This is a genomic window from Leifsonia sp. P73 (assembly GCF_051059105.1).
In the GTDB taxonomy this organism is placed as follows: Bacteria; Actinomycetota; Actinomycetes; order Actinomycetales; family Microbacteriaceae; genus Leifsonia.
The window spans coordinates 1-110,508 of the sequence record NZ_CP194931.1; the positions used below are offsets into that span (position 1 = coordinate 1).

Genomic DNA, 110,508 nt, shown 5'->3' on the forward strand with positions numbered 1-110,508 from the left:
GGGATCGGGGCCTTTTCGGTTCCGCGGGTCGATGTGTCATGTCTCAGGACTGTCGCGGTGGCCAGGCGCGTCAGTCCAGGCGCCGCTACGCTCACATCCAGCCAGAGTTAACCGAAACGAAACTTCCTCATAATCCAGGATGTCCCCTGTTCGGGGCATCATGGGGGAAACAGCGATTCGCCCATACGGCGTCGACCCGGTCACCCACGACGCCGCCACGGAGCACCGGCCCTCTGTCGCTCCCACGCCATCGTCGTCGTCGCCTCTCCTCAGCATGACCCGAACTGACGGCTGGAGATCCGATGTCCCGTACCCTGACGCTTTCGCGCGCCGACAGAGCACCCGCGACCGAAACGGGCGCGTCGGTCCGCGACACCGGGACCGCCCAGTCCCCGGTGATGGTGCTGCTCGTGCTCATCGCGACCTTGGGCATTCTGGCGTACGCCGGATTCCTCCTGAATCCCGCCAACCGGGGCGACATCGTGCCGTACGTCATGGTGATCACCGCGGAGAGCGTCCTCGTCGTCCAGGCGCTGTTCTCGATGTGGACGATCTTGGCCGGCGGCCGGGACCCGCGCGACTTCGCCTTCCACCGGGCCCAGGCGACGCTGTTCGTGATGCCATCGGCTCACTCGGCGGACGGCGTAGGGGAGCGCGGGAGGCACAGCCGGGACCATCCCGAACAGTGGCCGCTGCGCTTGTCGGGGCGGCGACTTCTCGTCGACGTCTTCATCACGGTCTACGGGGAGGACCCGGCCACGGTCCGGGCGACCGTCTCCGCGGCCTCGGCGATGCGCGGCGAGCACCGCACCTGGGTGCTCGATGACGGCCGGTCCGACGAAATCAAGGCGCTGGCCGCGGAGCTCGGCGTCCGGTACGTGCGGCGGCTCAGCAGCAACGGTGCGAAGGCCGGGAACGTCAACCACGCGCTGTCCATCGCGAAAGGCGAGTTCTTCGCCATCTTCGACGCCGATTTCGTACCCGACCCGGACTTCCTCTACGAGACACTGCCGTTCTTCGTGGATGAGAAGGTGGCCTTCGTCCAGACCCCGCAGACCTATGGCAACCTCACCACCACCATCGCGATCGGCGCGGCCTACATGCAGTCGGTCTTCTACCGATTCGTGCAGCCGGGGCGCAACCGTTTCAACGCAGCGTTCTGCGTGGGGACCAATGTCGTCTTCCGGCGCTCTGCGATCGACGACGTGGGCGGTCTTTACACGGGTTCGAAGTCGGAGGACGTGTGGACCTCGGTGCTGCTGCACGAGCGCGGGTGGAAGTCGATCTACATCCCGGACGTGCTCGCCATCGGAGACGCGCCTGAGACGGTCGAGGCCTACAGCAAGCAGCAGCTGCGCTGGGCATCCGGCGGGTTCGAGATCCTGCTGACGCACAACCCGCTGAGCCCGCGTCGACGACTGACCATGGACCAACGGCTGCAGTACATGGTGACGGCCACCCACTATCTCTCGGGGATCTGCCCCCTGCTGCTGCTGCTCGTGCCTCCGCTCGAGATCTACTTCGATCTGCGCCCGATGAACCTCGGCATCACCGTCTTCACCTGGCTCCTCTACTACGCGGGCTTCTACGCGATGCAGATCCTGCTCGCCTGGTTCACCCAGGGTTCGTTCCGCTGGCAGACCCTGACACTCTCGACCGTGTCCTTCCCGATCTACGTGCGCGCCCTGCTCAACGTGATCGCGGGACGGGACCAGGCGTGGCATGTGACCGGCACCCGGAGGGCGAACTCGCCGTTCAACTTCATCATTCCGCAGGTGCTCTTCTTCGTCTTCCTCGCGCTGACCTCGGTCGTCGCGATCTGGCGCGACGAGAGCAACGGCGTGTTCACGTTGGCCACCGCCTGGAACGTGACGAACACGGTGATCCTGGGCGCCTTCCTCGGCACGGCGATGAGGGAGGCGAGGAGGCTGCGGCGTCCGAACCCGGTGCGGGTGCCCGCCGCGGCGGTGCCGACGAGCGCTCCGCTCACCGTCGTCGCGCGTCCGAACCCCGTGGCAGCAACGCTTGCGGAGGTGGCACCGTGACGTGGTCCAACCGATTGCGCCTGGCCGCGGGCCTGGTCGTCGTGCTCGTGCTGGTCGCCGGGTTCACGCTCGTCTTCAACCAGCGCCAGACCCAGGCGACGAGCACCTCGGCGACGATCGATGCGGAGTCGTTCCCCGTCGGGACCGACTACGGGGGTCTCGTCACCGAGCAGTTCGTGAAGTCGGGAGCCACCGTCACCGCGGGGGAGAGGTTGTTCGCCGTACGGAGCCTGCGCCTCCAGCAGGACATCGCCTCCGGGCTCCTGGACCCGCGGTCGGCGCCGTACCCGGTGACTCCCGATGGGACGGCGACGGTGGTCGCGGCGGTGTCCGGGACCATCTCGTCGATCGACGTGCAGCAGGGCGCCTACGCACAGGCCGGGACCGTGCTCGCCCACATCGACCGCCGCGGCTCCCTCTTCGTGAAGGCGGACTTCACCCTCACCGCGCGGGATTACTCCCGCGTCGCGGTCGGCGCGCCTGTCGACCTCCTGCTCCCGAATCAGCGGGTGCTCGCGGGCCGCGTGCAGAGGATCGAGGTGCAGACGGTGTCGGGTCGCGCGCAGTCGACCGTCCTCGTGGCCAGCAGCGGGCTCGACGAGGGCACGGATGACGGATTGATCACGCCCGGAACGCCGGTGACCGCGACGTTGCATCTGCGGGACGACGGGCCGCTCGCCGGCCCCAGCGACGCCTTCGCCGCCCTCCTCCGGAAGATCGGCCTGTGAGGAGGCGCGGTGCTCGCCTGCTGGTGCCCGTCCTGGTCACCAGCGTGCTCGTGGCGGGCGTGCTCACCGCGTGCCAGGCCTCCAGCAGGAGCGGCGTGGGGGCGCAGGCCGCATCCACGGGGGCGGGAGCCCCTCACATCTTCCCGGACGCGCAGGTCGCGCCGTTGGTCGGAGCGCTGCCGCAGCGCAGCGTGGCCGCCCCGCCTCCGATGCGGCTCGCTCACGGACTGGTCCCGCCGACGAATCGTTGGTTCTCCGGGCTCGTGTTCGGATCCGCTCCACAACCGGTGTTTCCGCTCCCTCTTTCCTTCGGACTCACAGCCGGCGGCTTCGCGTTCGGGCTGCCCGCGGTGACCGCGACAGCGAAGACGATCGCCGGCGGCTACGAACCGGCGGTCAGCCTCGACGCATCCAGCGCATCGTCGGAGGTGACCGCCTACGACGACGTGTCGGTGACCGTGACGTTGAGATCTCAGAGCGGGGCCCCGATCGGGCACGTCACGATCGCCGAGGGCTCACCCCTGGTGAGCTTCACCGCCGATGCGGACGCGACGCTCGCGAGCTCTGTCGGGTTCCTGAGCGCCGACGGGCCGGCCGTGGCGAGAGTGGGGGGAACCGACTACGCGCTCATCGCACCCGCCGGCGCGCTCACCCGAACCGGACGCAGCGTCGATCTCACGAAGGGGCAGGCCGCCGTCTGGTTCCCCGTGCCGCGAGGGCAGAGCGCCGCGCATGTGGCCGCCGAAGTCTCGGGGCCGCTTGAAGGCGTCCGCACCGGTTACGCGGGCGCGGGGGCCAGCGCGATCACCACCCTCACCTACCGTGCGGCGGGAGGATCGACGCTGTTCGGCGCGCTCCCCGCCCAGAAGTCCGGCCTCGCCGGCACTGCGTGCTCCCTCGGAACGTACGCGACGATCTACGGCACGATGACGGTGTGCGCCGGCGACGCGCTCACGTGGAGTGTGCCCGCCGTCACACCCGCGGGTGCGCTCGACCTCAGCGCGGTCGACGGGCCGACGAAGGAGGCGATCGTCCGCCAGTTGCGGACGGACGCCGCCTCCGCGGACCCGTTGCCGTCGGATACCTACTTCGGCGGCAAGGGGATGTATCGCCTCGCGAACCTGCTGACGATCGCCCGGCGACTCGGGCAGAACACCGTCGCCGACGGGTTGCGCGCGCGCCTGGCGACCGCCCTGGACGAGTGGGCGCAGCCTGGCCGGTGCGCCTCCGCGCCTGCACGCTGCTTCGTCTACGACCCGAACGTGCGGGGCGTGGTCGGGCTGACCGCATCGTTCGGGTCGGACCAGTTCAACGACCACCACTTCCACTACGGCTACTTCCTCTACGCCGCCGGGGTGCTGGCGGAAGACGACCCGTCGTCGGTCAAGCGACTCGCGCCGGTGATGAACCTGCTGGCGGCGGACCTCGCCACCAGCGGCCCGAGCAGGTACTTCCCCGAGCGCCGCACCTTCGACCCGTACACCGGCCACTCGTGGGCTTCCGGGTACTCGCCCTTCGCCGACGGCAACAACCAGGAGTCGAGCTCGGAGGCGGTGAACGCCTGGAACGGTCTCGCCTTGTGGGCGACCGCCAGCTCGCAACAGTCCCTGGCTCGTGAGGCCACGTGGATGCTGTCCGCCGAAGCCGCGTCCGCACGCGGCCTCTGGACGAACGCCGACGTTTCGGACTTCGCGGGCTTCTCGCACTCGGTGGTGTCGCTGAACTGGGGAGGGAAGCGAGACTACGCGACGTGGTTCAGCGCTGATCCCAACGCCATCCTGGGCATACAGCTCATCCCGATGGGACCGGTCGCGGGATACCTGACGTCGTCGGCCTCCCGGATCGGGAAGAACCTGGCCGAGGCGACCCCCTCCGGGTACGACGTGCAGTTCGGCGACTACTTGCTGATGTACCGGGCGCTGCAAGGCGGGGAGGGTGCGGCCGCGGCGCGCGCAGCGGTCGCCGGTCTCCCGGACAGTGCGATCGACGATGCCGACTCGCGAACGTATCTGCTCGCCTGGGTCGCGGCCCGGCACTGAGGTTCGCGTTCCTCCGCCTTCGCCGCCTCCCCACGCGCCATAATTCCCGCATGCGCCGCGTCCCGCTCTCCACCGGAGTCGAGCTTGCTGTCCACGAGGCCGGCCACGGCGAAACAGTCGTGCTCCTGCACGCCTGGGGTGAGACGCACCGCTCGTTCGATCGGCTGATCCCCTTGCTTTCGCCTGACCTGCGGCTCGTCGTCCCCGACCAGCGCGGCGTCGGCGAGAGCGCGAAGCCGCCGGTCGGGTACTCGCTGAGCGACGCAGCCGAGGATGTGGTCGCGCTCCTGGATGCGCTGGGGATCGGCGCCTCCTGGCTGCTCGGGACGTCCAGCGGCGGCTACGTGGCGCAGCAGGTCGCGCTCGCGCATCCCGAACGGGTGCGGGGACTCGTGCTGGTCGGGGCGCCGAGCGACCTGCAGGGACCGGTGCCGGGGGCGCTCGCGGGCGTGCTGGCGTCGTTCCGGGATCCCGTCACGCGGGACGACATCCGGGCGCTCGATGGGGTGCTCCCGCTGCGCTCGCCGGTGCCGGAGAGCTTCCTCGACGACCAGGAGACCTCGGCGCTGAGTATCCCGCTTGCGGTCTGGCTGGCGGGCATCGAAGGGCTCGTCACGGCGGCGCCGCCGCTTCGGAGCGGGACGATCGCGGTGCCGACGCTGATCCTGTGGGGCGCGGAGGACAACGTCCTGCCGGCCTCGCAGGCCCACGAGCTGGCGGCGATCGACGGCAGCCGGCTGGTGATCTACGAAGGGACGGGGCACCTCGTCCTGTGGGAGCGGCCCGAGCGGGTCGCGGCGGATGCGGTGGCGTTCATCGCGGCGAATGCGTCAGACCGGCCTGCCGTTCGACCGCGCTGAACCATCCGCCCCACCACCTCGTGTACCTCACAGGAGGACGCACGCCGTGACGACCCGCGGCGCGACCCATGACCATTCGCACCGAGAGCAGGATCGTCGTCGCCGGCAGCGTCCGCGACGTGTGGGACTACCTGTGCGACGTCGGGCGCTGGGCGGAGTGGGCGCCGACCGTCCTCGAGTGCTACGTCCGGGGCGGCGGCTCGCTCGTCGCCGGCGGCTGGATCGACCAGCGTGCGCGGGACTTCCGGAGGGAGCACCGCCGCAGCGAGCGGGTCACCGACGTCGACGAGCCGCACACGATGGCGTTCGCGGGCACGATCGGGTCCTCGCCGGCGCGCTGGGGGATGGAGATCCTGCCGGCGGGCGAGGACAGCACCGACGCCATCATGTGGGTGGAGGTCGACCTCGCGAACGTCATGCGCCTCATCCCGCCCGGCATCCTCGGGCGCAGGATCCAGCGCACGAGCGATATCGAGATGGCCGCGATCAAGGCCGCTGTGGAGGCCGACGTCCAGGCGGGCACGGGGTCGGCGTGACCCGGCTGGACGGCGCCGAGCGCCTGATCGAGGTCTACCGGCGGAAGGCCGCGCACTACGACCTCACTTCGCGGCTATACCCGGTGCCCGGCTACCCGCAGCGGTCGCAGCGGCTCCGCACCGTCCGGGCGCTCGGCCTCCGCGCCGGCGCGACCGTGGTGGAGGTCGCCTGCGGCACGGGACTGAACTTCCCGCTGCTGGAGGACGCGATCGGCCCGGGCGGACGGCTCATCGGGGTCGACCTGACGGACGCGATGCTCGACCGCGCCCGGTCGCGGGTGGCGGCGCACGGTTGGCGGAACGTGGAGCTGGTGCAGGCGGAGGCGGCGGAGTTCGCCTTCCCGCTCGGGGTGGACGCCATCCTGTCCACGTACGCGCTGACGCAGGTCCCGGACTGCGGCGCTGTCGTCGCGCACGGGGCGGCGGCGCTCGTCCGCGGCGGACGCTGGGCGGTGCTCGACCTGAAGACGCCGGACCGCACCCCGGCGTGGCTGACGCGGCTCGGGGTCGCGGTGGTGGGGAGGTCGGCCTCCCTGGACGAGTGGATCGGAAGGCGGCCGTGGGAGGTCATCCGCGCGGCGATGCGGGAGGGGCTGGCGGACGCGGCGTGCGAGGAGCTGTGCTTCGGGACGGCGTTCCTCGCGACGGGGACGGGGACGGGTGCAGGGGAGTCCGGCTCGCGGTGACATCGTGGGTGGCGGGCGCCCCCGCTACCAGGGCAGCACGCCGTAGCCGCCCTCTCCCTCCCGCAGCCACAGGTGCCCCCAGAGCACGCCGGACGGCCCGTCGTCGGGCAGCGTCGCGAGGTGGACGCTCGGCACAGCGCCGTCCTCGACCGATCGGATGCCGCGGTGGTCGTTGAAGTCGGTGTCGGTGAAGCCGGGGTTGGCGGCGTTCACCTTGATCGGGGTGTCCTTCAGCTCCTTCGCGTACATCGCGGTGAGCATGTTGACCGCCGCCTTGGAGGACGGGTACTGCGCGGACGCGGGCATGTCGTACAGCGGGCTGGCCGGGTCGGACTGCGAGCCGATCGAGCCGACCTCGCTCGACACGTTGACGATGCGCCCGGCCGGGGAGCGGCGCAGCAGCGGCAGCATCGCGTTGGTGACGGCGACCAGGCCGAACACGTTGATGTCGTAGACCGCGCGCATGTCCGCGAGGGAGGTCGCGCTGGCGAGGGCGCGCTGCCGGGAGACCGTGGCCGTGCCCGCGTTGTTCACCAGCACGTCGAGGCGGCCGAACTCCCGGTCGATCAAGTCGGCGGCGTGCGCGATCGAGGTGTCGTCCGTCACGTCCAGGCGGAGGAAACGCGCGTCGGCGCCGCCGTCCCGGAGGGCGGCCTCCGCTGCAAGCCCGCGCTGCTCGTCGCGGGCGCCGAGGAGCACGGTCATCCCGAGCCCGCCGAGCCGGCGGGCCGTCTCGAAGCCGATTCCCTTGTTTGCCCCGGTGATGAGGGCGATCGTGGTGGTCACGTCGATGGACTCTACGCCCGCTAGCTCCGATCCTTCCTGGGCATGACGACCTCCTTGATGATGAGGATGATGCCGGCGGAGATCGGGATGGCGACGAGCGCTCCGGGGAGGCCGAACAGCGTCGAGCCCGCGAGGGCGGAGATGAGCACGACCGAGCCGGGGACCTGCACCGCCTTGCCCATCACCTTCGGGGTGAGGATGTATGCCTCCACCTGCATGTAGACCAGCATGAAGACCAGCACGACGATGGCGCTCACCGGCGAGTGGATCAGCGCCAGGATCGTCATCAGGATCGTGGTGAGCACCGTTCCGATCAGCGGGATGAGCGTGATGAAGAACGCCGCGAGAGCGATCAGGAACGCTCCGGGGACCCCCGTGACCAGCAGCAGGATGAGGCTGTAGGTCGCGTTGAAGAACGCGAGGATCACCATCCCGCTCAGGTACTTGCCGAAGTTCTGCAGGATGCGCTCGGTGTAGCCCTCGAACCGATCGCGGTGCGAGCGGCGCACCAGGTGGTACAGGGAGGCCTTGGTGGAGTCGTACGAGGCGATGAAGTAGATCGTCAGGATGGCGATGAAGAAGCCGGTCGTGAACCCGTTCAGCACGGAGAGGCCGAAGCCGACCAGGCCGTTGCCGATGTTCGCCCACGTCTTCGGATCCTTCACCTGGTCGGAGATCCAGGTGAGCGCCTGCCCGAGGACGCCGTTGCTGGCGGCGTTGGTGCTGTCGAACCAGCCTTCGGCCCGCAGCTTCGCGACCTCGGCCGGGATGGCCGTCGCCAGGTTCGTGATCTGCTGCACGATCAGCGGGACGACCACCCAGATGATCGCGACGAGCACGCCGACGATGAGCAGGATGACCGTGACGATCGCCCACGCCCGCTTCATCCCGTGCCGCTGGAACCAGCGGATCAGCGGATCGAGGCCGACCGTCGCGAAGGCCGCGAGGAAGACCGAGAAGATGATCGAGCGGAGGCCGTAGAGCATGTAGCCGGCGGCGACGGCGCCCAGTGCGCCGAGCGTGACGACGAAGCCGAACAGCAGCGGGCTGCGCTTCAGGAGCGGCGCGCTCCCGGTGTCGGGAGCGTGCGGGTGCATGCGCCGCTCCGGCGACTGGATGAAACGCATGGCCCCCGCCTCTCGTCGTCGGCGTATTTCACGCCTTCCGCCGAGCGTATTGGGGTGCGGTCGGGGAGGACAAGACCGACGCGCGCCGGCGACCGGACCGGGCCATGACGGCCGGGAATATGCAAACCGCTTTGTTTATAGAGAAATCGCTCTTGACCTCCTCCCGCCCCGCATGCTCTACTGTCCGAAAGCAATTACAAAAGTCATTTTCTTTGTAACGGACGGAGAGGTCCTGCGATGGTCCCGGGCGACAACGGCGCGACGCACGACGTGCGACTGACGAACGCGAGCGGCGCTCGCGTCGCCGTCGCGCTGCGCGACGGGGGCCGTGCGACCGTCGCCCAGCTCGCCGAGCGCATCGGCCTCTCGCGCCCCACGGTGGAGGCCACCCTCCCGCTGCTGCGCGAGCGCGGCCTCGTCGGCATGATCGACGAGCACACCCACGGCGGCCGCGGAGCCGGCCGGCCCGCCCGCATCTTCGAGTTCGTCGCCGACGCGGGCCTCCTGGTCGGGGTCGACGTCGGCATCCACCGCATCCGGGTGGTCGTCGCCGACCTCACCGGCCGCATCGTGGCCTGGCACCAGCGCGACATCGACGGGACGTTCGTCGGGGCCGGGCGCCTCGACAGCGTCAAGGAGGCCGTCCACGCCTGCTTCGAGCGTGCCGGCATCGAGCTCGGCCGGCTGTCCCGACTCTCGGGCATGGCCGTGGCCGTCTCCGGCATGGTCGGCTCCGACGGACGGCTCACCGTGTCGCACAACTTCCCGGACTGGGAGGGCGTCGACATCGCCGGCCGGCTGAGCGAGGAGTTCGGCTGCCCGGTCACGATCGAGAACGACATGCGGCTCGCCGCCCTGGCCGAGCACCGGATGGGCGCGGCCCGGCTCGTCGACGACGTCGCCTACTTCTTCGCCGGCCACCGCATCTCGATGGGGCTGATCATCGACGGCAGGCTGCGGCGCGGCCGCCACGGGGCCGCGGGCGAGATCGGCGGCAGCGTTTTCTCGATGCACGTGGACGACTCCGGTCAGCTCCGCTGGGAGTCCGCCGGCACCGGCGAGGAGGTCTTCCGCGCGGCGGGCGAGGGCGACCCGGCCGCGATCGCGGAGATCGAGGCGTTCGTGCGCGGGGTCGCCACCGGCATCGCGACGGTGACGATGGCGGTCGACCCGGACGTGGTGGTCGTCGGCGGCGGCCTGTCGCGCGCGGGCGAGGAGCTGCTCCGGCCGCTGCGCGCGGCGGTCATGTCCGAGATCGGCGTGCCGGTGCGGCCGTCCATCATCCAGTCCGAGCTCGGCGCCGAGTCGGTGGTGCTCGGCGCGCTCGCGCTGGCCTCCGGGCAGGCGATGGAGCGGCTGTACCTGGCTCCCGGGATGCCGGAGCCCGAGATCGACGTGGCGGGGGCGCAGGCCCTGGCCGCACGGGAGAGCATGGAGGGATCGCGGAGATGACCGTTCAGGAGAGGATCGGCGTGGACGCCGCGAAGCGGGTGCTTCGCCTGGCCGTGATCGGCGCCGGCGCGCGCTCGGGCATCGCCCGCCACGCCGTCGAGAGCGGCGACGGCCGCATCGTCGCTGTCGTGGACCCGTCGCCGGCGGCGCGGGAGCGCGCGGCCGGGACGTTCGGCGCCGACGCGGCCTACGCCGGCCACCGCGAGCTGATCGCGGGAGGCGACGCGGTGGACGCCGCGTTCGTCACCTCGCCCGACCACACGCACGCGGAGATCGCGGTCGACCTGCTCCGAGCCGGGATCGCCGTCTACCTGGAGAAGCCGCTCGCCATCGACGTGGCCGACGCCGACGCCATCCTGGCGGCCGCCGCCGAGACCGGCACCCGGCTGTACGTCGGCCACAACATGCGGCACATGAGCGTGGTGCGCACGATGCGCGACATCATCCGGCGCGGCGAGATCGGCGAGGTCAAAGCGGTCTGGTGCCGGCACTTCGTCGGCAACGGCGGCGACTACTACTTCAAGGACTGGCACGCCGAGCGGGCGAAGTCCAACGGGCTGCTGCTGCAGAAGGGCGCGCACGACATCGACATCATCCACTGGCTCGCCGGTGGGTACTCCGAGCTGGTCACCGGGATGGGCGGCCTGACTGTCTACGGCGGCATCGACGACCGCAGGGACAACTCCGACCGGGCGATGCCGGACTGGTTCTCGCTCGACTCGTGGCCTCCGCTGACGCAGCGCGAGCTCAACCCGGTCATCGACGTGGAGGACATCTCCATGGTCACGATGCGGCTCGACAACGGGGTCTTCGCCTCGTACCAGCAGTGCCACTACACCCCGGACTACTGGCGCAACTACACCGTGATCGGCACGGAGGGGCGCCTGGAGAACTTCGGCGACACCGAGGGCGCGGTCGTCCGCGTCTGGAACCGCCGGACCACCTACGAACCCTCAGGCGACGTCGAGTACCCTGTGCTCGGCGACCAGGGCGGCCACGGAGACGCGGACCGGCTCACCATCGCCGAGTTCGTGCGCTTCGTGCGCGACGGCACCGCGACGACGACGTCCGCGGTGGCAGCGCGCAACGCCGTGGCCACCGCCGTGGCGGCCACCGAATCGCTTCGCGACGGGTCCCGGCCTCGCGCCGTGCCCGCCGCGGACGAGCGGGTCGTCGCCCTGCTGTAGCGACGTCCCGCGCTCCGTGAATCGCGGAGCACCCCTGCACCGAAGCAAGAACCGGGCCGGCGAGGTCAAGTCGCCGACCCGGGAAGGCACCGACACCACATTTCGAAGGAGAAACCAATGCGAAAAGCCCTGCTCGCGGCCGCGGCCGCGGTCGCGTCCGCAGTCGTGCTCGCCGGATGCTCGTCCAACACTGGCAGCGGCTCCGATGCCCCTGCCGATCATAATCTCTCGGCCGGCATCTCCTACGCGTTCTGGGACGTGAACCAGAAGCCCGCGATGGAGGCCCTGATCAAGGACTTCAACAAGACCTATCCGAACATCAAGGTGACGCCGCAGATCACGCCGTACCAGAACTACTTCACCAAGCTGCAGACGCAGGGCTCGTCCAAGACACTGCCCGACGTGTTCTGGATGAACGGGCCGAACTTCCAGCTCTACGCGTCCAACGGCCTGCTGGAGCCGGTCGGCTCGGCGATCGACCCCGCCGACTACCCGAAGGCGCTGGACTCGCTCTACTCGTACAGCGGCAAGCAGTACGGCGTCCCGAAGGACTTCGACACCATCGCCGTCTATTACAACAAGGCCATCTTCGACAAGGCAGGCGTAGCGTACCCGACCGCGGGCTGGACCTGGGACGACTTCCACCAGAAGGCCAAGGCGATCTCGGACAAGCTCAAGGGCGAGGGGATCTACGGCGAGGCCAGCGGTCTCAGCGGCGGCCAGGAGATGTACTACAACACCATCCTGCAGGCCGGCGGCTCGATCATCTCCTCCGACGGCAAGAAGTCGGGCTACGACGACCCCAAGTCGATCAAGGGCCTCCAGTTCGTGCGCGACCTGATCGCCGACGGCTCGTCGCCCACCCTCGCGCAGCTCTCCGACACGCCGCAGGACCAGTGGTTCATCAACGGCAAGTCCGCCATGTTCTGGTCGGGCACCTGGTCCAACGCCGAGCTGCTGAGCTCGCCGATCAAGGCGCAGATCGCGGTCGCGCCGCTGCCGACCGGTGAGCGTCAGGCCACCGTCATCCACGGTCTCGCCAACGTCGTCGCCAAGGACTCCAAGAACAAGTCGGCCGCCATCGCCTTCCAGAACTACCTCGGAGGCAAGGAGGCCGCGCAGACGCAGGCGAAGATGGGCGCGGCGAACCCGGCGTTCAACGGCACCCAGCAGGCGTTCGTCGACTCGGCGCCGTGGGACCTGAGCGTGTTCGAGAAGGCGGCGACGGACTACGCCTACCCGTACCCGATCTCCAAGAACACCGCGGCCTGGAACAAGGCCGAGGGCGACCTGCTGCCCGACGCGTTCAGCGGCAAGAAGCCGGTGGACGAGGTCGCCAAGGAGCTCGCCACGCAGATGAACGCGGACCTCGCCAAAGAGTGACGATGTCCACTCAGACGATCACGAAGGGAGCGGGCGCCGCGCAGGCGGCGCCCGCCACCCCGGGCGCGCGCACACCCCGCGCCGCCGACCGGGGTCGGGGCCGCGGTCTGCGCAAGGACGGCTGGTGGGCGCTGCTGTTCGTCGGGCCGCTGCTCTTCGGCGTGCTGGTGTTCTACATCTGGCCGATCTTCCGCAACGCCTACTTCAGCTTCACGACCTGGGGAGCGTTCGGCGGCGCGACCTGGAGCGGGATCACGAACTACCAGCAGATGCTGGCGGACCCCGACTTCTGGCGCGCGATCCTCAACACGTTCATCTACGTCGGCATCCTCCTGCTCGGCATCCCGCTGGCGGTCTGGTTCGCGGCGCTGATCAACCGGCCGGGGCTGCGGTTCGGCGCCGCATACCGCACGGCGTTCTTCCTGCCGTACGTGGCGATGCCCGCCGCGATCTCGATGGTGTGGCGGATCATCTTCAACGGCGACTTCGGCGTGATCAACTACTCGCTCTCGCAGATCGGGATCAAGGGGCCGAACTGGCTGAGCACGGAGTGGTTCGCGCTCTTCGCCGTCGGCGTCGTCGGGGTGTGGATCTCGCTCGGGTTCAACCTGATCGTGCTCTCGGCCGGCATGCGCAGCATCCCGCCGGAGATGTACGAGGCGTCCTCGATCGACGGCGCGAGCAGGGCTCGGCAGTTCTTCTCGATCACCGTGCCGCTGCTGACCCCGTCGATCTTCTTCGTCTCGGTCATCACCGTCATCACCGGGTTCCAGCTGTTCGACCTGCTCTACGCGCTGATGGGCACGCAGAACCCGGCGATCAACCAGACGCAGTCGCTCGTCTACCTGTTCTTCGCCCACCAGCAGACCGGCGACAACGGCTACGCCGCGGCGGTCGGCGTCGCGATCCTGGTGCTGGTCGGCGCGTTCACGATGCTCCAGTTCCGCATGCAGAAGAGGTGGGTGAACTATGTCTAGCTCGGTGATCGCACGGCCGCAGCCACGGGCCGGCCGCGCTCGCGGGAACGGCCTGACCCACGCGGTTCTGATCGTGGCGTCGCTGCTGATGATCTTCCCGTTCGTCTGGCAGATCCTGATGTCGCTGGCGACGAACGCGCAGGTCACCTCGGTGCCGCCGACGGTCTGGCCGGGGACCCTGCACTTCGAGAACTTCGCGCACGTGTTCGACCAGCTCCCGTTCCTCAACCAGCTCTGGGTGTCGGTGGCCGTCACGGTCATCCGCACGGTCGGCCAGCTCCTGCTGTGCTCAATGGCGGGCTACGCGTTCGCCCGGATGGAGTTCCCGTTCCGGCGCACGATCTTCGCCCTGGTGCTCGCCATCCTGATGGTGCCGCCGCAGGTCTACCTGCTGCCGCAGTACCAGATCGTGCAGGGCCTCGGCTGGCTCAACACCATCTCCGGCATCGCGGCGCCCGGCATCTTCAGCGCGTTCGGCACCTTCCTGATGCGGCAGTTCTTCCTCGGGCTGCCCGACGAGCTGGCCGAGGCGGCGCGGCTCGACGGCGCGAACCACTTCCAGGTGTTCTGGAAGGTGATGCTGCCGCTGGCCAAGCCCGGGCTGTCCGCGCTCGCGATCATCACAGTGCTGGCGTCGTGGAACGATCTGCTCTGGCCGCTCATCGTGGCGACGGACTCCACGCAAATGCCGCTGGCTCCCGGCATCGCGACGCTCACCAGTCAGCGCTCCATCCCGGACTATCCGCTGCTTCTCGCGGCGAGCCTGCTCGCGATGGCGCCGGTCCTCATCCTCTTCCTCCTCATGCAACGACGCGTCATCGACGGCATCGCGTTCTCCGGTCTGAAATGACGCGGGCGACCGAGGCGACGACGACAGAAAGGCACACCGTGAACACCCTTCGAGTCGGCCTGATCGGGGCCGGCGGCATCTCGCGCGTCCATGCGGACGGCTGGCGGGCGCTCGGCGCCGCGGTCACCGTGTACTCGCACGAGGGCGCTGAGGCGCTTGCCGGGCAATACGGCTTCGCCGTCGCCGGCGACCTCGACGCTCTGCTCGCCGCGAGCGACGTCGTGGACATCGTGACCCCGACCACCAGCCACGCTCCGCTGGCCCTGGCCGCGATCCGTGCCGGCAAGCACGTCATCTGCGAGAAGCCGCTCGGGGGCTCCGTCGAGGAGGCCAGGGAGGTCGTCGCAGCGGCGCGCGAGGCAGGGGTCCGGCTGTTCCCGGCGCATGTCGTGCGGTACTTCCCGGAGTACGCGGCGGTGCAACGCGAGATCGCGGCAGGGCGGATCGGCGAGCCGGCCGTGCTGCGGTTCGTACGCGGCGGCGAGGCGCCGAAGGCGGGCACCTGGTTCCACGACGAGGCGCGCGGCGGCGGGATCGTGCGCGACCAGATGATCCACGACCTCGATCAGGCGCTCTGGCTCGCCGGCGATGTCGTCCGCGTGTACGCGGTCCAGAGCGCGCCGGGCGGTGACGCCGCCGAACCGCACACGGTCACCGCGCACGTCGTGCTGACGCACGCGACCGGCGCGATCAGCCACCTCCAGGGCACGTGGGGAGCGCGCGGGCTGCCGTTCCGGACCAGCGCCGACCTCGCCGGGTCGGCAGGCACGCTCGCGATCGACTCGACGCTGACGCCGAGCCGGGTCGACATCCCGGCGGCGCACGACGCGGACGGCTACCTGCCGCCGCCGGTCCACGCCGAGAGCCCGTACACCGCGCAGCTCCGCGACTACGTGGCGGCCATCGCGGAGGACCGTGCCGCCCGGGTCACGCCGGAGGACGGCGTCCGCGCCGTCGCGCTGGCCGAGGCCGCGATGGAGTCACTGCACAGCGGTCTCCCGGTCGAACTGGACCTGGCATCGGCCGAGGCGATCGCCGAGGTGGTGGGCGCATGACCGCCGCGACCGCGGGCAGACCGCTGAAGGTGGCGGTGCTGTCCTTCGCCCACACGCACGCGATCGGCTACTGCCGCGCACTCTCGGGCCGCGCGGACATCGAGCTCGTCGTCACCGACCCGGACGGCGCGTCGGCGCCGGACGCCGCCCTCCGCGGCCGTGCGCTGGCCGACCAGCTCGGCGTGGCCTACCTGCCGACGTACGAGGACGCGCTCGCCTGGGGTCCGGACGCCGTGATCGTCACGGCCGAGAACATCCGCCACCGCGCGCTCGTGGAGGCTGCTGCGGCTGCAGGGGCGCACATCCTGTGCGAGAAGCCGCTGGCCACGACGGTGGAGGATGCCGAGGCCATGCTGGCGGCGGCCGAGCGCGCCGGCGTGACCCTGATGACGGCGTACCCTGTCCGGTTCGCGCCCGCGTTCGCCGACCTCCTGCACCGCGTGCGCGGCGGCGCGCTCGGGACGCTGCTGGCGGTGAAGGGGACGAACAACGGCAAGGTGCCCTCCGACCGCGCCTGGTTCACCGATCCCGCGCTCGCGGGCGGCGGCGCGCTGGTCGACCACGTCGTGCACTGCGCCGACCTGCTGGACGAGCTGCTCGGCGAGCAGCCCGCGACGGTGCACGCGGTCGCCAACCGCATCCTGCACCCGGAGGCGGCCGTCGAGACCGGCGGCCTGGTGACCGCGGTCTATCCGAGCGGAGTGGTGGCGACGATCGACTGCTCCTGGAGCGTCCCGGACGCCGCGCCCACCTGGGGCGGCCTGACCTTCCAGGTGACGGGCACGCGCGGCTCGGTGACGATCGCGCCGTTCGCGGGGCACGTCGGCGGCCAGACCGGCGACGGGCAGGTGTGGGTCCCGACCGGCGACGACCTGGACGCGGCCATGCTCGACGAGTTCGTCAGGGCCGTGCGCGCCGGGCGGCCGGCGGTCCCGGACGGCGGTGTCGGGCTGCGGACGCTGCAGGTCGTGGACGCCGCGCGGCGGTCGGCGGCGGCGGGCGGGGTGGTGACGGCGGTGGGGTGAGCGGCCGCCTCGCTCGCGGGGTAGACGAGGTCGGCCCACTGGCAATGCGCGCGGTGGGCCGCCCTCGGTCAGAGAGTCGACTATCCGACGGTGGCACCGTAGCCGGTGATCGTGCCATTCGCTTTGACTGTCGCGGTCATCGAGACGTTGTAAACCACGGGCGTGCCGTTCGGGTTCACATCCCACGCAGAGTAGAGGTTGCGTGCGGAAGCGCTTCCGCTCTCGTTGCAGGCAGTGCCGGTGAGATTGAATCCAACGCTGTAGTTCGTGAAGCACTGGTGAGAGCCGGTGTATCCACTCGTCTGGGTGGTCACCCACACGCGGGAGCCGTCGTAGTAGAACGTGCCGTTGTGGGTGCGGGTGTAGGCAGCGCCCGTAGTGAACTGGCTCCAGTGCTTTGCCGTGATCGCGCCGCGTGCTCTGCGGTTCAGGATTTCGGCTTTGTCCGCGTCGCTCAGCGCTGACGCAGCGATATCGGCCGCTGTCGCGACGAAGCTGTCCTCGACCTTCAGCGTGCTGGTTACCTTGCAGTCCTCCTTGGAGAGGCCCGACTCAGGAAGGGCTTCGATCTGAGCCACGCAGTCGGGCGCATATGACGAAGTTGTAGCAGACGACGGCTCCGCTTCTTCCGCGTTTGCAGGGGCCGCGGCCATGACGGACAGGCCCGCGGCTGCCGCGATGGATGTCAGGATGGCGATCTTTGCTTTCACAGTCACTCCGTTGTCTGTATTCGTATCCGGGTGTCGATGTCGGCATCCGAGGGAATGTATAGCAGACATGTAAAACGGGAGATTGCGTACCTGACCGATTTCTGGGTGCTATTGTCGGTGCGGTCAGGGCAACGCGGACCTGCAGAAGGGGATTCGGATGTTCGTGATGGAGTTCATCTTTGTCGGCGTCGGAATCGCCGCGCTGATCGCCATCGCCGCGTTTGTCGTGGTGGCTCTCGTGCAAATCGCCAGACGACCGCTCATCTCTCCGCTGCTACGCGTTCTGTGGGTCGTCGCCGTGATCGCATTCCCCGTGCTGGGATCGATCGCATGGTTTGCGTTCGGAGACAGGACGCCGCCAGTGGTGTGCCCTCCGCGCCACTGAGGATGAGGGGTGTCGTCCATAGATTCACCCCAACGGTGACCGCTCCCGCTCACCGATCCCGCGCGATGACGGAGAAGTCCATCCCGCCCTGCCCCGCGTCGATCGCGCGCTGCAGCTCGGCCGCGACGAGCGCGACGGCCGGCAGCGGGACGTCCGCGGTCGCGAGCATGAGGCGGGTGTCCTTGGCGAGGGCGTCGGCGGTGAACTGGGCGTCCTCGTAGTCGCCGGCGGTCACGAGCGGGCCCTTCATGGCGGCGAGCGGGGCGATCGCGGTCAGGGAGAGCGTGGCGAGCACCTCGTCGTCGGTGAGTCCCGCGGCGCGGCCGAGGCGCAGCGACTCCGACAGGGCCTCCATCGAGATGGCGAGGGCGAGGTTGGCCACCAGCTTCGCCGCCGTCGCTGCCGCAGGCGTGTCGAACGTGCGCAGCTTCTCCTGGTCGGCCCACAGGCCCACGACCCGCTTCGCCTCCCTCGCCGCATCGTGCTCGCCGCCGACAAGCACCGCGAGCGCTCCGGCACGGGCGGGGGCGAGCGAGCCGACGACGGGGGAGGCCACATAGCGGATGCCGAGGGTGGCGGCGCGGGCGGCGAACTCGATCGCGTCGGCCGGGGAGACCGTCGTCACGTCGATCCAGAGCGTGCCGGGGCGCCACGGGAGGTCCGCGTCCAGCAGCGTCTCGCGCACGGCCTCCGGTCCGAACAGCACGCTCACGACCGTGTCCGCCGTGGCGACGGCGTCCGCCGCCGAGTCGGCGACGTGGGCGCCGCGGCGGCCGATGGTCTGCGCCGGCTCCGGTGAGCGGTTCCAGACGGTCACGGTGTGGCCGGCGTCGATCAGGTGGGGGACGAGCTCGCGGCCCATCCGGCCGAGCCCGAGGAATGCGATGTCCATAGCGCCACTCTCCACCGCCGGGCGCATTGGGGGAACCCGGAACGCCGATCACGCCTCCGGCAGCAGCGCCCGCTGCCGCGAGAGGAACTCCCGCTCGCTGTCGTTCGCGCACAGCCGCACGGCCTCGTCGTACTCGGCCGCGGCCTCCTCGGGCCGTCCCGACCGGCGCAGCAGCCCGGCGCGAATGCCGTGCAGCAGGTAGAACGACGCCAGTTCTTCGCGCAGCGGCTCGATCGCGGTCAGCGCGGGCTCCGGGCCGACGGCCTCCGCCACCGCGACCGCCCGGTTGAGCGCGACGACGGGGAGGGCTGCACCCGCAGCAGCTGGTCGTAGAGGGCGACGATCTGCCGCCAGTCGGTGTCCTCGGCGCGCGCCGCGTCGTCGTGCACGGCCTGGATGGCCGCTTGCAGCTGGTACGGGCCCGGCCGCCCGGCGACCAGGCAGCGGCGCACGATCGTGTGGCCCTCGGCGATCAGGGCGGTGTCCCAGCGGTCGCGGTCCTGGTCGGGGAGGGCGACCATCGACCCGTCGCGATCCATCCGGGCAGGCCGGCGGGCGTCGACGAGCAGCAGCAGGGCGAGCAGACCCTGCGCCTCCGGTTCGTCGGGCAGCAGCGCGGTCAGGAGGCGCGCGAGCCGGATCGCCTCGCCGCACAGCTCCGCGCGCACCAGCCGGTCGCCCGCGGTCGCCGTGTAGCCCTCGCTGAAGATCAGGTAGACCACCGCCAGCACGGAGCCGAGCCGTTCCGGCAGGTCGGCGGCGGCCGGGACCCGGTACGGGATCCTGGCGTCCCTGATCTTCGCCTTCGCGCGCGAGATGCGCTGGGCGAGCGTGGCCTCGGGGACCAGGAACGCCCGCGCGATCTCGGCGGTGCTGAGCCCGCCGAGCAGCCGCAGCGTCAGCGCCACCCGGGCGTTCGGCGCGAGCGCGGGGTGGCAGCAGGTGAAGATGAGCCGGAGGCGGTCGTCGGTGATCGCGCCGGTGTCGGCGGCCTCCACGGCGGAGGCCAGCGCGAGCAGTGCCGTCGCCTCCGCCTCCCGCTCCCGGCCGACCGCCTCCCGGCGCAGCCGGTCGATCGCGCGGCGGCGGGCGGTGGTGATCAGCCACCCGGCCGGCGCGGGCGGGAGGCCGTCGACCGGCCAGCGCGCAACCGCGACGGCGAAGGCCTCCTGCACGGCGTCCTCCGCGCGGTCCAGGTCGCCGAGGGAGCGGTAGAGCACGGAGACGGCGCGGCCGTACTCCTCGCGGAAGATCGAGTCGATCGCTCCGGAGGAGACGGCCGCGCCATTCTTGTCGCGGCTCACGCGAACGGCCGCACCTCGATCGGCAGCGTCGTCGCAACGGCGAGACGCCGGCCCCACTCGAGGGCGGCGTCCAGGTCGGGCACGTCGACGATGGTGAAGCCGCCGAGGTGCTCCTTGCCCTCCGCGAACGGGCCGTCGGTGACCATCACCTCCGAGCCGGCCGGCCGCAGCACGGTCGCCGACTGCGGCGGCAGGAGGCCGTTGGAGAACACCCAGGCGCCGGCCGCGCGCATCTCGGTGTTGAGCGCGTCGAGGTCCTCGCCGATCGCGGCGAGGACCTCCGGCTCCGGGACGGGCCCGTCGGGCTGGTAGACGCTGAGCAGGTACTGGGACATGGTCGTGATTCCTTCCTCTCACCGTCCATACGAACGGGAGGGCGTCATCTCGACATCATGTCGCGGAAGACGCCACCCGCTCCAGCTTCGCGACGCCGATCTTCGAGTCCGCCATCCCGTAGAACACCCAGTGGGCGTCCCCGACCTGCTCGATCGCGGTGGGGAACACGACGTTCGGCACGATGCCGCTGCGCTCCTCCTCGGTCTCGGCGCTCAGCAGCGGCTCCTCCGTCCGCCGGATCACCCGCCAGGGCTCGTCGGCGTCGAGGATCATCGCGCCGGCGGCGTAGTTGACGTGCTTCTGCTGGTCGACGCCGCGCTCCAGCCGCCCGGTGACGCCGTGGTGGAGCAGCAGCCAGCCCTCCGGCACGCGCACCGGGGCGGGCCCCGCGCCGATCTTCAGCTCCTCGAACGGGAACTCCGGGCCGGCGAGGAAGCGGTTGTGCCGCCACCGCGCCAGCTCGCCGAGGTCCTCGCGCACGGCCGCCAGCGGGATGAACGCGATCCAGATGCTCGGGCGCTTCTCCTCCAGCCCGGTCGGCGGATGCGCGCCCTCGCCGTCCCTGACCTCGCCGAGGTCCCACACCGGCCGGTGCAGCACGGCCAGGCTCTCCACGCCGTCCGGCCCGGTGACCGGCTCGGGGAAGAACACCGTGTCCTTGTTGTGGAACAGCGCCAGGTCGACGCCCAGCTCGTCGTCGTACTCGAAGCTCACCGGGCCGAGGCGCTGCCACGACCGCAGGTCGGACGAGACGGCGACGGCGGTGCGCGGGCCGAGCGGGCCGTACGCGACGTAGGTCATCACGTGGAGGCCGAGGGCGGGCACGAACGTCGTGCGTGGGTCCTCGACGCCGGAGTTGCGCCGGCCGCGCTCGAAGTCGCGGTCGGGCGCCAGCACGACGCCCTCCCGCTCGACGCCGACCGGCACGCCGTCCTCGACGACGACACGGGCGAGGCCGACGCGCGACACGTTGCCGTCGGCGACCAGTCGCGGAAGAAGGTACAGCTCGCCGTCGGCGTCGCGGCCGGATGCGGGGTTCAGCACGCCTTCGGACTCCAGCGGCTCGCCGGGATCGGGAGTCATCACCACGCCGGAGCGGGTGAGTGCGTACGGGAAGGGCTCAGTCACTTCGTGACCTCCTTGTAGACATAGAGTTCGCGCTCTCCGCGGGGAGCGTCCCAGCCTTGCGCGAACGACCAGCGGCCGTCCACCTTCTGCAGGCCGCCCCAAGCGAGGGAGCCGCCGCGGTGGAGGCCGAGCTGCGTGAACGGGGCGTCGGTCCTGTAGTGCGCTTGGGCCGCGGCGAAGTCGCCGTTCTCGTCGGCGTAGAAGAAGTCCAGCACGAGGTCGTCCCCGCGCACGACGGCGCAGGCGACCTCGAACAGGCTGCCGGGCAGCGGCGACAAGTCGAGGTAGGGCTGTTCGGCGAAGGTCCAGGAGACCAGGTCGTCGGAGTGGCCGATCATCGGGCGGCCTCCGCAGCCCTCGGAGAGGAACATCAGGTACTCGCCGCCGATGCGCACGGCCCGGCCGTGCTCGTCGCGGGGATCACCGCGCCCTTGGCCCAGCCCAGCGACACGTCGAGCGGGACCACCAGGCCGATCTTCTCCCACGACTCCAGGTCGTCGGAGACCATCCCCATGATGTCGACGGCGGTCTCGCCCTCGTCCGTGCGCCGGATCGCGTTGTAGAACAGCACGTAGCGGCCGTCAGCCTCGTAGACCTTCGGGTCCTCGCAGCCGAGCGTCTCGTTGGGCAGGGTCGGGTACACGACCGGGTTGGCGGGGTCGTCGGTCCAGACCCCGTCGCGTCGCACGGCGTGGCCGACGCGGCTGGCGGTCGACTCCATCCGCGGCGAGGCCCGGTAGAAGAGGTGCAGCTCTCCGTCGCGCTCGATCATCGTCGGGTTGAAGATCGCGCTGCTCGTCCAGCCGACGCCGGTGGGGTCGTCCCACTGGCGGTCGAGCCGGAAGGTCAGCGCCGGGTCCCGCCGGAACGGGCCGATCGCCCAGTCCGGCGGGTCGACGTAGTTCGCCGAGAAGTGGTCGGTCGAGATGTGGTCGGTGAGGGCGTTGGAGTGACCCAGCGCCTCCTCATAGCTGAGGCGGAGGGCGTCGGTGTACGCGGCGTCCACGGTTCTCCTTGCGTTCGGTGCGGTGACTCAGCCCTTGACGGACGAGCCGATATCGGTGGAGGTGAAGTAGCGCTGGAAGACGATGAACAGCACCACGACGGGCGCGGCCAGGACGACCGCTCCGGCGAGGATCGCCCCGTACGGGTTGGTCGTGGAGGCCGCGACCGTGCTGATGTAGTTCGCCAGCGAGACGGCCAGCGGCTGCAGGCTCGCCTCCTTCGTGATCAGGAACGGCCAGAGGAACTCGTTCCACGGGCCGATGAAGGTCAGCAGCAGCACCGTGACCAGCGCAGGGCGCACCAGCGGGAGGGCGACCCGCCAGAGCAGCGTGAACTCCCCGGCGCCGTCCACCCGGGCGGCGTCGAACAGCTCGCGCGGCAACTGCAGGAAGTACTGCCGGAAGATCAGCACCGCCGCCGAGTTGATGGCGAACGGCAGGATCATCCCCAGGTAGTTGTCGCCCAGCCCGTAGTTGCGCGCGATGAGCACGTACAGCGGGATCATCAGGAGCTGGAACGGGATGGTCTGCACCAGCAGCGCCAGCGCGAAGGTCACCCCGCGCCCGCGCCACTGCAGGATCGAGAGCGCGTACCCGGCGAGCACGCCGAACACGACCGTGCACAGCAGCACGCCGCCGGTGAAGATCCCCGAGTTCACGAGTCCCTGCAAGAGGTTGATCCGGGAGTCGATCGCAGCGTAGTTGTGCAGCGTGAGGTTGGCCGGATTGGGGAACGCCCCGGCGACGGTCGTGTCGGGCGACGCCTGGAGCGACCCGATCAGCATGTAGTAGAAGGGGAACAGGAAGGCGAAGGCGCCGATCGTCAGGACGATCCCCTGCAGGATCGCCTGCGGCCGGCTCAGCCGCGCGGAGGCGGCCATGTCGCGGCGACGGCGCTTCCGCGGGGAGCGCGGAGTCTGCGGCACCGGGTCGGCCCCGGCGTTCTTGAGAGTGGTCATCAGTCGCGTCCTCCCGCGAATCGGTTCTGCAGCCAGGCGATGATCAGCACCAGGATCACGAGCACGACGCCGATCGCCGAGGCATAGCCCGGGTGACCCTGCTGGATGCCCTGCTGGTAGATCAGGAGCACCGGGGAGGTCGAGTGGCCGTCCGGGCCGCCGCCACCGGTGAGGAGGTACGGTTCGGTGAACATGTTGGCGCCGGTGATGGTGGCGAGCAGCAGCACGAGCACGGTCGCCGGCCGCACGCCGGGCACGGTGACGGAGAAGAACTGCCGCACCCTCCCCGCGCCGTCGGTCGCCGCCGACTCGTACAGCTCGCGCGGCACGTTCTGCAGCGCGGCGAGGTACAGCAGGATGTAGAGGCCGAGCTGCTTCCAGGTCACGTAGATCGCGATGGTCGGCATGGCCAGCACCGGGTTGATGAACCACGACGGGTTCGGCGCGAGCGGGCCGAGGATCTGGTTGACCAGCCCCGTGCTGTTGAACAGGAAGAGCCAGACGCCGATGATCGCGACGCTCGCCGTGACGTAGGGCACGTAGTAGCTCACGCGCAGGAACGTGCGGAACCGGGTGATGCTGTTGAGCCCGTTCGCCAGCACCAGCGACAGCACCACCGTCAGCGGCACGTTGATGATCAGGAAGATCCCGACGTTGGCGAACGACTGCAGCACGGCCGGGTCGGTGAAGGCCTGGATGTAGTTCTGGAACCCGACGAAGGGCTGGGTGACCTGTGCTCCCGGCGCCGCGAAGAAGTAGTCGAAGAACGACATGTAGACCGCGAAGATCAGCGGGTAGGCGAAGATCACCAGGACGAAGATCAGGTACGGCGCCGCGAACAGCCAGCCCAGCGGGTTGGTGCCGAGGACACGCTGCAGCAGCGGCTTGCGCCGCCGCGGGGGCGCCCCGGCGGCGGGCGTGGTGCCCGCCGCCGGAGGTGCGGAGAGGGTGCTCATGATTACTTCTGAGCCTGGAGCTGGTCGATCTTCTGCGAGGCGGCCTTGAAGGCGTCCTCGACCGTTCCGGTCCCGTTGATCACCGACTTGGAGTAGGCGTCGCGCAGGGCCTGGAGCTGGGCGATGGTGTTGACGCCCGTCGGGTCGTCAGCGGTCCGTTCGCTCTGGGAGCCGAACTCCTTGTACGCGGGGTGCGAGTCGAAGTAGCTCGAGTACACGCTCGCGACGTTGGAACGGATCGGCATCTGGCCGGTGACGTTCAGCAGCTTGCCGTCCTGGTCCTTGGAGGTGGCGTACTTGATGACGTCCCACGCCGTGCCCTGGTTCTTGCAGGACGTGTACATGCCGATGTTCTTGGCGTCGGGGAAGGTGTACGTCTGGTCGGCGGCCTTGCCGTCCTTGGTCGGGACGGGCACTGAGCCCCACTGCACCTTGTCGCCGTAGTACGCGATGGCCCACGGTCCGACGATCGCCATGGCCGACTTGCCGTCGGCGAAGGCGTCGCCCTGGTACTGCTCCTTGCCGGCGAGGCCGTCGGCGTAGATGGTCTTCCAGAAGTTGGCCACGTCCAGGGAGTCCTGGCTCGTGATGTTCGACTTGCCGTTCTCGATGAACGTCTTGCCGCCGGTCTGCGCGGCCAGAAGGGGCAGGTAGTCGAAGTTCGGCTGGAAGAACTCGCTGGTCGGCGCCGGGTAGATCGCGTACGGCGCTGCGCCCGACGACTTGATCTTCTGCGCGGCGGCGATGAACTTGTCGTACGTCGACAGGTCGGGGCTGTTCGGGTCGATGCCGGCCTTCTGGAAGATGGCCTTGTTGTAGAAGATCATCACCGGGTTCTGCTTCCACGGCATCTGGAAGTAGTCGCCGTTCGGCGACTTGTACTGGGCCGCCGACGAGCCGCTGCGGCCCTGGATGTACGAGTTGCCGTCGGAGAACTTCGACAGGTCGACCAGGCCGCCCTGCTTCTCCCACTGTCCGGTCGCGGCGGGGAGGTTGTTGAACACCAGGCACGGTGTGGTGCCGGCCGTGATGGCGGCGCCGATGACCTCCTCGGTGCTCTTTCCGGCCGGGACCTCCTGGGCCTTGATCTGCTCCTTGGGGTGCGAGGAGTTCCAGGAGTAGACCATGGACTTGCCCCACTGCACCTCCTGCGCGTTGTTGGAGTACCAGATGGTGATCGGGCCGTGCGCCTTCATGGCGTCGGTCTGACCGCCTCCGCCGCTCGAGCCGCACGCGGCCAGGGTGCCGGCGACGACGCCGGCGCTGATGACGGCGACCGCGAGTCTGCGGTAGCCGGTGATGCGTTTGCGCATGATCTGTGCTCTTTCTCGTGATTTCAGTGACGCGACGGTGCGGCCGTTGAGGCGCGCACCACCAGTCGGGCGGGGGGCAGGGCGACATCGGCAGGCTCGCCGTCCTCCACCAGCCGCAGCAGTGCGGTGGCGGCGGCGATGCCCCAGCCGGCCGGGTCGTTGTCCAGGGTCGTCAGGCTCGGATAGATGTAGGTCCCGATCTGGGAGCCGTCGAGCCCTGTGATGGACAAGTCCTGGGGAGGCGGAGGCCGCGCTCGTGCGCGACCCCCATGCCCGCGATCGCCATCGGGTCGTTGCCGTAGACGATGGCGGTGGGCGGCTCCGCGGAGTCGAGGAGCGTCTTGGTGGCCTCCGCGCCCTGTTCGGGCGAGAAGTCGGTGGGGACGATGATTGGGTGGAGGCCGGCTTCGAGCATGGCCTGCTCGAAGCGCTCGCGGCGGCGGAGGCCGTGCAGCATCCGCTCGTCGCCGGACACGTGCGCGATGCGCCGGTGGCCGAGCCCGAGCAGGTGCGCGACGAGCTCGTCGATGCCCGAGTCGTAGTCGCGCGTGATGACCGGGAACGGGCTGCCGCCGGCCGGCTCGCCGAGCGAGACGGCCTGCGAGCCGAACTCCTGCACCAGGCCGATCCGGTGGTCGTCGGCGAGGATGTCGGTGAGCAGGAAGCCGTCGACCCGCTTGTCGAGCGCGAGCCGCTCGTAGGCGCGGGCCTCCGCCTCGTGGTCGGGGACGACCGTCAGCACGAGCACCTGGCCGCGCTCCGAGAGCACCGTCTCGACGCCCGCGATGAACGCCGCAAAGAACGGGTCCACCTCGATGGTGCGGGCGGCGCGGCGCAGGATCAGCCCGAGAGCGTAGGCACGGCGGGTGGTGAGCCCGCGGGCGCTCGGGTTGGGGGTGAACCCGAGCTCCCGCGCGGTCGCGAGGATGCGCTCGCGGGTCTCCAGCGCCACGCCGGGCTTGCCGTTGAGGGCGAGGGAGACGAGCCCTTTGCTCACGCCCGCCGCCCGTGCGACGTCGTTGATCGTGATGTCAGCGGGCGTCACCGTGGCACCACCGTGGTGAAGCCGCCCGGCACGACCGTGACGGTGCCGTTCCCGTTCAGCGGGATCGGCGCGCCGACCTGGCGCCCGGAGGCGTCGTAGCGGGTCGCGAGCACGGGGCCGGAGGAGCCGAGGTGCTGCGTGGCCGTGCCGGAGGTGGCGTTGATGTAGACGTCGAGCCGGCTGGAGCCGGTCAGGCCGAGGTGCGAGACCTCCGGCTGCACCAGCACGGCGTCGAGCCGGGCCTGGCCGCTCACCGTCGCCGTGACCGTGGTCGCGCCGACCGGTGCGGAGACAGGGAGGGTCTGCGGCAGCAGGAACACCGTCGTGGGCGCGATGCCCTGCGCGCCGGCGCGCACGTTCTGGCTGGCGCCGAGCTGCACGGTGCGGTTGCCCGCGCTCGCCGTCCAGGCCGTCGTGCCCGACCCGCTCGTGGCGGTGCCATCCGGGCCGAGGTCCTCGATCGGGAGGATGCGCGCCGCCGGGTGGCCGGCGGGCAGCGACATCGTGACGGTCGCTCCGGTCGAGGCGGAGACGTACGCGCCGCCCGACCAGTTCGCCGAGCCGGTCCACGCGGACGGCGGGGTGACCACGGAGGCGGGGCCGGTGAGCGTGCCCTTCTCGGCCTCCACGACCTGGATGCCGTCGACCGCGGAGCGGTGCGTCAGGGCCAGGGCCTCGCGCTTGATCGCCGGGTGGGCGTCGAGCGCGAGCATGCTCAGCTCCGTGTGGATGACCGACTCGGCGCCGCAGTTGTGGTTGATGCCGCCGTCGCCGCCGATGCCGTCGACGCAGACACCCGTGGCCGGGTCGTACACCGGCACGCCGGCCGGGTTCGCGCCGAAGTACCACGCGGCCTGCGCGCCGGCGAGGGTGGCGAGGCCGGTCGAGCCGGTGGCGTCGGACGCCGCGACCAGGCCCTCCACCCGGGAGTCGACGCCGTAGGCGATCTGGGACTGGTCGGCCGGGGTGGGCGTCCAGCCGTTGTCGGGGCCGCCGGTGGCGAGGAGCTGCGGGGTGAAGCTCGCGAGGTCGGTGTTCGCGGCGCTCTGCAGGGCGCCGTCGTGGAGCTGCGTCGCCGCGGCCGTCAGCGCCGCCGGCTGCATGCCGCCCCAGGCGTGCCAGAACGTGGGGGAGTTGGCCTCGGGGAGCAGCGCGCCGAACGGCCACTGGCCGGTGCCACCGGAGGACAGCCCGGCGATCCCCTTCGCGTAGCGCTGCAGGTCGGTGCGCGCCCGAGTGTCGCCCGGAGCGGCGGCGGTGTACGCGCTCAGCCCGAGCACGGCCTCCGCGGTCGGGGCCGCGCTGTTCGTGATGAGCCAGCCGGGCACCGTCACGCCGTTCGCCGTGTCCGTGGTGCCGTACTCGGCGAGCGACTGGCGCTCGAGGGAGCTCAGCGCGAGGTCCATCCGGTGCTGGAGGAAGGACGCGAACGCCGGGTCGGACTTCTGGAAGCCCGCGTAGCCCTCGCCGAGCGCCCACACCGTCCGGGCCAGCCAGTACGACTCGCCCGCGTCGCTCGGGTCGGGGTTGTCGGCGGGGATGGCGGACGGGTTCAGGGTGCCGTCGTGCTGCTGCCAGAGCACCACGTTGCCGGCGTTCGGGCCGGAGTCGACCTGCAGGTAGGTGAGCTCGCGCAGCAGTTCGTAGGCGGAGGCGCGGCTGGCGGCCGTGCCGTTCTGCTTCCAGTCGCGGAGGTAGACGACCGCGGAGCGGGAGATGTCGTCCGCGTCGAAGGTGCCCTGCGCGTACCAGCCCTTCGCGGCGTTCGTGATGGGGCCGCCGCCGACGCGGGTGAAGCTGCCGTCGGCGTTGCGGTTGGCGTACACCCACGGGGCGCGCGCGGAAGGCTCCTGGCTCTGCTGGTACGTGGAGTGTCCCGCGACCCCGGGAAGCAACGGCACGTCGTCCAGGAGGAAGTTCAGATGGGCGAGGTTCGTCAGCGTGGGGGCGGCCGGGGCCGCGGGAGTGGGGGAGGCGTTCGCCGGGGCGGCGATCACCGGTACGAGCGCGGCGGCGGCGAGGGCTGCGCCCGTCGCTGCAGCGAGGAGTCGATTCCGCTTCATTGCGTCTTCCTGTCTGTGGCCCCGGTGCCACCCCCAGATCGGGTGTCGTCTAAACCGGTTTAAAGGACGGTAGCCGCGCTTTCCACATCTGTCAACCGGATCACCCCGTGGTCACCCCCGGGGTCTTGTGCCGCTCTGCGCCCGCGACGAGACTGGGGCGACCGGCCGCCGACGTCCGGCCGGGTCACGACCGAGGAGGAAAAGTGGAGTACAAGGACATTCCGACCAAGGCCGACATCGAGAGGATCGCGGCGCTCCGCGAGCCCGGTTGCGTCAGCATCTACCTGCCGACCGGCACGACCCCGCCGGAGGCGGACAAAGCGCGGATCGACCTCAAGAATCACCTCGCCCTGGCGGTGAAATCGCTGGAGGCGATGGGCGTCGATCGCCACCGGATCGCCGCAGTGCGGGCCGAGGGCGAAGGCATCCTGGAGGACCGCGACTTCTGGCGCTATCAGTCGCGCTCGCTCGCCGTCTTCCTCGACGGGGAGATCGCCGAGACCTTCCGCCTGCCCAACCGGCTGACCTCCGCGTGCGAGGTCGCCGACCGCTTCTACATCAAGCCGCTGCTGCGCGCCGTGACCTTCCCGCAGTCGGCGCTCATCCTCGCGCTCGCCCAGAACTCTGTGCGCCTGATCCGCATCGACCCCGAGCTCCCGCCGGCGCTGGTCGAGGTCGAGGGGATGCCGAAGGACGTCGCCGCCGCGGTCGGGCTGACCTCCGTCAGCGGGCGCTCCGCCGAGGGCCGCATCCAGGGCTCCGAGGGCCAGAAGGTGCGGATGCTGGAGTACGTCCAGGCGATCGAACGCGCGCTGCACCCGCTGCTGGCGAGCTCCACCGAGCCGCTCATCCTGGCCGCGGCCGAGCCGCTGACCGGGATCTTCCGCGGCGCGACGGACTATCCGCGCCTCGTGGACGACGTGATCGCCGGCAACCCGGAGGAGAAGACCGAGGACGAGCTGGCGACGGCCGCGCGCGGCGTCCTCGACCGGCTCTACGCCGGGAAGATCGACGCGCTCAAGGAGGACTTCTCGACCCGCATCGCCGGCGGCACCGCGCTGGTCGACCTGAGCGACATCGCCCGCGCGGCGACCTACGGAGCGGTGGAGACCCTGGTCTTCGACATCGACCGTCGGGTGCCCGGGTCGCTGGACGACGAGACCGGCAAGATCGCGTACCAGGACGACGACACGGCGGGAAACTACGGCGTGGTGGACGAGATCATCCGCCGCTCGCTGGCCTCCAAGGCGAAGGTCTACGCGCTGCGGGCGGAGGACGTCCCCGGTGGCGGAGCCGTCGCCGCGGCCGTCCGCTTCCCGGTCTGACCTTCAGCGACGCCAGGCGCGGGGGACGGCGAGGATCAGGAACTCCTGGACGGCGGCGAGCCAGTCGTAGACGGCCCGGCGCGTCGCCGACTCCAGGTCGTGGATGTCGCCCTCGTCGCCGTCGTGCTCGATGCCGAGATCGGCGGCGAGCGCCAGCCGGATGTCGGTGAGCGCACGCAGCCAGGCCTGGGCCTGCGCGCCGTCCAGGCGCACCTCGACGGCCCCGTCCGGCCGCGCCGGGCCGCTGAGCGAGTCGATCACCGTGCGTGCGTTCTGCGACTTCGACTCCGCCAGCCGCTCGGCCGTGAACCGGCGGAACTCGGCCGACGCCTCCGGGTCGTCCGGATACGCGTCGGGGAGCAGCCGCGTCAGCGCGGGGTCGGCCGGCGCCCCGTCCTTCGTCTCCGAGCCCGCACGCTCCGCGCGCTCGGCCGCCGCGGCGGCGAATCGCCGGAGCACCTCGGCCTCGCCCGCCTCGAACCGCGCGTGGACGCCGCCGCCGTGCCGGTCGGCGCGGAACGGCCTCACGCGTCCGCCTTGGCCAGGGTGGCCCACAGTCCGTAGCCGTGCATGGCCTCCACGTGCCGCTCCATCTCCTCGCGGGTGCCGGTCGCGACGACCGCGCGGCCCTCGTTGTGCACGAGCAGCATCAGCCGCCTGGCCTCCGCCGTGGAGAACCCGAAGTAGCTCTGGAAGACGTAGGTGACGTACGACATCAGGTTCACCGGGTCGTTCCAGACGATCGTCACCCACGGCGCGCCGAGCTCCAGCCGCTCGCCGAGGTCGACCTCCTCCTCGGTGGCGGGCTCCGTGATCGCGGGCGTCACCCGGCCTGCACCTCGGCGATGGCGTCGGCCGCGCGCACGAGTGCCAGGTGGGTGAGGGCCTGCGGCGTGTTGCCCACCTGCGACCGGCCCTCGACGTCGTACTCCTCCGACAGCATCCCGACGTCGTTGGCCAGCGAGACGAGGCGGTCCATCAGCCGCGTCGCGTCGTCCAGCCGGTGCGAGCGCGCGTACTGCTCGACGAGCCAGAACGAGCAGGCGAGGAACGGATGCTCACCGGGAGGCAGGCCGTCCACGCCCTTCTCGGTGCGGTAGCGCAGGGCGAGGCCGTCGCGCAGCAGGTCCTCCTCGATCGCCTTCACCGTCCCGAGCATCCGCGGGTCGTCGAAGCCGCAGTAGCCGACCTGCGCGAGCAGCAGCAGCGAGGCGTCCACCTCGGTGCTACCGAAGTACTGGACGTAGCTGCCGCGTCCCTCGTCGTAGCCGTTCGCTTCGATGTCGGCCCGGATCTCGTCCCTGAGGTGCCGCCAGCGCTCCACCGGCCCCTCGAGCCCGAACTGCTCGACGCCGCGGATGGCGCAGTCGAAGGCCGCCCACACCAGCCCGCGGGAGTGCGTGAACGTCTGCGGCTCCCCGCGGATCTCCCAGATGCCGTGGTCGGGCTTGCGCCAGTTCTGTTCGAGGTACCCCATCAGTGCGCGCTGCAGGGCCCAGGAGAACCGGGTCTCCTGCACGCCGGCCGTGCGGCCGTGGTCGAGCGCCAGCATGACCTCGCCGATGACATCGGCCTGGAACTGCGTCGACGCGTCATTGCCGATCCGCACGGGGTGCGCGCCTTGATAGCCGGGGAGGCTGTCGAGCTCCCGTTCGGCGAGGTCGCGCTCGCCGGCGAGGCCGTACATGATCTGGACGTCGCCCGGGTCCCCGGCGATCGCGCGCAGCAGCCAGTCGCGCCAATGGTCGACCGAGTCGTCGTAGCCGTGGGCGAGCAGCACGGCGATGGTCAGGGACGCGTCGCGCAGCCACACGTAGCGGTAGTCCCAATTCCGCTCGCCCCCGAACTGCTCGGGGAGGGAGGTCGTCGCGGCGGCGACGATGCCGCCGGTCTCGAGGTGCGTCAGCGCGCGCAGGAAGAGGAGCGAGCGCACGACCTCCTCGCGGTACGGGCCCTGGTGGTCGCAGCTCTCCGCCCACTTCGTCCACCACTCCCGGGTGTTCTGCAGGGAGGTCTCGACGTCGAGCGCCACCGGCGCCGCGCGGTGCGACGGGAACCAGGTCATCGAGAGGTCGACGGTCCGGCCGGCGTGGACCGTGAACTTTCCTTCGTGCGCGTGGTCCGAGGCGTGCAGCGCCGATCCGCGGAAGACGAGCCCGTCCGGCCCGGCGACGGCGACGAGCGCGGCGGGCTTCTCGTCGGTCGTCTTGCGCACCCACGGGATGGCGCTGGCGTAGCCGAAGCGGATCCGCAGCTCCTCGCGCAGCTCCACGTGCCCGCTGACCCCGCGCACGCGCCGCACCAGGTCGGCGCGGTGGTCGCCCATCGGCATCGCATCCACGACCTCCACCTCGCCGGTGGCGGTGCGCCAGCGGGTGACCAGGATCATCGTGTCCCGCTCGTATTCGCGTGTGCTGGTGGCCTCGGGATCGGTGGGCGCGAGCAGCCAGCGGCCGTGGTCCTCCGTGCCCAGGAGGGCGCCGAACGTGGACTGCGAGTCGTACCTCGGCAGGCAGAGCCAGTCGATGCTGCCGTCCCGTCCGACGAGGGCCCCGGTGAAGCAATCACTGATCAGGGCGTAATCCTCGATGGGGAGCGACATATCCCCAGTATGGCCGTACTGTGAAGCGCATGACGCAGTCCGTGGGCACTCTGGTGATTCTCGGAGCGAGTGGCGATCTGTCGTCCAGACTCCTCCTCCCTGCCATCGGGCAGTTGCTCACCCACCACCCGGAACGGCGTTTCCACCTGGTCGGCTCCGGGGCCGAGGACTGGTCGGACGCGCACTGGCGCTCGGTGGTGAAGAAATCGTTCAGGACCGTGAAGGCCGCTGGCCCAGCGGTGGAGGAGCTGCTCAAGCGCACCGTGTACCTCCCTGCGGACGTCACCAAGCCTGCCGACCTGCAGACGATCTTCGACGCCTGCGAGGGCGTGCCCGCCCTGTACTTCGCCCTGCCGCCGGCGATCACCGCGAAGGCGTGCGAGGCGCTCGGCAAGCTGACCCTGCCGGCCGGGCTGACCCTCGCGCTCGAGAAGCCGTTCGGCACAGACAAGCGCTCGGCCGTCGCGCTCAACAAGCGGCTCGCGACGCTGGTGCCGGAGGACCAGATCCACCGCGTCGACCACTTCCTCGGCAACTCCACGGTGCTGAACCTGATCGGCCTGCGCTTCGCGAACAGCATCCTGGAGCCGGTGTGGAACGGCGACCACATCCAGAGCGTCGACATCGTCTACGACGAGTCGCTCGGGCTGGAGGACCGCGCCCGCTACTACGACCACGCCGGAGCGCTCATGGACATGATCCAGAGCCACCTGCTCCAGGTGCTGGCGGTGTTCGCGATGGAGCCGCCCAGTGCGCTCGACGCCACCGACCTGCGCGACGCGAAGGCGACGGTGCTGCGCGCGACCCGGGTGTGGAAGGACGACCCGGTGGCCGCGAGCCGCCGCGCCCGCTACACCGCGGGAACGGTCGACGGGAAGAAGCTCCCCGCGTACACGAACGAGCCCGGCGTCGACCCGGCGAACGACACCGAGACGCTCGCCGAGGTGACCGTGCAGATCGACACCTGGCGCTGGGCCGGCGTGCCGTTCACGCTGCGCTCCGGCAAGGCGCTCGGCTCACGCCGGCGCGAGATCCTCGTCACGTTCAAGCCGGCGCGGCACATCCCGCGGGGACTGCGCGGCCACCGCGAGCCGACGATGCTGCGCATCATGCTCGCCCCCGACGCGATGTCGCTGGAGCTCAACATCAACGGACCCGACGACCCGCACGAGATCGAGCGCGTGGCGCTCAGCGCGAACTTCGGGCCGGGGCTGCTGCTGGCCTACGCCGAAGTCCTGGAGGGCATCCTCGACGGCGACCCGTCGCTGTCCGTGCGCGGCGACACGGCCGTCGACATGTGGCGCATCGTCACCCCCGTGATCTCCGCGTGGAAGAAGGAGGAGGTCCCCCTCGACACCTACCGCGCCGGCTCCGGGGGCCCCGCCTCCTGGAAGCACATCGGCTGAGGGTTACGCCGCGGAGCGCTCGGGGATCGCGGGGAGTTCGCCGGTGACGGGCTTGCGGAGGTCGGTCCAGACGGTGATCGGGGCGGGCTCCCAGCCGAATGCGGCGGGCTCCTCATGCGCCTGAACCTCGTGCTGCTGGACCTGCGCGACCGGGGCGGCCTCCTCGATGGCGACGACCTCGGCGGGCGCGCGGTGCTGCGGCTCGGACGCGACCACGACGGCGGCCTCGCCGGCCTCCAGGCGGCGGCGCGCCTCCACCAGGGCGGCGGTGATGCCGACCGAGACGGACTGCGAGAGGACGGAGTGGAAGATGGAGTCGGTGTCGTCGGTGGAACGGCGCGACACGGTCCATTCGCCGCGTTCGCCGATCAGCTCGGCGATCTTGGTGTGGACGACCTCGAGGATCTGAGCATCCGTGAGCTGAGGAACCGGTGCCGCCTGCACCTCGGCGGCGGCATGCCGCCTACGACCAAACATCGCGATACCCCTTCCAGGTTCTCCGTCAAGAACCAGTGTCGGGGCGCAGGGGCCTCACGACGCGCGGACACGCCGGAAGATTCGCGGAAATCGTGCGGTCAGCGCTTGATTTCGCGCTCGTCGGCCTCCCGGGACTCCTCCAGCACGGTCCCGACCGCGATCACGATGCCGATCGCCGCGCTGATCCACATGAGCACCACCCGCCAGTCGCGCCGGCCCTCCTTGGTCTCCTGGATCGTGGACCAGAGTCCGATGACCGCGCTGATGATCGCTCCGTTGAAGATGAACTTGCGCATCCGCGTCCTTTCGCTCGTCCCGCCAGGGTACGCTTCCGAAGGCGCTCGGTTGAAGGTGGCGCGTGGAGAGGAGTGGGATGCGGACGGCGATCGTCGGCGCTGTGCTGCTCCTCCTCGGTGCTGTCGCGGTGCTCACCGGCCTGCTTCCCGGCGCGGACGCGCTGGCCCTCTGGGACCGCGTCTGGCCGATCCTGCTCTTCGTGGTCGCGGTGACGGTGGTGACCGAGCTGGCCGCGGAGGCCGGCGTGTTCACCGTGGTCGCCCAGCAGACCGCGCGCTGGGGTCGCGGGCGGGCCTGGCTGCTCTGGCTGCTGGTGGCCGTCGTCGCGACGCTGAGCACCATCTTCCTGTCGCTCGACACCACCGCTGTGCTCCTCACGCCCGTGGTGATCGTGCTGGCCCGGCACTCCGGACTGGACCCGCTGCCGTTCGCGCTGACCACGGTCTGGATCGCCAACACCGGCTCGCTGCTGCTCCCGGTCTCCAATCTCACCAACCTGCTCGCCCAGCACGCGATGGGGAACCCGACGCCGTTCGCCTTCGCCGCCCTGATGTGGGCGCCGGCGCTCGTGGCGATCGTGGTGCCGCTGGTGGTCGTGTTCCTGATCTCGCGGAGGCAGCTGTTGGTCCGCTACGAGACGGGGCCGGAGGACGGCATCGAGGACCGTGTGCTGTTCTGGATCGCGGCCGCCGTGGTGGTCGCGCTGATGCCGCTGCTGGTCTCCGGCATCCCGGTGTGGATGCCGGCCTTCGGCGCGGCGGTCGTGCTGCTGGCGGTCTTCGCACTGCGCCGGCGCTCGGTGCTGCGGTTCGGGCTGGTGCCGTGGCAGCTCGTGCTGCTGGCGTCCGGGCTGTTCCTGTTCATCGAGGCGCTGCACGCGAACGGCCTCGGGACGCTGCTGGCGCGGGTGTCCGGCTCCGGGGAGTCGCCGCTCGCGCTGCTGCGGCTGTCGCTGACCGGGCTGGTCGGCGCCAACGCGATCGACAACCTCCCGGCCTACCTCGCGCTGGAGCCGGCCGCCGGCAGCCCGGTGCGGCTGGCGGCGCTGCTGATCGGGGTCAACGCCGGTCCGCTGATCACGCCGTGGGCGTCGCTGGCGACCCTGCTCTGGCACCAGCGGCTGACGTCGTTCGACGTCCGCATCCGCTGGGGCCGCTACATGCTCCTCGGCCTGATCGTCGCGCCGGTGACCGTGGTGCTCGCGACGCTCGCCCTGGCGGCGACCGCCTGACCCCGGCCGGAGCGGGGTCGCGACACGCCGTTACGCGGCGCGTGACGCGGCGTGTTGCGACCCCGCTGCGGAGTGGCGGGCGTCACTCCGCCGGGAGCAGTTGCGCGGCCGTGACGATGCGCCGCCGCGCGACCGCCGCGAGCGCCAGCGCGAAGCCGATCGCGGTCCAGATCAGGAGGCCGCCGAGCCCCCGCCAGACCCCCGTCGACCCGTCCACCACGCCCTGCAGGGCCGTGATCGCGGGCGACGTCGGCAGCCACGCCGTCACGCTGTCGAAGAAACCGGGAGCGGTCGACACGATCCCGGAGGCGAGCGTGATCACGACCACGAGCATCGACAGGAACCGTCCGAGCCCGCCGAGCAGCGCCACGAGCCCGTGGTTGACCGCCGCGAAGCAGACCGCGGCCGCCGCCGCCACCCCCGCGAAGCCGAACCACGCGCCGACACTCAGCTGCATCGCCGGCTGCATGATCGCCGCCACGAGCACGCCCTGCACGACGCCGATCGCGGCGGCCGGCAGGAGCCCGTCGGACGCGATCAGGCCGGCCGCGCGGGAGGTCAGCAGCGCACGCCGCGAGATCGCCTGCAGCACCAGGAACGACGCGAAGGCCCCGAGCCAGAGCGCGACCGACGCGAACAGCGGGACGCTGGAGGTGCCGAAGGCCGTGGTCCCTGACTGCTTCTGGCCGACCGGCTGCGACGCCACCGACGCCAGGTTGGTGCGCTGGCCCGCGTCGTAGCTCGGGAGCTGCGCGACGGCCTGGTTCAGGCCGGAGGCGAGGAGGCGGCGCCCGCCGCGGACTGGTCGGCGCCGGCCGCGAGCGCGGGGACGCCCGCCGCGAACTGGTGCACGCCGGCCGCGTACTGGGACGCGCCGTCCGCCGACTGCTGGACGCCGGAGGCGAGCTGCTGCGCGCCCGAGGCCGACTGGGAGGCGCCGGACGCGAGCTGCTGAGCGGCCGACGCCGACTGCGCGAGCTGGCCGGGCAGGGGCGCGACACTGCTTGAGAAGGTCTGGGCTCCGGCGGCGACCTGGGTGGCGGCGGCCTGAAGTCCCTTCGTGGGATCCGGGTTCGTGATCCCGTCGATGGTCGCCTGGATGCCGGCGCAGATCGGGTCGGGAGTGGTGCCGACACCGGGGTGCACCAGCTTGCAGTTCGCTTCGAGATTCTTCAGGCCGGTCACCGTCGCCGCGACGCCGTCGCGCACCCCGGCCGTGCCGGTCGCGAGCTGTGCCGCTCCCGCCGGGAGCTGCTGGGCCGCGGTCGCCCCCTGCGAGACGCCGTTCGCGTACTGGGTCATCCCGTTGGACAGCGTCCCGAGCCCGCTCGCGAGCCCCGAGGCGCCGCCGGAGAGCTGTCCGAGCCCGCTCGCGAGCGAGTCCGCTCCCGCGGCGAGCTGGTTCGCCCCGTCCGCCAGCTGGTGCGTGCCGCTCGCCAGCTGCGTCAGCCCGGTCGAGAGCGATCCCGCTCCGGAGGCCGCCTTGGCGAGCTGGTCGTGAAGGGTGTTGAACCCGACGTAGACGTTCTCGAGGTAGGTCGTCGTCAGCTGCTTGTTGAGCACGGCGGTCGCCGTCGTGGTCACGGCCTGACTGATCGCCGGGTCCACGAGCTTGGACTTCTGGCTCGTGCGCACATCGATGGTCGCCTGGGTGGCGGCTCCGGAGGTCCCCGCGGTGGAGGTGGCCGCCTTCGAGAAGTTCTTCGGGATGGTCACCACGGCCACATAGCCGCCGTCGGCGATGCCCGCGTTCGCGTCCTTCTGATCGGTGAGCACCCACGTGAAGTTCTGGTTCTTCGCGCCGAGCAGCCCCGCCGCCAGCTGCCGGCCGAGCGGCACGACCTGGCCGCCTACGGTGACCGGCTGGTCGAGGTTGACCACGGCGGCCTTCACCTCGCCGAGGCGGTCGGTCGGGTTCCAGAGCGCCCACACCAGCAGGCCGCCGATGACGAGCGGCACGAGGACGATGCCCACGATGGTCAGCCAGGTCACCCGCTTGTCGGAGCGCATCCGCTCCAGCGAGAACAGCGAGCGCGGGCGGCGCAGGAGCGAGGTCGGGGTGGTCATCGGGCGTCGGCCTTCTCGAAGTGGGCGGCAGGGTGGTGGTCGGCGTCGGCGGGCGCCGGTGCGGTCGCCGGGGGAGCGGAGGCGGTGCCGTGCGCCGCCCCGTCGGAGTCGACGGCCAGCTGCACCGCGGTGGGCTCGGCGGTGTCGGGAAGCAGGTCGTCCAGCCCGGTGGGGTCCACGCAGCTCACGACCAGCGCGAACGGCCGGCCGGCGGCCGAGGCGTCGGCGAACGCGCGGCCGAGCTCGACCCGCACCCTCCGACGTTCGACGGGGTCGGTCAGGCTGTCGGCCGCGTCGAGGGCGAGGATGACGGGGGAGCTCGCGAGCGCACGGCGCACGTCTTCCACCGGCGTCTCGGCGTGGTCGAGCCGGACCACGGAGGTCCGCGAGCGCACGGCCGAGCCGCGGGTCGGGAGGACGAAGCCCGCGACCTTGACCGTCCCACCGTCGACGCGCGTGCGGCCGGTGACGGCCATCAGCAGCGCGAGGGCGGCCGTGCGGTCCGGTCCGTGCACGACCAGGGCCTCCCCGTCGGCGAGCCGGAAGCTCACGTCGCGCAGGATCGGGGTCCGCCGCGCGCTGACCGACAGGCCGTCCGCCGCGGCGATGCTCCGGGATCCCGGCGCCGGCCAGTCGGCCAGCTCCAGCTCCTTCTGCAGCCCGTCGCCCTCCACGTCGAACGACGGGAGCACGCGGTCGAGCCAGCGCGGCATCCACCACGCTTTGTCGCCGAGGAGCTGCAGCACAGCGGGCACGAGCGTCATCCGCACGATGAACGCGTCCACGAAGACGCCGACGGCGAGGCCGAGCGCGATCGGCTTGATCGACGCGTCGCCCTCCGGCACGAACGCCGCGAACACCGAGATCATGATGATGGCCGCGGCCGTGACGACCTTGGCCGAGCCGACGAAGCCGCTCTGGATGGCCCGGCGCGCGTCGCCGCCGTGCACGTAGTCCTCGCGGATGCGGCTGACCAGGAAGACCTCGTAGTCCATCGCCAGCCCGAACAGCACGCCCATCAGGATGATCGGCATGAAGCTGATCACCGGCCCGGTCTTGTCCAGGTGGACCGCGTCCCCGAACCAGCCCCACTCGAACACCGCCGTGACCGCGCCGAAGGCGACGCCGACCGAGAGCAGGTAACCGAGCGCGGCCTTGATCGGCACGGCGATCGAGCGGAAGACCATCGTCAGCAGCACCAGGGAGAGCCCGACGACGAGGATGCCGAACGGCAGCAGCGCGCCCCCGAGCCGGCTGGAGACGTCGATCTGCGCCGCGGTCGTGCCCGTCACCTTGAGGTCGACGCCGTACTCGTCCAGGAAGTGCTGATGCTTCGACCGCAGCTCGGAGACGAGCTGGGCGGTGCGCGGGTCGTCCGGCGCCGTGGTCGGGACGACCTGAACGATGCCGGTGTCCGCGTTCTGGTTCGGGGTGGAGAGCGGTACGGCGGCGACGCCGGGCAGATCGGCGATCTCCGCGCCGAGCTTCTTCATCAGGCCGAGCGGGTCGTGGCTGGAGATGATCGAGCCCGTCACGATCAGCGGCCCGTTGTAGCCCGGGCCGAAGTGCTCCGACACCAGGTCGTAGGCGATGCGCGCCGGGTCGTCCTTGGGGTGCGAGCCGGCGTCCGGGAGGGCGAGGCGCAGCTGGAGCGCGGGCACGGCCGCGATGCCGAGAGCGACCACGACGGCGACGACGGTCACGATCGGGAAGCGCGTGACGGCGCGCACCCAGGTGCGGAACGGGCCCTTGGGGATGTCGGCCTTCGCCGCGTGCGCGAGCGACGGGTTGGCGCGCGTCGCCGGCTCCGGAATGGGCGTCGCCTCCTCCGCGCCTGCCGCCTCCGCACGCGCCGCCGCACGCTCGGCCCGCTTGGTAGCGCGGTGCCCCGGCGTGATCCGCGACCCGGCGAAGCCGAGGAACGCCGGCGTCAGGCTGAGCGCCACGAGCACCGCGATGCCGACGGCGACCGACGCCGCCAGCCCCATCGTGGTCAGGAACGGGATGCCCGCGACGGCGAGCCCGGCCAGCGCGATGATGACCGTGATCCCCGCGAAGAGCACCGCGGACCCCGCCGTCGCCACCGCCCGGGCGGCGGACTCCTCCGGATCGACGCCGGCCTTCAGCTGGCTCTGATGCCGCGAGATGATGAACAGCGAGTAGTCGATTCCGACGGCCAGCCCGAGCATCAGGGCCAGCAGGGGAGTGGTCGAGGAGATCGGCCCGAAGAGCGTCGCGATGAAGATCAGCGCCATCGACAGCCCCACCCCGAGCAGGGCGGTGGCGAGCGGCATCCCGGCCGCGAGGATCGACCCGAACGTGATGATCAGGACCACGATCGCGATCAGCAGCCCGATGCCCTCCGTGGGCGAGATGGTCGGCAGGTTCTGCGAGAAGAGCTGGCCGCCGACCGCGGTCTGCGAGCCGGACGGCAGCTCCTTCTGCAGCGCGGCGCCCGCGTCCTTGATGGCGGTCTTGGTCTCCGCCGGGACCGTGGTCTGCTGGCCGTGGAGCTGCACGCTGATGATGGCGGCCGTGCGGTCGTCCGAGATGAGGTTCTTGACCGTCGTGCTGTACGGGGAGGTCGTGCCGGCGACGCCGTCGGTCTTCGCCAGGTCGGCGACGGTGCTCTCCACCGGGTCCTGGATCGCGGCCTGGTCGACCGTCTCGCCCTTCGGCGCCACGACGACGATCTGCGCGCTGGTGCCGCTGACCTGCGGGAAGGTCCTGCTCAGCGTGTCGAGCGCCTCCTGGGACTCCGTGCCGGGGATGCTGAACGTGTTGTCCGTGCCCTGGTTGAAGGCGATGGCGCCGCCGGCGAGGAGGACGAGCAGCAGCAGCCACAGCGACAGCACGAGCTTGCGGGCACGGAAGGCCCAGCGGCCGATCGAATACAGGAGCGAGGACACGCGTTCTCCAGCAGTGAAAAGGAACGGCGGGCGGGGGACCGACCGTCGAAGGGTTTCGATACACCGTTGTATCCGATGCCCGACTGTATCGGATACACTCGTGTATCGGGAACTCGACACAGGAAGGTTTCAGCTTGAACAGCACGGCTCTCAGAGACGACGCGCCTATCGAGTCCGCACGCCGGCAGCGCACCCGCACCCGCCTCCTCGACGCGGCCTTCGACGTGTTCGCCGAGCAGGGCGTAAAAGCCGCGAGCGTCGAGACGATCGCGGAGGCGGCGGGCTTCACGCGCGGCGCGTTCTACTCCAACTTCTCCAGCAAGGAGGAGCTCTTCTTCGCCCTGATGGAGCGCGAGAAGACCATGCGCCTCGAGCAGCTCGACGCCGGCGTCGAGCAGTTCCTGCGGCCGTTGGTCGGCTCCGGAGGCGTCGAGCTCGACGATGCGGATGTCCTCCGCACGATCACCCGCATCCTGGAGCTGCAGTCCGACGACCGGCGCTGGTGGCTGGTGCAGTCGGAGTTCCTGCTGCTCGCCCTGCGCGACCCGGCCATCTCCGCGGACTTCCTGCGCTACCAGGACGGCTTCTTCCAGGAGCTCACCGAGACGGTCGTCGCCGCGCTCGCGAGCGCCCGCCGCCGGTTCACCATCGACCCGGAGGAGGCGGTGCGCGTGATCGCCGAGCTGTGCGCCAACGGGGAGGCCAGGGCGCTGCTCTCCGGCGACGAGCGGAAGTTCGCCGAGCGGCTCTCCGAGTCGGTCCCCGCGATCCTGCTGGCCCTCACCGAACGGATCTGACCTCGGCGGTTTGATCGAACGCCGAGCATCACCCGGTAACGTGTGCTCGATGCGTTCTCGACTGCTCCGTCCGGCCCTCGCGACCGCGCTGTGCGCGGCCGTGCTGCTGGTCGTCGCCGCCTGCGCAGCCCCGGCGGATCCGGAGGCGACGCCCGGCGCCGCCGCGAGCGCCACGCCGTCCCCGAAAACGACCCACGACCCGTTCCCGAAGCAGCCGCTCACGGCGCAGACCCGGTACGTCGCCCTCGGCGACTCGTTCGCCGCCGGGATGGGCGGGGGAGACGAGACCGGCAAGTGCCGCTCGAGCCCGTTCAGCTACCCGAGCGTGTTCACCCGCGACTCCGGGGTCGACCTGGTGGTGAACGCCTCGTGCGCCGGAGCCACGACCTCCGACCTCCTCAAGCACCAGCTCATCGCCCTGGACGACCGCACGAACCTCGTGACCGTGAGCATCGGCGGCAACGACCTCGGCGTGGCCGCCATCGCGGCCGAGTGCTCGTCGGGCAAGGCGGTCGCGTGCCGCAACGGCGTCTCCTCGGCGCTGTCACTGCTCAACGTCCTCCCGGAACGGCTGGCGGCGGTCTACGCGGCCGTCCACCTCGCCGCCCCGAACGCCCGCATCGTCGTCACCGGCTATGCGGTGGTGTTCGACAACTACGACCCGAAGTCGCCGAGCTTCGGCACCGACACCGCGATCAACGCGGCGACGCTCGGCCTCAACCAGACCATCTCGGACGTCGTGGATTCCCAGCGGGCGCAGGGCGTGCCGATGACCTACGTCGGCGTGGACTTCGCCGGGCACGGCATCGGCTCGAAGAAGCCGTGGCTGAACCTCAGCGGGATCGACGCCTTCCACCCGACCGCAGCGGGCTACGCGCAGTACGCGAACGCCCTGGTGCGGCTGCTGGGCCGAGCGAAGTAGCGCGCTCGTCCTCCGGCGCTCCGCCGGCGATGTTGACGCGCGCGAACTCCAGCGTCTCGCGCAGCATCGCCGCCCGCTCGCCGGCGTCGCGCGCCTTGCGGGTGTTCACCTCGGCGACGATCGAGCCGTCCCAGCCCGAGGCCGCGAGCGAGCGCAGCACCTCCGCGACCGGCTGGCTGCCCCGGCCGGGGATGAGGTGCTCGTCGAACACGCGCGAGTCGTCCAGCGGACCCGAGCCGTCGCACAGATGGATGTGCCGCAGCCTCCCGCCGAGCCGGTTCGCGAGGTCCAGCCCGTCCACCCCGCTCAGTGCGGCGTGCGAGAAGTCGAGGGTGACGGCGTCGCAGTCCATCCCGACGGGGTTCCAGTGCGGGACGTAGCCGGCCATCGACCGGCCGGCGACCTTCCAGGGGAACATGTTCTCGACGGCGACGGTCACGCCGGTCCGCGCGGCGGTGGACCGGACGAGGCTGAGGAAGTCCTCCGCGTAGCCGGACTGCCAGCGGAACGGCGGATGCACGACGACCGTGTCGGCGCCCAGCTCCGCGGCGAGCTCGGCCGAGCGCTCCAGCTTCACGCCGGGGTCGCGTCCCCAGACGAAGTGCGTCAGCAGCAGGACGGGCGCGTGCACGCTCAGGATGCGCGTGCCGTAGCGCTCGGCGAGCCTCCGGAGGGGCTTGGCCGACTGCGTCCGGTCGTCGCGGGTGACCATCACCTCCACGCCGTCGTAGCCCAGCTCCGCGGCCGTGCGGAAGGCCGTCTCGACCCCGAGCGGGTAGACGCAGGTCGTGCCCATGCCGATGCGCATCACGACCGCCACTCTAACCACGCCGGCTGAACGGGCAGTGTCCTGGGAGGTAACGCGGGCCGGAGCCGGCCGCTGCGGGCGCTGGTACTGTGGCAGGCAGACCATCGCATCAACTGGGGGAGTTGACCCACCATCAGCCAGACGTCCGAAACCGCAACCACAGATACGTACGACCTGGTGATCGTGTCCAACCGGCTGCCCGTGGACCGCGTGGTCGACGAGGCGGGGCAGGCGACCTGGCGGCCCTCGCCCGGCGGGCTGGTCACCGCTCTGCAGCCGGTCATGCGCGCGGAGGACGGCGTCTGGGTCGGCTGGGCCGGCGTCGCGGGCGAGGAGATCGAGCCCTTCGAGGCCGACGGCATCAGCATCCTCCCGGTCGCGCTCAGCGAGCAGGAGCTTCAGGAGTACTACGAGGGCTTCTCCAACGACACGCTCTGGCCGCTCTACCACGACGTCATCGCGCAGCCGAGCTACCACCGCGAGTGGTGGGAGAGCTACGTGCGCGTCAACCGGCGGTTCGCCGACGCGGCCGCAGGCGTCGCCTCGCACGGCGCGGTGGTCTGGGTGCACGACTACCAGCTGCAGCTCGTCCCTGCGATGCTGCGCGAGGTGCGGCCGGACCTGGTCATCGGCTTCTTCAACCACATCCCGTTCCCGCCGTACGGCATCTACTCGCAGCTCCCGTGGCGGCGGCAGATCATCGACGGCCTCCTCGGCGCCGACGTCATCGGCTTCCAGCGGGTGGCCGACGCCGGCAACTTCTCGCGCGCGATCCGCCGGCTGAAGGGCTACGAGACGCGCGGCCCCATCATCGAGGTGCCGATCGACAGCGACGACCCGGAAGCGGGCTCGCACCGTCACGTGACCACCAGCAAGCACGGCGGCCTGGTCCGCACCGTGCTGGCGCGGGCCTTCCCGATCTCCATCGACGCCGACGCCTACCAGGAGCTCGCCCGCCGGCCCGCCATCCAGGAACGTGCCAGGGAGATCCGCGAGGAGCTCGGCAACCCCGAGACGATCATGCTCGGCGTCGACCGCCTCGACTACACCAAGGGCATCGGCCACCGGCTGAAGGCCTTCGGCGAGCTGCTGCGCGACGACCGCCTCTCGGTGGAGGACGTGACCCTGGTGCAGGTGGCGAGCCCCAGCCGCGAGCGCGTGGAGACGTACCGCCAGCTCCGCGACGAGATCGAGCTCACCGTCGGGCGCATCAACGGCGACTACGCCACCCTCGGCCACACGGCCGTCGCCTACCTCCACCACGGCTACCCCAAGGAGGAGATGGTCGCGCTCTACCTCGCGGCCGACGTCATGCTGGTGACCGCCCTGCGCGACGGCATGAACCTGGTGGCCAAGGAGTACGTGGCGACGCGCGTGGACGAGGACGGCGTGCTGGTGCTCAGCGAGTTCGCCGGCGCGTCCGACGAGCTGCGGCAGGCCCTCCTCATCAACCCGCACGACATCGAGGGCCTGAAGGACACCATCCTGCAGGCGGTCGCGATGCCGAAGCGCGACCGCGTGCGACGGATGCGCGCCCTGCGCAAGAAGGTCCTCACCAACGACGTCGCGCGCTGGTCCGCCAGCTTCCTGGAGGCGCTCACCCGCAGCGCCCACGGCGATCACCCCCTGCAGAACCCGCCGGTCAACCGGCGCTGACCCGAGAGCCCGATGACAGACACCGCACCCTCCGCCCAGCCCGCCGCCCTCGCCCTCGCCACCGCCGTCGCGCGGCTCGCCGGCGCCGAGCGGCTTCTGCTCGCGCTCGACTTCGACGGGACGCTCGCGCCGTTCGTCGACAAGCCGAAGTCGGCGCGCGCCCTGCCGGAGGCCAAGGCCGCGCTCGACCGCCTCGAAGCGCTGCCGGACACCTGGGTCGCGTACGTCTCCGGCAGGCCGCTGTCCAGCCTGGAGATCGTCACCGAGGCCGACGAGGACGCCCTGCTCATCGGCTCGCACGGCGTGGAGATCCGCTTCGGCCGCGACGGGGTCTCCTCGACCTGACCGACGAGGAGCGCGCGACGCTGGAGAAGCTGGGCGAGACGCTCGGCGCGCTGGTCGACAGCGTCCCCGGGACGCGCTTGGAGGTCAAGCCGGTCGGCTTCGGCGTCCACTACCGGCTGCTGGAGGGCGAGGAGGGCGCGGCCGTCGTGGCCCGCGCCTACGAGGCCGCGGCCTCGGTCAGCGACGCGCTCACCATCCGCGACGGCAAGGACATCATCGAGTTCTCGGTCCGCGGGGCGAACAAGGGCGACGGCATCCAGCGGCTGCGCGAGTACACTCACGCGACCGCCGTCCTGTTCGCCGGCGACGACGTCACCGACGAGGACGGCTTCGCCGTGCTGCGGCCGGCGGAGGGCGACCTCGGGATCAAGGTCGGGGACGGCGAGACGGCGGCGCAGTTCCGTGTGGCCGACGAGCGCGCGGTCGCGGTGCTGCTGGGGCTGCTGGCGGACGCGCGGTCCTCCTCCACAGCCTGACCCGATCGGAGGCTTGTCCACCGCTTCCGACTCATGGCCGGACCGGCATCCAAACGGTCCTAGAGTTGTCACATGCCAGAGATCGATTGGAAGCCGCGCTCTCGCGTGGTCACGGACGGAATCGAAGCCACCACCAGCCGCGGGATGCTGCGGGCCGTCGGCATGGGCGACGCGGACTGGGAGAAGCCGCAGATCGGCATCGCCAGCTCGTGGAACGAGATCACGCCGTGCAACCTGTCGCTCGACCGCCTCGCGCAGGGCGCGAAGGAGGGCGTGCACTCGGGAGGCGGCTACCCGCTCCAGTTCGGCACGATCTCGGTCTCCGACGGCATCTCGATGGGCCACGAGGGCATGCACTTCTCGCTGGTCTCCCGCGAGGTCATCGCCGACTCCGTCGAGACGGTCATGATGGCCGAGCGACTGGACGGCACCGTGCTGCTCGCAGGCTGCGACAAGTCGCTGCCCGGCATGCTCATGGCGGCTGCGCGGCTCGACCTCTCCGCGGTCTTCCTCTACGCGGGCTCGATCGCGCCCGGCTGGGTGAAGCTCAGCGACGGCACCGAGAAGGACGTCACGATCATCGACTCGTTCGAGGCGGTCGGCGCGTGCAAGGCCGGCAAGATGAGCGAGGAGGACCTCAAGCGCATCGAGTGCGCCATCGCCCCGGGCGAGGGCGCCTGCGGCGGAATGTACACCGCCAACACGATGGCCTCCGTCGCCGAGGCGCTCGGCATGAGCCTCCCCGGCTCGGCTGCGCCGCCCTCGGCCGACCGCCGTCGCGACTACTTCGCCCACCGCTCGGGCGAGGCCGTGGTCAACCTGCTCAAGCAGGGGATCACCGCGCGCGACATCCTCACCAAGAAGGCGTTCGAGAACGCGATCGCCGTCGCGATGGCCTTCGGCGGCTCGACCAACGTCGTCCTCCACCTGCTGGCGATCGCGAACGAGGCCGAGGTCGAGCTCACCATCGACGACTTCAACCGGATCGGCGACAAGGTGCCGCACATCGGCGACCTCAAGCCGTTCGGCAAGTACGTCATGAACGACGTCGACCGGCATGGCGGCGTCCCCGTCGTCATGAAAGCCTTGCTCGACGCGGGCCTGCTGCACGGCGACTGCCTCACCGTGACGGGCAAGACCGTCGCCGAGAACCTGGCGGAGATCAACCCGCCCGCGCCGGACGGCAACGTCATGCGCTCGCTCGACAACCCCATCCACCCTACCGGCGGCCTCACCATCCTCAAGGGCTCGCTCGCCCCGGAGGGCGCGGTCGTCAAGACGGCCGGCTTCGACGCGGATGTGTTCGAGGGCCCCGCGCGCGTGTTCGAGCGCGAGCGCGGCGCGATGGACGCTTTGACCGAGGGCCGCATCAACGCGGGCGACGTGGTCATCATCCGCTACGAGGGCCCCAAGGGCGGCCCGGGGATGCGCGAGATGCTCGCGATCACCGCCGCCATCAAGGGCGCAGGGCTCGGCAAGGATGTACTACTATTGACGGACGGACGATTCTCAGGCGGCACAACCGGCCTGTGCATCGGCCACATAGCACCCGAAGCGGTGGACGCAGGTCCGATCGCCTTCGTGCGCGATGGTGATCTGATACGGGTCGATATCGCGGCTCGCTCCCTCGACCTACTTGTCGACGAGTCAGAGCTGACCGCCCGCCGTGACGGCTGGGCGCCTCTTCCTCCGCGCTATACCCGTGGCGTTCTCGCGAAGTACTCCAAGCTCGTGCACTCCGCTGCGGAGGGCGCGGTCACGGGGTAGCCCTTCGCCCACCTCAGATTCATCAACCGCTTCGCACGTAAGGGATCGATAAGGCATGACGCCGGATGCAACCCCCAGTTCAGTGTTGCCCCCCGCGGCGCCCGGAAAGGCGTCGCCCGAAATCCTGACCGGCTCCCAGTCGGTCGTCCGCACCCTCGAGCTCCTCGGCGTCACCGACGCCTTTGGGCTGCCGGGCGGTGCGATCCTCCCCATCTACGACGCGATCATGGACTCGTCCGTGATCCGCCACATCCTGGTCCGGCACGAGCAGGGCGGCGGCCACGCGGCCGAAGGCTACGCCGTCGCCGCCAACAAGGTCGGCGTCGCTCTGGCGACCTCCGGCCCCGGCGCGACCAACCTCGTCACCGCGATCATGGACGCGCACATGGACTCCGTCCCCGTCGTGTTCATCACCGGCCAGGTGTTCTCCACGCTGATGGGCACGGACGCGTTCCAGGAAGCCGACATCGTCGGCATCACCATGCCGATCACGAAGCACTCCTTCCTGGTCAAGAAGGCCGAGGACATCCCGGCCACCATCGCCGCGGCCTACCACATCGCCGGGACGGGACGACCGGGCCCGGTGCTTGTGGACATCACCAAGGACGCCCAGCAGAACGCGGTGCCGTTCGTCTGGCCGCCCAAGATCGACCTGCCCGGCTACCGGCCGATCACCAAGGCGCACGGCAAGCAGATCCTCGCCGCGGCCCAGCTGATGGTCGAGTCCAAGAAGCCGGTGCTCTACGTCGGCGGCGGCGTGATCCGCTCGCGCGCTTCGCAGGAGCTCCTGGAGCTCGCCGAGGCGACCGGCATCCCCGTGGTCACCACGCTGATGGCGCGCGGGGCGTTCCCCGACACGCACACGCAGCACCTCGGCATGCCCGGCATGCACGGCACGGTGCCCGCGGTGCTCGCCCTGCAGGAGTCGGACCTCATCGTGTCGCTCGGAGCGCGCTTCGACGACCGGGTGACCGGCAACACCTCCCTCTTCGCGCCCGACGCGAAGATCGTGCACGTCGACGTCGACCCCGCCGAGATCTCCAAGATCCGGGTCGCCGACGTCCCCATCGTCGGCGATGCCAAGGACGTCATCGTCGATCTGACCGCGGCCTACCAGGACGCCACCCGGGCGGGCGCGCCCGACCTGGTGGAGTGGTGGACGTACCTCAACGGCCTCCGCGAGGAGTTCCCGCTCGGCTACACGCCCACCAGCGACGGCCTCCTCGCGCCGCAGTACGTCATCCAGCGGATCGGCGAGCTGACCGGGCCGGAGGGCATCTACACCGCGGGCGTCGGCCAGCACCAGATGTGGGCGGCGCAGTTCATCAAGTACGAGCGCCCCAACTCGTGGCTGAACTCCGGCGGCGCCGGCACGATGGGCTACTCGGTGCCGGCGGCGATGGGTGCGAAGGTCGCCCAGCCCGACCGCGTCGTGTGGGCGATCGACGGTGACGGCTGCTTCCAGATGACCAACCAGGAGCTGGCCACCTGCACGATCAACGACATCCCGATCAAGGTGGCGATCATCAACAACTCGTCGCTCGGGATGGTGCGGCAGTGGCAGACGCTGTTCTACGACGGCCGCTACTCGAACACCGACCTCAACACCGGCCACGACACCGTGCGCGTGCCCGACTTCGTGAAGCTCGCCGAGGCGTACGGCGCCCTCGGCATCCGCGTCACGAAGGAGGAGGAGGTGGACGCCGCCATCAAGCTGGCGCTGGAGACGAACGACCGCCCGGTCGTCATCGACTTCGTCGTCAGCGCCGACGCGATGGTGTGGCCGATGGTCCCGCAGGGCGTCAGCAACAGCTACGTGCAGTACGCACGCGACCACAGCCCGTCCTTCGGAGAGGAGTGACCCCCATGAGCACACACGTTCTGAGCCTCCTCGTCGAGGACAAGCCCGGTCTGCTGACCCGGGTCGCCGGCTTGTTCGCGCGGCGCGGCTTCAACATCCACTCGCTCGCGGTGGGCACGAGCGAGGTCGACGGCCTCTCGCGCATCACCGTCGTGGTGGACGTGGAGGAGCTGCCGCTGGAGCAGGTCACCAAGCAGCTCAACAAGCTGATCAACGTCATCAAGATCGTCGAGCTGGACCCGGCGCAGTCGGTCCAGCGCGAGCACCTGCTGATCAAGGTGCGGGTCGACAACTCGACCCGCTCCCAGGTGCTGGAGGCGGTCAACCTCTTCCGCGCCCGCGTCGTCGACGTGGCCACCGACGCCCTCGTCATCGAGGTCACCGGCGACAGCGGCAAGACCCAGGCGCTGCTCAAGGTGCTGGAGCCGTACGGGATCAAGGAGATGGCGCAGTCCGGCCTCCTCGCGATCGGCCGCGGCGGCAAGTCCATCACCGAGCGCGTCTTCAAGAACTAAAGCCCGACCCCGGGCGTCAGAACCACATCAAGAAGGAGAACCCACACAGTGGCTGAGATCTACTACGACAACGACGCGGACCTCTCGATCATCCAGGGCAAGAAGGTCGCGGTCATCGGCTACGGCTCGCAGGGCCACGCGCACGCGCAGAACCTCCGCGACTCGGGCGTCGAGGTCGTCATCGGCCTCAAGGAAGGCTCGAAGTCCACGCCCAAGGCCGAGGAGGCGGGCTTCCGCGTCCTCTCCGCCGCCGACGCCGCCAAGTGGGCCGACGTCGTCGTCATCCTCGCGCCCGACCAGGTGCAGCGGAACCTCTACAAGGACGACATCCAGGCCAACCTGGAGGAGGGCAACGCGCTCGTCTTCGGCCACGGCTTCAACATCCGCTTCGGCTACATCGAGGCGCCCGAGGGCGTCGATGTGATCATGGTCGCCCCGAAGGGCCCGGGCCACACCGTCCGTCGCGAGTACGAGGCCGGCCGCGGCGTCCCCGTCATCGTGGCCGTCGAGAAGGACGCGACCGGCAACGCCTGGCCGCTCGTCCTCTCCTACGCGAAGGGCATCGGCGGCCTCCGCGCCGGCGGCATCAAGACCACCTTCACCGAGGAGACCGAGACCGACCTGTTCGGCGAGCAGGCCGTCCTCTGCGGCGGCGTCTCGCAGCTCGTCCAGTACGGCTTCGAGACCCTGACCGAGGCCGGCTACCAGCCGCAGGTCGCCTACTTCGAGGTGCTGCACGAACTCAAGCTCATCGTGGACCTGATGTGGGAGGGCGGCATCGCCAAGCAGCGCTGGAGCGTCTCCGACACGGCCGAGTACGGCGACTACGTCTCGGGCCCGCGCGTCATCGACCCGCACGTGAAGGAGAACATGAAGGCGGTGCTCTCCGACATCCAGGACGGCACCTTCGCGAAGCGCTTCATCGCCGACCAGGACGCGGGCGCGCCCGAGTTCCTGGAGCTCCGCAAGAAGGGCGAGCAGCACCCCATCGAGGCCACCGGCCGCGAGCTGCGCAAGCTCTTCGCGTGGAACGCCTCGAACGACGACGACTACGTCGACGGCGAGGTCGCGCGCTGACCCAGCCGCGCTGAAGAACGGCATCCCGGACGGGGCCGCACCGGAGGATCGGTGCGGCCCCGTCCGCCGTTCGCGCGGGTCATCTACGCCACGCTGTGCTCGATGACCGCGTCCGTCCCCGGATACACGAGCGTCTCGTGCCCGTCGTCGAACCGCACCAGGTACGGCGGTGCGCCGTCCGCGCCGCGCACCTCGACCACCTCGCCCCAGCGGTCCGCCGACTCGACATGCGTGCCCCGGATGCAGATCCGGTCTCCGGTCGTCGCCTGCATGACGCCTCCTCCCTGAACCCTCGCTTCCGACGTTACGCCGGGGCCGCCGCGGCGGGAATGCCGCTATCGTGGCCGCATGCCCGAACCCCGTCTCACCGCCGTCGAGATCGCCGTCCAGGATGTCGCGGGGGTGCGCGTCGCGCTCGCGGAGGGCGCCGACCGGGTCGAGTTGTGCGTCGCTCTGGGGCTCGGGGGCCTGACTCCCTCAGCAGGTCTCGTGCGCGCTGCCGTCGAGGAGGCGCGGGAGGAGGGCCGGACGGGCTTCGTCCACGTCCTTGTGCGCCCGCGCGGCGGCGGCTTCGTCTACGACTCCGACGAGCTCGCCACGGTCGCCGCCGACATCCGCTTCGCCCGCGAGGCCGGCGCGGACGGCGTCGTCATCGGCGCCCTGGACGAGGCGGGCCGCATCGACCGGGAGGCCGTCGCCCGGTTCGTCGCGGAGGCCGGCGGGCTCGACGTGACATTCCACCGCGCCTTCGACACCCTCCCCGACCCGCTGGGCGCGGCCGACGCGCTCGTGGAGCTCGGCGTCGCGCGCGTCCTCACCTCCGGCGGGGCGGCGCGCAGCATCGACGGCGCCGACGGGCTGCGGGCGCTGGCCCAGCGGGTGGACGGCCGGCTGCAGGTGATGGCGGGCGGGGGAGTGCGCGTGGAGGACATCCACGCGCTCATCGCCGCGGGCGTCGACGCGGTGCACCTCTCCGCGCGCGAGACGGTGTCCGGCGCGCCGAGCGGGCCGGGCGGCGGGGATGCGGCGTACGACATCACCGACCCGATCACGGTCAGGGCGGCGGTCGCCGCCGTCCGTGACGCCCGGTCGTAACGCGGCGAAAGGCGGCGTTGCGCTCCCGCTAGAGTTAAGCAACCCGCGCACCGACGACTGCTGCGCGCCTTCTCCCAAGCCAGCCTCCCTGTAAGGAACTGCCACGTGACAAAGCCGGTCGTGCTGATCGCCGAAGAACTTTCGCCCGCCACCGTCGACGCCCTCGGGCCGGACTTCGAGATCCGCAGCGTCGACGGAACCGATCGGCCCGCCCTGCTCTCCGCCGTCTCCGACGCGGACGCCATCCTGGTGCGCTCCGCCACCAAGGTCGACGCCGAGGTGATCGCCGCCGCGAACAAGCTGCGCGTCATCGCCCGCGCCGGCGTCGGCCTCGACAACGTCGACATCAAGACCGCCACCAACGCCGGCGTCATGGTCGTCAACGCGCCGACCTCCAACATCATCTCGGCCGCCGAGCTCACCGTCGGCCACATCCTGAGCCTCGCCAGGCACATCCCCGCCGCACACAGCGCGCTGGCGCAGGGGCAGTGGAAGCGCTCCAAGTACACCGGCGTCGAGCTGTACGAGAAGACGGTCGGCATCATCGGCCTCGGCCGCATCGGCGCGCTCATCACGGCGCGCCTGCAGGCGTTCGGCACCAAGGTGATCGCCTACGACCCCTACGTCACGAGCGCGCGCGCCCAGCAGCTCGGCGTCCAGCTCGTCAGCCTCGACGAACTGCTCACCGAGGCCGACTTCGTCACCATCCACATGCCGAAGACGCCCGAGACCACCGGGATGATCTCCGACGACCAGCTCGCGCAGATGAAGCCGACCGCCTTCGTCGTCAACGTCGCCCGCGGCGGCCTGATCGACGAGGACGCCCTGTACCGCGCGCTCAGCACCAAGAGCATCGCCGGCGCCGGCCTCGACGTGTTCGTGACCGAGCCGCCGACGGAGTCGCCGCTGCTGGAGCTGGAGAACGTCATCGTGACGCCGCACCTCGGCGCCTCCACGGACGAGGCGCAGGAGAAGGCCGGCGTCTCCGTCGCCAAGTCGGTGCGCCTCGCGCTCTCCGGCGAGCTGGTGCCCGACGCGGTCAACGTGGCCGGCGGCGTCATCGACCCGTACGTTCGCCCCGGCATCCCGCTGGTGGAGAAGCTCGGCCAGGTGTTCTCGGGCCTCGCCCACAGCCCGCTGACCAGCATCGACGTGGAGGTGCGCGGTGAGCTGGTGGACTACGACGTCAGCGTGCTGAAGCTCGCGGCGCTCAAGGGCCTTTTCACGAACATCGTCTCGGAGACGGTCTCCTACGTGAACGCGCCGCTCCTCGCCGAGCAGCGCGGCATCGAGGTGCGGCTCATCACCGACTCGGTGAGCGAGGAGTACCGCAACCTGATCACCCTGCGCGGCGCGCTCAGCGACGGCTCGCAGGTCTCGGTCTCCGGCACGCTCACCGGCACCAAGCAGGTCGAGAAGGTCGTGGAGATCAACGGCTACGACGTGGAGGTGCCGATCGCCGAGCACCTGATCGTCATGGTCTACGACGACCGCCCCGGCATCGTCGCCGTCTACGGCCACGAGTTCGGCGAGGCGCGGATCAACATCGCCGGCATGCAGATCGCGCGGACCGCCGCCGGCGGCAAGGCGCTCAGCGTCCTGACCGTCGACTCGCGCGTCCCGGAGGGTCTGCTCGAGAAGGTCCGCGTCGCGATCGACGCCGACCTCCTGCAGGAGATCGACATCACCGAGTCCTGACCCCCGCCGAGGGGCACGTCGTTGTCACTTTTCGCCGCGAAAAGTGACAACGACGTGCCCCTCGAAAAGTTCTTCTCGCGCACTGTCGATTTCGACGGTTGACTTGCGTCGTAGGGATGTCGCCCGAGCGGGGCGGCGTTCCGACGAAGTGAGGAGACCACGATGTCCGACGAGTACGTTCTGCTCATCCGCGAGCCGAACTGGGACCCCGAGGCGATGACGGCGGAGGAGTGGCAGGCGGGCATGGCCGGCCACAAGGCGTTCCAGGACGCCGTCGTCGCGGCCGGTGAGCGGATCGTCGCCACCGGCGCCCTGCAGCCCGTCACCAAGGCGACCAAGATCACGCCCCGCGAGGGCGGCGCCCCGCTGATCACCGACGGGCCGTTCAGCGAGACCAGGAGGTCGTCACCGGCTTCTACAGCTACACGGCCTCGACGCCCGAGCAGGCGAGGGAGCTGGCCGCGATGGTGCCGACCGGCGGCTGGGTCGAGCTGTACCCGGTGCTGGTGCTCGACACGGTGCGCTGAGCAGCCGGCGCGAACGCGAAGCGCGGATGGCGTGCTGCGGGAGGGCTGGGCCGTGACAGCGGCCTCCCGGATCGAGCGCGCCTACCGTGAGGACGCCGCCCGCATCCTGGGCGCGGTCGCGCGCACGACGGGCGACCTCCTGCTCGCCGAGGACGCGGTGCAGGAGGCGTTCGCGCGCGCCGTCGCCGAGGCGGCGCACGGCCGCGAGCCGCGGAACCCCGCGGCCTGGATCACGACGGTCGCGCGCCGGGTCGCGCTCGACGCGCTGCGGCGCGAACGGTCCGCCCGGCGCGTCGCTCCGATGCTGGCCGCGGAGGCCGAACGCGCCGAGAGCGCCGCCGCGGCCGAGGCCGAGGAGAGGGGTGAGGAGGCGGTGTTCATCGGCGATGAGCGGCTGGACCTCATCCTGCTCGTCGCGCATCCCGACCTCGCGCCGGAGACGCGCGTCGCACTGGCGCTGCGGCACGTCTGCGGCGTGCCGACCGCGCGGATCGCCGACGCCTTCCTGGTCTCCGAGACCACGATGGCCGCCCGGCTCACCCGCGCCAAGAAGCGCGTCCACGACACCGGCCTCCGGTTCGCCCTCGACGACGCGGCGGCTGTCGCCGAGCGGATGCCGGACGCGCTGACCACGATCTACCTGCTCTACACGGTCGGCCACGCGACCGCGGACGACCGGCTGCGCGCCGACGCGATCGCCGTCGCCCGCGACGCGCACCGGGTGGCGGGCGACGCCGAGAGCGCCGGACTGCTCGGCCTGCTCCTGCTGACCGAGGCGCGCCAGGCGACGCGGCTGACCGCGGACGACGAGTTCGCGACGCTGCGGGAGGCCGACCGGACGCGCTGGGACGTGGCGATGATGGTGGAGGGGAGCGCCTGGCGACTGCCGCGCTCGACGGCATGGCAGACGGCGACGGCCGCTACGGCCTCCAGGCGGGCATCGCCGGGCTGCACGCCATCGCGCCGACCTGGGAGGCCACCGACTGGCCCGCGATCGTCCGGCTCTACGACGGCCTGGTGCGGGTCTGGCCGAGCACCTCGGCACGGCTCGGCCGGCTGGTCGCGCTCGGCCACAGCCCGGACGCCGGGCCGGAGGTCGCCCTCGCCGCCCTCGACGCCGAGCCCGACCTGTTCGTCGGCCCGCTGGCCTCCCGGGCGCACGCGGCGCGCGCCGAACTGCTGCGGCTCGCGGGGGACGGTGCCGGGTCCGAGGTCGAGCTGCGGCGCGCGATCGGGACGACGGACGACGACCGGACCCGACGGTCGCTGCTGCGGCTGCTCGCCGCGGGCGGCGTCTGAGCCGCGCTCAGTCGCGCGCGCTCAGCCGCTCGACCAGCCCGATCAGCTCCTGGACGTCGGTCTCGTCCCGCAGCACGGTGTTCGCCGCCGGCAGCAGCGCGGTGTTGTAGTACATCCCGTCGCCGATCAGCATGATGGTCCGCGCCACCATCCGGTCGCCGACGACGGTCTCCAGCTCGCTGAGCCACTGCCGCTGCGCGTCGGCGAGGGCGTCGCTGGCGCGCGCGTCGGAGGCCTGGGCGAGCCGGGCGATGGCGACGATCACCCGCTCCAGGCGGTTGTCGGAGGGGATGGACGTCCGCAGGAAGTAGGCGACCGGCCCGTCCGGCGCGGCGCGCATGTGCTCGATGTCCTCGGCGAGGTCGGCAGCGAAGCGCTCCAGGACGCCGTCGACCAGGGCGTCCTTCGACGCGAAGTGGTAGAGCAGGCCGCCCTTGGAGACGCCGGCCCGCGCCGCCACGGCCTCCAGCGTCGCCGCGCGCTCGCTCTGCTCGGCGAGCAGGTCCTCGAAGGCGTCGAGGATGCGGTCGCGGGCGGACCGCGAAGCGGGGGAGGACGAAGTGGACGCCGGGGAGGCGGGGGAGGACATGGGGCCATGCTAGCCGCGACCGCCAGTGCTCCCGCGTCATTGACTACTGTACCGTCCGGACGGTACAGTAAGGCATGACCTCGACAACCCGCTCCGACCGCATCCCGGCCGCCGCCGAGCCGACGGCGCAGCCCCTGCTCCCACGCCCGGCCGTGCCGGCGCGCGCCTGGGTGGCCCTGGTCGTCCTCATGCTCCCCGTCCTCCTCGTGTCGGTCGACAACACCGTCCTGGGCTTCGCCCTCCCGGCCATCACCGAGGCGCTGCGGCCGTCCTCGACGCAGATGCTCTGGATCGTGGACGTGTACCCGCTCGTGCTCGCCGGCCTGCTCGTCGCGATGGGCAGCCTCGGCGACCGCATCGGCCGCCGGACAGTGCTGCTGATCGGCGCGACCGGCTTCGCCGCCGTCTCGGCCGCGGCGGCGTTCGCCCCGACCGCCGAGCTGCTGATCGGCGCGCGGGCCCTGCTCGGGGTGTTCGGCGCGATGCTCATGCCCTCCACGCTGTCCCTGCTGCGCAGCGTGTTCCAGGACCGCGAGCAGCGCCGCGTCGCCATCGCGATCTGGGCGGCGGGATTCGCGGCGGGCTCCGCGCTCGGGCCGATCGTCGGCGGCCTGCTGATCGAGCACTTCTGGTGGGGCTCGGTGTTCCTGCTCGCGGTGCCCGTGCTGATCCCGCTGCTGGTGCTCACTCCGCTGCTCGTGCGCGAGTCGCGCGATCCCGCGCCGGGGCCGGTGGACGTCGTGTCCATCCTGCTGTCGCTCGTGACGATGGCGCCGATCGTGTACGGGATCAAGGAGTACGCGGTGCACGGGCTCGCGCCCGTGCCGGTGCTGGCGGTGGTCGTCGGGGTGAGCGCCGGGGTGCTGTTCGTCCGGCGTCAGCTCCGGAGGCCGGTCCCGATGCTCGACATGCGCCTGTTCCGGCGGGCGGCGTTCAGCGGCGCGGTGCTGATCAACCTGCTCAGCGTGATCGCGCTGGTCGGCTTCCTGTTCTTCGTGTCGCAGCACCTCCAGCTGGTGCTCGGGATGCCGCCGATGCGGGCCGGGATGGTGCTGCTGCCGGGCCTCGCGACCATGATCGTGTCGGGCCTCCTGGTGGTGCCCGTGGCGCGGCGGCTGCGGCCCGGGCTCGTGATCGCGGGCGGGCTCTGCGTCTCGGCGGCCGGGTACATCGTCGTCGCTGTGAGCGGGGGAGACGCGTCCTGGGGCGTCCTCCTCGCCGCGTTCGTGCTGCTGGGCCTGGGGATCGGCGCAGCCGAGACGGTGTCGAACGAGCTCATCGTCTCGACCGCGCCGGCGGACAAGGCGGGCGCGGCGTCCGCGGTGTCCGAGACCGCGTACGAGCTGGGCGCTGTGCTCGGCACGGCGACGCTCGGGAGCATCATCATCGCGTCATACCGCGCCGCGATCGTGCTGCCCGCCGGACTGAGCCCGGCCGACGCGGCCGCCGCCGGGGACACGCTGGGCGGCGCGGTGACGGTCGCCGGCGGCCTCCCGGGCGGGGCCGCGGCCGAGCTGCTGGCCTCCGCGCGGCACGCGTTCGACAGCGGCATCGCGCTCACCGCCTCCATCGGCGCGGGGCTGATGCTGACCGCGGCCGTCCTCGCCCTCGTCACCCTCCGCCGCGTCCGCTCCTGACCCGGCGGCGATAGTGTAGGGGGTACCGTCTGTCCGTCGATCAGTGCAGGAGCGTCATGAGCACAACCGTCCAACTCGCCGTCATCCCCGGGGACGGAATCGGTCCGGAGGTGATCGCGGAGGCGGTCAAGGTGCTCGACGCGGTCACGGCGGGCAGCGACCTCGCGTTCGAGAAGACGCACTTCTCGCTCGGCGCCGACCGCTTCCTGGCGACCGGCGACGTGCTCACCGACGACGACCTGGCCGCGATCGCGGGCCACGACGCCATCCTGCTCGGCGCGGTCGGCGGCACGCCGGGCGACCCGCGGCTGGCGGGCGCGAACATCGAGCGCGGGCTGCTGCTGAAGCTGCGCTTCTCGCTCGACCACTACGTCAACCTGCGGCCGACCACCCTGTTCCCCGGCATCGCGAGCCCGCTGGCGGACCCGGGGGAGGTCGACTTCGTCGTCGTCCGCGAGGGCACGGAGGGCCCGTATGTCGGCAACGGCGGCGCCATCCGGCAGGGCACGGCTCACGAGATCGCCAACGAGGTCTCGGTCAACACCGCCTACGGCGTGGAGCGCGTCGTGCGCTACGCGTTCGAGCAGGCCGAGGGCCGCCGCAAGAAGCTCACGCTCGTGCACAAGACCAACGTGCTCACGTTCGCGGGCGGGCTGTGGAAGCGGATCGTGGACGCCGTGGCGGCCGAGCATCCCGACGTGGCCGTCGACTACCTCCACGTCGACGCGGCGACCATCTTCCTGGTCACCGATCCTGCTAGATTCGATGTGATCGTCACGGACAACCTCTTCGGCGACATCCTCACCGACCTCGCGGCCGCGATCAGCGGCGGCATCGGACTGGCCGCCTCGGGCAACATCAACCCCGCGGGCGAATTCCCGAGCATGTTCGAACCGGTTCACGGATCGGCCCCCGACATCGCCGGCCAGCAGAAGGCCGACCCCACCGCCGCGATCCTCTCCGTCGCGCTCCTCCTCCGCCACCTCGGCGCCGGGGAGCTCGCCCAGCGGGTCGAGCAGGCGGTGACGTCCGACCTCGCCGCCCGCAGCGGCGCCGCGCGCACGACCTCCGAAGTGGGCGACGCGATCGCGGCCCGCGTGGCGCAGAATTGACGCATCGCAGCAAAGGACACTCAATGACCTCCACCAGCATCAACCTCACCTCCGGACCCAGCGAGACGGCCGGCCTCCTCTGGAACGTCACGCGCAACGAGTCGCCGCGCAGCGCGGCGGAGCGCGAGGAGATCCTCGCGAACCCCGGCTTCGGCAACTACTTCACCGACCACATGGTCGACGTGTGCTGGTCGGCCAAGGGCGGCTGGCACCGCCCGCGGGTCTCCCCGTACGGCCCCATCCAGCTCGACCCGTCGGCGGCCGTGCTGCACTACGCGCAGGAGATCTTCGAGGGCCTCAAGGCGTACCGGCACGAGGACGGCTCGATCTGGAGCTTCCGCCCGGAGGCCAACGCGGCCCGCATGCAGCGCTCCGCTTACCGCCTGGCGCTGCCCGAGCTGCCGGTCGAGCACTTCCTCGACGCGCTCAAGCAGCTCGTCGCGGTGGACGGCGACTGGGTGCCGGGCCGTGAGGAGACCAGCCTCTACCTGCGCCCGTTCATGTTCGCCAAGGAGGCCTTCCTCGGCGTGCGCCCGGCCAACAAGGTGGCGTTCTACCTGATCGCCAGCCCGGCGGGCGCGTACTTCCCGAGCGGCGTCGCTCCGGTGTCCATCTGGCTGTCCGACCACTGGTCGCGCGCGGGCAAGGGCGGCACGGGAGCGGCCAAGACCGGCGGCAACTACGCCTCCAGCCTCCTGCCGCAGGCCGAGGCGTACGAGCACGGCTGCGCGCAGGTGCTCTTCCTCGACTCGGTCGAGGGGAAGTACATCGAGGAGCTCGGCGGCATGAACGTCGTGCTCGTCTACAAGGACGGCACGCTCGTGACGCCCGAGTCGGACAGCATTCTCGAGGGCATCACGCTCGACTCGGTGCTGCAGCTCGCGCGGGACCGCGGCCACACGGTGGAGCGCCGCCGGGTGACGATCGACGAGTGGCGCGACGGCGTGGAGTCCGGCGACATCGTCGAGGTCTTCGCCTGCGGCACCGCGGCGGTCATCACGCCGATCGGCGAGCTGAAGTCCGACACCTTCACCGTCGGCGACATCACCGCGCCTCCCGGCGAGCTGACCATGTCGCTGCGCAAGGAGCTCACCGACATCCAGTACGGCCGCGCCCACGACCGCCACAACTGGATGCTCCGCCTCGACGCGTAACCTGCTGCCGAGACGTGACTAATCGCGGGAATCCGACTATGGATTTCCGCGATTTGTCACATTTGGAGGGCGGTGAGGACCCTGTCGACGTCCGCGGGGGTGTTCCAGAGGTGGAAGGCGACGCGGGCGCGGCCGGCGCGGCCGGAGGCGCGGAGGCCCGCGACGGTCAGCGCGGCGAGATCCGCGCCGTCGGGGTCCGGCCAGGTCAGGATGGCGCGGCCGCGAACGGGGGCGCCGGAGGGGTCCACCAGCCCCAGCGCGTCCGCGAGGCGGTCGGCGAGTCCCGTGGCGTGCGCGTGCACGGCCTGGGCGTCCAGTGACGCGAAGAACTCCAGCGCGGCCGCGGTCCCGGGCCAGACCGGCCAGGCGGGGGAGACGTCGAAGCGCCGGGCGGAGGCAGCGGGCGCGACCAGCGGCCCGTAGCACGAGCTCCACGGGTCTTCGCCCGCGTACCAGCCCGCGTGCACCGGCCGGAGCCCGTCCCGGACGCCGGGCCGCACCGTGAGGAACGCGCTCCCGCGCGGAGCGCACAGCCACTTGTACGCGTGCGTGACCGTGATGTCGAACCGGGACGCGTCCACCGGCAGCCAGCCCAGCGCCTGGGTGAGGTCCGCGAAGGTCATCGTCCCCGTCCGCGCGCAGGCGGCGAGGATCGCGTCGGCGTCGGCGTGCTCGCCCGTCGCCGACTGCACCAGGGAGAAGGCGACGAGCCAGGTGTCCTCCTCGACGGCGGAGGGGAGGTCGGCGAGCGCGACCTCCCGCACCCGCACGCCGCGGTGAGCCTGCGCGTGGAACGGCGCGACCATCGACGCGAAGTCGCCCTCGGCGCACACGACGACCGCGCCGTCCGGGGCGGAGGCCGCGATCAGCGAGGCGAGCACCGAGACCTGCGAGCCGATGGCGATGTCGTCCACCTCCACCCCCGCGATCCGGGCGAACGCGTGCCGGGAGCGGGCGATCGCCTCGTCGTAGTCGCCGGGAGCGGCCTCCCCGCGGGCCCAGCGCTCCAGGTCGGCGCGGCCGGCGTCGACCGTGGCGCGGGTCGGCAGCCCCTGCGTGCAGGCGGCGAGGTAGCCGACGCCGGCGGTGAAGGTGTCGGCGAACGAGACGGCGGGCACGGTGAGGGATTCGGGCATGCTCCCAGCCTGAGGGACCCTCACACATCACACCAGGGCAGCTGTTGAATCATTTCCATCACACCGCGTTATGATTCGCGCATGCTCCTCGACGACCTCGACTCCCACAGCCTCCGCGTGGTGCGCGCGATCGCCGACCACGGCTCGATCACCCGCGCCGCCGAATCCCTCGGCTACAGCCAGCCCGCGATCAGCCAGCATCTGCGCCGGTTGGAGGGCAGGATCGGGATGCCGCTGGTCGCCCGCGCCGGCCGCGGCGTGCGGCTCACCGAGGCCGGGCGCGTGCTCGCCAGGCACGCGCGCGCGGTGACGACGGCGCTCGACGCGGCGGCAGGCGAGCTCGCCGACCTGCGCGGGCTGCGCACCGGCCGGGTGCGGCTGGCGGGCTTCCCGTCGGCGTCGTCCTCGCTCGTCCCGCGGCTGCTCAACACGATGGAGGCCGAGCATCCGGGAGTCCGCATCACCTACCTGGAGGCCGAGCCTCCCGAAGCGGTCGCGGCCGTCCGCGACCAGACGGCGGACCTGGCGATCACGTTCAGCTACCCGGGCGACCGGGTCGACCCGCACCGCGAGAGCGCACGCGGCCTCGCGGTCGTGCCGCTCTGGAAGGACGAGATGCTCGTGGCCCTCCGCTCCGACCATCCCCTCGCGGCCGGCAGGAGCGTCGACCTCGCCGAGCTGGCCTCCGCCTCCTGGATCGGCGGCTGCCCGCGCTGCCGCGGCCACCTGCTCGAGCTGACCGACGCCTGCGGGTACGCGCCGCGGATCGCCTACGAGACCGACAACTTCATCGCCGTCCTGCGGATGGTCGCCGAAGGCGTCGGCGTCGCGCTGCTGCCCGCGCTCGCGGTCGGCTCGGCCGGAGCGGTGGAGGGCGTCGTGCTGCGGCCGACCGCGAACCGCGACCACCGCACCATCAACCTGGTCGCCGCGACCGGCTCCGACGCGGTCCCGGCGATCGCCGCTACCGCCGACGCGCTGCTCGCGCTCGACGGCGCGCCCTGGGGGCTGTCCTCGCTCTGATCGCTGGCTACGATCGAGCCGAGGGCGAGGGAGGGCAGATGAACGCGTCGGGCTTTCAGACCTTCCGCTCGGCCGATGTCGACGAAGCAGTCGAGCTCGCCTCCCGGCTCCTGTCGTACGAGCACCGGGTGACGCCGGTCCGCGCCGGCGCCCCGTTCGCCTGGGAGGTCTCCGGCTTCCAGCTCGGCAGCGTCCGCCTGGCGCGGATGTCGTACGGCGGCCGCGTCGACGTCGAGATGCGCTCGCACAGCGACGCATACGGGATCAGCGCCCCGAGCACCGGCCTCCTGAGCCTGCGGACCGGCCGGCGCGAGATCACCGCGACCCCCGAGTTCGCCGCCGTCGCCGGCCCCAACCTCGAGTCGGCCATCTCCGGATTCGAGCAACCGGACGACCGGCTGACGATGGTCCGCATCGACCGGCGGACCCTGGAGCGGGAGCTCGGGCGGATCATCAACGCCGAGGTGACCGGCCCGATCGACTTCTCCCCGCTGCTGGACCTCAGGACGGGCCGGGCCGCCGAATGGTGGCAGCTGGTGCGGGTCCTCTACGGCTCGGCCGGCGGTCCGGACGGGCTGGCCGGCAATCCGCTGCTCTCGGCGCACGTCGCCGGCCTCCTCATGACCGGCCTGCTCCTGGCGACCGAGCACCGCTTCCGGGAGGCGCTCGAACGCGACTCGGCCCCGGTGGTGCCCGCCGTGATCCGGCGGGCGATGGACTTCATCGACGAGAACGCCGGAATGCCCATCACCGTCTCCGACGTGGCCGCGGCCGTCGGCGCCAGTGCCCGCACCCTGCAGCGCGGTTTCCGGGAGCACTCCGGGTCGAGCACCCTCGCGTACCTCGCCCGGGTGCGCCTGGAGAACGCGCACCGGGAGCTGCAGCGTTCCAGCCCGGAGGCCACGACGGTCGCCGCGATCGCGTCGCGCTGGGGGTTCTCCAACCTCGGCCGCTTCGCCGCCCGGTACCGGACCGTCTACGGGGCCCTCCCGGGGGAGGCGCTCCGGCAGCCGTAGGGCGCCCCGGGGCTGTCCGCGGGCTGGTCGCTCGCTACGATCGAGCCATGAGCACCTCCGAACCCGTCTTCGCCGTCGTCGGCCCCGGAGCGGTCGGCGGCCTGTTCGCCTGGCTGCTGTCCCGCGCCGGTCACGATGTCGTCGCGGTGGGCCGCCCGGCGACCGTCGACGCCATCCGCGCCGACGGCATCGAGGTGCGCAGCGCCACCTTCGGCGACGGCGTCGAGCGCGTGTCCGCCGCCACCGAGGTGCCGGAAGGCGCGAGCGTCATCGTGGCGACCAAGGCGTACGGTCTGGAGGACGTCCTCCCGGGCATCGCGGCGGCGCGGCCGAGCGAGGTGGTGTCGTTCCTCAACGGCGTCGAGCACATGGGGCCGCTGCGGGAGGCGCTGCCCGGCGTCCCGGTCGCCGGCGCGTCCGTCGCGGTGTCCGCCCTGCGCGCCTCCACGACGGTGATCGACCACCGCAGCCCGTTCGTGAACATCGAGGCGCCGGAGGCCGCGGGCGGCTTCGCGTCCATCCGCGCGCTGGCGGAGGCCGGCCCGCGGGTGAAGGTCGGCGGCACGGAGGCCGAGGTGCTGTGGGCGAAGTTCCGGCTGCTGTCGGCTCTGGCGCTGCTGACCTCCTACTGGCGGCAGTCGGCCGGTCCCGCGCTCAGCGAGGACCCGGAGCTGACCGAGGCGGTGGTCTCCGAGATCGTCGCGTGCTCGACCGCGGAGGGCGTGCCGACCTCGGCGCTCGACCTCGTCCGTGTGCTGCACAGCGTGCCGGGCGGGATGCGCACCTCGCTGCAGGAGGACCTCGCCGACGGCCACCCGAACGAGCTGGACGCGATCGGCGGCGCCCTGCTTCGCGTGGGAGCGCGGCACGACATCCCCACCCCGGCCATCGCCCGCATCGTCGCGGCGCTAGGCTCGAACGCGTGAAGATCGCACGGTTCAGCCACACGCGTCCCAACGAGCAGTCCCCGGTCATCGACTACGGCATCGTCGACGACGACGCCCTGGTCGTGCTCGCCGGCGACCCGATGTTCTCCGGCTTCGACACGACGGGGGAGCGCGTGCCGCTCGGCCAGGTCGGGTCACTGCTTGCGCCCGTCATCCCGCGCTCGAAGGTCGTCGCGGTCGGCAAGAACTACCGCGAGCACGCCGCCGAGATGGGCGGGGAGGCGCCGGGCGAGCCGCTGCTCTTCCTGAAGCCCAACACCGCCGTGATCGGCCTCGGCGACGCCATCCTGCTGCCGCCGCAGTCGCAGCAGGTCGAGTACGAGGGCGAGCTGGCCGTCGTGATCGGCAAGATCGCCCGGCACGTGCCGGTGGAGAAGGCCGCCGAGCACATCTTCGGCTACACCGTCGCGAACGACGTCACCGCACGCGACCTCCAGAAGGCCGACGGCCAGTGGACGCGCGCGAAGGGCTTCGACACCTTCTGCCCGCTCGGGCCGGTGATCGAGACCGAGCTGAACCCGGAGGCGTTCCTGCGCACGCGGGTCAACGGCGAGCTCAAGCAGGAGGCGCGCATCTCGGAGATGGTGCACGACATCCCGTCGATCGTCGCCTACGCGTCCAGCGTCTTCACCCTGCTGCCGGGCGACGTCATCCTCACCGGGACGCCGGCCGGCGTCGGGCCGATCGTCGCGGGCGACACCGTCGAGGTGGAGGTCGAAGGCGTCGGCTCGCTGGTGAATCCGGTGCGCACTCCCAAGTAGGATTTCAAGCGATGTCTGACAACGATCCGCACCCCTTCACCACCGCGACCGGAGCGGACGTCCGCGTCCGGTTCTGCCCGTCGCCCACCGGCACCCCGCACGTCGGCCTGATCCGCACCGCCCTGTTCAACTGGGCGTACGCCCGGCACACCGGCGGCAAGCTGATCTTCCGCATCGAGGACACCGACGCCGCGCGCGACAGCGAGGAGTCGTACGCGATGATCATCGACGCGCTGCGCTGGCTGCGCCTCGACTGGGACGAGGGGATCGACGTCGGCGGCCCGAACGAGCCGTACCGGCAGTCGCAGCGGTACGACATCTACCGCGACCTCATCGAGCGGCTGAAGGCCTCCGGCCACATCTACGAGAGCTTCGCCACCGGCGAGGAGATCGAGGCGCGCAACGTCTCGCTCGGCCGCGACCCCAAGCTCGGCTACGACAACTTCGAGCGCGACCTCACCGACGACCAGAAGGCCGCCTACCGTGCGGAGGGCCGCGAGCCCGCGCTGCGCCTGCGCGTGCCGGACGACGACCTCAGCTTCGACGACCTGGTGCGCGGCGAGATCACCTTCCCGGCCGGCTCGTTCAGCGACTTCGTCGTCGTGCGACCGAACGGCCACCCGCTCTACACCTTCGTGAACCCGGTCGACGACGCGCTGATGGGCGTGACGCACGTGCTGCGCGGCGAGGACCTGCTGTCCTCCACCCCGCGCCAGATCGCGCTCTATCATGCGCTCATCGACGCCGGGGTGACCACGTTCGTCCCGCGGTTCGGCCACCTGCCGTACGTGATGGGAGAGGGCAACAAGAAGCTCTCCAAGCGCGACCCGGAGTCGAACCTGTTCCACCACCGCGACCGCGGCTTCATCCCGGAGGGCCTGGTCAACTACCTGGCGCTCCTCGGCTGGTCGCTGACCCACGACCGCGACGTGTTCTCCATCGACGAGCTGGTCGCCGCGTTCGACGTCGCCGACGTGAACCCGAACCCGGCCCGCTTCGATCAGAAGAAGGCCGAGTCGATCAACGGCGACCACATCCGGCTGCTGGAGGTCGGCGACTTCGCCGAGCGGACCATCCCGTACCTGGTCGCCGCCGGCGTGCTCAGCGAGCCGCTGACGGACGCCCAGCGCGCGGTGCTGGCCGAGGCCGCCCCGCTCGTGCAGGAGCGCGTGCAGCTCCTCGGCGAGACGCCAGGGATGCTGGGTTTCCTGTTCACGGACGCCGCGTCGCTGACCGTCGAGGCCGACGCCCGCGCGTCGCTGCCCGACAACGCCGGCGAGGTGCTGGCCGCGTCCCTCGGCGCTCTGGAGGTCGTGCCGGAGGCGGAGTGGACGCACGACGCGATCGAGGCCGCCCTGCGCGACGCGCTGGTGGAGTCCCTCGGGCTCAAGCCGCGCGTGGCCTTCGGGCCGCTGCGGGTCGCCGTCTCCGGTCGCCGGGTGTCGCCTCCGCTGTTCGAGTCGATGGAGATCCTCGGCAAGGCCGAGTCGCTCGCCCGGCTGGACGCGCTGTCGGCGAGCCTGGGCTAGGCGGGACCGTGGGGGCGAGCGTCGAAGTCATCGTCGTCGGGGGCGGCCCGGCCGGCCTCAGCGCCGCGCTCAACCTGGCGCGTGCACGGCGACGGGTGCTCGTCGTGGACGGCAACCGGCCGCGCCACGCGGCGACGCTGCAGGCGCACGGCTTCCTCAGCCGCGACGGCGTGCCGCCCGCCGAGCTGCGCCGGCTCGGCCGCGAGGAGGTCTCCGGCTACGACGACGCCGACGTGGTGTTCGCCCAGGTGGACTCCGTGACCGTGGACGCGGACGGCTTCCGCGTGCGCGGCACGGGCGTGCGCGGCGGCGCGGATGTGGACGCCGTGGCGGCGACCGTCGTCATCGCGACCGGCGTGGCCGAGACGATGCCCGACCTCCCGAGCCTCCGCGCCTTCTACGGCACGCAGCTCCACAGCTGCCTGGAGTGCGACGGCTTCGAGAAGGCCGGAGAGCCGCTGGCGCTGATCGGCGAGACGGCCGACCTGGCCGAGCGCGCGCTGCTGCTCACGCAGTGGACGGACGACCTGATCGTCTTCACCAACGGCGTCGCGGCGATCGGCGACGACGAGGAGCGCGCCCTCGCGCGGCTCGGCGTCGGCGTCGAGCGCCGACCGATCGAGGACGTCGTGGGGGAGAAGGGCGCCATGACCGGCGTGCGGCTCGCGGACGGGACCGTGGTGCCGCGGGCGGGCGGGTTCGTGCGGCCGGTGTGGACTCCCGCCCTGTCGTTCGCCGACGCGCTCGACCTTGACCGGGACACCGACGGCTACCTGGTGACGGACGCGCACGGCCGCACGTCGCTGCCCGGCGTGTACGCGGCGGGGGAGACCACCGCGCCCGGGCCCCAGCAGCTCATCGTGGCCGCCGGGTCCGGTGCCGTCGTCGCCGCCGCGGTCAACCGCGACCTCATCGGCATCGCGGTCGACGAACGCGCGGTCCTCTAGCCGGCATCCGAGGGGCACGTAAACGCCCCTCAAACGCGGTCTTAGGGGCGTCTACGTGCCCCTCGATGGCGTGTTGCGGCGCGCTACTCGTCGGGTTCCGCGTTGTAGCGCTCGAGCATGCGCGCGAAGGCCTCCAGGTCGTCCTCCGACCAGCTGGCCAGCCGCCGCGCGACCGAGTCCAGCACGGTGCGGGTGGACCGGTCGAAGGCGGCGCTCCCCGCGGGCGTGAGCCGGAGGGCGATGCCGCGCGATCGTCGCGCCGTCTCCTCGTCGGACGCGACGTAGCCGTGGTCCAGCAGGGCGGCGAGCTGGCGCGACACCGTGGACCGGTTGAGCTGGAAGTGCGTCGCGATGTCGATCGCCCGGCAGCCGGGGTTCTCCTGGATGTAGGTGAGGAGCGAGCGGTCCACCACCGACAGCGCCTCGTCCTCCCGCCGCACGCGCGCTGTCCCGCGCCGACCGAGGGTGAGGAGCTCGCGCTGGACGCGCGTGATGGGGTCGCGGCCGCCGATGTCGCGGCTGCTGTCGCGGCGGTCAGGCGCTGTCGAGGGCGTCATGTCTTCACCCTACCCGGATTTAAGTTGCACAACGCAACCGAATATCGTACGTTGCTCTCTGCAACTCAATCCGGAGAGGATCCCCGCCGCATGTCCGCGCACCGCATCACCCCCGTCCCCGCCGTCGCCCGGCCGCCCCGCTTCTGGCCGCCCGCCGCCTTCTGGAAGGCCCTCGGGTCCCACATCGTCATCCCGCTGTTCCTCGCGGCCGGGATGGCGCTGGCCTACCTCGGCGCCTTCCACGCGGCCCAGCCGGACAACATCCGCGTCGGGATCGTCGGCCAGGGCCCCGCGGCCGACGTGTTCGCGCAGACCCTCAACGACAAGGCCCCCGACGCGCTCGACGTGCGCACGGTCACGACGGCCGCGAAGGGGAGGGCGGACGTCGCCGACGGGACGCTCTCCGCGGCGTATGCGACCGACGCGACGCACGCGACCATCATCGTGTCCACCGCGGCGTCACCGGCGGAGGCCTCCGCCGCCGAGGAGCTGCTGCTCCCGATCGCCTACCAGCAGCACCTGCCGGTCACCATCGACGACGTGCGCCCGGTGCCGGCGGACGACATGACCGGCCAGGGGCTGTTCTTCATGATGGTGGCGATGAGCGTCGGCGGCTACTCCAGCGCGATCGCCATCTCCGCGGTCGCCGGCCGCCTCGGCATCGGCTGGCGCATCGCCGTGTCCGCTGCGACCGCTGTCGTGGTCTCCGCGATCACCACCGTGGTCGCCGGCCCGCTCTTCCACGTGCTCGCCGGCAACGAGTGGAGCATCGGCCTCCTCGGCGCCCTCTACACCTTCGGAATCATCACGATCGGCGTCGGCCTTCACCCCATGCTCGGCCGCTGGACCACCCCGGTCCTCACCCTGCTGTTCGTCATGCTGAATGTGACGACCTCCGGCGGCATCTTCCCGCAGAACATGCAGCCGCCGTTCTTCGCGGGCCTCAGCACGTTCTGGACGGGCGCCGCCTGGCTGGACTCCGCGAGGGCGCTGACGTATTTCCCGGGCCAGCAGTTCGGCTTCGACGGCCTGCGCCTGGCGCTGTGGGCGACCGCGGGACTGGCGCTGATCGGCGTCAGTCACCTGCTCACGGTGCGCCGTCGCCGGGCCGCCGACGACACCATCGCGGCGACCGCGGAGGAGGAGGAGACGGCCGCCGTCGCGGCGTGAACGTGAGGCGCCGGGCGACGGCTCGCCCGGCCCGCCCGCGTTTTGTGGAAGCGGCGAAGCATAGGCTATTGTTGTATCTCGTGCCCGGACCGCGGTCCGAAGCCCTTGGGGTATGGTGTAATTGGCAACACGGCTGATTCTGGTTCAGTTGTTCTTGGTTCGAGTCCAGGTACCCCAGCAAGACGATGATGTGAGAAAGGCCCGGAATTCCGGGCCTTTTTTCGTTGCCCCGCCGACTTCACCGGCTGCACCTGCGGGGCATAGACGGTTCTGACTACCCGACCTATCATGGTGCTCACCCGCAGCAGGGGAGGCGAGGATGACACGGCACACGGCCCAGACGCTCCGACTGATCGGAGTGGCAGCTGCTCTGGTCGTCGCGTACCTCACCATCCCCGCCACCATCGTGGGGATGGTAGCCGGCGATTTCGGCCGGTCGTGGTTGCTCCTGATCGGCTTCGCCGCGCTCGCCGGCGGAATCGCTTCGGGGCTCGCCGCCATCAAGGCACGCAGTCGCGTCCCGTACATCCCGCCCGCCGGACGCTTCGACGCACCGGCGATCCCGCGGGTCCAGTCGGACAACCCCGTGCAGTGGTACCCCGGCGTGAACACGAAGAACTGGGACTGGTCCGGGCGGTTTCCCATCCCGAAGAGCGTCCCGAGTGATGTGGAAAGCGATGATCCTCTGGTGAGGCGAGCCGCGAATCGCTGACCTGCAGCACCTGTAGCGATACGATCGCCGCGTGTACGGACGACGGGGAAGTCACGCGCGGCAGTGGCGGCCGCGGCGCTGTTCAGTCTCGCTCTGAGCGGCTGCACTCCGACGCGTGGCGACTGCGCCGCGGAGGTAACACCGCCCCGGATCTCCGTCTTCGTGGCCGACTGGACCTCGGCCCACCCGGACACCCGGGTGCGGGTCTGCCTCGATGACACGTGCTCCACCGGTGACGATCAGGTCGTGGTCATCGAGCCGAGCTTCCGCACGCCGCTGAACGACAGCCGCACCCTCGCGTTCACCGTTCAGGGGATCCGCGGTGGCTCCACCGTCGTCAACACGATTCAGGCGACGACGCCGTTGACACGGGACCACTGCGGTCAGTGGAGCGCGCAGCTGCAGCTGAGCGTCAAAGGTGTGGTCACGGCCGTGCTGCCGTGAGGCGGATGGCTTCCACGCCGCCTCCTCCTCACCCCTGAACGTGATGCCCGAACGCGAACCCCAGCGCCGCCCACACGATCACACTGACGATCGGCGCGGCGCCCGCGAGGACGATCGCGACGACGCCGTCGCGGCGGCCGCGGTCCTGGGCGACCGCCACGATGCCCTGGGTCAGGGCCCAGATGCCGAACACCGAGCCGAGGAGCATCTGGATGCCGAACCAGCCCTGGTCCGGGTGGAGGTTGAAGCCGGCGCTCGAACCCGTGTTGTAGGTGCGGAGCGTCGTGGCGAACAGGCCCTGCAGCACGGAGGCCAGCACGGACACGCTGATCACGCAGATGGCCATGATCATCGCGACCCGGCCCAGTCTCGGCGACTTCGGAGCGGCGGGCGCCGGCGCGGGCGGCTGCGCCGGCCAGGCATCGGCCGGCGTCTGCGCGTTCGCCCACCCGGGCGCGATGGGCGCGACTGTCGCGCCGGGAGTCACCGGAGCGAACGTCGCCTCCGGCTCCACCGGCGCAGGGTTCTCAGGGTTGTCGGTCATCTCTTCCTCCACATCGAGTTCCGTCGGCGGCTCACGCCGTCGCGGCAGTCGCCGCCGTGTCCGCGTCGGTCCCGCCGTTCACCGGCATGGCGCCGAACACCAGCAGCACCGCGAGCACGCATCCCAGCAGCGCTCCGCCGCCCAGGCAGATCCCCCAGATCGCGCGTGCCCGACCGACGTGCGGCGCCAGACGTCCCGCGCGGATCAGCGCCGGGATACCGAAGCCGACGGACAGCCCCACGCCGACCAGGATCAGCAGGGCGAGGAGCGGGTCGATGCCGCCGCCGAGGCCCAGCGCCAGCACGGCGACCGCGACGGCGACCACGCCCGCGACGAGGGACGCGGTGGCGAAGCCGTTGGTCGGGGGAGGGCCGGCGACCGGCGCGGAGGGGGTCAGCGGGCGGACCGCGTCCGTCCAGCGGAGGCCGTCCCACCAGCGCTGGAACCGGGTGTCGGCGTCGGGGTACCAGCCGGGCGGCGGCAACTGGCTCATCGGGCTCCTCGTTCAGGGTGCACCGACACTATCGCCCGGCGGACCCGCATCGGAGGATCCTCAGCCTGAAGCACCCGTTCTGGGGGTAGTCACAGCCAGCGGTTCACTTGCTCGTAACCCCGAGCGAGGAGAATCGTTCGACCGGCCCAGCGGTACGGGGGTTCCGCGGACCGATGGTCACTCCATGATGCGGGTGACGGTGCGGCCGGTCTCATCCACAGGACGGGATGAGACCGGCCGCACCACTCTGTTCGAGACCCGAACGTCGACCCGGGCGGTCAGCTCCCCAGGCCGACGCGGTCAACCCGGCGGTGGAAGCGCATGCCCGCCACGCCGCCGAGCACGGCGCCCGCGAGGCTGACGATCGCCACGGCCACCGCGGTGATGATGCCGGTCGCCGTGACGGTGCCCTCGTCCAGCGGGATGCGGGGGAAGCCGTTGATGTTGCCGAGGATGTTGTACTGGGCGCCGAGGATGAGGGTGAGGATGGCGACGACCACCGCGATGATGATCGCCCAGATCCACACCGCGAGGCCCTGGCGGGCGCCGTCGAAGCGCGCCATCCGGCCGGCGACGTAGCCGCCGCAGTAATAGGCGACGAACGCGATCACGACGAGCGCGATCGCGCCGACGACGCCGATCGTCGCGGCGTTCTTGTTGGCCTCGTTCGCGGCGGCGTTCCCGCTGCCGCCGGACGCGCCGAACCCGACGGCCGCGCCCGCCGCGGCGACCAGCGCGGTCAGGATGACCGCCATGCCGGTCGCGGTGAGCCAGCCGAAGAAGGCCGCGCCGAACTTCATCCCGCCGAACTCGCTGCGCTCACGGGCGACCACGTTCTCGCGGAGGGTGCGGTTGCCGTCGACCCGAAGGGCCTCGTCCGTCTCCTCCTGGGTGTCGCTCGGGTAGCGGGCGGCGCGCGGGTACTCGTCCACCGGCTGCTCGTCGAGGGAGCGGTCGTCCACGCGTCTCGTGGGGGCCGGGTCGTCGATGCCGTCGCCCACCGGCTCACCCGCAGCCCGGTGCGCGCCTGCGCCGGACGCCGTCGCGTCCGCGGGGGCCGCGTTGTACGCCCGGGTCCCCGGCTCGTACGCGCGGGTCTCCGTCGGTTCGTCCGCTGGGGGTCTACGGTCCGTCATCTCGCTGCCTCCTCCACTTTCACCCGCCGGTGCGACGGGCGCGTCGTCAGAACTGCCTCGGCGGACGCTAGCCCCGTTCCGGCCCTCGGGGAAGGACCTTGATCCGCCCGGCCATCGGGGGTAGGCGAGCGTACAATCGGTCCCACTCCAGCAGGAGGCCGGCAGGAGGGAGGCGCCCCATGGGGTGGTTCGCCAGGACGCGCAGCGCCGACTCCGTCGCGCTCGCCGAGGACGGCCTGAGCGCGCTGACCCTGCTCGCCGTGCTGGAGGAGGCGGTCTCGCACCTCTCCGCGGCCGAGAGCCTTTTGGAGCGGTGCGCCGTCGCGGGAGAGCCGGGCCACCCGGTCGGGGTGCGGCCGGCCGACCGCCGGCTCGGCGCCGCGGACGCACGTCAGGGCCTGCGGCTCCGGATCGCGTTCACCCAGCTCTCGCGCTGGCTCGACGGGATGACGTGCGAGCCGGAGCAGGAGCGGCTGCGGGCGGACGCCTCACGGCTGCTGCGGTTCTACCTGCTCATGGTGACGTACGCGCTCGACGCCGCGTTCACGCCGCCGGCGCGGCAGCACATCGCGATCCGCGGCGGGCACGGCGGCGCGGCAGGGCGGCTGGTCGAGCTGCGCGACCTGGCGCGCGCGGCGGCCGACTGAGCGGGAGGCGAATCCGGGACCTGCCGTCAGCGCCCCCGGCGCCTCCGCAGCCCGAACCCGATCAGCACCCCGCCCCCGATCGCGACCAGCACCCCGGCGCCGCGGACGAGCCACTGCACGTCGCACGTCGCCGCGTCGACCAGGAGCGGAACGCCGAGCCCCACCACGACGAGCAGGACACCGCCGATGAAGAACCACGGGGACCCGTTCGTCCGTTCGACCATGCCTCGAGCCTACCGGCGGCGGACCGCGGCAGCCGAGGTCGTCACGCACGGCGGGATTGCAGCGAACCCCGGTAGCGTTGAGCACAGTATGCGCACCGACACCCTCGACACCGTCCGGCTCCGCTCGGACTTCCCGATCCTCTCCCGCGAGGTGAACGGGCACCCCTTCGTCTACCTCGACTCCGGCGCCACCTCGCAGAAGCCCCGGCAGGTGCTGGACGCCGAACGCGACTTCGCCGAGCGGTTCACGTCCGCCGTGCACCGCGGCGCCCACACCGTCGCCGGGGAGGCCACCGAGCTGTTCGAGGACGCCCGCGCCCGCGTGGCGCGCTTCGTCGGCGCCCGCCCCGAACAGCTGGTCTGGACCTCCAACGCCACCGAGGGACTCAACCTCCTCGCCTACGGGATGTCGAACGCGTCCGCCGGCCGCGGCGGCGCGGCGGCCGAGCGGTTCAAGGTCGGCCCGGGCGACGAGCTGGTCGTCACGGAGGCCGAGCACCACGCCAACCTCATCCCGTGGCAGGAGCTGGCCGCGCGCACCGGCGCGACGCTCCGCGTGATCGGGCTGACCGACGACGGGCTGCTCCGGCTCGACCAGGCGGCTGAGCTGATCGGACCGCGCACCAAGGTCGTCGCCTTCACCCACGTGTCCAACGTGCTCGGCGCGATCAACCCGGTCGCCGAGCTGGTGGCGCTGGCGCACGCCCAGGGTGCGCTCGCCGTGCTCGACGCCTGCCAGTCCGTCCCGCACCTCGCCGTCGACTTCCCGGCGCTCGACGTCGACTTCGCCGTGTTCTCGGGTCACAAGATGCTCGGACCGACCGGCGTCGGCGGCCTCTACGGCCGCACCGAGCTGCTCGACGCGCTGCCGCCGTTCCTCACGGGCGGCTCCATGATCACCACCGTGACGCTCGACCACGCCGAGTACCTTCCGGCGCCGCAGCGCTTCGAGGCCGGCACGCAGCGGGTGTCGCAGGCGGTCGCGCTGGCCGCCGCCGTCGACTACCTCGACGCGGTCGGGATGCCGGCGATCGAGGCGCACGAGGCTGAGCTGGGCGCGCGGATGCTCGCCGGGCTCGCGGCCATCCCCGGCGTGCGGGTGCTCGGTCCGGGCCCCGACGTCGAGCGGGTGGGCCTCGCCAGCTTCGTCGTGGACGGCATCCACGCGCACGACGTCGGCCAGTTCCTGGACGACCGCGGCATCGCGGTGCGGGTGGGCCACCACTGCGCGCAGCCGGTGCACCGACGGTTCGGCGTCACCGCCTCCACCCGGATCAGCGCGTACCTCTACAACACGGCGGACGAGGTGGACGCGGCCGTAGCGGCCGTCGCGGACGCGCGCGACTTCTTCGGGGTGATCGACCGATGAGCGACCTGCAGAGCCTGTACCAGCAGGTCATCCTCGACCACGCGCGCGAGAAGCACGGCTACGGCCTCCGGGAGGGCGCCGCGGCCAGCTCGCACCAGTACAACCCGACCTGCGGCGACGAGGTCACGGTGGGCGTGCATCCCGACGCGGACGGCCGCATCCACGCGATCAGCTGGGAGGGCCACGGCTGCTCGATCTCGACCGCGTCGGCCTCGCTGCTCAGCGACCTGGTGCACGACACGGAGCGGGCGGAGCTGACGGCGTCGATCGCGGCGTTCCGGGAGCTGATGCAGTCGAAGGGCGCCCTGGAGGGCGACGAGGAGCTGCTGGGCGACGCCGTCGCGCTGGCCGGGGTCTCCCGCTACGTCACCCGCGTCAAGTGCGCGATGCTCCCGTGGGTCGCCCTGGAGGACGCCCTCCTCAAGTCCGCCTGACCCGCCGACCTTTCCCCGCCGAGGGGCACGTCATTGTCACTTTTGGCGCCCAGAAGTGACAACGACGTGCCCCTCGACCGGAGGGTGGAAGGGTCAGGGCACCGGCGCGAGGTCGACCTCGTCGGCGATGGCCTCCAGGGCGGAGGGCAGCGTCGGGAACGTCGTGCCGTAGATGAGCCCGGACGGCCCTGCGGCGGTCCAGGTCTCCTGCCGCTTCGCGACCTTGCCGACCAGGTAGCGCTTGTGGCCGCCGAGCGCCTGACGCTGCGCGATCGGGAGCGTCAGCGGGAACGCGTAGACGTCGCCGCGCGGGCTGACCACCAGCTCCCAGCGGGCGCGGCCCGGGTTGAACTTGCTCGTGAAGATGCGCGACATGATGGCCTTTTTGTACCCTGCCGCCGCCTTCGGTCGCCAGGAAGATGACGACCTGTTGCGCGGTCGCGCGTCATGCGGCGTCACAGGGCCGGCAGCGCGCGCACGCACCCGCGCCGTCACCCGCGCGCCGTCAGTCGCCGAGCCCCTCCAGGAAACCCCGGGTGGGCACGAAGAACGTCGTCCCCGTCGTCGCCGTCGAGAAGTCCAGAATGCGGTCGTGGCTGCCGGGAGGGTCGCCGATGAACATCCGCTCCAGCATCCGCTCGATCACCCACAGCTCGCGCGAGTAGCCGATGAAGTAGGTGCCGAACTCGCCGTGGCCGGGCCTGCCGAACGGCATGTTGTCGCGGAGGATGTCGTGCTCGACGCCGTCCTCGTCGGTGATCGTGTTGAGCGTCTTGTGCGCCTTCTGGCCGTGCTCGACGTCCGGCAGCTCGATGTTCTCCACCTTCGTCCGGCCGATGACGTCCTCCTGCGAGGGCACGGGCAGCCGGTTCCAGGAGGTGAGGTCGTGCAGGTACTTCTGCACCACCACGTAGCTGCCGCCCGCGTACGCCGGGTCCTCGTCGCCGACGATCGCGGCGGCCGCCATGTCGCCGCCGGTGGGGTTGGCCGTGCCGTCGACGAAGCCGAGGAGGTCCCGCGCGTCGAAGTAGCGGAACCCGACGACTTCGTCCACGACCGTCACCGCGTCGCCGAGGGCGTCCAGGAGCTGCCGCTCGAACTCGAAGCAGAAGTCGCCGCGCTCGGCCCGGATGTGGAACAGCAGGTCACCGGGGGTGGACACCGCCGTGTGGACCGCGCCGCGGATCTCCGCGAACGGGTGCAGCTCCTTCGGCGGAGCGGCGTCTGTCAGCCTGCTCCAGAACTCCGCGCCGACGCCGATGTTGCACGACAGGTGCGCGTTCAGGTCGCGGAAGCCCACGGTCTTGACGATGTCGGAGATGTTCGCCACCACGTCCCGCGCGATCGCCACCGAGTCGGGGGAGTCCGCGACCGTCACCACGAGGAAGACCGCTGCGCGCGAGAGCGGCGCGTCGACGCTCTGCGGCTCGATCGGGACGCGCTGCCAGGGGTGATCGCCTGTGGAGTTCGCCATGCGCACACTCTGCCGGAATCGAGCCCTCCGCGGTAGGTCCCAGCGGGTCGCCACGCGCGGTTTCACCCGCTCTCGATTCGCGGTCGCTGCGAGGGCCCTGATAGCGTCGAGGAGCTTCGTGCGTCGGACTACCCGGCGCCGGCGAGGTGAACCAGCCCGCGATCAGGGCCGTGCGGCCGCACCGGTGGCCCCGCCCGGATCGTACGGTCGGCTGGCGTGGGCGCACCCCGATGGTCGCGCCAGCGACGGTGATTCGCGCGGAAGGCCCGCGCTCGAGTCATGCTGCCGTCGCCGCGCGCCGTCGGCCCGGGCGCGACCAGAGTGCGCGTGTCCACCAGACGCGAATCGCGCACCGCGGAGAGACACGTTGAGCAACACGATCGCCGTCGAGGCGAGGAACATCTTCAAAGTCTTCGGACGCAAACCCCAGGAGACCGTGCGCCGGCTGAGGCAGGGCGCGAGCAGGAAGGACGTCGCCGGGCTCGGGACGGCCGCGGTCATCGACGCGAGCCTGACCGTCCGGCGCGGCGAGATCTTCGTCGTGATGGGACTGTCCGGCTCGGGCAAGTCCACCCTGATCCGCCTCCTGAACGGGCTCCTGGAGCCCACGGCGGGCGAGGTGGAGGTCATGGGCACCACCATCACCGGCCTCGCCGGGGCGAAGCTGCGCGCCGTCCGCCAGAAGCACGTCTCGATGGTGTTCCAGCACTTCGCCCTGCTGCCGCACCGCACCGTCCTCGACAACATCGCCTACGGCCTGGAGGTGCGCGGGATGGCCGCCGTCGAGCGCCGCGAGCGTGCCGCCGAGGTGCTGAAGCTGGTCGGGCTCGGCGGCTGGGGCGACAAGCTCCCCGGCGAGCTCTCCGGCGGGATGCAGCAGCGCGTCGGCCTCGGCCGGGCGCTCGCCGCGGACACCGACGTCCTGCTGATGGACGAGGCGTTCTCGGCGCTCGACCCGCTGATCCGGCGCGAGATGCAGGAGCAGCTCCTGGAGCTGCAGAGCTCACTCGGCAAGACCATCGTCTTCATCACCCACGACCTCAACGAGGCGATGTTCCTCGGCGACCGGATCGCCGTGATGCGGGACGGGCGGATCGTCCAGACCGGCACGCCGGAGGAGATCCTCACCGACCCGGCGAACGACTACGTCGCCAGCTTCGTGCAGGACGTCGACCGTGCCCGCGTGCTGACCGCCGCGAGCGTCATGGAGCCGGCTCGCGCGCTGGTCACCGTCGCGGGCGGACCGCGCGCGGCGATGCGCACCATGCGCGACCTCCAGACCTCGGCCGCGTTCGTCGTCGGCCAGGGCCGGCGGCTGCTCGGGGCCGTGCGCGACCGCGACGTGATGCGTCAGGTGCGCGACGGTCAGGCCGACCTGACCGAGGCGATCGACACGGACATCGCGACGGTGTCCCGCGACGAGGTGCTGAGCGAGCTGGTCGAGCCCTCCGTCGGCAGCGCCCTCCCGCTCGCCGTGGTGGACGACGAGCGCCGCCTGCTCGGCGTCATCCCGCGGGTCACCCTGCTCGCGGCGCTCGGGAACGTCACGAGCGACACCACCGAGATCCCGGTCGTGGTCGAGCCTCCGGCCACGGTGCCGGTCGACGCGATGACGCTGGCCCTGCGCGAGTCCGCCGGGGGCGACCCCATCCCGGTCGTCGCCGACGAGGCGGAGGTGGTCGCGTGAACACCGCACACCTGATCCCGCTCGGCGAGTGGGCGACCGCGGTCGTCGACTTCGTCACCAGCACGTTCGGCGGACTGTTCGACGTCATCCGAGTGGTCTTCACGGGGATGTACGACGGCGTCGACTGGGTGCTGCAGACGCCGCCGTTCTGGGGCGTCATCCTCATCGTCGCGATCCTCGCGGTCTGGCTGCGCGGCTGGGTGTTCGGCGCGGGCACCGTGCTCGGCCTGCTGCTCATCGCCGGGATCGGCCAGTGGCCGAACGCGATGGACACCCTCGCGCTCGTGCTGGTCTCCTCGGCCATCGCGATCGCGCTGAGCGTGCCGCTCGGCATCCTCGCCGCCCGGTCCCGGACCGCGTCGGCGATCATCCGGCCGGTGCTCGACTTCATGCAGACGATGCCCGCGTTCGTGTACCTGATCCCGGCGCTCATCCTGTTCCGGGTGGGCGTGGTGCCCGGCATGGTCGCGACCATCGTGTTCGCGATGGCGCCCGGCGTGCGGCTCACCGAGCTCGGCATCCGCGGCGTCGACACCGAGCTGGTGGAGGCCGGACGCGCGTTCGGCTCGCCGCCGCGGCGCATCCTGCGCCAGATCCAGTTGCCGCTCGCCATGCCGTCGATCCTCGCCGGCGTGAACCAGGTCATCATGCTGTCGCTCTCGATGGTCGTCATCGCGGGCATGGTCGGCGGCGGCGGCCTCGGCCGCGACATCGTCCAGGCGCTCAGCCGTGTGGATGTCGGGCTCGGCTTCGAGGCGGGCATCGCCGTCGTCATCCTGGCGATCGTGCTCGACCGGCTGACCGCCGCGGTCGGCAAGGCCAAGCTGCGGATGCCGAAGCGCGCGCTCGCGGTGCTCGGCGCGGGCCTGCTCGTCGTGATCGGCGGGACGGCCGTGACCGCGGCCTCCACCGCCGGCGGCGACAAGGGCGACGTGAAGGTCGCCGTGTTCAACGGCTGGCCGGAGGGCGAGGCAGCGTCGTACCTGTGGAAGCACGTGCTGGAGCGCGAGGGCTACCACGTGGACTTCGAGTACGCCGACGCGGGGCCGGCGTTCGCCGGGCTCAGCACCGGCGACTACGACGTCGCGTTCGACGGCTGGCTGCCGACCACGCACGCGCAGTACCTGAAGACCTACGGCGCGCACCTCACCGACCTGGGCGCCTGGAACGACGAGGCCAAGCTGACCATCGCGGTCAACAAGGACGCCCCGATCGACTCGCTCGACCAGCTCGCGGCGCACTCCTCCGACTTCGGGAACCGGCTGGTCGGCATCGAGCCGGGCGCCGGGCTTACGGAGGCGACCCAGAAGAAGGTCATTCCGGAGTACGGACTGGGGAAGATGAACTTCGTCACGTCCTCCACGCCCGCGATGCTCGCCGAGCTGTCGAGCGCGATGAAGAAGCACGACGACATCGCCGTGACGCTGTGGCGCCCGCACTGGGCGTACGACCAGTGGAACCTGAAGGACCTGAAGGACCCGAAGAACACGCTGGGCGCGGCGGAGTCCATCCACTCGATCGCGAGTAAGGGCTTCCCGCAGAAGTTCCCGCAGATCGCCACGTGGGTGAAGAAGTTCCGGATGAAGTCGGACATGCTCTACTCGCTGGAGAACGCGATGTACAACGGCAAGGCCGACTCCAGCCAGTACCACGGCATCGTCGAGAAGTGGATGAACGCGCACTCCGCGTACGTCGACTCGCTCACGAAGTAGCCGCGCGCGGGAGGGTCATCCGTCCAGCGCCTACGCTGGGGGATGACCCTCCCCGCCGGCGACACCGTCGTCACCTACCCCGACGGCGACCTCGCCTCCACCGGAACCGTGCTGCACGTCGAGCCCCTTGCCGATGGCCGCAGCGCGGTGATCCTCGATCGCACGGCGTTCCACCCGGTCGACCCGGTCTGGCCGGACCAGCCGGCCGACACCGGCACGCTGACCGTCGGGGGCAGGAGCGTCCCGGTCGTGGGCGCGGTGGTCGGCGCGACCGACGGGACGACGCTGCACATCGGCGACGCTCCGGTCCGCACCGGGACCGAGGGCTGGTCGTTCCTGGTCTGCCACCTGGTGGAGGACGCGACGGGCGTCGAACCGGGCGCCCCGGCCGAGGTGACGGTCGACGCGGAGCAGCGCCTCCGCCTCTCGCGCGGCCACACGGCCTGCCACCTGGCGTCCCTGGCGCTGGACGAGGCGCTCTCCGGGCTCTGGACGAAGGAGGTCCCGCTCGACGGGCGTGGCCGGCCGGCGTTCGACCAGCTCGCCATCGCCTCCTCGCGCATCCTCCCGGACGGGTCGGTGGACGAGTACCGCATCGGCAAGAGCCTGCGGAAGAAGGGCTTCGCGGCCGCCGAGCTCCCCGGGCTGCTCGACGAGGTGACCGACGCCGCCAACGCGCGCCTCGCCGGGTGGGTGACGGCCGGAGCGGACGTGGCCATCTCGATCGAGCGGGACGGCGACGGGCTGGGGAGCGCCGGCGCTGGCGCGCGGAGCTGCCGGACGGCGTGGTCGTCATCCCGTGCGGCGGCACGCACCTGCACTCGCTGGCCGAGGTCGCGGACATCCGCGTGGAGCTCGACTACGACGCGGAGGCGGCGTCGCTCACGATGCGGACGGCTGCCGTCCCGGTCTGATCCTCGGCCGGGTGCCGGATCAGCGGGTCAGCACCGACACGACCGGCAGGGCGACGGCGACCGCGCCGAGCGCGACCGCGAGCAGCCAGCCGGCGCGCACGAGCTGCGCGGTCCTGACCTCGCGCTCGATGACCGCGAAGCGTTCCACTGTGTCGGCGGGCGAGTCCAGCGGGCGCCAGGTCGCGGGGTCGTCGAACAGCCGGGCGACGTCAGCGGTCGTGGCGGCGTCCAGCACGGCCGGGCGCCGGGTCAGCCACCGGACGAGCTGCTCGGCGCGCAGCACCACGACCCGGCGCGGCTGCTGCCGCACCGTGACCTCCTTGGTCCCGACGAGCGCGACCACGGCCGTCACGGGCGCCGTGATCCCCGCCTGCGCGAGCACGCCGCGCACCCGGGAGGCCTCCAGATCGGAGTTGCGCGGGTACGGCTGCTTCTGACCGGCGACCAGCACCGCGCGCTCGCCCACCCAGACGCGCTGGCCGCGGTGGTGCTTGGTGTTGACGACGAACACGCCGGGCGGCCCGACCACGATGTGGTCGACGTCGGACACGGCACCGGACGCGTCGGGGCGCGTGCCGACCGGGATGGCGTGGAAGACGCTCCAGCCCTCCGGCAGCCGGTCGAGCAGGGCGCCCACCTCGCGCTCGCCGAGCGCGCCGGCGAACCACGGTGCGGTGTCCGCGCCGATCGGCCTGGCGCCGAGGGCGCGCGCGAGCGCGGATCGCGGGGGTGTCTGGGTGTGCAGGCGCACCACCTGTTCCATCACCGCGGCGCCTGCGGCGCGGTCGCGCATGCGCGTCGTGCGTCGTCCGTCCTCGTTCATCCCCGCCAGCGTACGGACGCGCCGGAGGTCGCCCCAGTCCCCAGTGAGGGACGACCGCAGCGGCCTACCCCTGGCCGGGTGCCCCCTCGCTGCGGGGCAGATCCTCGTCCGGCAGCCGCTCCTCCAGGGACTCGTTGCGGCTCGCGATCTCCTCCAGTGCGTCCTCCGGCGTGTCCCCGAGGCCGGAGACCCTGTCGCGGAGCTCGTGCTCCCGGGACTCGGGTGGCTCTGGCGCGTCCTGTCGATCCGTCATGCCGCGCACTCTACGCCCGGCCCGTGTCAGACCACGATGTCGACGGCGTAGACCTGATCGGTCGGGTGCCCGGCCTTCTCGTGCACCCGCATCACCGCCTCCTTCGACGGCCCGGTCGACAGGCAGAACACCTTGCCGCTCTCCGGGTCGAGCCAGGCGGTCTCGAAGTGCACGCCCTCCTCGCCCTCGACCGCCAGGTCGGCGGCGTGGGCCTCGGCGAGCTGCTCCTCGGTGACACCGACGAACCCGTCGTGGACGTCCATGAATCGTGACATGATCGGCTCCTTCTCCTCGTGCGCGGAGGATCGTCCCCGCGTCGGCCCGAGTCTCCTCGCGCGGGTGAGGCCGTGGCATCGGTCATCCGACCGATCCCGGTGCGGCGCGCGTTCGCCCGGCGCTATGCTTCGCGCATGGATGCGGCGCCGGCGTCGTTCCGGGGCGCCGAACGTGTGTGCCCGGTGTTCGTGGGCAGGGAGGACCTGCTCGCGTTGGCGCGCCGCCGTCTGGCCGCGGCGCAGGACGGCCGCGGAGGCGTCCTGCTCATCGCGGGCGAGGCCGGGATCGGCAAGTCGCGGCTGATGGAGGAGGTCGTCGCCCTCAGCGCGGTGCGCCGCGTCCACGCCGACGCCTACGCGGACGACCGCGAGACCCCGGGGATGCTGCTGCTCGGCGTCGCCGCGTCGCTCGCGGAGGCCGGGGACGGCCCGGCCGCCGAGCGGATCAGGGGACTGGTGCTGCGCGGCGACCCGGCGGACGGCGCCGACCCGGCGACCCGCTCGACCCGCCGCCGACTCCTGGTCGCCGAGCTGGCCGCCACCCTCGCCACGGCGCTCACGCTGCCGACGATCCTCGCGCTGGAGGACGTGCACTGGGCCGACCAGCTCACCCTCGACGTCCTCCGCCGGGTCGCGGTCGCCGTGCGCGAGCGGCCGAGCCTCCTGGTGGCGACCTTCCGCACCGAGGACCCGGATGTCGCTGCCGAGGCGACCGCCTGGCGGCTCGACCTGGTCGGGCACCGGCTGGCGGAGGAGGTGCGGCCCTCGCGGCTCGGCAGCGACGGGGTCGCGCGCATGCTCGCCGCCATCCGCGGCGCCGAGCCGTCGGCCGAGGAGGCCGAACGGCTGCACGCGGTGAGCGACGGCATCCCGCTCCACGTGGAGGAGCTGCTCGCCGAGGACTCCGACGGCGCCCCGGAGACGGTCGCCGCGGCCGTGCTGTCCCGCACGCGCACGCTCGCCCCGGCGTCGTCGGCGGTGCTGGAGGCGGCCGCGGTGATCGGGCGCGAGTCCGACGTCCGGCTGCTGGCGGTGGTCGTCGGCGACGAGTGGGATCGCGCCGCGCGGGAGGCGGCCCTCGACGACCTCGTCGCGCAGCACCTCCTGGTCCGCGTGGCGGCCGGCACGTACGACTCCCGGCACGCGCTCATCCGGGACGCGGTGTACTCCGCCGTGCCGTCCGCGCGCCGCCGCGTCCTGCACGGGCGCGTTGTCGACGCCGGAGCCGGCCTGTCCGACGCACTGCTCTCGCTGCACGCCGAGCGGGCCGGGCGGGCGCGGGAGGCGTACGCCCTCGCCCGGCGCGCGGCCGAGCGGGCGTCCACGCTGTCGGCGCATCGCGAGGCCGCGGACCTCTACCGCCGCGCGCAGCGGACGATGCCGCTCGCGGTCGCCGGGCCCGACCGCGCGGACCTCCTGCGCCGCCTCGGAGCCGAGCTCGCCGCCGTCGACGCCAACCGGGAGGCCGAGGCCGAGCTCGCGCGGGCCATCGAGCTGTACCGGGCCGCCGGACTCGCTCGGGAGGCCGCCGCCGTCGTGCCGGCGCTCGTCGCCGCGCGGCACCTGCTCGGCGCCGACTACCCGTCGCGGGTGGCCGCCCTCCGCGCCGCGCTCGGCTGGATCGACGGCGACGACGACGCGGAGGCCGTCCAGGTGCGCGGCCGACTCCTCGCCGCGCAGGCTGCGGCCGCCATGCTCGAACGGCGGCTGGACGACGCACGCAGGGTCGCGCTGGAGGCGCGGGCCCTCCTGACCGCGGAGAGCGACAGGATCGGCCTCGACGCCACCCTCGGCAGCGTCCTGGTGTTCGCGGGGAGGGCGAGCCGGCCTGGGACCTGCTGCGCGGCGCGGCGGAGCAGGGCGCGGCGCACGGCAGGGAGGAAGCGGCGGCCCGCGCGTACCGCATGCTCGGATCGAGCGCGTCGGTGCTGCTGCAGTACGGGCGCGGATCCGAGTGGCTGGCCGACGGGATCGCCTACGCCGAGCGCATCGAGCGCTGGAACGACGCGCACTACCTCACCGCGCACCTGGCGCACGTCCGCTGGGCCGGCGGCGACCTCCGCGCCGCGGCCGAGCTCGCCGGCCACGCCCTCGCGGACGGCCGGGGCGGTATCACCACGGAGGTGACCGCCCTGCACGTCCTCGGGTACTGCGCGCTGTCCTCCGGCGACCTCGCCCGCGCCGGGGAGCTGCTGCGCCGGGCGGAGGGGATCGGCGAGCGGATGCAGGAGCTGCAGCGGCTGTCTCCCGCGCTGTGGGGGCTGGCCGAGACGGCGCTGCTCGCGGACGACCCGGCCGGCGCGGTCGGCTACTGCGAGCGCGGCGCGGCCGAGTCGCACCGCGTCGAGGACTCCGCCTACGCGTTCCCGTTCGCGGTCACCGGCGTGCGCGCGCACCTGGCGGCCGGTGACGTCGCCGCCGCGCGGTCGTGGGTGGAGCGGGTGGGCGTCCTGGTCGAGCGCCGACGGATCCCGGGGACGGAGTTCGCGCTCCAGCACGCCGCAGGAGTCCTCGCGTTGCGCGAGCGGCGCCCCTCCGACGCCAGGGAGCTGCTGGAATCGGCCTCCGCCGGGTGGGACGCGCTGGGCCGCTGGTGGGAGGGCACGCAAGCCATCCTGGACCGCGCCGAGTGCGCGCGCCGCACCCGCAGCCCCGCGGAGGCCGCGGCCCTCGTCGCCGAGGCGCGGGCGCGGGCGCGCGGGACGGTCCTGGAGCGCCGGGCCGACGAGCTGGCCGCCCGGCTGGCCGAGGGCGTCGAGCCGTCGACGCTCAGCGCGCGCGAGGAGGAGGTCGCCGCGCAGATCGCCGGAGGCGCGACCAACCGGGAGATCGCGGCCGCCCTCCACATCGCACCGAAGACCGTCTCGACGCACGTGGAGCACATCCTCGCCAAGCTCGGCGCGTCGCGGCGCTCCGAGATCGCGGCCTGGGCGGCCGGGCGCAGGGGGTGACGGACCTCGTGTGCGGCGGTCTACGATGCCCCACATGAGCCAGATCGAGACCGGGATCGTCTCCTACACGCTGTCCTCCGACTACTACGCGCAGGTCGGCGCCGACTTCGACACCGAGGCGGTGGACGACGCCATCCTGGCCGAGCTGAACCGCAAGCTGCCGACGGGGATCGTCGTCGAGCGCAGCGGGAAGGTGCTGGCCGACGAGCAGCTGGCCGACGTCGCCCGGCAGCTGGACTGGCCGGCGCTGCTGCAGCAGATCGACGTGGACCAGATCCTCGCCGATCACGCGCGCTGAGCGCTCTTGACCGTCTCATAGGCCGCGAGCGCCGCACGCCGCGACTCGGCGAGGTCGACCACCGGCTCCGGATACCCGGCCGTGCCCCACTCCGGGACCCAGCGCCGCACGTAGTCGCCGTGCCGGTCGAACTTCGTCCGCTGCAGCTCGGGGTTGAACACGCGGAAGTAGGGCGCGGCGTCCGCCCCGGAGCCGGCGACCCACTGCCAGTTGAACGGGTTGCTCGCGGGATCGGCGTCCACCAGCGTGTCCCAGAACCACCGCTCGCCGCGCCGCCAGTCGATCAGCAGGTTCTTGGTGAGGAACGACGCGACGACCATCCGCACCCGGTTGTGCATGGATCCGCTTGTCCACAGTTCTCGCATCCCCGCGTCCACGAGCGGGACGCCGGTGCGACCCTGTTCCCAGGCGCGCAGCACGGACGGGTGCAGCCGCGGCCAGGGGAAGGAGTCGTACGCGCGATGGATGTTGACGGTCGCGAGGTCGGGGTGCTCGAAGAGCGTGTGATAGGCGAACTCGCGCCAGCCGAGCTCGGAGAGGAAGGTGGCGGCCGCGTCGCTCGTGCGTGCGTCGCGCGCGGCGGTGATCGTGTGCCAGACCTGGTGCGGGCTCAGCTCGCCCCAGCGCAGGCGCGGGGACAGCCGGGAGGTGCCGTCGACGCCCGGCACGTCCCGGTCCTCCCGGTACTGGATGAGGGCGCCGGCGGCGAAGGCGTCGAGGGCGGAGTGGGCTGCCCACTCGCCCGGTTCCCAGGCGTCGCGGAGGCCGGACGCCCAGTCCGGGTGGGCGGGCAGGAGGCCGAGGTCGTCGATCGCGAGGCCGTCGACGGTCGGGCCGTGCGTCAGCCGGGCGGGGGCGTCAAGCGGCTTGCGCGGCGGCGGGGCGGACAGACACGCGCGCCAGAACGGGGTGAATACCGAGAACGGCGACCCGGAGCCGGTGCGGATCGTCCACGGCTCGAAGAGCAGGCTCGCGCCGAAGCTCTCCGCCTCGATCCCGGCCTCCCGCGCGGCGGTCTTCACGGCGGTGTCGATCCGCCGCTCCGGGCCTCCGTAGCGGCGGTTCCAGAAGACGGCGGCGGCGTCGAGGTCGCTCAGGAGCGCGGCGATCGTGGGCTCGGCCGGCCCGCGGAGGACGACGAGCCGGGAGCCGCGCTCACGGAGGCCCGCGTCCAGGGAGGTCAGGCTGTGGTGCAGCCACCACCGGGCCGCGCCGCCTGGCGGCCGCAGGCCGGGGGACCGGTCGTCCCAGACGAAGAGGCAGACGACGGGGCGCCCGGTGCGCGCGGCAGCGTCGAGCGCCGGGTTGTCGGCGACGCGGAGGTCGTCGCGGAACCAGACGACGGCCGGGCGCGAGTCGGAGGCCGCGCTCACAGGTCGAGCGTGTCGCCCGGCTCCAGGGCGAAGAACTCGCCGCCGTTCTGCTCGGTCGCCCACGCGATGCGGGAGTTCGAGAGGTCCTTTCCGGCGCGCGACAGCACCATCTCGTGGGTGGGGAAGCTGCGCTTCGGCTTCGTCGCGAGCACGTAGTCGATCGTCTCGGCGACCTTCATCCACGGCGCGCCGGCGGGCACCGCCAGCACGTCGAGCTCGACGCCGTCCGGGATGACGAACGAGTCGCCGGCGTAGTACAGCTCGTCGTTGACCAGCACGCCGAGGTTGTCGACCACCGGGATGCTCTCGTGGATGACCGCGTGCCTGCCGCCGAAGAAGCGGAGCGTGAACGGGCCGGCCTCCACCGTGTCGCCCGCGTGCACCACCGTGATGTCGAAGTCCTCGGCCGCCCGGGCCACGCCCTCCGGGGCGAAGATCGGCGCCTCCGGGCTCAGCTCGAGCACCCGCTTCAACTGTTCGGGGGTCCAGTGGTCGGCGTGCTCGTGCGTGATGACGACGGCCACGGTGTTGGCGGTGTCCGTCAGCGGCGAGGTGAAGCTGCCCGGGTCGATGTAGAGCTTCTTCCCGGACTCCTCCAGGAGCAGGGCGGCGTGTTCGAACTTCGTCAGTCTCATGGGTTCATCAAACCTCCACCCGGCTGCGCGCGCCAGGTCCGGTCGTGTCGCGCGCTCGCGGACGCCCGCTATGCCATAGTCGTGGTCTATGTCTGTCTCCCCTCGGACCGTGGTCGTCGCGGTCAACCCGATGGCGTCCTTCGGGCGGCGTCGTGACGTCGGGCCGCGCGTCGTCGAGCGGCTGCGCGCCGCCGGCCACACGGTGATCGCGGTGGACGAGGCCAACATCGAGCTGCTGCGCAGGGAGACGATCCGCGCCGTCGAGGCCGGCGCCGAGGCGCTCGTGGTCGTCGGGGGAGACGGCATGGCGAACCTCGGCATCAACATCGTCGCGCAGACGGACGTCCCGCTCGGGATCGTGCCGAGCGGGACCGGCAACGACCTCGCCGACGGCCTCGGAATCCCCACGGACGACGCCGACGCCGCGACCGACCAGCTCCTGGAGGCGCTCGGACGCCCGCCGCGCACGATCGACGCCGGGCTGATCCGTCACGGCGAGCAGCACGGTGAGCTCAGCACCTGGTTCGGCTGCGTGCTCTCGGCGGGCTTCGACGCGACCGTGAACGAGCGCGCCAACCTGATGACCCGCCCGCGCGGCCGCAGCCGCTACGTCTTCGCGCTGCTCCGGGAGCTGGCCGTCCTGCATTCCCGTCCGTACCGCATCGTCGCGGACGGCGAGCGGATCGCCACCGAGGCGATGCTGGTCTCGGTCGCGAACAACCGCTCCCTCGGCGGCGGCATGCGCATCGTCCCGCACGCCGACCTCGGCGACGGCCGCTTCGACCTGTTCGTGGTGACGAAGATGTCCCGGCCGCGCTTCCTCCGGCTCTTCCCGAAGGTGTTCCGCGGCGAGCACACCGACCTCCCGGAGGTGTCCTTCCGCAGCCTGAGCACGGTGCGGATCGACGCCGAGGGCGTGGTCGCCTACGCCGACGGCGAGCGGATCGGCCCGCTCCCCGTGGAGGTCACCGTCGTCCCCGGCGCGCTCCGCGTCCTGGTCTGACGACCGCGCGACACACCCGGGATGGCGGCCCCGTTTTGGAGGAAGGCCCCGTTCTGTGGCATTATCGATGAGTTGCAAGACGGCCCCATCGTCTAGCGGCCTAGGACGTCGCCCTCTCACGGCGGTAACGCGGGTTCAAATCCCGCTGGGGTCACCAACAGCCCGGATACCAGTCATTCACTGGTGTCCGGGCTTTTTCATGCCCCGTCCCCGCCTCCTTCAGCATCCCGGCAGGGTCCTGACAGTGAATGCGCAGCGAAATCCGTGCAAACCGGCTTTCGGTCAAACGTTTGCATAACTCACCCTTTATTTCGGTCGCTCGCGGAGGGCGTGCGACGAAGGTGCGAAACCGACCTGGGGGTCCGAGTATGACGGTGTCCAGTCCTGTGATCGACGGGCGGAGCCCCGACGACGTCGCTCCGGTCCGTCGCAGCTATCCGATCGAGGTCGTGGTCAACGGGCGCACGCTTCGGGCGACGCGCTCGATGGGGGAGATCTTCATCCGGACCGCGCGCGTGAACGTCACGATCGCGGGCTGTCCGCTGACCGTGCTCTCCCACTCGGGTGGGGTCGAGCTGCTGCACATCACCGACGCCACGCCCATCGTGGTCACGGACCTCGAAACCTCCTCTTCGCCGACGACCTGGAAAGGACTCACCATGAACGACCTCTCGGAGCGCATCGTCTCGGCCGCGTACGGGCTCTTCGCCCGCAGCGCCGTGCACGAGGTCACCCGCGAGCAGGTGCTGGCGGCATCTGGGGTCACAGCGGAGGAGCTCGACGGCGAGTTCGCGTCGCTCGATGCCCTGGCCGAGGCGTGCCTGAAGCGGCGCGAGCGCGATTGGACCATCGGCCTGGTCCGCGCCGGCGTGCAGGCCCGCAGCGACCGGCCCGAGGAGCAGCTGCTGGCGATCTTCGACGTGTTCGACGAGTGGTTCCACCGCAGCGACTACGAGGCGTGCATGTTCGTCAACGTGCTGCTGGAGATGGGCAAGGACCACCCGCTGGGGCGCGCGAGCGTCGAACACCTCACGTACATCCGCGGTCTGGTGTCGGGGCTGGCGGCGGAGGCGGGCCTGGCCGAGCCCGAGGAGTTCGCCTACTCGTGGCACATCCTGATGAAGGGCGCGATCATCAACGCGGTGGAGGGTGACGGAGCCGCGGCGAGGCGCGCGCAGGCGATGGGGCGCGCTCTCATCGCCCAGCACAGCCGGCCCGCGGCGGAGACGCCCGACGCCGCGGCGCACCAGCTGGACCCGCGCTGGGCGCTCGGCTGAGCCATCGACGGCGAGAACCACCTGTCGACGCTTGAAACCGCGGCGGAGCGACCTTAAACTGGGCAGTGCGTTCACGAAACGCATGGTTCCCACTCCCATCTGGTCGCCGGTGCCGACCGTCCGGCGTCATGTGGTCCTCCATTCGCGCCCACCATCGCCGTCGCGACGAGACGCCTCGAGTCTCAGGCAGATGAATCATGCACACCACACTGAAGGCGGAGGCGGGAAGTCCCCGCCACTACGCGCTGGCCCGATCCGGGCGAACGCCGACAACCGTCCCACACACGAATCGGATCCGGATGATCGGTGCGGACGACACCATCGTGAGCGTCGTCCTCGACGTGAGCCGGATCCGCGCGGAGACCGACGAACTCAGGCTCGGCGGCGCAGTCATCGGATACGTCACGCGCGCGGAGCACTGCTTCATCGCCTCCGCGAGCCCACGGCCCGGAACCGCCGGCGCGACCGGCACCTTCGACCTGTGGGACCAGGCCGCGGCCGAGCTGCTTCTCCAGCGGCACGATTGAGGGGTGCGCCGCCGACCTCCGCACCCGTCGGCGGTCGTCTCTGCTACCGTCGCCACCATGCTGAGTCCGGTCGCCGAGGGCGTGCGCGTCCACCAGAGCGAGTTCTGCCAGACCAACACCGTCGTGGTCGACGGCGACGCCGGTGCGCTGCTGGTCGATCCCGGCATCCTCGACGCGGAACTGGGCGGCGTCGCGGCCGAGCTTCGCGCCTCCGGGACGCCCGTCGCGGCGGGCTTCGCCACGCACCCGCACTGGGATCACGTGCTCTGGCATCCCGCGTTCGGCACGGCGCTCCGCTTCGCGACGGCGCGCGCCGCCGCCGCGATCGAGGCCTTCCTCGCCGACGAGGCGTGGCGGGAGCGGGTCGCACCGATGATCCCGGCCGACATCGCCGAGCGCGTTCCGCTCACCCTGTTCGGCGAGCTCAGCGCGCTTCCGGACGGCGCCGAGTGGATTCCGTGGGACGGCCCGCGCGTCCGCGTGGTCGAGCATCGCGCCCACGCGGCCGGCCACGCGGCGCTGCTGATCGAGGAGGCCGGCGTCCTCGTCGCCGGGGACCTCCTGTCGGACGTGCTGGTGCCGCTGCTCGACCACAGCGCGGACGACCCGATCGAGGACTACCTCGCGGCACTGACGCTCGTCGAGAGCATCGCCGGCGGCGTCCGGGTCGTCGTCCCCGGCCACGGCTCGGTCACCGGAGCCGACGGACTGCGGGAGCGCATCGAGCTCGACCGCGCCTACCTGCGCGCGCTCCGCGCCGGCGAGCACCCGGCGGACGACCCGCGGCTCGGGCCGGACGCCGTCTACGACTGGGTGGCCGGCGTGCACGAGCGGCAGGCGGGGTTGCTGGCGCGGCGATAGGCGCACGGCATCAGCCCGCCGACCGGCTAGACTGGATGCTCGCGAAGGGGAGTATCCCGAAGAGGCCGAGCGGTCTCGCGCTGTGCACGTCATCACGGTCCACTCGGGCCCGGGCACAGCGGCACGGATGTGCGGGAGAGACTTTCGGGTCCGTCCCGTACGCCCTTCGAAAGGTCTCCTCCCGTGGAACTCGCCCTCCCGCTCTGGTTCGAGGTCGGCAGCTTCGTCGTCCTGCTGCTCGTGCTCGCCTTCGACCTCCTGATCGTCTACAAGCGGCCGCACATCCCCAGCCCGCGGGAGTCCGCGCTGTGGGTGGCCTTCTACGTCGGCCTCGCGCTCATCTTCGCGCTGCTCATGCTGCTGATCGGCGACGCCGAGCACGCCGGTCAGTTCCTCGCCGGCTGGCTCACCGAGTACAGCCTGAGCATCGACAACCTGTTCGTGTTCGTGATCATCATGGGCAGGTTCGCGGTGCCCCGGAAGTACCAGCAGGAGGTGCTCATGGTGGGCATCATCCTGGCGCTGGTCTTCCGTGGCGTGTTCATCCTGCTCGGCGCGGGCCTCATCGCGAGCTTCAGCGCGATCTTCTACCTGTTCGGCGCCTTCCTGCTCTGGACGGCGTTCAACCAGGCGTTCGGGAAGCACGACGACGAGGGAACGAAGGACGGCCTCCTCATCCGCTTCGCCCGGCGCAGGCTCAAGGTCTCCGACCAGTACGAGGGCAACAAGCTGCGCACCACGGTGAACGGCAAGCGGATGTTCACGCCGCTGATCATCGTCTTCCTCGCGCTCGGCACCACCGACCTGCTGTTCGCGCTCGACTCCATCCCGGCGATCTTCGGCATCACGCAGAGCCCGTTCATCGTGTTCACCGCGAACGTCTTCGCCCTGATGGGGCTGCGCCAGCTCTACTTCCTGCTCGGGCACCTGCTGGAGAAGCTCGTCTACCTCAAGTACGGGATCGCGTTCATCCTCGCGTTCATCGGCGTCAAGCTGGTCTTCCACGCCATGCACGAGAACACGCTGCCGTTCATCAACGGCGGCGAGCACATCGAATGGGCGCCCGACGTCAGTACCTGGACGTCCCTCGCGGTCATCGTCGGTGCGATGGCGGTCGCGACCGTCGCTAGTCTGGTGAGGCTGCACCTGAGCGGCACCACCGTCGAGGAAGCCATCCACGGGGATGACGACCCGGCGACGACGACCGCAGAGGCCGCCCCGGCCGCGAACCCCCCGGAGGACCCACGCACATGACTTCCCGCGTCGAGGTGAGCGCCAGAAGCGACACCGGACCGGTCCGGCAGATCAACGAGGACAGCTACCTCGCACAGGACCCGGTCTTCGTGGTCGCGGACGGGATGGGAGGTCACGCGCGCGGCGACGCCGCGAGCCGGACGGCGATCGAGAGCCTCGCGCGCACCCTCCCGGCTGGATCGACCCCGACGCCGGAGGAGGTCATCACGGCGATCGACGAGGCGAACGCGGCGGTGCGCGCGCTGTCCGACGCGGAGGAGACCGGCGCCGCCGTCGCCGGCACCACGCTGACCGGTGTCGTGCGGGTCCGGGTGCCGGAGCGCGCGGCGGAGGAGTGGATGGTCGTCAACGTCGGCGACTCGCGGGTCTACGCGTGGGACGAGCGCGAGCTCCGGCAGCTCACGTCCGACCACTCGGCCGTGCAGGAGCTGCTCGACGCCGGGCTGATCACCCCCGAGCAGGCGGCCGTGCATCCCGAGCGCAACGTGATCACCCGCGCGCTGGGCGCCGAGGACTTCGTCGACACCGACAGCGAGCTGCTCCCGCTGAACGACGGCCGGACCTTCCTGGTCTGCTCCGACGGCCTCACCCGGGAGCTCAGCGATGAGACGATCGCGGAGCTCCTGGCCGGCGATCCCGCCGATCCGGCCGCCGTGCTGGTGGAGGCCGCGGTGGCGGCGGGCGGCCACGACAACGTCACCGTGCTCGTGGTGCGCCCGGTCGCGGACCGCGTCTGACGGCCGCGAGCCGTCGGCCGCGAGCCGTCGGCCTTGGCCCCAACTCGGGTGATAACCTGAATCCGTGTTCGCGGGTCTGCTCCTTCTTAGCCGCCGCGGCGAGTCCTAATCCTCAGGCCACCCTCGCCGCGGAGTCCGTCGACGGCTGAACCGTGAACGAAGCTCAAGGAGTACCGAGATGACGACGCAGCACAGTCCGCTGACCCTGGCGGAGAAGGTGTGGCGAGACCACCTGGTCGTGAAAGGTGAGGACGGCACGCCCGACCTGATCTACATCGACCTCCACCTGGTCCACGAAGTGACCAGCCCGCAGGCGTTCGACGGCCTGCGCATGGCGGGCCGCCCGGTCCGCCGCCCGGACCTCACGATCGCGACCGAGGACCACAACACGCCGACCATCGGCATCGACCGGCCGATCGCCGACCTCACCAGCCGCACGCAGATCGAGACGCTGCGCCGCAACGCCGAGGAGTTCGGCGTCCGGCTGCACTCGCTCGGCGACGTCGAGCAGGGCATCGTGCACGTCGTCGGCCCACAGCTCGGCCTCACGATGCCGGGCATCACGGTCGTCTGCGGCGACTCGCACACGTCCACGCACGGCGCCTTCGGTGCGATGGCGTTCGGGATCGGCACCAGCGAGGTCGAGCACGTGCTGGCCACGCAGACGCTGCCGCTCAAGGCGTTCAAGACCATGGCCATCACCGTCGAGGGCGAGCTGCGCCCCGGCGTGACGGCGAAGGACATCATCCTCGCGGTCATCGCGAAGATCGGCACCGGCGGCGGCCAGGGCTACGTGCTCGAGTACCGCGGCAGCGCCATCCGCGCCCTGTCGATGGAGGGCCGCATGACGATCTGCAACATGTCGATCGAGGCGGGCGCTCGCGCCGGCATGGTCGCCCCCGACGAGACCACCTACGCCTACCTGAAGGGCCGCCCGCACGCGCCGGAAGGCGCCGACTGGGACGAGGCCGTCGCCTACTGGGACACGCTCGCCACGGACGACGACGCGGTCTTCGACGCGGAGGTCTACCTCGACGCCGCCGAGATCGAGCCGTTCGTGACCTGGGGCACCAACCCGGGCCAGGGCGTCTCGCTGAGCGAGTCCGTCCCCGACCCGGCAGCGATCGCCGAGCCCAACGCCCGCGCCGCCGCCGAGCGCGCGCTGGAGTACATGGACCTCACCCCCGGCACGCCGATGAAGAGCATCCCGGTCGACGCGGTGTTCATGGGCTCGTGCACCAACAGCCGCATCGAGGACCTGCGGGCCTTCGCCTCCGTGATCAAGGGGCACAAGAAGGCCGACAACGTCCGCGTCATGGTCGTCCCCGGCAGCGCCCGCGTGCGCATCGAGGCCGAGGCGGAGGGCATCGACAAGATCGTCGAGGAGTTCGGCGCCGAGTGGCGGTTCGCCGGCTGCTCGATGTGCCTGGGCATGAACCCCGACCAGCTCGCGCCGGGGGAGCGCTGCGCCTCCACCTCGAACCGCAACTTCGAGGGCCGGCAGGGCAAGGGCGGCCGCACGCACCTGGTGTCGCCGCTGGTCGCGGCCGCCACGGCCATCCGCGGCACGCTGTCCAGCCCGTGGGACCTGGAGCACGACGACGCCGATATCAGCACCGGAGAGAAGGTGGGCGCCTGATGGAGAAGTTCGAGACCGTCACCGGCGTGGCTGTTCCGTTCCGCCGGTCCAACGTCGACACGGACCAGATCATCCCCGCCGTGTTCCTCAAGCGGGTCACCAAGACCGGCTTCGACGACGCGCTCTTCCACGAGTGGCGGAAAGATCCTGAGTTCATCCTCAACCAGGACGCCTACCAAGGCGCGACCGTGCTCGTCGCCGGCGCCGACTTCGGTACGGGCTCGTCGCGCGAGCACGCCGTCTGGGCGCTGCGCGACTACGGTTTCAAGGTCGTGCTGAGCCCGCGCTTCGCGGACATCTTCCGGGGCAACTCGGGCAAGCAGGGACTGCTCACGGGCATCATCTCCGAGGAGGACGCCGAGCGGCTCTGGGCGGCCATCGAGGCCGAGCCGGGAATATCCGCGACGGTGGACCTGGTTGCGAAGACTGCGACCGTCGGTGGGGTCCAGGTGTCTTTCGACATCGACGACTACACTCGCTGGCGTTTGCTCGAAGGGTTGGACGACATCGCTCTGACCCTGCGCGACGAGGCGCGAATCTCCGAATACGAAGCCGCACGCGCAAGCTGGCGGCCCAAGACACTCCCGGTGAAACTTTGAACTCACTTCTTCAGGACGCTCAGGCGGCAGGCGCGCACGTCGGTCTCACGGCCGACCGCATCACGATCAACGGCGGTCGCCCACTGCGGGGCCGCATCGAGGTGCGCGGAGCCAAGAACTTCGTCACCAAGGCGATGGTCGCCGCCATCCTGGGCGAGGGCCCGAGCGTGCTGCGGAACGTCCCGAACATCAGCGATGTCCGGGTCGTCCGCGGCCTCCTCGAGGTCCACGGCGTGAAGGTGACCGACGGCGCGGAGGAGGGCGAGCTCCTGCTCGACCCCAGCGCGGTCGAGTCGGCGCACATGGCCGACATCGACGCGCACGCCGGGTCGAGCCGCATCCCGATCCTGTTCTGCGGTCCGCTGCTGCACCGGCTGGGCGAGGCGTTCATCCCCGACCTCGGCGGCTGCCGCATCGGCGACCGCCCGATCGACTACCACCTGGAGGTGCTGCGCAAGTTCGGCGCTGTGGTGGACAAGCTCCCGAGCGGCATCCGGATGACGGCCCCCGAGGGCCTGCACGGCGCCAAGCTCGAGCTGCCGTACCCGAGCGTCGGCGCCACCGAGCAGGTGCTGCTCACCGCCGTCCGCGCGGAGGGCATCACCGAGCTCAAGGGCGCGGCGATCGAGCCCGAGATCATGGACCTGATCAACGTCCTCCAGAAGATGGGCGCGATCATCTCGGTCGACACCGACCGCGTGATCCGCATCGAGGGCGTCGACAAGCTGGTCGGCTACAGCCACACCGCACTGTTCGACCGCAACGAGGCCGCGAGCTGGGCCGCCGCGGCCCTCGCGACCAACGGCGACATCTACGTGGGCGGCGCCCGCCAGCCCGAGATGCTGACCTTCCTCAACGTCTTCCGCAAGGTCGGCGGCGCTTTCGAGATCCACGACGACGGCATCCGCTTCTTCCACCCGGGCGGCCCGCTGAAGCCGGTCGTGATCGAGACCGACGTGCACCCCGGCTTCATGACCGACTGGCAGCAGCCGCTCGTCGTCGCGCTGACCAAGGCGGAGGGCGTGTCGATCGTCCACGAGACCGTGTACGAGCAGCGCTTCGGCTTCACCGACGCGCTCATCGACATGGGCGCGAAGATCCAGGTCCACAAGGAGTGCCTCGGCGGCCACGACTGCCGCTTCGGCCAGCGCAACTTCAACCACTCCGCGGTCATCATGGGCCCGGTGGCGCTGACGGGCGCGGACGTGGAGATCCCGGACCTGCGCGGCGGCTTCAGCCACCTCATCGCCGCCCTGTCGGCGGAGGGCAAGTCGACCGTCAGCAACGTCGGCATCATCAGCCGCGGGTACGAGAAGTTCATCACGAAGCTGGAACTGCTTGGCGCGGACTTCGTCCTGGAGGGGTGAGGCCCGCGACGGTACGGGACTGACGGAGTAGAGGCGGCGCCATCGTCGTACTGGCCAAGCGTGATGAGGAGTTTGATCGTGACGAGCGATGGGACCGCGAGTTCCGAGCGTGCCTCGCTTACGCGGCCGAGCAGTCCGTTGGCAGCGCTGGCCGGCAAGCGCCGTCCGATTTCGGACGTCGATCCGCGAGAGCTGCTAGCGATGATCGACGTGGTCGTAGATCAGGAGCTTCCGTGAGCGCGGGCCGAAAGCCTTCGGCCCGCGGTTTCGACGCCCTCATCGCGGCGACCGCTATTTCGCGCGGCCTGCCGCTTCACACGTGCAATCCGGCCGATTTCACAGGCATCCCGGCCCTCGACCTCCGGCCTGTAGTGGCCGCGTTGTGACCGAGGCCCGCGATAATGGGATGGTGCCCCATCCCGATGAACCCGTGAACCCGCCTGCGTCCGAACCGTCCACGAAGCAGCGCTCCGAGAGGAGCCGGCCCTCGATCTTCTGGGTGCTGGCCGCGCTCGTGATCCCGCCGGCCAGCCTGCTCGCCCGGTTCCGGATCACCGACGGCCAGAAGCTGCCCAGGCACGGCGCGTACATCATCTCGCCGAACCACTACAGCGAGATCGACCCGGTGATGATCGGCATGGTGGTCTGGAAGCTGGGGAGGCTGCCGCGCTTCCTCGCCAAGGAGAGCCTGTTCCGCATCCCGGTCGCCGGCTGGTTCCTGCGCAAGTCCGGGCAGGTCCCGGTGGCGCGCGGCGGCTCCGGGCGCGGCGCCGCGCCGTTGGCCGAGGCGCAGAAGATCGTCGACGACGGCAAGGTCGTCATCATCTACCCGGAGGGCTCGCTGACGCGCGATCCCGACATGTGGCCGATGCGCGGCAAGACCGGCGCGGCCCGCATGGCGCTGGAGCACGACCTCCCCGTGATCCCGATGGCGCACTGGGGCACCCAGCAGGTCATGGCGCGCTACGCGAAGAAGATCAGCTTCTTCCCGCGCAAGACCATCGCGGTCAAGGTCGGCGACCCGGTCGACCTCTCGGCCTTCAAGGGGCGCAGCCTCGACCAGGCGACGCTCACCGAGGCGACCGAGGTCATCATGAACGCGATCACCGCCCTGCTCGAGGACCTGCGCGGCGAGAAGGCGCCGGAGACCCGCTGGGACCCGGCGGCGCACAACCAGAAGGAGACCGGCCGCTTCGATGGCTGACAGGAAAGGCCGGACGGCCGCACGACCGACACCGCCCTCCCGCCGTATCGCCGTGCTCGGCGCGGGAAGCTGGGGGACCACCTTCGCGAAAATCCTCGCCGACGGCGGCAACGATGTCGTCCTCTGGGCGCGGCGACCGGAGCTCGCGCGCGAGATCAACGAGGTCAAGCGAAACAGCGACTACCTGGAGGGCATCAACCTCCCGCGCAACCTGCGCGCGACCTCCCACATCGGCGAGGCGATGCGCGGCGCCGAGCAGGTGTTCGTGTCGATCCCGAGCCAGACGCTGCGCTCCAACCTGGAGTCCATCGCGCCGCACCTGGGACCGGAGACGATCCTCGTCAGCCTGATGAAGGGCGTCGAGAAGGGCACCGGCCTGCGGATGAGCGAGGTGATCGCGCAGGGCCTCCCGATCGAACCCGAGCGGATCGCGGTCGCCTCCGGCCCCAACCTCGCGCTGGAGATCGCGCGCGAGCAGCCGACCGCCGCCGTGGTGTCGTCGGTGAGCCTGGAGACCGCCCAGGCCGTGGCGATGGCCGCCACCAACCGCTACTTCCGCAGCTTCGTGAACACCGACGTGATCGGCACGGAGTTCGGCGGCGTCCTCAAGAACCTGATCGCGGTGGCCATCGGGATCGTGGACGGCGTCGGTTACGGCGAGAACACGAAAGCCTCGATCATCACGCGCGGCCTGGTCGAGATGACCGACTTCGCCGTCGCGTACGGCGCGGAGGCCGTGACACTCTCCGGGCTCGCGGGCCTCGGCGACCTGATCGCCACGTGCGAGTCGTCACTCAGCCGCAACAACACCGCAGGCCGGCTGCTCGGCCAGGGCTACAGCTTCAACGACGTCGTGAAGCAGATGAACCAGACGGCGGAGGGGCTGGCCTCGGTCGCGCCCATCCTGCGGCTCGCGGAGGAGCGCGGCGTGGACATGCCCATCGTCCGCCAGGTGAGCCAGGTGCTCGCGGGCACGCTCGACCCCAAGGACATCGCCCCGCACCTGACGACGGACGACGACGAACCCCAAGGAGAGAGGACAACGGATGACGGACAAGGTCGCAGTCGCACTTCTGTTTGGAGGTCGCTCAAGCGAGCATTCGATCAGCTGCGCGACGGCGGCGGGAGTGCTGGCGGCGATCGACCGTGAGCGCTACGACGTCATCCCTGTCGGCATCACCCACGAGGGCGCTTTCACGCTTCAGCCGGACGACGCGGCGCGCTTCGCGCTGAACGTCGACGTCCTCCCGGAGGTGGAGGACAACGGCTCGCGCATCGTCTGGCCCGAGTCAGCGGCCTCCCGTGAGCTCGCCGTGGTCGCCGCCGACGGCACCCGCTCGTCGCTGGGGGTCGTGGACGTCGTGTTCCCGATCCTGCACGGCCCGTGGGGCGAGGACGGCACCGTCCAGGGGATGCTCGACCTCGTCGGCCTCCCGTACGTCGGCAGCGGCGTGCTCGCGAGCGCGCTCGGGATGGACAAGCACTTCACCAAGACCGTGCTGCAGCAGGCGGGCATCCCCGTCGCGCCGTGGCAGACCGTGACCGCGTACCAGTGGGCGAGCGACCGGGAGGCCGTGGGCGGCTCGGCCGAGCGGCTCGGGCTCCCGGCGTTCGTGAAGCCCGCCCGCGCGGGCTCCAGCGTCGGCGTGTCCAAGGTGACGTCGTGGGACGACCTCGGCGCGGCGATCGACACCGCCCTCGCCGAGGACGACCGCGTGCTCATCGAGTCGGCGGTGGTCGGCCGCGAGGTGGAGATCGCCGTGCTGGGAGGCCGTCCCGGCGAGCCCGCCCGCGCCTCCGTCGCCGGCGAGATCGTCATCACCGGCCGCGACTTCTACGACTTCGCGGCCAAGTACCTGGACGCGCCGGGGATCGACCTGGTCTGCCCGGCCGACCTCACCGACGCCGAGCTGGCCGAGATGGGCGACCTGGGCGTGCGGGCGTTCGACGCCATCGGCGCAGAGGGCCTGTCGCGGGTGGACTTCTTCCTCACGGAGGACGGCTTCGTGGTGAACGAGATCAACACCATGCCGGGCTTCACGCCGATCTCGATGTTCCCGCGCTGCTGGCAGGAGACGGGGCTGACGTACCCCGACCTGATCGACGAACTCATCCAGGTCGCCCTGGCGCGCGCCGCGTAGTCGCGATTCGTGCCGAATGTCGCGTTCGGCGCGCGCAGAGTCGCGATTCGTGCCGAATGTCGGCAGCTCAGCGCGTCGGCGTCGGTGACGGGGTGGGGGTCGGCGGCGTCAGCGTTGTGTCGAGGGTGGAGAGGCACTTCTGGGTCTGCTTGATGCTGGAGATGGCGGAGGCGAACTCGGGGAGCACGGCGGCGTCGGAGGCCCCGGAGACGTGGTCGATGACGACCTCCGTCGCCGGCGTGCGGCCGAAGGTCTGGTAGACCACCTGCTTGGCGGCCGGGTCCGACATCAGCACCCAGTCGACGCCGCTCACGTCGACGCACGGCTTGGTCGTCGGCCCGATCGGCGGAACGCCGCAGCGCAGCAGCACCGCGGCCGGGTCGCCCCACGCTCCGGTCGCCTGCGCGTCGGTCTGCCGGCGGTCCTTGTCGGCCACCGAGTCGGGCAGGCGCACCGAGATCTCGGCGCAGCCGGGGTTGTTCGCGTCGGCGGCGGGGTCGAGGGAGACTGTGGGCGCGCACCCGGTCAGGGCGAGCGCGGCGGCGGCGAGCACGAGGGCGAGGGCGGTGCGGCGAGCGGACATCAGGATTCAGGCTACCGTTGTGAGTCATGGTGGATTCTGGGAGCGCGGCCGACTCCGTCGCGGGCGCGTCGGAACGCGAGGCGCTGAAGCGCATCTTCCCGCGGCTGCCGGAGTCGTCGGCGACGCTCGTCGGGCCCGGCGACGACGCCGCAGTGCTCGCGGCGCCGGACGGCCGGTTCGTCGTGACCACGGACATGATGGTGCACGGCCCCGACTTCCGGCTGGCCTGGTCCTCGCCGGAGGACCTCGGCTGGAAAGCCGCGGCGACGAACCTGTCCGACGTGGCCGCGATGGGCGCGGTTCCGACGGCGCTCGTGGTCGCGATCGCCGCGCCGCAGACGTTCCCGGTGACGCACCTGGAGCAGATCGCGGACGGCTTCCGCGCGGCCTGTGCCGAGCTCGCGCCGGGATGCGGGGTGGTCGGCGGCGACCTGTCCGCGTCCGACACGCTGACGCTCGCGGTCACCGCGTTCGGCGACCTGCAGGGCCGCGCGCCCGTGCTGCGGAGCGGCGCGCGTGCCGGCGACGTGGTGGCGGTCTCCGGGCGCCTCGGCGCTGCTGCCGCAGGACTGCGGCTGCTCTTCGCGGAGGCGGTCGACGTGGACGGCGTGCCCGACCGCGACCGGTTCGGCGCGGTCGCCGCCGCGCATCCCGACCTGGTCGGCGCCCAGTTGCGGCCCCGGCCTCCCGTCGCCGACGGCCCGCTGGCCGCGGACGCCGGAGCCACCGCGATGCTCGACCTGAGCGACGGCCTCGCCCTCGACGCCCGACGCGTGGCCGAGGCGAGCGGGGTCGCGATCGACCTCGAACGCTCCGCGCTCGGCGACGACCCGCTCACCGCGCTGACCGGGGAGAGGACCACGGCCTCCTCGCCTGCTTCCCGCCCGGCGCCGAGCTGCCGGGTGGCTTCCGTCGCGTCGGCACGGTCCGCGAGGGCGCCGGCCTGCTGGTCGACGGCCACCCGTTCGACGAACGCGGCGGCTGGGACCCGTACCTGGAGTGGGACGGCGCCGCCGGCTGACGATCTGACTGACAGGACATGCCGTCTGCCCGCGGGCCGAGGCGGCGTGTCCTGTCAGGTAGATGGCCGGGCGAGGTAGTGGACGGCGGTTTCGCCGTAGGTGCGGGTGCGGTCGAGGGCGAGGCCTTCGGGGAGGCTCGGCTCGCCGTCGCGGGTGCTGCGCTCGACGCAGACCAAGGCGTGCTCGGTCAGCAGCGGGACGAGCGCGGTGAGGACGGCCAGCAGGTCAGCGTCCGGGAGGTGGTACGGCGGGTCCACGAACACCAGGTCGAAGCGCGATGACGACCCGGCCGCCGCCAGGTACGACTGCACCGCCGTCGCCCGCACGTCCACCTCGGGCCGCGCGTCCCGCGGCGCCGCGCGCACGACGGCCTCGGCGTTCCGCCGGCAGATCGCGGCGGCCGCCGCCGACTTCTCCACCAGCACCACCCGCGCGGCTCCGCGGCTGGCGGCCTCCAGCCCGAGCGCGCCGGAGCCGGCGAACAGGTCGAGCACCTGCGCCCCGCGGACGGCGTCGCGCGCGTCCAGCCCGGAGAACACCGCCTCGCGCACGCGGTCGCTGGTGGGGCGCGTACCGCTCTTGGGCACCTGGAGCGTCAGCGAGCCGGCGAAGCCGGAGACGATTCGGGTCATAGCCCTCCGAGCCTAGCGGTGCCGCCGCGGCGACAGCACAATAGGAGCATGGACGAACGCCTCCAGCAGGCGGAACTCGACGCCCTGTGGCGGTATGACGACCCGATCGCCTCCGCCGAACGCTTCGCGATCGCTGCCGCCGAACCCGACCGCCCCGAACTGGTGCGCGCCGAGCTGGAGACGCAACGCGCCAGGGCGCTCGGGCTGCAGGGCCGGTTCGCCGAGGCGGACGGGCTGCTCGACTCCCTCGGGCCCGCTGTGGGCACGCTCGCCGTGCGCATCCTGCTGGAGCGCGGCCGGCTCCGCAACACCGAGGGGCTGCGGCCGGAGGCCGTTCCGCTGTTCGAGAGCGCGCTGCTGGCCGCGCGGCGCGAGGACGACGCGTTCCTCGCGGTCGACGCCGCCCACATGCTCGCCATCGCCGACCCCTCCCGGTCGGAGCAGTGGACCGAGGAGGGCCTTGCGGAGCTCGCGAACAGCACGGACCCGAGGACGCTGCGCTGGGGCGTCGCCCTGCACAACAACCGGGGCTGGGCGCTGTTCGAGGCCGGCCGTCCGCACGAAGCGCTCGGCTCGTTCGAGGCCGCTCTGGAGGCGGCGGAGCGCTATGGGACGCTCGATCAGCAGTTCGCCGCACGGTGGTCGCTCGCCCGCTGCCTGCGCGAGGTCGGCCGGTGGCAGGAGGCGCTCGACATCCAGGCCAGGCTCGCGGCCGAGCGACCGGGGGACGGCGACGTGGCCGACGAGCTCACCGCACTCGCCGAGGTCGAGACGCATGTCCGCGACGTGAGTGTCCCCGACCCGGCGACGGAGGCGGCCCCTACGATCGAACCATGACCTCCAGCACAGCCCCGGCCTCCGGCGGCTCCGTCGCGCTCGAGACCCGGCTGACCGGCGTGCTGGGCGGACGCACGGCCTCCGCGTTCGAGAAGGCGTTCGGGATGCGCACCGTCGCCGACCTGCTGGCGCATTACCCGCGCCGGTACGCCTCGCGCGGTGAGCTGACCGCGCTGGCGAACCTGCCGCTGGACGAGCACGTCACGATCGTGGCCGAGGTGCTGCGGGTGCAGGAGCGCCCGATGCGCGCGCGGCGCGGGTCCATCCTGGAGGTCAAGATCTCCGACGGCGAAGGCATCCTGACCCTCACCTTCTTCAACCAGGCCTGGCGGTCGAAGGAGCTCGCGCCCGGCGTGCGGGGCATCTTCGCCGGCAAGGTTTCCGCCTACCGCGGCGCCCTCCAGCTCGCTCACCCCGACTACGAGCTGTTCGCGGAGGACGCCGAGAACGCCGTCGCCCCGGGCAGCGCCGCCGCGAAGGAGTGGGCGCAGACCCCGATCCCGATCTACCCGGCGACCGGCACTGTGGCGAGCTGGCAGGTGCAGAAGGCGGTCGGCCTCGCGCTCGACGCGCTCGGGCCGTGCCCCGACCCGGTGCCGAAGGCCATCGCGACCGAGCGTGGGCTGCTGCCGTTCCGCGAGGCGCTGGAGGGCATCCACCGGCCGCAGAAGAACGCCGAGTGGCAGCGTGCCCGCGACGCGCTGCGCTTCCAGGAGGCGTTCGTGCTGCAGGCCGCGCTGCTGCAGCAGCGCGCGGAGAACCGGTCGGTCGCTGCGACCCCGCGGCAGGCGACGCCCGGCGGCCTTCTGGAGCGCTTCGACGCCGTGCTGCCGTTCACCCTGACCGGCGACCAGGCGGTCGTCGGCCGCGAGATCGCCCAGGACCTCGGCTCGGCCGAGCCGATGCACCGGCTCGTGCAGGGCGAGGTCGGCTCCGGCAAGACCCTGGTCGCGCTGCGGGCGATGCTGGCCGTGGCGGACAGCGGCGGCCAGTCCGCGCTGCTCGCGCCGACGGAGGTCCTGGCCGCCCAGCACCTGCGCTCCATCGCCGAGATGCTCGGCCCCGACCTGTCGGCGGAGCTGATGCCGACCCTCCTCACAGGCCAGCTCTCCACCGCGGAGCGCAAGCGGGCGCTGCTGCGCACGGTGAGCGGGCAGTCCCGCATCGTGGTCGGCACGCACGCCCTCCTCGGCGACGCCGTCACGTTCTTCGACCTCGGCCTGGTCGTCGTGGACGAGCAGCACCGCTTCGGCGTCGAGCAGCGGGAGGCGCTGCGCGCGAAGGGCGGGACGCCTCCGCACGTGCTCGTGCTCACGGCGACGCCCATCCCGCGCACGGTCGCGATGACGGTGTTCGGCGACCTGGAGGTCTCCACGATCGCCCAGCTCCCCGCCGGCCGCCAGGGGATCGAGAGCTTCGTGGTCCCGCTCGCCGACCGGCCGGGCTGGGAGCGCCGCATCTGGGAGCGCGCGTCGGAGGAGATCGGGCGCGGGCGGCAGGTGTTCGTGGTGTGCCCGGCGATCAGCGCCAAGGAGGCCGAGGACGACGGGGAGGACGCACCGGCGCCCGACGCGGACGACGCCGCAGGGCCGCCGCGCCCGACCGCGAACGTCGAGTCGGTCGCCGCCCAGGTGCGCGCTGATCCGCTGTTCGCCCAGACGCGCGTCGGCGTGCTGCACGGGAGACTGTCCTCCGACGAGAAGGACGCGGTCATGCGCGCCTTCGCCGCCGGGGACCTCGACCTCCTCATCGCCACCACCGTGATCGAGGTCGGCGTCAACGTGCCGAACGCCTCCGCCATGATCGTCCTGGATGCCGACCGGTTCGGCGTCTCGCAGCTCCACCAGCTGCGCGGCCGCGTCGGCCGCGGCGACATCCCGGGCCTCTGCCTGCTCGTCACCTACGCCGAGGAGGGGTCGCTCGCCCGCGAGCGCGTCGACGCCGTCGCCGCGACGCTCGACGGCTTCGAGCTGGCCAACGTCGACCTGGAGCTGCGGCGCGAGGGCGACGTCCTCGGCAGCCGCCAGTCGGGCGGCCGGTCGTCGCTCAAGCTGCTGCGTGTGGTCTCCGACGGCGAGCTCATCTCGGAGGCGCGCGTCGCCGCCGCCGAGACGCTGGACGACGGCGGCCTCGCCGCGCATCCCGCCCTCGCCGCTGCACTCGCCCGGCGGCTCGACGAGTCCGAGCGGGCCTTCCTCGGCAAGTCCTGACCCCGGCCGCCGGGCCACGCGGCGCGCTGCCCTGGGAAGATAACGGATTCACAACGAATAGCCGGGAATCGCGTAATAGTCTGGTGCCCTATGAACAGGATCGCCGTAGTCCCTGGATCGTTCGACCCGGTCACTCTCGGGCATCTCGATGTCATCGAGCGGGCCGCTCGGCTGTGGGACGAGGTCCACGTGCTGGTGGTGCACAACCCGGACAAGTCGGCCCTGCTGCCCATCGCGCAGCGCGTCGCCCTGATCGAGCGCTCGATCGAGGACGCCGGCATCCAGGGGCGCATCGTCGTGGCCTCCTGGTCGGTCGGCCTCCTGGTCGACTACTGCACCGATGTCGGAGCGGACGTGCTGGTCAAGGGCATCCGCTCCCAGGTCGACGTCGCCTACGAGACCCCGATGGCGATCGTGAACCGCCACCTCGCCGACGTCGAGACGGTCTTCCTGCTTCCCGATCCGGCGAACGCGCACGTGTCGAGCTCCCTCGTGCGCCAGGTCGCCAACCTCGGCGGGGACGTGAGCCCCTACGTGCCTCCCGCCGTATCCGAACTGCTGTCAACCACATGACCCGGGTGGAGAGATGAACAGTTACGCGACGCGCCAGCCGACGGAGTCCTCGGTCGCCCCGGAGGAGGTCGGGCTCCCCGCGCCGGGCATGGACCTGGACGAGCTGAGACGCGTCGCGGAGCAGATCACCGCCAACGTGGAGTCCGTCATCGACGGCAAGCACGACGCGGTGCAGACGGCGCTGGTCGTCCTGCTCGCCGAGGGCCACCTCCTGATCGAGGACGTGCCGGGCGTCGGCAAGACCATGCTGGCGAAGTCGCTGGCGAAGTCGGTGGACTGCTCGGTGAGCCGCATCCAGTTCACTCCCGATCTGCTGCCGAGCGACGTCACGGGCGTCTCGGTCTACAACCAGGCCGAGCGGCGCTTCGAGTTCAAGCCGGGTGCGGTGTTCGCGAACATCGTGATCGGCGACGAGATCAACCGGGCCAGCCCGAAGACGCAGTCCGCGCTGCTGGAGTGCATGGAGGAGCGGCAGGTCACGGTCGACGGCTCGACGTATCCGCTGGCCGCGCCGTTCATCGTCGTGGCGACCCAGAACCCGATCGAGATGGAGGGCACCTACGCCCTCCCGGAGGCGCAGCGCGACCGGTTCATGGCCCGGATCGCGATGGGCTACCCGGACGACGACTCCGAGCTCGCCATGCTGACCACGCGCGACACCTCCAGCCCGCTCTCCCGGATCGGGCCGGTGGTCACGTCGGAGGAGCTGCGCTCGATGATGACGACGGCGCGCGCGGTGTTCGCCTCCACGCCCGTCAAGCAATACGCTGTCGACCTCGTGCGCGCGACGCGCGAGGACCGCGACCTCCGGCTGGGCGGGAGCCCGCGCGCGACGCTCCAGCTGGTCCGCGCGGCCAAGGCGATGGCGGCGCTCGACGGCCGCGACTTCGTGCTGCCGGACGACATCGACGCACTGGCGGTCCCGGTGCTCGGCCACCGGCTGCTGCCGACCAGCCGCGCGCTGGGCCACCACCACGAGAGCGCGCCGGTCATCGCGGACATCGTCCGCCGGATCGTCGCGGCGACGCCCGTCCCGGTCGGCTCCGGCGCGATCGGCGGGCAGCAGCGGAACACCACGGGGAGCAGCGCGCGCGCCGGCCAGGCGACCGCCACCGGCCGGTCCGCCTCCGGAGCCGCGCGCACAGGCGGGGAGTAGGCCGTGGCCGGGCGCGGGGGGCCGTCGCCCCTGAAGAAACCGCGCCCCACCGCGCGCGGCTGGACATTCGGCGCCGTCGGCGTCGTGGCGCTGGCCGCCTCCGCGTTCTTCGGCCGCACCGATGTGCTGTTCGTCGGCGTCTTCCTCACCGTGCTGCCGCTGGCGGCGATGATCTCGGTCACCCTCGACCGGCCGCGGCTGACGGTGGCCCGCAGCTTCCATCCCGACGTCGTCGCCGTGGGGGAGCAGGCGACCATCGTCACGACCGCGCGCAACCAGGCCGCCCGGCCGAGCCCGCCCGCCCGCTGGCGCGAGTACGCCCCGGCCGGGATCGAGGTGCAGGGCTCCGCGCCGTTCCCGCGGCTGGGCGCGCACCAGGTGAACGTCGCGCACGGCCGCGACACGGTGGTGCTGCGGCAGGACGTCGTCGCCTTCAAGCGCGGGTCGCACCCGGTCGGGCCGCTCATCGTGAGCCGGACCGACCCGTTCGGCGTGGCCTACGCGGAGTACGCGGTCGGGCAGCCGCGGCAGCTGCTGGTGACGCCGCGCGTGGTGCCGCTGTCGAGCGGCGAGCTGGACGTGGCGCACAGCGAGGGCGCGGAGCACGAACTGCAGCGGCACAGCATCCCGAGCGCCGACGAGCTGATCGCGCGCGAGTACCGGCCGGGCGACCCGCTGCGCCGCGTGCACTGGCGGGCGACGGCCAGGCACGACAAGCTGATGGTCCGCCAGGAGGAGCAGCGCAGCAACCCGGAGGCGTGGATCCTGATGGACACCCGGCCGGCGCCGGCGACAGCGGGCGCCCTCCGGCCTCCCGACGCCCCGAGCGCGTACGAGCCGGATGACGCGCTCTTCGAGACGCTGATGGAGCTGGTCGCGTCGGTGGGCGTCCACCTCCTCGACGAGGGCTTCGTCCTCAGCGTGGTGGAGACCGCCCCACGGCAGCTCTCCGGCCGCAGCGGCGCGGGCCGGACCGGCACCCTCGGGTCGGTGACGCCCACGTACGATCGCGGGACGGCCGACCGGCTGCTGCTGGCGGACCTGGCCGCGGTCGACGCCACGGCGGTCACGCGCGACGACGCGGTCGCCGAGCTGGCCTCCGGGCTGCGGCACGCCGGACGGGCCGTCCCGATCTTCGCGGCGCTGCTCGACGGCACCCCCGAGCTCGGCTCCCTCGCCGCGCTGCGTGGGATGGGCGACCCCGCCGTCGCGTTCGTCGGCGAGGGGGCCGCTCCCGAGGTGGAGGACGTGCTCGGCGACGCCGGCTGGCTCTGCGTTCCGTTCGCCGCGGGCGACGACCCGGCCGAGTGCTGGCAGCGCGCCCTCGACCGGCAGCGGGCGGTGGTGGGCCATGGTTAGCGAGGCCCTCCCGCTCGGGCTGACCCGCGTCCGGCGCCGGAGGCAGGCCTACTGGCGGATCACCGGGGCGCTGGTGCTGCAGATGCTGGCGCTCAGCTTCGCGCTGGGCGGCCTCATCCAGGGCCCGACCTGGTGGTTCGCGCTCATGCTGACCAGCTCGTTCCTGCTGGTGTGCGGAGCGGGACTGCGCGCCCTCGGCGTGCCCCGCGGGATCGTCCCCGTGCTGCAGCTCGTTCTCGCGGCGATGATCATGACGGTGACGTTCGGCAACGGGACCGGGCTGCTCGGCCTCATCCCGACGCCGGCGACGGTCCAGCGCTGGGGCGCGTTCCTGCAGCAGGCGATCCTCTCGATCTACCAGCAGGGCACGCCGGCGGAGAGCCTGCCCGAGTTCATCTTCCTGGTGGTCGCCGGCGCGTGCCTCATTGCGATCGTCCTCGACCTCCTGGCGGTCGCGATCCGCGCTCCGGCCTTCACCGCGATCGGTGTCGTGGCGGTGCTGGTGGTGCCCGGCACGCTGCTGGGCGACGGGCTGGACCCGATCGCGCTGGCGGCGTCGGCGGCGGCGTTCCTCTGGCTGCTGCGCTGCGACGTCCGCACCAGGAGGCCGGGCGCGGGCCGGCCGGGAGCCGCGCTGTCCGTCGGCGCCGCGGCGGTCGTCGTCGCGATGCTGCTGTCCGGGACGGCGCCGGGGTTCGACAAGGGCGGCGCGACCTCCTTCACGGCGGGCGGCATCTCCATCGGCGGCACCGTGACCCCGCTGATCGACCTCGGCAAGGACCTCCGCCGTCCCGCCGCCGTGCGCGCGCTGACCTACACGACCAACGCCTCGTCCGGCCAGTACCTCAAGCTCGCCTCGCTCGACCAGTTCACCGGCTCGGTCTGGAAGCACCGCGAGCGCGACACCAAGCGCCTCTCCGACGGCGTCGCGGTCGGCCCTGTTCCCGGGCTGTCCGACACCGTGAAGCGGGCCAAGATCACCACCTCGGTGCAGATCGACGACATGACCAGCCGCTGGCTGCCGGTCCCGGCGCCCGTGCAGTCGGTGAAGGGCCTGAACGGCACCTGGTCGTGGGACCCGGACGACCTCACCCTCGGCGGCATCAACGTGACGACGCAGGGGCAGAAGTACACCGCGACGAGCCTGGTGCTCCAGCCGACGGCCGACCAGCTCAAGGCCGCGGGCGGCTTCGTGCCGGCCGACATCCAGCGCGACCTCTTCCTGCCCTCCAACATGCCGGCGATCGTCGGGCAGACCGCGCTGGCCGCCACGGCCGGAGCGGTGTCGGAGTACGACAAGGCGGTGGCGCTGCAGGACTACTTCCGCGACAACGGCTTCGTGTACTCCACGCAGACGCCGCTGAAGCAGGGCTTCGACGGCGACGGCGCGCGGGTGATCGCGAAGTTCCTGGAGGTCAAGAGCGGCTACTGCGTCCACTTCGCCTCGGCGATGGCGCTGATGGCCCGAAGCCTCGGCATCCCCGCCCGGGTGGCGGAGGGCTACCTGCCCGGCACCTCCAGCGGCGGCACGGCGAACAGCCCCGGCACCTACACCGTGACCAG

The 110,508-nt window shown here is 71.5% G+C and carries 107 protein-coding genes, 2 tRNA genes and 4 pseudogenes (1 of these 113 only partly in view); 72 read left to right on the top strand and 41 right to left on the bottom strand.

The annotated features are described in order from the left end of the window. Window positions 1-302: 302 nt before the first annotated feature. The 6 genes from ACQ86L_RS00005 to ACQ86L_RS00030 all read left to right on the top strand — a co-directional run bounded on the left by ACQ86L_RS00005 (window position 303) and on the right by ACQ86L_RS00030 (window position 6,894). Complete coding sequence (locus ACQ86L_RS00005; RefSeq protein ID WP_434317155.1) at window positions 303-2,045, top strand: glycosyltransferase family 2 protein; 1,743 nt, start codon at window positions 303-305, stop codon at window positions 2,043-2,045. Beyond that, entirely contained in the window at window positions 2,042-2,773 is a 732-nt protein-coding gene (locus tag ACQ86L_RS00010; RefSeq protein WP_434317156.1) for an HlyD family efflux transporter periplasmic adaptor subunit, read from the top strand. Before ACQ86L_RS00005 ends, ACQ86L_RS00010 begins: the two co-directional genes overlap by 4 nt. Beyond that, window positions 2,770-4,812, top strand: a complete 2,043-nt coding sequence (locus ACQ86L_RS00015; RefSeq protein ID WP_434317157.1) for a glycosyl hydrolase — start codon at window positions 2,770-2,772, stop codon at window positions 4,810-4,812. The genes ACQ86L_RS00010 and ACQ86L_RS00015 overlap by 4 nt, the downstream gene beginning before the upstream one ends. 50 nt (window positions 4,813-4,862) lie before the next feature. Continuing rightward, window positions 4,863-5,672, top strand: a complete 810-nt coding sequence (locus ACQ86L_RS00020) for an alpha/beta fold hydrolase (RefSeq protein WP_434317158.1) — start codon at window positions 4,863-4,865, stop codon at window positions 5,670-5,672. A 68-nt stretch (window positions 5,673-5,740) separates the two neighbouring features. After that, on the top strand, window positions 5,741-6,208 hold the full coding sequence (locus tag ACQ86L_RS00025) for an SRPBCC family protein (protein WP_434317159.1): 468 nt from the start codon (window positions 5,741-5,743) through the stop codon (window positions 6,206-6,208). Further along, complete coding sequence (locus ACQ86L_RS00030; protein WP_434317160.1) at window positions 6,205-6,894, top strand: class I SAM-dependent methyltransferase; 690 nt, start codon at window positions 6,205-6,207, stop codon at window positions 6,892-6,894. The genes ACQ86L_RS00025 and ACQ86L_RS00030 overlap by 4 nt, the downstream gene beginning before the upstream one ends. Window positions 6,895-6,918: 24 nt before the next feature. Here the strand turns inward: ACQ86L_RS00030 and ACQ86L_RS00035 are convergent, their stop codons facing one another. Both ACQ86L_RS00035 and ACQ86L_RS00040 read right to left on the bottom strand, forming a co-directional pair. After that, window positions 6,919-7,680 (bottom strand): SDR family oxidoreductase, encoded by a 762-nt coding sequence (locus tag ACQ86L_RS00035; RefSeq protein ID WP_434317161.1) that lies wholly within the window; start codon window positions 7,678-7,680, stop codon window positions 6,919-6,921. A 20-nt stretch (window positions 7,681-7,700) separates the two neighbouring features. Then, window positions 7,701-8,807, bottom strand: coding sequence for an AI-2E family transporter (locus ACQ86L_RS00040; RefSeq protein WP_434317162.1), 1,107 nt, complete (start codon window positions 8,805-8,807; stop codon window positions 7,701-7,703). A 237-nt stretch (window positions 8,808-9,044) separates the two neighbouring features. Between ACQ86L_RS00040 and ACQ86L_RS00045 the strand changes: the two genes are divergently transcribed. From ACQ86L_RS00045 to ACQ86L_RS00075, 7 genes are all read left to right on the top strand, one after another. Further along, window positions 9,045-10,259, top strand: a complete 1,215-nt coding sequence (locus ACQ86L_RS00045; protein ID WP_434317163.1) for an ROK family protein — start codon at window positions 9,045-9,047, stop codon at window positions 10,257-10,259. Beyond that, the gene (locus ACQ86L_RS00050) at window positions 10,256-11,446 is read left to right on the top strand and encodes a Gfo/Idh/MocA family protein (protein ID WP_434317164.1); all 1,191 of its coding nucleotides are present in this window, start codon (window positions 10,256-10,258) and stop codon (window positions 11,444-11,446) included. The genes ACQ86L_RS00045 and ACQ86L_RS00050 overlap by 4 nt, the downstream gene beginning before the upstream one ends. Window positions 11,447-11,563: 117 nt before the next feature. Further along, window positions 11,564-12,829, top strand: a complete 1,266-nt coding sequence (locus ACQ86L_RS00055; RefSeq protein ID WP_434317165.1) for an ABC transporter substrate-binding protein — start codon at window positions 11,564-11,566, stop codon at window positions 12,827-12,829. A 2-nt stretch (window positions 12,830-12,831) separates the two neighbouring features. Next, entirely contained in the window at window positions 12,832-13,806 is a 975-nt protein-coding gene (locus ACQ86L_RS00060) for a carbohydrate ABC transporter permease (RefSeq protein WP_434317166.1), read from the top strand. Beyond that, on the top strand, window positions 13,799-14,656 hold the full coding sequence (locus ACQ86L_RS00065) for a carbohydrate ABC transporter permease (protein ID WP_434317167.1): 858 nt from the start codon (window positions 13,799-13,801) through the stop codon (window positions 14,654-14,656). The genes ACQ86L_RS00060 and ACQ86L_RS00065 overlap by 8 nt, the downstream gene beginning before the upstream one ends. Then, window positions 14,653-15,711: a Gfo/Idh/MocA family protein gene (locus tag ACQ86L_RS00070; protein WP_434317168.1), complete on the top strand. Its 1,059-nt coding sequence runs from the start codon at window positions 14,653-14,655 to the stop codon at window positions 15,709-15,711. Before ACQ86L_RS00065 ends, ACQ86L_RS00070 begins: the two co-directional genes overlap by 4 nt. Next, window positions 15,708-16,736, top strand: a complete 1,029-nt coding sequence (locus ACQ86L_RS00075; RefSeq protein WP_434317169.1) for a Gfo/Idh/MocA family protein — start codon at window positions 15,708-15,710, stop codon at window positions 16,734-16,736. Before ACQ86L_RS00070 ends, ACQ86L_RS00075 begins: the two co-directional genes overlap by 4 nt. 80 nt (window positions 16,737-16,816) lie before the next feature. On the opposite strand, the gene ACQ86L_RS00080 is transcribed toward ACQ86L_RS00075, so the two are convergent. Next, window positions 16,817-17,446 (bottom strand): hypothetical protein, encoded by a 630-nt coding sequence (locus ACQ86L_RS00080; RefSeq protein WP_434317170.1) that lies wholly within the window; start codon window positions 17,444-17,446, stop codon window positions 16,817-16,819. A 157-nt stretch (window positions 17,447-17,603) separates the two neighbouring features. Between ACQ86L_RS00080 and ACQ86L_RS00085 the strand changes: the two genes are divergently transcribed. Next, window positions 17,604-17,831, top strand: coding sequence for a PLDc N-terminal domain-containing protein (locus ACQ86L_RS00085; RefSeq protein WP_434317171.1), 228 nt, complete (start codon window positions 17,604-17,606; stop codon window positions 17,829-17,831). A gap of 49 nt (window positions 17,832-17,880) precedes the next feature. Here the strand turns inward: ACQ86L_RS00085 and ACQ86L_RS00090 are convergent, their stop codons facing one another. The 11 genes and pseudogenes from ACQ86L_RS00090 to ACQ86L_RS00140 all read right to left on the bottom strand — a co-directional run bounded on the left by ACQ86L_RS00090 (window position 17,881) and on the right by ACQ86L_RS00140 (window position 28,831). After that, entirely contained in the window at window positions 17,881-18,723 is an 843-nt protein-coding gene (locus ACQ86L_RS00090) for an NAD(P)-dependent oxidoreductase (protein WP_434317172.1), read from the bottom strand. Between the two features lie 48 nt (window positions 18,724-18,771). Further along, window positions 18,772-20,027, bottom strand: a pseudogene (locus ACQ86L_RS00095) (RNA polymerase sigma factor). Continuing rightward, window positions 20,024-20,362: a YciI family protein gene (locus ACQ86L_RS00100; RefSeq protein WP_434317173.1), complete on the bottom strand. Its 339-nt coding sequence runs from the start codon at window positions 20,360-20,362 to the stop codon at window positions 20,024-20,026. The pseudogene ACQ86L_RS00095 and the gene ACQ86L_RS00100 overlap by 4 nt, the downstream one beginning before the upstream one ends. A gap of 55 nt (window positions 20,363-20,417) precedes the next feature. Continuing rightward, window positions 20,418-21,446, bottom strand: a complete 1,029-nt coding sequence (locus tag ACQ86L_RS00105) for a glycoside hydrolase family 130 protein (RefSeq protein ID WP_434318948.1) — start codon at window positions 21,444-21,446, stop codon at window positions 20,418-20,420. 41 nt (window positions 21,447-21,487) lie between these two features. Then, on the bottom strand, window positions 21,488-21,886 hold the full coding sequence (locus tag ACQ86L_RS00110; RefSeq protein ID WP_434317174.1) for a hypothetical protein: 399 nt from the start codon (window positions 21,884-21,886) through the stop codon (window positions 21,488-21,490). After that, complete coding sequence (locus tag ACQ86L_RS00115) at window positions 21,862-22,497, bottom strand: hypothetical protein (RefSeq protein ID WP_434317175.1); 636 nt, start codon at window positions 22,495-22,497, stop codon at window positions 21,862-21,864. Before ACQ86L_RS00115 ends, ACQ86L_RS00110 begins: the two co-directional genes overlap by 25 nt. Window positions 22,498-22,524: 27 nt before the next feature. After that, window positions 22,525-23,376, bottom strand: a complete 852-nt coding sequence (locus ACQ86L_RS00120; RefSeq protein ID WP_434318949.1) for a carbohydrate ABC transporter permease — start codon at window positions 23,374-23,376, stop codon at window positions 22,525-22,527. A 77-nt stretch (window positions 23,377-23,453) separates the two neighbouring features. Continuing rightward, on the bottom strand, window positions 23,454-24,410 hold the full coding sequence (locus ACQ86L_RS00125; protein ID WP_345839425.1) for a carbohydrate ABC transporter permease: 957 nt from the start codon (window positions 24,408-24,410) through the stop codon (window positions 23,454-23,456). A gap of 2 nt (window positions 24,411-24,412) precedes the next feature. Then, window positions 24,413-25,723: an ABC transporter substrate-binding protein gene (locus ACQ86L_RS00130; RefSeq protein ID WP_434317176.1), complete on the bottom strand. Its 1,311-nt coding sequence runs from the start codon at window positions 25,721-25,723 to the stop codon at window positions 24,413-24,415. Window positions 25,724-25,746: 23 nt separating this feature from the next. Next, window positions 25,747-26,768 (bottom strand): annotated as a pseudogene (locus ACQ86L_RS00135) (LacI family DNA-binding transcriptional regulator). Continuing rightward, window positions 26,765-28,831 (bottom strand): hypothetical protein, encoded by a 2,067-nt coding sequence (locus ACQ86L_RS00140; RefSeq protein WP_434317177.1) that lies wholly within the window; start codon window positions 28,829-28,831, stop codon window positions 26,765-26,767. Before ACQ86L_RS00140 ends, ACQ86L_RS00135 begins: the two are co-directional and overlap by 4 nt. A 203-nt stretch (window positions 28,832-29,034) precedes the next feature. Between ACQ86L_RS00140 and ACQ86L_RS00145 the strand changes: the two genes are divergently transcribed. Beyond that, window positions 29,035-30,156: a hypothetical protein gene (locus tag ACQ86L_RS00145; RefSeq protein ID WP_434317178.1), complete on the top strand. Its 1,122-nt coding sequence runs from the start codon at window positions 29,035-29,037 to the stop codon at window positions 30,154-30,156. A gap of 3 nt (window positions 30,157-30,159) precedes the next feature. Here ACQ86L_RS00145 and ACQ86L_RS00150 read toward each other — a convergent pair whose 3' ends face one another. From ACQ86L_RS00150 to ACQ86L_RS00160, 3 genes are read right to left on the bottom strand one after another with little or no spacing between them, the layout of a single operon-like run. After that, window positions 30,160-30,684 carry a DUF2017 family protein gene (locus ACQ86L_RS00150; RefSeq protein WP_434317179.1) on the bottom strand — a complete coding sequence of 175 codons (525 nt, stop codon included), beginning with the start codon at window positions 30,682-30,684 and terminating at the stop codon, window positions 30,160-30,162. Beyond that, a complete protein-coding gene (clpS, locus tag ACQ86L_RS00155; protein ID WP_434317180.1) occupies window positions 30,681-30,983 on the bottom strand; it encodes an ATP-dependent Clp protease adapter ClpS in 303 nt (100 codons plus the stop codon). The genes ACQ86L_RS00150 and clpS overlap by 4 nt, the downstream gene beginning before the upstream one ends. Then, window positions 30,980-32,758, bottom strand: a complete 1,779-nt coding sequence (locus ACQ86L_RS00160; RefSeq protein WP_434317181.1) for a glycoside hydrolase family 15 protein — start codon at window positions 32,756-32,758, stop codon at window positions 30,980-30,982. Before ACQ86L_RS00160 ends, clpS begins: the two co-directional genes overlap by 4 nt. Window positions 32,759-32,787: 29 nt before the next feature. Between ACQ86L_RS00160 and ACQ86L_RS00165 the strand changes: the two genes are divergently transcribed. Further along, on the top strand, window positions 32,788-34,164 hold the full coding sequence (locus tag ACQ86L_RS00165; RefSeq protein ID WP_434317182.1) for a glucose-6-phosphate dehydrogenase: 1,377 nt from the start codon (window positions 32,788-32,790) through the stop codon (window positions 34,162-34,164). Window positions 34,165-34,167: 3 nt separating this feature from the next. Here the strand turns inward: ACQ86L_RS00165 and ACQ86L_RS00170 are convergent, their stop codons facing one another. Next, the gene (locus tag ACQ86L_RS00170) at window positions 34,168-34,641 is read right to left on the bottom strand and encodes a hypothetical protein (protein WP_434317183.1); all 474 of its coding nucleotides are present in this window, start codon (window positions 34,639-34,641) and stop codon (window positions 34,168-34,170) included. A 98-nt stretch (window positions 34,642-34,739) separates the two neighbouring features. Continuing rightward, a complete protein-coding gene (locus tag ACQ86L_RS00175; protein ID WP_434317184.1) occupies window positions 34,740-34,937 on the bottom strand; it encodes a hypothetical protein in 198 nt (65 codons plus the stop codon). A 77-nt stretch (window positions 34,938-35,014) separates the two neighbouring features. Between ACQ86L_RS00175 and ACQ86L_RS00180 the strand changes: the two genes are divergently transcribed. Continuing rightward, window positions 35,015-36,169 (top strand): SLC13 family permease, encoded by a 1,155-nt coding sequence (locus ACQ86L_RS00180; RefSeq protein ID WP_434317185.1) that lies wholly within the window; start codon window positions 35,015-35,017, stop codon window positions 36,167-36,169. A gap of 82 nt (window positions 36,170-36,251) precedes the next feature. On the opposite strand, the gene ACQ86L_RS00185 is transcribed toward ACQ86L_RS00180, so the two are convergent. From ACQ86L_RS00185 to ACQ86L_RS00195, 3 genes are read right to left on the bottom strand one after another with little or no spacing between them, the layout of a single operon-like run. Next, window positions 36,252-36,875: a hypothetical protein gene (locus ACQ86L_RS00185; RefSeq protein ID WP_434317186.1), complete on the bottom strand. Its 624-nt coding sequence runs from the start codon at window positions 36,873-36,875 to the stop codon at window positions 36,252-36,254. Window positions 36,876-36,934: 59 nt separating this feature from the next. Then, window positions 36,935-38,236, bottom strand: coding sequence for a YhgE/Pip family protein (locus ACQ86L_RS00190; protein WP_434317187.1), 1,302 nt, complete (start codon window positions 38,234-38,236; stop codon window positions 36,935-36,937). After that, window positions 38,233-41,145, bottom strand: coding sequence for an MMPL family transporter (locus ACQ86L_RS00195; protein WP_434317188.1), 2,913 nt, complete (start codon window positions 41,143-41,145; stop codon window positions 38,233-38,235). Before ACQ86L_RS00195 ends, ACQ86L_RS00190 begins: the two co-directional genes overlap by 4 nt. Window positions 41,146-41,279: 134 nt before the next feature. On the opposite strand from ACQ86L_RS00195, the gene ACQ86L_RS00200 reads away from it, so the two are divergent. Further along, window positions 41,280-41,942 (top strand): TetR/AcrR family transcriptional regulator, encoded by a 663-nt coding sequence (locus ACQ86L_RS00200; protein WP_434317189.1) that lies wholly within the window; start codon window positions 41,280-41,282, stop codon window positions 41,940-41,942. Between the two features lie 49 nt (window positions 41,943-41,991). Next, window positions 41,992-42,864: an SGNH/GDSL hydrolase family protein gene (locus tag ACQ86L_RS00205; RefSeq protein WP_434317190.1), complete on the top strand. Its 873-nt coding sequence runs from the start codon at window positions 41,992-41,994 to the stop codon at window positions 42,862-42,864. Here ACQ86L_RS00205 and ACQ86L_RS00210 read toward each other — a convergent pair. After that, a complete protein-coding gene (locus tag ACQ86L_RS00210; RefSeq protein ID WP_434318950.1) occupies window positions 42,776-43,672 on the bottom strand; it encodes a sugar phosphate isomerase/epimerase family protein in 897 nt (298 codons plus the stop codon). The genes ACQ86L_RS00205 and ACQ86L_RS00210 overlap by 89 nt on opposite strands. Window positions 43,673-43,855: 183 nt before the next feature. Here ACQ86L_RS00210 and otsA point away from each other — a divergent pair, with 183 nt between their 5' ends. From otsA to ilvC, 7 genes are all read left to right on the top strand, one after another. Continuing rightward, window positions 43,856-45,328, top strand: coding sequence for an alpha,alpha-trehalose-phosphate synthase (UDP-forming) (gene otsA, locus ACQ86L_RS00215; RefSeq protein ID WP_434318951.1), 1,473 nt, complete (start codon window positions 43,856-43,858; stop codon window positions 45,326-45,328). Between the two features lie 12 nt (window positions 45,329-45,340). Continuing rightward, a complete protein-coding gene (locus ACQ86L_RS00220; RefSeq protein ID WP_434317191.1) occupies window positions 45,341-45,673 on the top strand; it encodes a trehalose-phosphatase in 333 nt (110 codons plus the stop codon). 77 nt (window positions 45,674-45,750) lie between these two features. After that, on the top strand, window positions 45,751-46,149 hold the full coding sequence (gene otsB, locus ACQ86L_RS00225; RefSeq protein WP_434317192.1) for a trehalose-phosphatase: 399 nt from the start codon (window positions 45,751-45,753) through the stop codon (window positions 46,147-46,149). 72 nt (window positions 46,150-46,221) lie between these two features. Then, window positions 46,222-47,916, top strand: a complete 1,695-nt coding sequence (gene ilvD, locus ACQ86L_RS00230; protein ID WP_345839408.1) for a dihydroxy-acid dehydratase — start codon at window positions 46,222-46,224, stop codon at window positions 47,914-47,916. 55 nt (window positions 47,917-47,971) lie between these two features. Further along, on the top strand, window positions 47,972-49,777 hold the full coding sequence (locus ACQ86L_RS00235; protein WP_434317193.1) for an acetolactate synthase large subunit: 1,806 nt from the start codon (window positions 47,972-47,974) through the stop codon (window positions 49,775-49,777). Window positions 49,778-49,782: 5 nt separating this feature from the next. Beyond that, window positions 49,783-50,292 carry an acetolactate synthase small subunit gene (gene ilvN / locus ACQ86L_RS00240; protein WP_185277752.1) on the top strand — a complete coding sequence of 170 codons (510 nt, stop codon included), beginning with the start codon at window positions 49,783-49,785 and terminating at the stop codon, window positions 50,290-50,292. A 48-nt stretch (window positions 50,293-50,340) separates the two neighbouring features. Next, window positions 50,341-51,369: a ketol-acid reductoisomerase gene (gene ilvC, locus ACQ86L_RS00245; protein WP_434317194.1), complete on the top strand. Its 1,029-nt coding sequence runs from the start codon at window positions 50,341-50,343 to the stop codon at window positions 51,367-51,369. An 83-nt stretch (window positions 51,370-51,452) separates the two neighbouring features. Here the strand turns inward: ilvC and ACQ86L_RS00250 are convergent, their stop codons facing one another. After that, a complete protein-coding gene (locus ACQ86L_RS00250) occupies window positions 51,453-51,641 on the bottom strand; it encodes a DUF1918 domain-containing protein (RefSeq protein ID WP_434317195.1) in 189 nt (62 codons plus the stop codon). Window positions 51,642-51,717: 76 nt separating this feature from the next. On the opposite strand from ACQ86L_RS00250, the gene ACQ86L_RS00255 reads away from it, so the two are divergent. From ACQ86L_RS00255 to ACQ86L_RS00270, 4 genes and pseudogenes are all read left to right on the top strand, one after another. Further along, the gene (locus tag ACQ86L_RS00255) at window positions 51,718-52,464 is read left to right on the top strand and encodes a copper homeostasis protein CutC (protein ID WP_434317196.1); all 747 of its coding nucleotides are present in this window, start codon (window positions 51,718-51,720) and stop codon (window positions 52,462-52,464) included. 105 nt (window positions 52,465-52,569) lie between these two features. Then, the gene (gene serA / locus ACQ86L_RS00260; protein ID WP_434317197.1) at window positions 52,570-54,162 is read left to right on the top strand and encodes a phosphoglycerate dehydrogenase; all 1,593 of its coding nucleotides are present in this window, start codon (window positions 52,570-52,572) and stop codon (window positions 54,160-54,162) included. Window positions 54,163-54,741: 579 nt separating this feature from the next. Next, a pseudogene (locus ACQ86L_RS00265) lies at window positions 54,742-55,506 on the top strand (sigma-70 family RNA polymerase sigma factor); the annotation flags it as partial. A gap of 83 nt (window positions 55,507-55,589) precedes the next feature. Further along, window positions 55,590-55,988, top strand: a complete 399-nt coding sequence (locus ACQ86L_RS00270; RefSeq protein ID WP_434317198.1) for a hypothetical protein — start codon at window positions 55,590-55,592, stop codon at window positions 55,986-55,988. Window positions 55,989-55,995: 7 nt separating this feature from the next. Here ACQ86L_RS00270 and ACQ86L_RS00275 read toward each other — a convergent pair whose 3' ends face one another. Further along, window positions 55,996-56,577, bottom strand: coding sequence for a TetR/AcrR family transcriptional regulator (locus ACQ86L_RS00275; protein WP_434317199.1), 582 nt, complete (start codon window positions 56,575-56,577; stop codon window positions 55,996-55,998). 74 nt (window positions 56,578-56,651) lie between these two features. Between ACQ86L_RS00275 and ACQ86L_RS00280 the strand changes: the two genes are divergently transcribed. The 3 genes from ACQ86L_RS00280 to ACQ86L_RS00290 are packed head-to-tail and all read left to right on the top strand — an operon-like array spanning window position 56,652 to window position 60,480. Continuing rightward, complete coding sequence (locus tag ACQ86L_RS00280; protein WP_434317200.1) at window positions 56,652-58,214, top strand: MFS transporter; 1,563 nt, start codon at window positions 56,652-56,654, stop codon at window positions 58,212-58,214. Between the two features lie 56 nt (window positions 58,215-58,270). After that, window positions 58,271-59,326, top strand: a complete 1,056-nt coding sequence (locus ACQ86L_RS00285) for a 3-isopropylmalate dehydrogenase (protein WP_434317201.1) — start codon at window positions 58,271-58,273, stop codon at window positions 59,324-59,326. A gap of 23 nt (window positions 59,327-59,349) precedes the next feature. Continuing rightward, the gene (locus tag ACQ86L_RS00290; RefSeq protein ID WP_434317202.1) at window positions 59,350-60,480 is read left to right on the top strand and encodes a branched-chain amino acid aminotransferase; all 1,131 of its coding nucleotides are present in this window, start codon (window positions 59,350-59,352) and stop codon (window positions 60,478-60,480) included. 56 nt (window positions 60,481-60,536) lie between these two features. Here the strand turns inward: ACQ86L_RS00290 and ACQ86L_RS00295 are convergent, their stop codons facing one another. Beyond that, on the bottom strand, window positions 60,537-61,616 hold the full coding sequence (locus tag ACQ86L_RS00295; RefSeq protein ID WP_434317203.1) for an aminotransferase class V-fold PLP-dependent enzyme: 1,080 nt from the start codon (window positions 61,614-61,616) through the stop codon (window positions 60,537-60,539). 81 nt (window positions 61,617-61,697) lie between these two features. On the opposite strand from ACQ86L_RS00295, the gene ACQ86L_RS00300 reads away from it, so the two are divergent. From ACQ86L_RS00300 to ACQ86L_RS00325, 6 genes are read left to right on the top strand one after another with little or no spacing between them, the layout of a single operon-like run. Next, a complete protein-coding gene (locus ACQ86L_RS00300) occupies window positions 61,698-62,639 on the top strand; it encodes a LysR family transcriptional regulator (protein ID WP_434317204.1) in 942 nt (313 codons plus the stop codon). 38 nt (window positions 62,640-62,677) lie between these two features. After that, window positions 62,678-63,655 carry an AraC family transcriptional regulator gene (locus ACQ86L_RS00305; RefSeq protein ID WP_434317205.1) on the top strand — a complete coding sequence of 326 codons (978 nt, stop codon included), beginning with the start codon at window positions 62,678-62,680 and terminating at the stop codon, window positions 63,653-63,655. Window positions 63,656-63,702: 47 nt separating this feature from the next. Continuing rightward, entirely contained in the window at window positions 63,703-64,581 is an 879-nt protein-coding gene (locus ACQ86L_RS00310; RefSeq protein ID WP_434317206.1) for a ketopantoate reductase family protein, read from the top strand. Next, window positions 64,578-65,363 (top strand): fumarylacetoacetate hydrolase family protein, encoded by a 786-nt coding sequence (locus ACQ86L_RS00315; protein WP_434317207.1) that lies wholly within the window; start codon window positions 64,578-64,580, stop codon window positions 65,361-65,363. The genes ACQ86L_RS00310 and ACQ86L_RS00315 overlap by 4 nt, the downstream gene beginning before the upstream one ends. Window positions 65,364-65,374: 11 nt before the next feature. Beyond that, window positions 65,375-66,892 (top strand): glutamate--tRNA ligase, encoded by a 1,518-nt coding sequence (gene gltX, locus ACQ86L_RS00320; protein WP_434317208.1) that lies wholly within the window; start codon window positions 65,375-65,377, stop codon window positions 66,890-66,892. Window positions 66,893-66,900: 8 nt separating this feature from the next. Continuing rightward, complete coding sequence (locus ACQ86L_RS00325; RefSeq protein ID WP_434317209.1) at window positions 66,901-67,839, top strand: NAD(P)/FAD-dependent oxidoreductase; 939 nt, start codon at window positions 66,901-66,903, stop codon at window positions 67,837-67,839. An 83-nt stretch (window positions 67,840-67,922) separates the two neighbouring features. Here ACQ86L_RS00325 and ACQ86L_RS00330 read toward each other — a convergent pair whose 3' ends face one another. Continuing rightward, the gene (locus ACQ86L_RS00330; RefSeq protein WP_434317210.1) at window positions 67,923-68,396 is read right to left on the bottom strand and encodes a MarR family winged helix-turn-helix transcriptional regulator; all 474 of its coding nucleotides are present in this window, start codon (window positions 68,394-68,396) and stop codon (window positions 67,923-67,925) included. Between the two features lie 90 nt (window positions 68,397-68,486). On the opposite strand from ACQ86L_RS00330, the gene ACQ86L_RS00335 reads away from it, so the two are divergent. The 4 genes from ACQ86L_RS00335 (at window position 68,487) to ACQ86L_RS00350 (ending at window position 70,722) form a co-directional block, all read left to right on the top strand. After that, window positions 68,487-69,566: a hypothetical protein gene (locus tag ACQ86L_RS00335; protein ID WP_434317211.1), complete on the top strand. Its 1,080-nt coding sequence runs from the start codon at window positions 68,487-68,489 to the stop codon at window positions 69,564-69,566. Between the two features lie 106 nt (window positions 69,567-69,672). Continuing rightward, a tRNA-Gln gene (locus ACQ86L_RS00340) sits at window positions 69,673-69,744 on the top strand. A 141-nt stretch (window positions 69,745-69,885) separates the two neighbouring features. After that, window positions 69,886-70,278, top strand: coding sequence for a hypothetical protein (locus ACQ86L_RS00345; protein WP_434317212.1), 393 nt, complete (start codon window positions 69,886-69,888; stop codon window positions 70,276-70,278). Window positions 70,279-70,440: 162 nt separating this feature from the next. After that, entirely contained in the window at window positions 70,441-70,722 is a 282-nt protein-coding gene (locus ACQ86L_RS00350; protein ID WP_434317213.1) for a hypothetical protein, read from the top strand. A 28-nt stretch (window positions 70,723-70,750) separates the two neighbouring features. Here the strand turns inward: ACQ86L_RS00350 and ACQ86L_RS00355 are convergent, their stop codons facing one another. From ACQ86L_RS00355 to ACQ86L_RS00365, 3 genes are all read right to left on the bottom strand, one after another. Then, complete coding sequence (locus tag ACQ86L_RS00355; RefSeq protein WP_434317214.1) at window positions 70,751-71,266, bottom strand: hypothetical protein; 516 nt, start codon at window positions 71,264-71,266, stop codon at window positions 70,751-70,753. Between the two features lie 31 nt (window positions 71,267-71,297). Continuing rightward, window positions 71,298-71,759 carry a DUF2510 domain-containing protein gene (locus ACQ86L_RS00360; RefSeq protein ID WP_434317215.1) on the bottom strand — a complete coding sequence of 154 codons (462 nt, stop codon included), beginning with the start codon at window positions 71,757-71,759 and terminating at the stop codon, window positions 71,298-71,300. Between the two features lie 278 nt (window positions 71,760-72,037). Further along, complete coding sequence (locus ACQ86L_RS00365) at window positions 72,038-72,895, bottom strand: hypothetical protein (RefSeq protein WP_434317216.1); 858 nt, start codon at window positions 72,893-72,895, stop codon at window positions 72,038-72,040. A gap of 179 nt (window positions 72,896-73,074) precedes the next feature. Here ACQ86L_RS00365 and ACQ86L_RS00370 point away from each other — a divergent pair, with 179 nt between their 5' ends. After that, window positions 73,075-73,542 (top strand): hypothetical protein, encoded by a 468-nt coding sequence (locus ACQ86L_RS00370; RefSeq protein WP_434317217.1) that lies wholly within the window; start codon window positions 73,075-73,077, stop codon window positions 73,540-73,542. Window positions 73,543-73,568: 26 nt separating this feature from the next. Here ACQ86L_RS00370 and ACQ86L_RS00375 read toward each other — a convergent pair whose 3' ends face one another. Then, window positions 73,569-73,766, bottom strand: a complete 198-nt coding sequence (locus tag ACQ86L_RS00375) for a hypothetical protein (protein ID WP_434317218.1) — start codon at window positions 73,764-73,766, stop codon at window positions 73,569-73,571. Between the two features lie 88 nt (window positions 73,767-73,854). Between ACQ86L_RS00375 and ACQ86L_RS00380 the strand changes: the two genes are divergently transcribed. Next, on the top strand, window positions 73,855-75,135 hold the full coding sequence (locus tag ACQ86L_RS00380) for an aminotransferase class V-fold PLP-dependent enzyme (protein ID WP_434317219.1): 1,281 nt from the start codon (window positions 73,855-73,857) through the stop codon (window positions 75,133-75,135). Further along, complete coding sequence (gene sufU, locus ACQ86L_RS00385) at window positions 75,132-75,569, top strand: Fe-S cluster assembly sulfur transfer protein SufU (RefSeq protein ID WP_434317220.1); 438 nt, start codon at window positions 75,132-75,134, stop codon at window positions 75,567-75,569. The genes ACQ86L_RS00380 and sufU overlap by 4 nt, the downstream gene beginning before the upstream one ends. 93 nt (window positions 75,570-75,662) lie before the next feature. On the opposite strand, the gene ACQ86L_RS00390 is transcribed toward sufU, so the two are convergent. Together ACQ86L_RS00390 and ACQ86L_RS00395 are read right to left on the bottom strand one after the other, a co-directional pair. Further along, a complete protein-coding gene (locus ACQ86L_RS00390) occupies window positions 75,663-75,944 on the bottom strand; it encodes a hypothetical protein (protein ID WP_345839378.1) in 282 nt (93 codons plus the stop codon). Between the two features lie 130 nt (window positions 75,945-76,074). Further along, a complete protein-coding gene (locus ACQ86L_RS00395; protein WP_434317221.1) occupies window positions 76,075-77,043 on the bottom strand; it encodes a Dyp-type peroxidase in 969 nt (322 codons plus the stop codon). 367 nt (window positions 77,044-77,410) lie between these two features. On the opposite strand from ACQ86L_RS00395, the gene ACQ86L_RS00400 reads away from it, so the two are divergent. Then, complete coding sequence (locus tag ACQ86L_RS00400) at window positions 77,411-78,730, top strand: quaternary amine ABC transporter ATP-binding protein (RefSeq protein WP_434317222.1); 1,320 nt, start codon at window positions 77,411-77,413, stop codon at window positions 78,728-78,730. After that, the gene (locus tag ACQ86L_RS00405) at window positions 78,727-80,442 is read left to right on the top strand and encodes an ABC transporter permease/substrate binding protein (protein ID WP_434317223.1); all 1,716 of its coding nucleotides are present in this window, start codon (window positions 78,727-78,729) and stop codon (window positions 80,440-80,442) included. The genes ACQ86L_RS00400 and ACQ86L_RS00405 overlap by 4 nt, the downstream gene beginning before the upstream one ends. Window positions 80,443-80,516: 74 nt before the next feature. Here ACQ86L_RS00405 and ACQ86L_RS00410 read toward each other — a convergent pair whose 3' ends face one another. Next, window positions 80,517-81,161 (bottom strand): hypothetical protein, encoded by a 645-nt coding sequence (locus ACQ86L_RS00410; protein WP_434317224.1) that lies wholly within the window; start codon window positions 81,159-81,161, stop codon window positions 80,517-80,519. Between the two features lie 66 nt (window positions 81,162-81,227). Between ACQ86L_RS00410 and ACQ86L_RS00415 the strand changes: the two genes are divergently transcribed. Continuing rightward, complete coding sequence (locus ACQ86L_RS00415) at window positions 81,228-81,356, top strand: hypothetical protein (protein ID WP_434317225.1); 129 nt, start codon at window positions 81,228-81,230, stop codon at window positions 81,354-81,356. 19 nt (window positions 81,357-81,375) lie between these two features. On the opposite strand, the gene ACQ86L_RS00420 is transcribed toward ACQ86L_RS00415, so the two are convergent. From ACQ86L_RS00420 to ACQ86L_RS00430, 3 genes are all read right to left on the bottom strand, one after another. Beyond that, window positions 81,376-82,179, bottom strand: coding sequence for a nuclease-related domain-containing protein (locus ACQ86L_RS00420; RefSeq protein ID WP_434317226.1), 804 nt, complete (start codon window positions 82,177-82,179; stop codon window positions 81,376-81,378). Between the two features lie 64 nt (window positions 82,180-82,243). Further along, the gene (locus ACQ86L_RS00425; RefSeq protein WP_434317227.1) at window positions 82,244-82,432 is read right to left on the bottom strand and encodes a hypothetical protein; all 189 of its coding nucleotides are present in this window, start codon (window positions 82,430-82,432) and stop codon (window positions 82,244-82,246) included. Window positions 82,433-82,458: 26 nt separating this feature from the next. Then, a complete protein-coding gene (locus ACQ86L_RS00430) occupies window positions 82,459-82,707 on the bottom strand; it encodes an SCO4226 family nickel-binding protein (protein ID WP_345839371.1) in 249 nt (82 codons plus the stop codon). Between the two features lie 135 nt (window positions 82,708-82,842). Between ACQ86L_RS00430 and ACQ86L_RS00435 the strand changes: the two genes are divergently transcribed. The 3 genes from ACQ86L_RS00435 to ACQ86L_RS00445 all read left to right on the top strand — a co-directional run bounded on the left by ACQ86L_RS00435 (window position 82,843) and on the right by ACQ86L_RS00445 (window position 85,956). Further along, window positions 82,843-84,834: an ATP-binding protein gene (locus ACQ86L_RS00435; RefSeq protein WP_434317228.1), complete on the top strand. Its 1,992-nt coding sequence runs from the start codon at window positions 82,843-82,845 to the stop codon at window positions 84,832-84,834. A gap of 95 nt (window positions 84,835-84,929) precedes the next feature. Further along, window positions 84,930-85,658, top strand: coding sequence for a response regulator transcription factor (locus ACQ86L_RS00440; protein WP_434318952.1), 729 nt, complete (start codon window positions 84,930-84,932; stop codon window positions 85,656-85,658). 34 nt (window positions 85,659-85,692) lie between these two features. Beyond that, window positions 85,693-85,956, top strand: a complete 264-nt coding sequence (locus ACQ86L_RS00445; protein ID WP_345839369.1) for a hypothetical protein — start codon at window positions 85,693-85,695, stop codon at window positions 85,954-85,956. Here the strand turns inward: ACQ86L_RS00445 and ACQ86L_RS00450 are convergent. Then, the gene (locus ACQ86L_RS00450) at window positions 85,944-87,329 is read right to left on the bottom strand and encodes a cryptochrome/photolyase family protein (protein ID WP_434317229.1); all 1,386 of its coding nucleotides are present in this window, start codon (window positions 87,327-87,329) and stop codon (window positions 85,944-85,946) included. The genes ACQ86L_RS00445 and ACQ86L_RS00450 overlap by 13 nt on opposite strands. Further along, on the bottom strand, window positions 87,326-87,964 hold the full coding sequence (locus ACQ86L_RS00455; RefSeq protein ID WP_434317230.1) for an MBL fold metallo-hydrolase: 639 nt from the start codon (window positions 87,962-87,964) through the stop codon (window positions 87,326-87,328). The genes ACQ86L_RS00450 and ACQ86L_RS00455 overlap by 4 nt, the downstream gene beginning before the upstream one ends. Before the next feature lie 88 nt (window positions 87,965-88,052). Here ACQ86L_RS00455 and ACQ86L_RS00460 point away from each other — a divergent pair, with 88 nt between their 5' ends. The 13 genes from ACQ86L_RS00460 to ACQ86L_RS00520 all read left to right on the top strand — a co-directional run bounded on the left by ACQ86L_RS00460 (window position 88,053) and on the right by ACQ86L_RS00520 (window position 100,573). Beyond that, window positions 88,053-88,967, top strand: coding sequence for a diacylglycerol kinase family protein (locus ACQ86L_RS00460; protein ID WP_434317231.1), 915 nt, complete (start codon window positions 88,053-88,055; stop codon window positions 88,965-88,967). A gap of 81 nt (window positions 88,968-89,048) precedes the next feature. After that, window positions 89,049-89,124, top strand: a tRNA-Glu gene (locus tag ACQ86L_RS00465). 217 nt (window positions 89,125-89,341) lie between these two features. After that, window positions 89,342-90,244 carry a TetR/AcrR family transcriptional regulator gene (locus ACQ86L_RS00470; protein WP_434317232.1) on the top strand — a complete coding sequence of 301 codons (903 nt, stop codon included), beginning with the start codon at window positions 89,342-89,344 and terminating at the stop codon, window positions 90,242-90,244. Window positions 90,245-90,567: 323 nt separating this feature from the next. Then, entirely contained in the window at window positions 90,568-90,771 is a 204-nt protein-coding gene (locus tag ACQ86L_RS00475) for a hypothetical protein (protein ID WP_434317233.1), read from the top strand. A 57-nt stretch (window positions 90,772-90,828) separates the two neighbouring features. After that, window positions 90,829-91,632, top strand: coding sequence for an MBL fold metallo-hydrolase (locus ACQ86L_RS00480; protein WP_434317234.1), 804 nt, complete (start codon window positions 90,829-90,831; stop codon window positions 91,630-91,632). A 183-nt stretch (window positions 91,633-91,815) separates the two neighbouring features. Next, entirely contained in the window at window positions 91,816-92,886 is a 1,071-nt protein-coding gene (locus tag ACQ86L_RS00485) for a TerC family protein (RefSeq protein ID WP_434317235.1), read from the top strand. Next, entirely contained in the window at window positions 92,883-93,623 is a 741-nt protein-coding gene (locus tag ACQ86L_RS00490) for a PP2C family protein-serine/threonine phosphatase (RefSeq protein ID WP_434317236.1), read from the top strand. The genes ACQ86L_RS00485 and ACQ86L_RS00490 overlap by 4 nt, the downstream gene beginning before the upstream one ends. A 178-nt stretch (window positions 93,624-93,801) precedes the next feature. Beyond that, window positions 93,802-95,262 (top strand): 3-isopropylmalate dehydratase large subunit, encoded by a 1,461-nt coding sequence (gene leuC / locus ACQ86L_RS00495; RefSeq protein ID WP_434317237.1) that lies wholly within the window; start codon window positions 93,802-93,804, stop codon window positions 95,260-95,262. Beyond that, window positions 95,262-95,861 (top strand): 3-isopropylmalate dehydratase small subunit, encoded by a 600-nt coding sequence (gene leuD, locus ACQ86L_RS00500; RefSeq protein WP_434317238.1) that lies wholly within the window; start codon window positions 95,262-95,264, stop codon window positions 95,859-95,861. Before leuC ends, leuD begins: the two co-directional genes overlap by 1 nt. Continuing rightward, on the top strand, window positions 95,858-97,228 hold the full coding sequence (murA, locus tag ACQ86L_RS00505) for a UDP-N-acetylglucosamine 1-carboxyvinyltransferase (RefSeq protein WP_434317239.1): 1,371 nt from the start codon (window positions 95,858-95,860) through the stop codon (window positions 97,226-97,228). Before leuD ends, murA begins: the two co-directional genes overlap by 4 nt. A gap of 406 nt (window positions 97,229-97,634) precedes the next feature. After that, the gene (locus tag ACQ86L_RS00510) at window positions 97,635-98,432 is read left to right on the top strand and encodes a lysophospholipid acyltransferase family protein (RefSeq protein ID WP_434317240.1); all 798 of its coding nucleotides are present in this window, start codon (window positions 97,635-97,637) and stop codon (window positions 98,430-98,432) included. Further along, the gene (locus tag ACQ86L_RS00515; RefSeq protein WP_434317241.1) at window positions 98,425-99,582 is read left to right on the top strand and encodes an NAD(P)H-dependent glycerol-3-phosphate dehydrogenase; all 1,158 of its coding nucleotides are present in this window, start codon (window positions 98,425-98,427) and stop codon (window positions 99,580-99,582) included. Before ACQ86L_RS00510 ends, ACQ86L_RS00515 begins: the two co-directional genes overlap by 8 nt. After that, complete coding sequence (locus tag ACQ86L_RS00520; RefSeq protein ID WP_434317242.1) at window positions 99,479-100,573, top strand: D-alanine--D-alanine ligase family protein; 1,095 nt, start codon at window positions 99,479-99,481, stop codon at window positions 100,571-100,573. The genes ACQ86L_RS00515 and ACQ86L_RS00520 overlap by 104 nt, the downstream gene beginning before the upstream one ends. A 67-nt stretch (window positions 100,574-100,640) precedes the next feature. On the opposite strand, the gene ACQ86L_RS00525 is transcribed toward ACQ86L_RS00520, so the two are convergent. Further along, complete coding sequence (locus ACQ86L_RS00525) at window positions 100,641-101,156, bottom strand: DUF3515 family protein (RefSeq protein ID WP_434317243.1); 516 nt, start codon at window positions 101,154-101,156, stop codon at window positions 100,641-100,643. 26 nt (window positions 101,157-101,182) lie between these two features. Here ACQ86L_RS00525 and thiL point away from each other — a divergent pair. Beyond that, window positions 101,183-102,177: pseudogene (gene thiL / locus ACQ86L_RS00530) on the top strand (thiamine-phosphate kinase). Window positions 102,178-102,231: 54 nt separating this feature from the next. Here thiL and rsmD read toward each other — a convergent pair. Further along, window positions 102,232-102,810, bottom strand: coding sequence for a 16S rRNA (guanine(966)-N(2))-methyltransferase RsmD (gene rsmD, locus ACQ86L_RS00535; RefSeq protein WP_434317244.1), 579 nt, complete (start codon window positions 102,808-102,810; stop codon window positions 102,232-102,234). 48 nt (window positions 102,811-102,858) lie between these two features. On the opposite strand from rsmD, the gene ACQ86L_RS00540 reads away from it, so the two are divergent. The 6 genes from ACQ86L_RS00540 to ACQ86L_RS00565 form a co-directional block, all read left to right on the top strand. Beyond that, window positions 102,859-103,647 carry a tetratricopeptide repeat protein gene (locus ACQ86L_RS00540; protein WP_434317245.1) on the top strand — a complete coding sequence of 263 codons (789 nt, stop codon included), beginning with the start codon at window positions 102,859-102,861 and terminating at the stop codon, window positions 103,645-103,647. Further along, window positions 103,644-105,857 (top strand): ATP-dependent DNA helicase RecG, encoded by a 2,214-nt coding sequence (locus tag ACQ86L_RS00545; protein ID WP_434317246.1) that lies wholly within the window; start codon window positions 103,644-103,646, stop codon window positions 105,855-105,857. Before ACQ86L_RS00540 ends, ACQ86L_RS00545 begins: the two co-directional genes overlap by 4 nt. Window positions 105,858-105,947: 90 nt before the next feature. Then, a complete protein-coding gene (coaD, locus tag ACQ86L_RS00550) occupies window positions 105,948-106,430 on the top strand; it encodes a pantetheine-phosphate adenylyltransferase (RefSeq protein ID WP_185277676.1) in 483 nt (160 codons plus the stop codon). 13 nt (window positions 106,431-106,443) lie between these two features. Beyond that, on the top strand, window positions 106,444-107,586 hold the full coding sequence (locus tag ACQ86L_RS00555; RefSeq protein WP_434317247.1) for an AAA family ATPase: 1,143 nt from the start codon (window positions 106,444-106,446) through the stop codon (window positions 107,584-107,586). A 3-nt stretch (window positions 107,587-107,589) separates the two neighbouring features. After that, window positions 107,590-108,945 (top strand): DUF58 domain-containing protein, encoded by a 1,356-nt coding sequence (locus ACQ86L_RS00560; RefSeq protein ID WP_434317248.1) that lies wholly within the window; start codon window positions 107,590-107,592, stop codon window positions 108,943-108,945. Then, a protein-coding gene (locus tag ACQ86L_RS00565; protein WP_434317249.1) for a transglutaminaseTgpA domain-containing protein crosses the window boundary here: on the top strand, window positions 108,938-110,508 show its 5' portion. 694 nt of this gene lie beyond the right edge of the window; only the first 1,571 of its 2,265 coding nucleotides appear in the window; it begins with the start codon at window positions 108,938-108,940; its stop codon lies beyond the right edge, outside the window. Before ACQ86L_RS00560 ends, ACQ86L_RS00565 begins: the two co-directional genes overlap by 8 nt.

What these genes read in the sequence shown, in the direction of transcription:
- ACQ86L_RS00515 (WP_434317241.1), top strand. Translation starts at nt 98,425, where the DNA reads ATGGCTGACAGGAAAGGCCGGACGGCCGCACGACCGACACCGCCCTCC.
- ACQ86L_RS00300 (WP_434317204.1), top strand. Translation starts at nt 61,698, where the DNA reads ATGCTCCTCGACGACCTCGACTCCCACAGCCTCCGCGTGGTGCGCGCG.
- ACQ86L_RS00370 (WP_434317217.1), top strand. Translation starts at nt 73,075, where the DNA reads ATGGGGTGGTTCGCCAGGACGCGCAGCGCCGACTCCGTCGCGCTCGCC.
- ACQ86L_RS00220 (WP_434317191.1), top strand. Translation starts at nt 45,341, where the DNA reads ATGACAGACACCGCACCCTCCGCCCAGCCCGCCGCCCTCGCCCTCGCC.
- gltX (WP_434317208.1), top strand. Translation starts at nt 65,375, where the DNA reads ATGTCTGACAACGATCCGCACCCCTTCACCACCGCGACCGGAGCGGAC.
- ACQ86L_RS00335 (WP_434317211.1), top strand. Translation starts at nt 68,487, where the DNA reads ATGTCCGCGCACCGCATCACCCCCGTCCCCGCCGTCGCCCGGCCGCCC.
- ACQ86L_RS00235 (WP_434317193.1), top strand. Translation starts at nt 47,972, where the DNA reads ATGACGCCGGATGCAACCCCCAGTTCAGTGTTGCCCCCCGCGGCGCCC.
- ACQ86L_RS00460 (WP_434317231.1), top strand. Translation starts at nt 88,053, where the DNA reads ATGTCTGTCTCCCCTCGGACCGTGGTCGTCGCGGTCAACCCGATGGCG.
- ACQ86L_RS00290 (WP_434317202.1), top strand. Translation starts at nt 59,350, where the DNA reads ATGACCTCCACCAGCATCAACCTCACCTCCGGACCCAGCGAGACGGCC.
- ACQ86L_RS00420 (WP_434317226.1), bottom strand. Translation starts at nt 82,179, where the DNA reads ATGAACGAGGACGGACGACGCACGACGCGCATGCGCGACCGCGCCGCA.
- ACQ86L_RS00120 (WP_434318949.1), bottom strand. Translation starts at nt 23,376, where the DNA reads ATGGCCGCCTCCGCGCGGCTGAGCCGGCCGCAGGCGATCCTGCAGGGG.
- ACQ86L_RS00285 (WP_434317201.1), top strand. Translation starts at nt 58,271, where the DNA reads ATGAGCACAACCGTCCAACTCGCCGTCATCCCCGGGGACGGAATCGGT.
- ACQ86L_RS00445 (WP_345839369.1), top strand. Translation starts at nt 85,693, where the DNA reads ATGAGCCAGATCGAGACCGGGATCGTCTCCTACACGCTGTCCTCCGAC.
- ilvN (WP_185277752.1), top strand. Translation starts at nt 49,783, where the DNA reads ATGAGCACACACGTTCTGAGCCTCCTCGTCGAGGACAAGCCCGGTCTG.
- ACQ86L_RS00045 (WP_434317163.1), top strand. Translation starts at nt 9,045, where the DNA reads ATGGTCCCGGGCGACAACGGCGCGACGCACGACGTGCGACTGACGAAC.
- ACQ86L_RS00440 (WP_434318952.1), top strand. Translation starts at nt 84,930, where the DNA reads ATGCAGGAGCTGCAGCGGCTGTCTCCCGCGCTGTGGGGGCTGGCCGAG.
- ACQ86L_RS00085 (WP_434317171.1), top strand. Translation starts at nt 17,604, where the DNA reads ATGTTCGTGATGGAGTTCATCTTTGTCGGCGTCGGAATCGCCGCGCTG.
- ACQ86L_RS00275 (WP_434317199.1), bottom strand. Translation starts at nt 56,577, where the DNA reads ATGTCCTCCCCCGCCTCCCCGGCGTCCACTTCGTCCTCCCCCGCTTCG.
- ACQ86L_RS00305 (WP_434317205.1), top strand. Translation starts at nt 62,678, where the DNA reads ATGAACGCGTCGGGCTTTCAGACCTTCCGCTCGGCCGATGTCGACGAA.
- sufU (WP_434317220.1), top strand. Translation starts at nt 75,132, where the DNA reads ATGAGCGACCTGCAGAGCCTGTACCAGCAGGTCATCCTCGACCACGCG.
- rsmD (WP_434317244.1), bottom strand. Translation starts at nt 102,810, where the DNA reads ATGACCCGAATCGTCTCCGGCTTCGCCGGCTCGCTGACGCTCCAGGTG.
- ACQ86L_RS00435 (WP_434317228.1), top strand. Translation starts at nt 82,843, where the DNA reads ATGGATGCGGCGCCGGCGTCGTTCCGGGGCGCCGAACGTGTGTGCCCG.
- ilvD (WP_345839408.1), top strand. Translation starts at nt 46,222, where the DNA reads ATGCCAGAGATCGATTGGAAGCCGCGCTCTCGCGTGGTCACGGACGGA.
- ACQ86L_RS00180 (WP_434317185.1), top strand. Translation starts at nt 35,015, where the DNA reads ATGCGGACGGCGATCGTCGGCGCTGTGCTGCTCCTCCTCGGTGCTGTC.
- ACQ86L_RS00025 (WP_434317159.1), top strand. Translation starts at nt 5,741, where the DNA reads ATGACCATTCGCACCGAGAGCAGGATCGTCGTCGCCGGCAGCGTCCGC.
- ACQ86L_RS00490 (WP_434317236.1), top strand. Translation starts at nt 92,883, where the DNA reads ATGACTTCCCGCGTCGAGGTGAGCGCCAGAAGCGACACCGGACCGGTC.
- ACQ86L_RS00250 (WP_434317195.1), bottom strand. Translation starts at nt 51,641, where the DNA reads ATGCAGGCGACGACCGGAGACCGGATCTGCATCCGGGGCACGCATGTC.
- ACQ86L_RS00365 (WP_434317216.1), bottom strand. Translation starts at nt 72,895, where the DNA reads ATGACGGACCGTAGACCCCCAGCGGACGAACCGACGGAGACCCGCGCG.
- ACQ86L_RS00510 (WP_434317240.1), top strand. Translation starts at nt 97,635, where the DNA reads ATGGTGCCCCATCCCGATGAACCCGTGAACCCGCCTGCGTCCGAACCG.
- ACQ86L_RS00060 (WP_434317166.1), top strand. Translation starts at nt 12,832, where the DNA reads ATGTCCACTCAGACGATCACGAAGGGAGCGGGCGCCGCGCAGGCGGCG.
- ACQ86L_RS00310 (WP_434317206.1), top strand. Translation starts at nt 63,703, where the DNA reads ATGAGCACCTCCGAACCCGTCTTCGCCGTCGTCGGCCCCGGAGCGGTC.
- ACQ86L_RS00090 (WP_434317172.1), bottom strand. Translation starts at nt 18,723, where the DNA reads ATGGACATCGCATTCCTCGGGCTCGGCCGGATGGGCCGCGAGCTCGTC.
- ACQ86L_RS00040 (WP_434317162.1), bottom strand. Translation starts at nt 8,807, where the DNA reads ATGCGTTTCATCCAGTCGCCGGAGCGGCGCATGCACCCGCACGCTCCC.
- ACQ86L_RS00375 (WP_434317218.1), bottom strand. Translation starts at nt 73,766, where the DNA reads ATGGTCGAACGGACGAACGGGTCCCCGTGGTTCTTCATCGGCGGTGTC.
- ACQ86L_RS00170 (WP_434317183.1), bottom strand. Translation starts at nt 34,641, where the DNA reads ATGTTTGGTCGTAGGCGGCATGCCGCCGCCGAGGTGCAGGCGGCACCG.
- ACQ86L_RS00020 (WP_434317158.1), top strand. Translation starts at nt 4,863, where the DNA reads ATGCGCCGCGTCCCGCTCTCCACCGGAGTCGAGCTTGCTGTCCACGAG.
- ACQ86L_RS00105 (WP_434318948.1), bottom strand. Translation starts at nt 21,446, where the DNA reads ATGACTCCCGATCCCGGCGAGCCGCTGGAGTCCGAAGGCGTGCTGAAC.
- ACQ86L_RS00525 (WP_434317243.1), bottom strand. Translation starts at nt 101,156, where the DNA reads ATGTCCGCTCGCCGCACCGCCCTCGCCCTCGTGCTCGCCGCCGCCGCG.
- ACQ86L_RS00295 (WP_434317203.1), bottom strand. Translation starts at nt 61,616, where the DNA reads ATGCCCGAATCCCTCACCGTGCCCGCCGTCTCGTTCGCCGACACCTTC.
- ACQ86L_RS00455 (WP_434317230.1), bottom strand. Translation starts at nt 87,964, where the DNA reads ATGAGACTGACGAAGTTCGAACACGCCGCCCTGCTCCTGGAGGAGTCC.
- ACQ86L_RS00055 (WP_434317165.1), top strand. Translation starts at nt 11,564, where the DNA reads ATGCGAAAAGCCCTGCTCGCGGCCGCGGCCGCGGTCGCGTCCGCAGTC.
- ACQ86L_RS00175 (WP_434317184.1), bottom strand. Translation starts at nt 34,937, where the DNA reads ATGCGCAAGTTCATCTTCAACGGAGCGATCATCAGCGCGGTCATCGGA.
- ACQ86L_RS00005 (WP_434317155.1), top strand. Translation starts at nt 303, where the DNA reads ATGTCCCGTACCCTGACGCTTTCGCGCGCCGACAGAGCACCCGCGACC.
- ACQ86L_RS00280 (WP_434317200.1), top strand. Translation starts at nt 56,652, where the DNA reads ATGACCTCGACAACCCGCTCCGACCGCATCCCGGCCGCCGCCGAGCCG.
- ACQ86L_RS00205 (WP_434317190.1), top strand. Translation starts at nt 41,992, where the DNA reads ATGCGTTCTCGACTGCTCCGTCCGGCCCTCGCGACCGCGCTGTGCGCG.
- ACQ86L_RS00140 (WP_434317177.1), bottom strand. Translation starts at nt 28,831, where the DNA reads ATGAAGCGGAATCGACTCCTCGCTGCAGCGACGGGCGCAGCCCTCGCC.
- leuD (WP_434317238.1), top strand. Translation starts at nt 95,262, where the DNA reads ATGGAGAAGTTCGAGACCGTCACCGGCGTGGCTGTTCCGTTCCGCCGG.
- ACQ86L_RS00395 (WP_434317221.1), bottom strand. Translation starts at nt 77,043, where the DNA reads ATGGCGAACTCCACAGGCGATCACCCCTGGCAGCGCGTCCCGATCGAG.
- ACQ86L_RS00425 (WP_434317227.1), bottom strand. Translation starts at nt 82,432, where the DNA reads ATGACGGATCGACAGGACGCGCCAGAGCCACCCGAGTCCCGGGAGCAC.
- ACQ86L_RS00075 (WP_434317169.1), top strand. Translation starts at nt 15,708, where the DNA reads ATGACCGCCGCGACCGCGGGCAGACCGCTGAAGGTGGCGGTGCTGTCC.
- ACQ86L_RS00380 (WP_434317219.1), top strand. Translation starts at nt 73,855, where the DNA reads ATGCGCACCGACACCCTCGACACCGTCCGGCTCCGCTCGGACTTCCCG.
- ACQ86L_RS00100 (WP_434317173.1), bottom strand. Translation starts at nt 20,362, where the DNA reads ATGTCCCAGTACCTGCTCAGCGTCTACCAGCCCGACGGGCCCGTCCCG.
- ACQ86L_RS00050 (WP_434317164.1), top strand. Translation starts at nt 10,256, where the DNA reads ATGACCGTTCAGGAGAGGATCGGCGTGGACGCCGCGAAGCGGGTGCTT.
- ACQ86L_RS00160 (WP_434317181.1), bottom strand. Translation starts at nt 32,758, where the DNA reads ATGTCGCTCCCCATCGAGGATTACGCCCTGATCAGTGATTGCTTCACC.
- ACQ86L_RS00130 (WP_434317176.1), bottom strand. Translation starts at nt 25,723, where the DNA reads ATGCGCAAACGCATCACCGGCTACCGCAGACTCGCGGTCGCCGTCATC.
- ACQ86L_RS00545 (WP_434317246.1), top strand. Translation starts at nt 103,644, where the DNA reads ATGACCTCCAGCACAGCCCCGGCCTCCGGCGGCTCCGTCGCGCTCGAG.
- ACQ86L_RS00480 (WP_434317234.1), top strand. Translation starts at nt 90,829, where the DNA reads ATGCTGAGTCCGGTCGCCGAGGGCGTGCGCGTCCACCAGAGCGAGTTC.
- ACQ86L_RS00255 (WP_434317196.1), top strand. Translation starts at nt 51,718, where the DNA reads ATGCCCGAACCCCGTCTCACCGCCGTCGAGATCGCCGTCCAGGATGTC.
- ACQ86L_RS00270 (WP_434317198.1), top strand. Translation starts at nt 55,590, where the DNA reads ATGGCAGACGGCGACGGCCGCTACGGCCTCCAGGCGGGCATCGCCGGG.
- ACQ86L_RS00125 (WP_345839425.1), bottom strand. Translation starts at nt 24,410, where the DNA reads ATGAGCACCCTCTCCGCACCTCCGGCGGCGGGCACCACGCCCGCCGCC.
- ACQ86L_RS00330 (WP_434317210.1), bottom strand. Translation starts at nt 68,396, where the DNA reads ATGACGCCCTCGACAGCGCCTGACCGCCGCGACAGCAGCCGCGACATC.
- ACQ86L_RS00070 (WP_434317168.1), top strand. Translation starts at nt 14,653, where the DNA reads ATGACGCGGGCGACCGAGGCGACGACGACAGAAAGGCACACCGTGAAC.
- coaD (WP_185277676.1), top strand. Translation starts at nt 105,948, where the DNA reads ATGAACAGGATCGCCGTAGTCCCTGGATCGTTCGACCCGGTCACTCTC.
- ACQ86L_RS00360 (WP_434317215.1), bottom strand. Translation starts at nt 71,759, where the DNA reads ATGAGCCAGTTGCCGCCGCCCGGCTGGTACCCCGACGCCGACACCCGG.
- ACQ86L_RS00065 (WP_434317167.1), top strand. Translation starts at nt 13,799, where the DNA reads ATGTCTAGCTCGGTGATCGCACGGCCGCAGCCACGGGCCGGCCGCGCT.
- ACQ86L_RS00540 (WP_434317245.1), top strand. Translation starts at nt 102,859, where the DNA reads ATGGACGAACGCCTCCAGCAGGCGGAACTCGACGCCCTGTGGCGGTAT.
- ACQ86L_RS00555 (WP_434317247.1), top strand. Translation starts at nt 106,444, where the DNA reads ATGAACAGTTACGCGACGCGCCAGCCGACGGAGTCCTCGGTCGCCCCG.
- ACQ86L_RS00210 (WP_434318950.1), bottom strand. Translation starts at nt 43,672, where the DNA reads ATGCGCATCGGCATGGGCACGACCTGCGTCTACCCGCTCGGGGTCGAG.
- ACQ86L_RS00390 (WP_345839378.1), bottom strand. Translation starts at nt 75,944, where the DNA reads ATGTCGCGCATCTTCACGAGCAAGTTCAACCCGGGCCGCGCCCGCTGG.
- leuC (WP_434317237.1), top strand. Translation starts at nt 93,802, where the DNA reads ATGACGACGCAGCACAGTCCGCTGACCCTGGCGGAGAAGGTGTGGCGA.
- ACQ86L_RS00430 (WP_345839371.1), bottom strand. Translation starts at nt 82,707, where the DNA reads ATGTCACGATTCATGGACGTCCACGACGGGTTCGTCGGTGTCACCGAG.
- ACQ86L_RS00190 (WP_434317187.1), bottom strand. Translation starts at nt 38,236, where the DNA reads ATGACCACCCCGACCTCGCTCCTGCGCCGCCCGCGCTCGCTGTTCTCG.
- ACQ86L_RS00410 (WP_434317224.1), bottom strand. Translation starts at nt 81,161, where the DNA reads ATGGCCACGTCCGCTCCGGCCGTCACCCACCCGGCGAGGCGCGCGTTG.
- ACQ86L_RS00355 (WP_434317214.1), bottom strand. Translation starts at nt 71,266, where the DNA reads ATGACCGACAACCCTGAGAACCCTGCGCCGGTGGAGCCGGAGGCGACG.
- ACQ86L_RS00345 (WP_434317212.1), top strand. Translation starts at nt 69,886, where the DNA reads ATGACACGGCACACGGCCCAGACGCTCCGACTGATCGGAGTGGCAGCT.
- ACQ86L_RS00165 (WP_434317182.1), top strand. Translation starts at nt 32,788, where the DNA reads ATGACGCAGTCCGTGGGCACTCTGGTGATTCTCGGAGCGAGTGGCGAT.
- ACQ86L_RS00520 (WP_434317242.1), top strand. Translation starts at nt 99,479, where the DNA reads ATGACGGACAAGGTCGCAGTCGCACTTCTGTTTGGAGGTCGCTCAAGC.